Raw genomic sequence first — 115,343 nt, forward strand, 5'->3', positions numbered from 1 at the left:
ACGCCCCCCGCCTCACGCCTCACGCCCCCGCCTCACGCCTCACGCCTCACGCCTCACGCCTCACACCTCACACCTCACACCTCACACCTCACACCTCACACCCCCCGCCTCACGCCTCACGCCCCCCGCCTCACGCCCTGGCGCCCTCGCGTCGTCTATGATGCACACAGGACCATGATCCATAGAGTTTCTGTGCTCGCACTCCTTCTCCTCACCGCCAGCGTTCGAGCCGAACTTCAGGTCGGCGCCACCCTTCCCGATTGCTCGAAGATCCCGCTGATCTCCATCGACGACGAATTCGAACCGCAGCAGACCACGGTCGACTCGCTCGAGTCCCAACTGCTGAGCGACGGAGTGGCGATCGTCTATTTCTGCTCGCCGCGGCCTGTGCGTGGGTCCGCGTTCCAGGTGACCCTGATCGACGACCTTTCGGATTTGAAGAAGACCGTTCAGAGCGTGCCGTATCCCTGTCGCGCGGTCGCGGTCGTGCCGTTTGGCGAGAAGGGGCGCGAAGATGCCGAGACGCTGCTCCAGGCGAGCCCCCAAAAACCTTGGGGAAACCTCTCGCTCTTCTACGAACCCACCTACCCGCGCCCCGGTCTCTACCGGACCTTTCACCCGGGTGCATCGGGACTTGGGAACGGAGACGCCGAGATCACAACCCCGTGGACGTATCTGATCGGTCCCGACCGCAAGATCCTCGCGGTGCGCGCGCCCGGCAGTTCCGTGCCCCTGTACGATTGGCTGCAGCAAAACCTGCCGGCCACCGTGGTGGCCGTGCCGAAAGCCCCCTCGGGCAACCTCTCCCTGCCGGAGGTCAACATCTGGAACTGGCCGACGTTCCGGCGCACGGCCCAGCGCGCACCCGCCGCGTCCACCCTCCCCGACGTGCTTCCTTACACGTACCTCGCCTGGTCGGCGCCGATCGGACGCACCTTCGCGTCACCCGCGGTGGTGGACAACGTGGTCTACGTGAACTCGGACTCGAAGGGGCTGCAGAGCCTGAACCTCGCGAACGGCCAGCCGCTGCTCTCTTTTCAAACCGGTGCGTCGTGGTGGACCTCGCCGGTCGTCGCAGGTCGGTTCGTCTACTCGATCAGCGCCGATGGCGAACTGTTCGCCATCGATCGCGGCACCTTCGGCGTGCGCTGGAACCGCGATCTCGGCGGGCTGGTCACCTCGTCCCCCATCGTCAGCGACGGCGCTCTCTACGTTGGATCGCGCAACGGCTCGGTCTACGCGGTGGATGCGACCACGAGCGACGTACTGTGGCGGTTCCAGACGGGTGGCGAAATCAGCTCGTCCCCAGCCCTGTTGAACGGGGTCCTGGTGATCGGGAGCGGCGACCGCAACGTCTACGCGATCGACTGCAAGACGGGCGCCTTGAAGTGGAGCGCCTCGACGGAAGGGCCGGTGGACTCCTCTCCGACGATCGCCGGAGGAGACGTGCTCGTGGGCTCTTTCGACGGTGGTCTCTACTCCTTCAAGTTCGCCGACGGCTCCCAAAATTGGCGCTGCCAGCTTGGCGGACTCGTGCACTCCTCGCCCGCGGTCTCCGAGGACACCGTGTTCGTGGGCACTGTGAACTACCCGCGAAGCGAGATCGCCACGTTCAACTGGATCGATTTGAAGACCGGCAAGCGAAAGGGAAGCTTCGACATGCCTGATGCGATCTACTCCTCTCCCACGGTCTGGGGAGATCTCGTGCTCGTGGGCTCTCGCGACCGCCAACTCTACGCGTTCGACCGCAAGATGCGCCAAACGCAACCCGCTTGGACGTACCGAACGCGCAGCTACGTGCACGCCTCGCCGGTGGTCGTGGGCGACACCGTGCTGGTCGCCTCGTTCGACGGGGATCTCTACGCGCTCCGGCAGGCCAAGCCGATCCGCACTTGGACCGACAGCGACATCATCCCGCGCTGGTTCGTCGCGGCGATCTCGGAGGAGCTTCAAGGCCAGGTGGCGAGCCTCATCGACAAGGCCGCTTCCGGCAAGGTCGGGGCGGAGCTCAAGCTCAAGCCGTTCGACGAGGTCTACGCGGCCATCAAGTCGGGCGCCGCGAAACCCGGCACGGCGCCGAAGGTGCTCCCGCGCGACGTGCCGAGCGAGCACCCGGGGGCCCCTTACGTCGCCTATGTGCTGACCTCGGGTCTCTTGGCCGGCTACCCGGATGGAACGTTCAAGCCGAACGATCCCACCACGCGCTACCAGTTCTCGTACGGACTCGCGACGGTTGTCGAGTCGGTGACCCGCCCAGACTTCGCCTGGAAGGAGCTTGGCGATCGGGCGGCCAAGGGCGTGTCCGTCGAAGTACGCATCGACCCGGCACCCGGACGGCCGCGCACGATGCCGCGCGACGTGCCCGCCAACCACTGGGCCACAAAGGCGCTCTCCGACCTCGCCCAGCAGGGGTTGGTCGCCATCGACGAAGACGCGATGTTCCGCGGAAACAAGAACCTCACGCTCAAGGACGCGGCGGAGCAGTGGAACCTGTTCGTGCAGTCGCTTCGCGTCGTGCGGACCAAGTAAGCCCATAATCGGGTTGCCGATGGCACAAGAGTTCGAGCAGTTCGAGCCCAACGAGCGTCTGACCGAGGAAGAGGTCCAGGCGATCGTCAAGCGGTACGGCGAACGACAGTCCGGCGAGGGGACCGGTCCCACGGTCGCGGATGTCGCCGAAACGCTCGGCGTGGACTCCGAGACCGTGGGGCGCATGCTCCGCGAGATCCGTGGGGCTCGGACCGAGCAGCAACTTCAGGAGCGCTTGAACCGGTTGGAGGCGGAAAACGAGGCGTTGCGCCGACGTGCGGAGGACGGGCTGGAAGGATCGTTCTTCTCATCGCGCCATTGGATGATGCGACGCGCCAGGCGCCGAGGCCGTGCGGGGATCCTCGCGGCCGCCATCGCGGCCGCGTTCGTCGCAGCGGGCGGACCCAAAGGCGCGTTTGAATTCGGTCTCGCGGGACCGGTCGTGCTGCTTGCCGTCGGCGCCCTCTTCCTCTGGCGCGTCTTCCGCGATTAGAAGCCTGCCCGAATCCCTTTGCGCACGATGCTCTCGATCGTGATCGGCGGGGTTAGCGTTTGGCCTTTGGCGGGCTGCTTCTGGATCTTGCGCACGACGTCCATCCCGTTGACCACCCGGCCGAAGGCCGCGAACCCCTGACCGTCCGGGTTTCGCTTGCCGCCGTAGTCGAGTTCAGGCTGCGCGCCGATGCAGATGAAGAAGTCCGAGGTCGCCGTGTCGGGCCCGTTCCGCGCCATCGAGAGCGTGCCGTCGAGGTGCTTCAATCCCGTCTTGTTGGTTCGCTCGAGCTGGATCGGAGGGAAGTCCTGTTTGGACATCTCTTCGCTGACGCCGCCCTGGATCACCTCGATCTTCACCTTGTTGTCGGGCTGGTTATCCATCGTCACCGTGCGATGGAACCTCGCGTTCGTGTAGTGGCCCGCATCGACGTAGCGAAGGAAGTTCTTGGTCGTCTCCGGCGCCTTCGCCGGCTCCAGTTCCGCGGTGATGTCGCCGAGCGTCGTGTGGAGGATCACGATGGGTTTGGCGGGCCGCTGTGGGAGTGAGAGGGCCAGGGCGCAGAGGAGCAAGGCTTGCATGGGGGGAGCTTAGCACTGTAGAGAGGCGCCCGGTTGTTTCACGCAACGAGCGCAAGGGACGCAAAGTGTCAACGGCGCGCGGGTTATGATGGAGCCATGAAACGCGATGGGCTCCTTCGAGTTGTTTCGGCCCTTGTCATGCTGTTGCCGTCGGTTCTGGGCGCGGCACAGGGAGTGGGCGGCCTTCTGCAGGGCGAGCAGTTCAAACCCACGCTCAAATTCGCCGACGTGGACGCCAGCTACAAAGCGCTCAAGATCCGCACGGTGGGTTCCTCCGGAGCGGAGAGCATGCTTGGCGGCGGGATGGGCATGATGATGATGATGTTTGGCGCCATGGGCGCCCAAGGCGCCGAGGCCAACGAAGGAATGGGGATGTTGCTGCTTGGTTCGCTCAGCGATCTCTATTGGAGCAAGGGCGAAACGACCAGCCTGATGGGGCACGACTACCTGGTGGCCTACAAGCTGGAGATCGGCCTCCGAACGGACATGAAGGAGCAGGGCATGAGCGACGCTCCGCCCGTTGGAGCGCGTCTGCGGCTCACCCTGATTCGAAACGACGTGATCGCCAGCATCGCCCCCGAACCGGACACGGACATCAAAGCGGTGATGAAGATCCTCGACGATTCGAAGATCCCCTACGACGCGGTGGTGATCCCCATGGATCAGGACGAGTCGATGACCACGGCGATCCTCGCCCCGGTGTTCACCCAAGCCAACAAGGCCTCGAAACAGACGCAGACCCTCTCCAACGCCAAGCAACTGGCGTTGGGCATGATGATGTACCAGGCGGACTACGACGATCTCACGCCCTACGCACAAAGCACGGCGGCCGTCAAGTTCGTGACCGAGCCGTATCTAAAGAACAGCGACCTCTGGAAGAGCCTCAACCCCAACGGAGGCGAGTTCCTGTTCAACATGTCTCTGGGAGGGGTGGATATCAATGATATTCCCAGCCCCGCAGAAACCCCCCTCTACTTCGAGAAGAATGCATGGCCCGATGGGAAGCGCGTGGTGGCCTTCGCCGACGGACACGCCAAGGTGCTGAGCGCCGAGGAGTGGGAGAAGCTTCAGCCCATGCTCAAGTTGAAGCTGAAGCGCACTGCGAAGAAGCCCCTACCCGCGGATTACGGTGTTGGCGTCGGGCGCTGAGGAGTTTCACGCAAAGTACGCAAAGGAACGCCAAGGGAGCGCACTCGCAGAACTGCGGGGTTAGTGTCCTGGGCCGTAGCTTTGCCTTTGCAGGCCGGCGACCTTCGGCCACTCGGCCAACGCCTTCTGAAGTGCGGGGTCCAGTGCGAACCCTCCCGAGGTCAGCCTCCAACCCGCGAGCGTGAGCGAGGGGTTGTCCTTCACCGTGCCCAGCCGGTCGAAAGTGGGGTCGAGGCGGTCCGTGATTCTGCCCGAGCGGACCAGCACGTTGCCTTCCAGCACGTTGCGCATCGGCGCCATCGGCTGGTTGTTGAGGATGTCCACCAGATCGGGGTAGCGCTTACGCCACGGTTCTTGCGTTGCGGGCACCGCGGCCAAACGCTCCTTCAGCGTCGCCAAGGTCGAAGCGGCCCAACCGAGCCCTCGGGCGTCGGTCGAGAAGCCGAGCGTGCAGCCCAACAGGAGGTTGTCCCGCACGACGTTCTCCCGCCCGCCGCCGATGAGCATCGCCCAGTGGCATTCGACGAACACATTGCGCTCGACGAGGGTGCCCGAGAACTGATCGTCCAGATAGACGGCGTTCTCCCACTTGCGCATCCCCCGAATCCGGGCGAAGAGGTTCTCGCGGATCACGGTGCCCCGAGCCGTCCAATCTCGGCCTCCGTAGACCGCTCCTCCATCGCCCGTGTCGCTCAAGAGGTCCACGAAGCGGTTGTGCTCGATCAGATGGTCGTTGCCTCCAAACAGGATCGCGGAGTGGGGCGCGTCTCGGAAGTCGCAGTTGCCGACGGTGATTCCCACTCCGTTGAGGCGCACGGCTGGTCGGTACGTGCGGACCCGCCTCATGAATCGCCGAAACGAGCAGTCGAGGACGACCACGTGCGATGGAGACAGGGTGGCCCGGTCGCCGCAGTCGAGGAAGAAGCCGCCCTCCCCCGTCTCCTCGACCTTGCACGCCAGAAACCGCACGTTGCGGCAGCCCGTCGCTGTCGCCGCGTTGCCGCCAAGACCTTGAAACGTGCACCGGTCGATGGCGACGACCTCGGACTCGCGCAGCTCGAGGGCGCGGCCCCTGCTGTTTTCGAAGGTGAGGCCCTCGATCTGGACGTTGGATCCGTTGTCGAGGGTCAGCAGTGGCTCCCCGACGCGGCTGATTTCGATCCGGCCGTGCTCGCTGCTGGGCCAGAAGACGAGTCGGTTCCCGACGATGGCGCACTCGCCGGGCCGGTCCAGCTCTTCGATCACGTTTTCAAAGCGGATCGGCTGCCCCTTCGCGATGCCGTAGTGGTGTGCGGCCTTGAGCGTCAACGTGGCTTCACGGATGCTCTCGACGGGAATGCCTTCGTCGGCCCAGTCCCACTTCCAGTAGCCGTAGGCCCACACGTCTCCAGGGCCCCAGGTCGCCGGTCGGCTCGAGTCCACTCGGATGACGGGGGCCGTGCCCGTGCCCTGCCCTTGGCCCGCATCGATGACTTCGTAGATGGGGACCATGCCTTCGTTGGGCCACCGCGCGAGTTCTTGGGCGCGGCCGCCCACGAAAAGCTCGCTCGGCGCGTCGCTCGTCACTGTGAATCCTCGCGGCCGTTGGAAGTCGGCTCCCGACAGGCCCAGGCGATTCACCGCGATTTGGCGAACGTGTGCGCCGGCTTGTGGAGGGAGGCGCCTAGCAAGATCCGCATCGACCTCCGTGGTCGCCGAGGACGGGACCGCCACACTGCCTGTGAGGACCGCGCCGGGTTCACCGTGGATCGAGACCCCCCGATGCCGGGCGTCGAGCACGAGCCCGTGCGCCAGCGCGTAGCGCCCTGGAAGCACGACGATGCGCTTGTCCGCCCCGTCAGCCGCGGCCGCCAACGCGCGGCCAAGTGTCGCGAAGGGCTTTGCGGCCGATCCGGGATTCTGATCGGCTCCGGTGGCGGCGACAAAGAGGTCCGCCGCCGCAGGGACGCTCAGGGCAAGAAGGCCGAGGCAGAAGAAGAAAGAGAAGGGCGCACGCATCGCATCCCCATGATGTCCCGATTCCCGACTCCCGACTCCCGACTCCCGATTCCCGACTCCCGATTCCCGATTCCCGATTCCCGTCCCCCGATTCCCGATTCCCGTCACAAGCCATACTGCAGGTATTCCAGTTGAAGGAGGCTGATTTCCGATGAAATCGAAGTTGCTTCTTTGTGTGGGTGCGGGCGCTCTCCTCGTGCTCGGGGCGTTCGCGATTCAGGCCGCCCAAAAACTCCTCGTCAACGGCAAGGTTGCATCCAGCGACCTCCGGATCATTGGAGGCAAGGCGTACGTGCCCCTTGCCGACGTGGCCAAGGCCCTCGACTACACGATCCAGAAGACCAACGGGGGCTACGAACTGATCAAAGCCGGCGGAGCGGGGCAGATCGCCAACAAGAACGTGGGCGCGGTAGGGGAGGAGGTCTTCTCCGGCCAATGGAAGTTCACCGTCGTCAGCGTCGATCGGGTGGCCGAGGCCGTACCCGAATACCTCCCGAACGAGGTGTGGAACCGGCGCACCGCGGGGAACGGAATGGAGATCGTGGTCCTCAAGTGCCGCGTCAAGAACGGGACCGACAAGAAGGACACGATCGTCCTGGACAAGTGGGAAGGCAACAATACGACGCTGACCGACATGGACGAAAACGCCTACGAGCCGACCCAGCATGGCTACGACGGCAAGTTCAACGAGCACTTTCCCGATGGGGCGACCTTCTTGCCTGGAGGCGCTGTCAATTTCAACCTAAGGTTTGAAGTGCCCAAGAACGCGAAGCTCAAGGACCTCGTGTTCACGGTGATCCGCTACGACGATCGGAGCAACACCAAGACGAAGGCGCCGACGGACTTCCGCGTCCATCTCAACACCGATTCCCGAATCCCGATTCCCGATTCCCGTCCCCCGGGGTAGAAAGAGGGTGGTAAAGGAGGCATAGCGATGAACGCTAAGCAATCGTCTCTTGTCATTGCCGTCGGCCTCGTGGCCACCGCGGTTGTGGTAGGGCAGCAAGGGCGCCTGCCCCTTGGGCAGCGTCTGCCGACGCAGAGCATGGTTCGCTTGGGCCAGGTGCGCCAACTGCCTGCGATCAACCTGAGGCAGCAAGGAGCTCTGACCGCCTTCACCTTGCTCGAACAGCAGATGTTCGGCGCGGGCGACCGACGCATCGTGCTACTCGAAGAGGGGGGTACCCCCGGACGCAGCTTCCCGACCACGATCCAACGCCCCTCGATCTCGCCCCACAACGCGAACCAGCTCCTGGTCGGAGACCTTGGTGCGAGGACGATCTCGACGTTCGACGTCAAGACCGGAAAGCTGAGTCCGTTGCTGAACCTCCGGGAGGTTCGAGATCAAGGGCCCCCGTCTCCGCCCACGATCGACCAACTGCAAGCGGGCGAGTTCTCAAGCGTGGCTTCGGACGGCAAGAACGTCTACGTCGCCGTCGAAGCGGGATTCTCCAGCGCGATCTTCAAGATCGACCCGGCAAGCAAACGCATTGTCGCGAAAACATGGGCATCCGCCGAAGATCCGGAGGCGATGACGTTTCACGACGGATCGCTCTACGTGCTCGTGGGCCAAGGTCGGGAAGTTCGGCGGTTCTCCGAGTCCCTGGTGAAGAGCCACGATCTGATCTCCCTGCCGACTTCCGGCAAGGGGCTGGGCGTCACGGGCTCGGAAGTGCGGACTCTGGCGAACAACCAGACGCGCGTGGCGAGATACACGATCGGCGGCCAGTTGCTGTCCCGAACCACCCTCCGCGCGAATCTCGACCTTCGGCGCCCCGTGAGGCTGAGCCCCAAACTTCGAATCAAACTTCCAGCGGGGTTGCTCAGGAAGCGGTACGCCGTGTTGATCTGCGGCGATCTCGCCGAGAACTTCTCGGGCGAGTGCTTCTGGAACGATACGGTCTGGATGTTCAAAACCCTGCTGGCCAACGGCTATCAACCCGCGGACATCTTCGTCCTCTATGGGGATGGAGTGGATTACGCGTCGGCCAACCCCGCGTACCAGCACCCGTCGACCGTGACGGACTTCGCCGCGACGACCTCGCAGGTGAATCTCGTGCTGGACGGCCTGAAGAACGGCGACGCCGCGAACGCCATCCCGAAGATGGACTCGAACGACACGCTGTTCGTGTGGACGTTCGACCACGGCGCGTCGTCGGGAGGCGTCGCATATCTGTGCCTTCGCGACGCGTGGATGAGCGCGTCTTCGTTCTCGACGAAGCTCAATGCGATTCCCTATGAACAGCGGGCGATCTTCATGCAGCAGTGCTACAGCGGGGGGTTCATCAACTCCCTCAAGAACAACAAGACCTTCATCTCCACGGCGTGTCGCAGCGACGAGGTCGCACGACCGGCCGATACGGAGAACGAGATGGTGGGTGGGAAGACGTACTCGCACGGCGAGTTCAATTACCACGTGACCACGGCGCTGAACCGCCTGAAGACGAGCCCTCCGGGAGGAGCGGTGAACGCCGACGGCAACAGCGACACCTTCGTCTCCTCGGGTGAGATGCACGCGTGGAACGTGTCTCACGAGAGCCGACCCGAGACCCCACAGGTCAACGATATGGGCGGCATTGGGAACGTGTTCAGGTTCAAGAAGTAGGCTGCACGGCAAGAAACCCCGTCCCGGCCGAAATCGGCGGGACGGGGTCTTTGCGCAGCGCCCATTCCGTGGGCTTACTTGATGCCGTCCGCAGGTACGCGGAAAGCCAGGTCGTTGGTGAGGCGAACCCCAAAGCGCGTGCCGGTGTCGAGCGCCACGTCCCGCACCTTCGCCTTGTCGATCGTACCAAAGAGGTAGCCGAGCGCCCCTCCGATCAGGGAGTCGGTAAGGAGGTTGCCCTTGGTGAGCACCGAAACCAGGGCGCCGGCGCCCGCACCGTAGCCGACGTACTTGAGGTCGTCCTTCTTGCTGGAGGCCTTTGCCACCAGTTTTCCGTTCTCCGTGGTCACGCTGTTGCCGTCCAAGCCGTGCAGCACGCCGTCGATGCGGTGGCGCGATCCGTCCGGCAAAGTGATCCGGTCGAACTCAAGACCCAACGCTCCAGGTGTGTCGCCGATCTTGGCGCTGACCGCGGAGACGCGACCTTCGAGGGTTGTGCCCTTGGGCAGCCTGTTGTACTGGTCGGCGCCCGAAGTGTCCAGCGGTGCGGTGAACCGGTCTCCGACTCGAGATGCGTTCGAGCTCAACTTGGTGTTGAGCGTGAACGGAATCACGATTCCCGGGCTCATGTGCGCCACGACGGTGTCGTTAAGGGCTGGGGGGATCGTCGCGATCGTCCCTGTCGTGACGATCTCGACCGTACGGGTCGAGGCGATCCACTCCACACTGGCACCGAGCGCTTCACTCAAGAAACGAAGGGGAACCATCGTGCGGCCGTTGGTGATGGACGCGGGCGCGTCCAACCGCATCTGGTTGCCGTTGACGCTGGCGTAGTTGGAGTTGATGGGCAGTCGAATGACGTCGGTTCCGCGTTGGGCGGTCACCGTTCGGGAGTTGGCATCCCACACCACGCTTGCGTTCATGTACTCGAACACGCCGCGGACGGGGACCATGACCCTTCCCTGGGACATCATGGGTTGCACATCGGCAAACGTGACGAGGTTGTCGTCCACGGTGGTCCGAATGGTCTGGGCGCTCGCCACTCCGGCGAGCGAGACGGCTGCAAGGGTCAGAGTGAGGGCTAGGTTTCTCGGACCTTGCTTACTCGACCTGGATTGGAAACCTAGGGTTTTCATAACAAGGGGATCCTACTTGGGAATCCTAGGGCAACACCAGTCTGCCTACCGAGTGTCAGTAGAACCATAGACAGAACTCGGCGGACTTGCAGACTATGGCCAGTACCGGTCATGATTCAAGCATCATGTTGTGGACACTCGTATTGATCCTTCTCATCTTGTGGATTCTTGGCATGGTGACCGCGACTACCTTGGGTGGTCTGCTTCACGTGTTGCTTGTGGTCGCTGTCATCGTCGTGATCGTGAACCTCCTCAGTGGGCGAAAGGCCCTCTAGGCTCGATAGTCCTGCTCAAGGAGGCACCATGGGTATAGTGGAAGAAGTAGCCTCTGAATTGCAGCTTGGGCCGGAGCCATTTATCAGTACGCAAAGCCTCTCTCCGCGCGAATCCGAAATCGTCGAGTTAGCCATCGACGGCCTCACCAACGAGGGTATTGCCAATCATCTCGGGTTGAGCGTCGGCACCGTGAACACGTACTGGCTCCGCATTCGACTCAAAGTGGGCGGTGTTGGAAGGACCGACAGCGTGGCCAAGGTGATCACCGAACGCGCCGAACGCGCTCTGGCGGCCGCAAACGTCGACAGCCAGGACCTCCGCGACCATATCGCGGACCGAGAACTTGCTTTGTTGCAAGCCAAGGCGTCCCTTGCGCTCCTGCAACTGGCGATCGATCAGATCAAATCGACCGTGTGGGCAACGGACAGGGATCTCTCGATCCAGATCCTGGCCAATGGGCTCATGCCATCCTCGCACTGCGGTGTCGTGTGGGAGACGGGCAAGACGGTCTACGAGATATTCAAATCGACAGATCCGGAAGATCTTCCCATCGCCGCGCATTTGGACGCTCTGAGAGGGAAGGAGTCGTCCCATCGGCTACGAGGCGAATTCAGCAAGATGTTGCTTCGCGTCGTCCCCTTGCGAGATGAGACGGAAGAGATCATGGGTTGCATAGGGATCATGAACTACATCGAGTAGTGTGTGACTTGAGAGGCACTTGGAACGCCCTAGTTGCTTAGCCACAAGACCGAGTGGCGGATTCCAAAGTCGTGGAGGAACCCGATGTCGTCGTGGTCTGCCATCGGTGCACTCTGGATGCCGAGTCCGCCGTAACCGACGTGCAGCATGTCGTCGTTGGACCCTCCGACCCAGCGATACCCCCAGATCACGTCGCCGCCAAACCAGGCGGCGGCGGGCGCCGACCGGGATTGCGTCCACTCGTCGTAGAACCGCTTCACCATCCAACCGCCCCCGATCGAGGAGTCCGCTATCTGGTGAGCGACGTACGTGCATGAGGGGTCGTTCGGCCCGGCGGTGAACCCCTTGCCGTAAACGTAGAGCCGCCCCTTGGGTCCTGCATCGCGCGATGCGTTGAAGAGGACCGTGAGCCTTCCCGTTCCGCGGCATTGGCCTTTCTCGCCCTCGACCCACTCCATCGAACGCTCGCGCAAGCGTCCTGATTGGTCCTCGAATCGGCGGATCTGCCACCTCTTGGGCCGTTGCGGGTCCTGGTCCTGAGCGAGCGCGAGCACGAGTTCGCCGGTCAGGGTGTCGGTGCACATCCCGACTGGATTCGTGCTCTGCAGGAACAGCCCGAGGGTTCGCACGAAGGTGCCGTCCCGTTCCATGACCTTGTAGTCCACGGCACCGTTCACCGGGTTCCAGAGGAAGAGGAACAGGCGCCCACCGCTCACGCCCACGGTCGGTACGAGGGCGGGGTTGGGGTCGATGACTTGCGGTTCCTCGGGCGCCAGTTGGGAGGCTTTGACGATCACGTTCTGCATGACGACCCCTTGAGCCGTTTGATAGAAGACGCGGATCTTGCCGGCGAAGCTTGCCGCAACGGGGTCTCCCACCAGCCCCTCCGGGGCGAGTACGACGGGTTCGCCCCAAGCGTAGGGTTTCTGCAGGCGCTGCAGCACCAGGCGTCCCGGCTGGTCGGGCCCGCTGGTCGGGTCCTTCGAACCCTTGGCGAGAACGGGGCTGTCTCCAAAGAGCGCGAACGCCCCGCCGTCGTGAACGAAGAGCCAGGGGGCCGTCTCGATCTTCGCCACATCGTCCCTTCGGCCGGCGTTGGTCGAGTAAGAGTAGTTGATGTCGGCCCGGATGTGTTTCTCGCCGAACACGCCGTTCCAGTTCCAGTCGATAAGCGTCGTGTCGCCGTTGGGCTTAAGGCGGAAGTGGTAGGGGCCTTTCTCGAGGAACTTCACTCGGTCGTAGGGAAGGGGGATCGTTTCGTCCAAGTCGGTTTCGTTCAGCACGTAGTCGGCGAGTGAGCCGTCGCTGTAGTGAATCTTGTTCCCGCTGTCTTCGAACGAGTAGGAGTACGCGTAGTTCATCAGGCTCGGGTAGGTGGGGCAGAGGTTGTTCGGCCAGAACCCCTCGTGGTCGAGGCCCATTTGGTGGCCGAACTCGTGCACGAACACGGCCCACAGCGCGTTTTGCCCCACGGTGCCGCCGTTGCCCAACTGGTCGGCCTGGCCCCCGCCGCCGGGGGTGACCTGCATCCAGTGCACCACGCCCTGCCACTTGGGCGGTAAGAACTTGGCCCGGTTTTCCCGCCACCCGTTGTTGAGATCGTCTCCCGTGACCGGATCGAGGAAGATGGGGTGGAAGCGGATGCCGTCTTTGCCGTCGGGATTCTGGATCTTGAGCGTCGTGTAGAACTTGTCGACCAGCTCGAATTGACTCTTGACCAGATCCTCCTTCACCGTCTCAAACCGTGAGATCAGGCAGATGGCGTCGAGGTGGTTGGGGTCGCAGCCGAGGCCCTTGAGGTCGAGGTCGCGAAACGTGCCGGTCTCCCATCCGTCGAGGAGCCCATCGCCGTCGGTGTCGGGGTTGAGGGGGTCGGTTCCCAACGCCTGTTCTTGGGTGTTGTCGAGGCCATCGTGGTCGAAGTCGGTCTCGCCGGGAGTGAGTGCCCGGCGCAGAAACACTTCGTTGCGCGTGTGCTTTTCAGACCCGTAGCGAAACGAGACGAGGTCGAGGTCGCCATCTCCGTCGACATCGCCGATCGCGGCGGCGGTTGGCGCGGGGGGAAGGCCGTCGGCGGCGAGTTGGGTGGTGCCTTCTGGGGTCCATAGGGTGTCGTCCCAAGTCGCGAACCCGGGACCGGCTGCCGGGCGCGAACCCTTGCGCGCCGTTCCGATTCTCGCGCCGATCTTGAGAGACTCGGGATCGAGAAGGTGGATCTCTCCCCGGGCGCTCTCGCAGATGAGGGCGGAGCCGGCATCGCCGATCCAGAGCGTGCTCTTGGGCACGCGCACCGTGGTTGCCTTTCGAGCGGCGGAGTCGATGCGGAACGCGCGCCCGTCCTGCGTGGAGAACGCGAGGAGCGCCTTGCCGCCGTCGAGGACCGCCACCGCGGGCGCGGCGAGCGGAGCGGGAAGCTCGACCCAATCCGGAGTGTCCTGGAACTTCCGCTTCTGAAGGGATCCGGCGAGGCGCAAGGTCTTGCCGTCGAAGATCCCCACGACATCGGCGCCTGGAGTTGCGTCGATCGTTCCCACGGCAGCGGCCTGGCACTCCTTGCCCCAGTTGGTGAGAGCTTGGAAGCCTGGCGCACTCTTTTGGCCCGCTACGGATGGGCCGACGTCGAGGATGCACGCCCCCGGCGGGTACACAGCCACAAGGTCTGCGAAGCCGTCGGCATCCACATCGCCCACGAAAGGCAGGCGTGGCGGGGCTCCGGTCCCGAGCGCCCAGGGCTGGGGCGGGGCGAACGCCGGAGGCATGCCCAAGGCGAGAAGCAGTGCAACCATGCTGAGTCCAGTTTGCCACCAACTTGGGAGTGGTTTTGGTGGGACTCGCGATAGACTGCGAACAATGGCGGAGATCACACGCAGGACGATGTTGAAGGCGGCGGGTAGCGCTGCCGTGGGGCTGGGCTGGGCCGGACGGGTCCTGGCCGTGATGGAGGATGGATCGATCGTGGTTCAGCAATCGCGAATTCCGGAGCAGAAGAACCTTTCCGCCGCGTGGCGGAACAGCCTGGTCGAGCGGGGGACCAAGGAGGTCTGGAGCGGCCCCGACCTCGAGTCGATCGGGATGCCCGTCGGCGGCATCGCCGCCGGCCAGCTCTACCTGTGCGGCGACGGCACGCTGGGTTGGTGGGAGATCTTCAACCACCACACGTTCTTCGGCTACGGCTTGACCTCGTACGCCAAGCGCGCCATCCCGAAGCCCGTGAAGTTCGGGTTCCGAATCGAGTGCGCGGGTCGCTCGTGGAGCCTCGACAAGGACGGTTTTTCCAATGTTGCGTTCCGGGGCGAACACCCCATCGGGACCGTGACCTACCAAGGCGACTGCCCGCTCGAGGCGACGGTGACGGCTTACTCGCCCTTCATCCCGCTCAACGCAAAAGACTCCGCGCTGCCTGCGACGGTGTTCGAAATCGAACTCGCCAATCGCGGCGCCTCGCCCGTGCAGGCGACGTTGGGCGGCTTCCTCGAAAATGCGGTGGCCGCCTCCGCGAAGGAAGACCCCGGCCAGCGGAAGCGCTCGACGACGCGTGTCGAGGAGCCTGGCCTCGCGATGATGGTGCACCGCGCCGACCCGGCCAAGCAGACCCTCGGCGAGCCGCCTGCGGCCGTTCGCAAGCCCGTGTTGATCGCGGATTTCGAGGGGCCCGATTACGGCGATTGGACCGTCGAGGGCGATGCCTTCGGCAAAGGCCCTGCCCGGGGCACGTTGGCCGATCAGAACCCGGTGACCGGGTTCGTGGGCAGCGGCCTCGTCAACAGCTTCTACAAAGGCGACGGGACCACGGGCCGCCTCTTGTCGCCGGAGTTCGTTTTGGACCGGCGCTTCCTGAACTTCAAAATCGGCGGCGGCAATTTCCCCGGCGAGACGTGTGTGAACTTGCTCGTGGACGGCAAGTTGGTGCGCACCGCGGCGGGTCGGAACTCCGAGAAGCTTCTGTGGGAGACGTGGGACCTTGGCGATCTGGAAGGCAAACGAGCGCGGATCGAGATCGTCGACAAAGCCACGGGGGGCTGGGGGCACATCAACGCCGACCACTTCGAACTTGCCGACTCCATCCAGTCGCTCGAGGACCTGAAGGTCCGGAACGGCGACGCCAACCGCGACCACGGGACCTTGGCGTTGGCCCTTTTGGCGACCGGCACCGCACCGAGCGCCTCCAGCTACGGATTCGAAGAGCCGTATATCGGCGAGGTGGCAACCGAGTCCTTCACGGTTGCGCCGGGCGCATCGAAGACCTTCCGGTTCGTGCTGGCTTGGCACTTCCCGAACCACCCGAACGGCCGGCAGTACGCGAACTGGTTCGAAGACGCGGCGGCCGTCGCTCGGTATGTGGACCATCAGTTCGACCGGCTGAGCGCGGACACGAAGCGGTGGCGCGACACCTACTACGACTCCACCCTCCCGTACTGGCTCTTGGACCGCCTCCACTCCACCCTGGGGAACTTGGCGACGGGCACCACCGAGTGGTGGGGCAACGGCCGGTTTTGGGCGTGGGAAGGGGTCGTGTGCTGCTCGGGCACCTGCACGCACGTGTGGAACTACGAGCACGGCCTCGCGCGGCTCTTCCCCGAGATCGAGCGCAACATCCGCACGCGCCAGGACTTTGGCGCAGGGTTCGACGAGGCGACGGGCCTCGTTGGCTTCCGAAGCGACAAGGCGTACGCCGCGGACGGGCAGTGCGGCACGATCCTGAAGGCGTACCGCGAGCATCTGACCGGCGCGGACTCGGGTTTTCTGCGCGAGAACTACCCGCGGATCAAGAAGGCGCTCGAGTTCCTCATCAAGCACGACGGAAACGATGACGGCGTGCTCGAAGACAGCCAGCCGAACACCTATGACATCGACTTCTACGGGCCGAACACGTTCGTGGGCTCGCTCTACCTGGGCGCCCTACGCGCGGGGGAGGAGATGGCGCGGGAAGTCGGAGATCCGACCTTCGCGGCGAAGTGCCGGACGTTGTTCGAGAAGGGAAGCGCGGAGACGGTGAAACGGCTGTGGAACGGCGAGTACTTCGCGCAAGTGGTGGACGAGAAGCAGCACGCAAAGTATCAGTACGGACCCGGCTGCCTGTCCGACCACCTGTTCGGCCAGGGCTGGGCGCATCAGGTGGGGTTGGGGGCGCTCTATCCGCCGGAGATGGTCAAGAAGGCGCTGCAGTCGGTGTGGAAGTACAACTGGGCGCCGGACGTCGGCCCGTACAACAGTCTGTGGAAGCCCGAACGCCCCTACGCGGTGCCGGGCGAGGCCGGTCTGTTCATCTGCACGTGGCCGAAGGGCGGCCGGCAAGGTGAACCCGTGCGCTACCGGGACGAGGTGTGGACAGGCATCGAGTACCAGGTGGCTGGCCACATGATCTGGGAGGGGATGGTCGAGGAGGGATTGGCGATCTGCAAGGCGGTTCACGAGCGCTACCACCCCGCCAAGCGCAACCCGTACAACGAGGTTGAGTGCAGCGACCACTACGCCCGCGCCCTTGCGTCGTGGGGCGTGTTCACGGCGCTGGCGGGGTTCGAGTACCACGGCCCGCGCGGCGTGCTCGGCTTCGCCCCGCGCGTGTCGCCGGAGAAGTTCCGCTGCGCGTTCACGGGTGCCGAGGGTTGGGGCTCGCTGGAGCAGCGGATCGAGGGCGGGCGTCACACCGCACGGGTGGAACTGACCTGGGGTCGCCTCGGTTTGTCGGAACTGCAACTTCAGTCGAAGGCGCAGGGCGAAGCCAAGGCCAGTGTGGGAGGGAAGGCAGTCCCCTGCACCACCACTCGCGATGGAGAGCGTCTCGTCGTCCACTTCGCGCCAGCGCTCGCGCTGGTCGAGGGGCAGACTCTAGAAGTGACGCTCTGACTGTGGGAGTGCGCGAGCTTGCTCGCCGCCCTGTCCCCGAGCGGCTCGCCGCGAGTCGGATCGCCGACCAAGGTCGGCGGTAATCAAGGCGCGACCAAGGTCGCGCACTCCCAAAGGGAGCTAGACTTCTCAAATGGCGATGTTGGCGTTGCTGGGGATGGTGGGTGCGATGGCGGTGGGAAGTCTGCAGCCGGTGGAGCTGCGTTGCGAAGCGATGGTGGATCCGGTGGGCGTCGGGCTGAAAACGCCCCACCTGAGTTGGAAGCTGCGGGCGACCCAGGCCGGGGCGCGAAACCAGCGTCAAACCGCGTATCAGATACGGGTTGAGACCGACGGCAAACCCGCGAAGGTCTTGTGGGACACGGACCGCACGGAGTCCGACGCCACCTACGGAATCCTCTATGGCGGCTCGCCGCTGGCTTCCGGACAAGCGTGCCGGTGGCAGGTGCGCGTTTGGGATCAGGACGGCCAAGCCTCGCCCTGGAGCGAGCCTGCGACCTTCTCGATCGGTCTCCTCGACAACGAGGCGATGCAGGCGCAGTGGATCGGGCTCGATGCCCCGCGACTCGCCTTGGAGGCTTCGCAGCCCTTCTACGGGGCCAAGTGGATTTGGCATCCCGCGGACCCCGCGGGTAAGGTGCCCGCAGGCGTGAACCGCACGTTCCGCAAGTCGTTCGTCGCGCTCCCGAATCTGGAGGCCGCGACCTTAAGGCTTTCGGCTGACGACCAGTTCGAGGTGTTCCTCAATGGCCAACAAGTCGGGGCGAGCGACGGCAACGCCGATGCGTGGAGGCGCCCGGTCACGTTGGACCTGCGACCCCATCTGCAGGTTGGCGAGAACACGTTGGAGATTCGCGGCCACAACACCGTCGAAGGGGCCGCCGCCGTGCTTGCCAAGCTTCGGATGCGCTCGCGCGGCGGGCAGGCCGAATCGGTGGTCACGGACGAATCGTGGCAGACCGACGGGGCCGCGGCCAAGGTGATCGCCGCGTTCGGGGACGGGCCCTGGGGCTCCGGCGTCGGCACGAATGTCTTGCTGCCTCCCGCACTGTTCCTCCGGCACCCCTTTCATGTCAACAACGGTGTCCGCCGGGCGATCGTGTACTACTCCGCCCTCGGGCTGGTGGAGCTTCGCCTGAACGGGAAGAAGGTTGGGGACGACCTGTTCGTTCCGGGCTGGAGCGATTACGACGATCGCGTCTATGTCCGCGCGGTCGACGTCACCGATCGGCTGATGCACAACGACAACGTGGTGGGCCTGATACTGGGCGACGGCTGGTACTCCGGCTATATCGGCTACGGGCACCGCCGCGACCACTACGGTTCGAGGACGCGCGCGTGGGCGCAACTTGTGATCGAGTACGACGATGGCTCGAAGCAAGTCGTGGCGACGACACCGGAGTGGCGCGCCAAGACGGGGCCGATCGTGGAGTCGGACTTCCTGATGGGCGAGCGGTACGACGCGCGCAAGGAACTCGACCAGTGGGACGTGCCGGGTCAGGTGGAGCCCTCCGAGTGGTCGAAGGTGGATGTGGGCACCGAGAAGCCGGTTCGCCTCGAGCCGTTCCCGTCGCAAACCGTCCAAGTGATTCGGGAACTGCGTCCCCGACACGTGACGGAGACGGCGCCGGGGGTCTACGTCCTCGATCTGGGACAGAACATCGCCGGGTTCGCCCGGCTGAAAGTCGAAGGGAAGCCGGGTCAGGAGATCACGCTGCGCTTCGCCGAGCGGCTCTCGCCCGACGGCACGATCTACACGGAAAACCTGCGCGGCGCGCGCGCCATCGACACCTACATCTGCCGTGGAGGCGGGGTGGAGACGTGGGAGCCGCGGTTCACCTTCCACGGGTTCCAGTACATCGAGGTCACCGGCCTCGCCACGACGCCACGAGGGGACCAAGTCGTGGGGCTCGCCATCAGCACCGACACCCCCGAGGTGGGCACGCTCGAGACGTCGGACCCGATGCTCAACCAGCTCGTGAGCAACGCGTGGTGGACGCAGAAGATGAACTTCATCGACATCCCCACGGACTGCCCGCAGCGCGACGAGCGGCTCGGGTGGACAGGCGACGCCCAGGCGTACATACGCACCGCGTGCATGCTGAGCGACGTGCAGCCCTTCTTCACGAAGTGGCTCGTGGCGTTGGACGACGCGCAACGGGCGGACGGCCAGTACCCGATGGTCGCCCCGCTCAAGGTGGCCGGTGGCGACGGCGGCCCCGCGTGGGCCGACGCGGGCGTGATCTGCCCCTGGACGATCTACGACGCCTACGGCGACAAAGACCTTCTCGCCAGACACTATCCGAACATGAAGCGCTTCGTCGAGTTCACTCGCGGACGGTGCATCGAGGGGTTGCTTCCACCGAAAGAGTTCCACTGCTTCGGCGACTGGGTGAACATCGGCTCGCCCACCCCCAACGAGGTGATCTTCGAGGCGTACTTCGCCTACAGCACCGAGCTGCTGGCCCGTTCGGCGCGCGTTCTTGGAAAGAGCGAGGAAGCGGCGCACTACGAGGCCCTGCACGCCCAGATCCGCGAGGCGTTCAACAAGGCGTATGTGGGTGCGGACGGCGTGGTGAAGGGCGACTCCCAATGCGCGTACGTGCTGGCGATCGCGTTCGACCTGCTTTCGCCGGAGATGGAGCGCAAGGCCACCGAGCGCCTGGTGGCGGACATCGAGAAGCGCGGCTGGCATCTCTCGACGGGTTTCGTGGGCACGCGCGACATCATGCGCGCGCTCACGAAGGTGGGCCGCAACGATGTGGCGTTCCGGCTGCTGCACAACACGACGTTTCCGTCGTGGGGCTTCACCATCAAGAACGGCGCGACGAGCATTTGGGAGCGCTGGGACGGGTGGACGCCGGAGAAGGGGTTCCAGGATCCCGGGATGAACTCGTTCGCGCACTACGCGTTCGGGGCCGTGGTGGGTTGGATGTTCGACCAGATCGGAGGGATCTCGAACCTGGAGGCGGGATTTGCCAAAGTGCGCCTTGCGCCGCAGCTGGACCCGAACCTCAAGTGGTCGCGCTGCACCTACGATTCGGTGCGGGGCAAGATCGTGTGCGATTGGTCGGTGAAGGACCGGCGCGTCACGATGCGGGTCGTGGTACCCCCGAACGTGACAGCGGAGGTGGTGGTGCCGGGCAAAAACGCGCGCAGCGAAGGGTTGAAACCAAGGGCCGACGGTGTGTTCGAAGTGGGTTCCGGCATGTGGGAGTTCTTGGCGGACCGGTAGTTGGGTTTGGATGGGGGTGGTGGGTGGCACTTCCATGGGGTGGAAGAGGTCGTCCCGATAGAATCGGGATCGCCCCGACCAGATTCACGGACTCGAATTGAACCTGCGGCTGCGGGTCATTGGTTGCTCTTGCCCTTTGCCTTCGGCGCACCGCAGGTCAAACTCCGCACGCGCCAGGAGACGCCGGCATACAACCACGTGGTCCAGTTCGACGACTTCTGACCCGCACAATTGCCAGGAATCGCGCCGATTTGCGGGATTCGTTCCACAAGATCATTGTACGTGGGACGCGCAGTCGCTACAATCGAGTGACGCACGGGTGTCGGTCCGTCGAGATCTGTGTTCCGGGAGGGACGATGCGCGGTTTCACGACGGTAGTTGCATGGTGCGGGTTATTGATCGCGGCGGATGCCGCCTTTTTTGGGTTTGAAGGCGAAGCCGAGGTCGGCGGCCTGACGAGCCTTGTTCAGACCGACTCAGGTTTGACACTGACGATCAGCCGCTCGACGGGACTGACGTTTGGGATCCAGGACGTCCAGGGGTTTGTACCTTCCTGGGGGAATCGGGCCCTGAGTCCGTTTGCCAACTCCTCTGCGAACGACTACTTTGTCGGGAACTTCAGCAGCGCGGTGAGCTACGTCACGCTGCGCGGCGGCGATGGAGGCGGCGACCCCGACATACTCGAGCTTGAGGCGTACTCCGGACTCGACGGTACCGGCACCCTCATCGACCTGGATTCCGCAGATTACGGGACCAACGGGTTCCCGGCCGATATCGGCGTCTCCGTCGCCGGAGCGGGGATCCAATCGATCCGCTTCCGCGGCGGGTCGGGCCACGACCCCAACTGGCAGTATCCCAACAGCATGTACATCGACAACATCACGACGACGCCCGTGCCGGAGCCGGTGACCCTGGGTCTCGGGATCGGAGCGCTCGCGGCCGCCGCGAGGCGTCGCCGCGGCTCCGCCGCCGGCATCTGAGGGGACATTATGGACCGTGCCACCATCCGTGGGCACGGCCCATGGACTGCCTTGCAAGTCGTTCCGAATCGCTCGACGCTCCCCGGCGAGACGCATCGTGATCGTGATCGACCGGTGGCCTCGTCCCATGCGCCGCGAGGGCCCGGCGATCTGGACCAGTTGAGGGCGCTCGATCCGACGAAATCCGCGCGTTGAACTTGCCCAAACCTTCATTGGGTGGAAAAGGTCGCCGTAATCCCATCAGGCACCGGCTTATTGAAACCCCGGGGAAGGAGCATGGGCCGCCTGAGACGAAACCCATGGGGATGGCGCTCGTGGAGATTCAAGAGGTGTCCCACGCTTACGGCGCCACCCAGGCCCTCGACGGGCTGAACCTCACGCTCCACGAAGGTGAGGTGCACGCCGTCTGCGGGGAAAACGGGGCGGGGAAGTCGACGTTGAACCGCATCCTGTCGGGCACTCTCGTTCCCTCGAGCGGGACTGTGCACCTCGACGGCGAACCGCTTCCTCTGGGCAGCGTGCCTGGGTGCGAGGCGGCGGGCGTCGCCATGGTGCATCAGGAGCCCTCGTGGTTTCCCGATCTCGATGCTGCCGACAACCTGTTCCTCATGCACGAACCGGTCGCCGCGGGCATCTGGTACGACCGCACCGAAGCCCGAAGGCGGACCCTGGAGCTTCTGGAGTCGCTGGGAGAGCGATTCCCGGTCGATCGGCCCCTCGCCGAGCTGACCTTCGCGCAGCGCCAGATGGTGGCGATCGCCCGGGCCCTTGCCCGGAAGTGCCGTGTGTTGATCCTCGACGAACCCACGGCCTCGCTTTCGGCGAGGGAGGTGGACGCGCTGTTCCGCGTCGTGGGATCGCTGCGCGATCGCGGGGTCACCGTACTCTACGTCACGCATCGGCTCGACGAGGTGTTCGCCCTCGCCGACCGGGTGAGCGTGCTCCGCGACGGGCACCTGGTCTCCACCCACGGGATCGACGCCGCATCGCCCAAACAGGTGGTCCACGACATGATCGGGCGGGCGATTCCCGAAGCGGAGCGCGGGCCGTCGTCGAGGGGCGAGCCGCGGCTGTCGGTCCGGGGCCTGGGCCGGCGAGGCGCGTTCGAGGGCATCGACCTGGAGGTGGATTCCGGGGAGGTCGTGGTCCTCGCCGGCCTCGTGGGCGCCGGGCGCTCCGAAGTGGCGCGGGCGATCTTCGGACTCGACCCGCCCGATGCGGGCGGGGTGGAGGTGGCGGGGAAACCTCTTGCTCTGGGAGACCCCGCTCAGGCCTTGCGCGCGGGCATCGCGTACCTTCCTGAGGATCGGCAATCGGAGGGGCTGCACGTGCCCCTCTCGATCCGCGAGAACGTCTCGATGGCCTCCCTGGGGAGCGTGAGCCGCGCCGGTTGGATGAACGTGCGCGCCGAAGCCGCCCGAGCGGAACACGCGGTCCAGCAACTTGCGATTCGCGCCTCTGGAGTGGAGGCTCCGGTGGCTTCGCTTTCCGGGGGAAACCAGCAGAAGGTGCTCCTCGGCAAGTGGCTCGCCACGGCGCCGAGCGTGCTGATCCTCGACGAGCCCACCCGAGGCGTCGACGTGGGGGCCAAATCGGAGGTCCACAGGACCATCCGAGCGCTCGCGGCCGAAGGAATGGCCGTGCTTGTGATCTCGTCCGACCTTCCCGAGGTTCTCGCGCTGGCGGACCGCGTGGTGGTGATGCGCGAGGGCACCATCGCGGGCGAGTTGCCCGCGGAGTCCGCCACCGAAGAGGGCGTTTTGGAGTTGGCGCTCCCGCGAGGCGCCGAGACCGTTGCGTCCGTCGCGAGGCGAGGGATTGGCCGCGAGGCCGGGGTCGCACTGCTGCTGGGGGCCACCGTCGTGTTTGCGGCGTTGATGAACCCCGCGTTTCTTTCGCTCGAAAACGTGCGCGACATGCTGGTCCGCATCGCTCCTGTGGCGATCGTCGGGTGCGGACTGACGCTCGTGGTGCTCGCGCGCGAGATCGACATCTCCGTGGGTTCTTTGATGGGGGTGTGCGCGGCCGTGCTAGGGCTCGCGGGTTCGACGGACCGCTGGGGATTGCCCGTGGCTGCCGCTGCGGCGCTGTGCCTGGGCGCCGGATTGCTGGGCGGGCTGGTCAACGGCCTGCTCGTCACGTTCGGGCGCGTGCCCTCGATCATCGCGACGCTCGCGACCCTCTCCATCTTTCGGGGCGTGACGGAGCTGCTCCTCGGCGGCCGTTGGGTGGAGCACATGCCCGACGGGCTGCGTGCTTTCGGGACCGGTTCGCTGGCGGGGCTGCCCTACGTCGTGCTGGCTGCTCTGGCGATTTCTGTTGCTACAATCTGGGTGCACCGCCGCACGCCCTTCGGGCGGCGCGTCGTGGCGCTCGGGAGCGCGCCGGAGTCGGCGCAGCGCGCGGGCGTGCCTTCGCGCCGGATCCGCCTCGCGTGTTTTGCCCTTGCGGGGTTGTTGGCGGGCGTGGCGGCGCTCTTCAGCGCGACGCAGCTCCAGGTCGTCGAGTCGGGCTTCGGTGTGGGATTCGAGCTGTCGGTCGTGGCTGCGGTGGTCGTCGGCGGCACCTCGATCCGTGGGGGAAGGGGAGGAATGGTCGGAACCCTCCTGGGCGCCACTCTGCTCGGCATCGTCGGCTCGGTGCTGATCTACCTGCGCCTTGGGGACGCGGCGACGTATTGGGAGCGCGCGATCCAGGGCGGCTTCATCGTGGCGGCGGTCCTGGGCGACGCGTTGGGGAGGCGGCGATGAGGCGCATCCTTCAAACGCACGAGGCCGCCTTGGCCGTGCTGTTGATCGTGGGATTGGCAGTGGCGGGAACGATGGACCCGACCTTCGTTTCGCTGCGCGCGCAGACGCTGCTCTCCACCCACGTGTGGGAGCTGGCGATCGTCGCCGTGCCGACCATGCTGATCATCGTGTCCGGGGGCATCGACCTTTCGGTGGGTTCGATCGTGGCGCTGGCCGCCGTGGCGTTCGGGCTCCTCGTCGAAGCGGGTTGGGCCGTGCCGTGGGCCGCAGCGGTGGCGCTTGTTGTGGGCGCGGCGTGCGGTTCGGTGAACGGCTGGTTGGTGGCGCGCCTTCGGGTCCACCCTCTGATCGTCACGCTCGCCACCATGGCGGTGTTTCGCGGGGTCGCGGAGGGTGTCAGCTTGGCGAGGCCGTTGTCGGGCTATTCGGAGGGCTTTCGCCAACTTTCGGAGGGCCGTTTGGGGGGCATGCCGCTGCCGGGAGTGGTGTTTCTCATCGTCGTGCTTGCCGCGGGGATTGCCATGCGCAAGACCACGGTGGGGCGCCAAATCGTGGCGATCGGGTTGAACGAGGTTGCCGCCCGCTACTCGGGGCTGCGGGTCGCGCGGGTGAAGATGTTGCTCTATGCGGGCAGCGGGCTGGCTTGTGCGGTGGCGGCGCTGCTGCTGGTCGCGCGGAACAACACGGCGAAGGCGGACCTGGGCACGGGTCTCGAGCTGGAGGCCATCACGTGCGCGGTGCTCGGCGGCACGCGCATCGAGGGGGGCACGGGCAACGTTTTCGGGCTTCTGCTCGGTATCGTATTGATTCACGAGACGCGCGAGTTTGTGAGTTGGCACTGGAAGCAGAGCGAGTTGAACCTGATAGTGATCGGGGTGTTGCTGCTGGCTTCGGTGCTCGCCCAAAGGGCGCTTGCAGGCCGCACGGCGAGCGAGGGAACATCATGACCAACCGTATCGCGATCTTCTTGGCCTTGGCGCTGGTTCTGACCGGCTGCGGCGGCCCCAAATCAGCAGACCAGGAGCCGACGGCGGGTGGCACCAAGTCCATCACCGTCGCGATGCTCCCGAAGAAGAAAGGCGTGCCGTACTTCACGAGCTGTTCCGAGGGCGCGATGGAGGCCGCGAAGGAGTTGGGGAACGTCGAGCTCATCTACGACGGGCCCACGAGCGGCGACGCGGGGGACGCGGTGAAGCTGATCGACCAGTGGATCGCCCAAGGTGTGGACGTGATCGCGGTTTCGCCCAACGACCCCGACGTGCTCAGTCCCGCGATGAAGCGCGCCCGAGACGCGGGCATCCACGTGCTGACGTGGGACGCCGACGGAACGCCGGATTCGCGCGAGTTCCTCGTGAACCAGGCGACACCGCAAGAGATCGGGTACTCGCTGGTGGACGCCATGGCCAAGGATTTGGGCGGCGACGCCGCCACGGGGGACGTGGCGATCGTGACCGCCGCGCTCACCGCCGCGAACCAGAACGAGTGGATCAAATACATCAAGGAGCGACTCCCGAAGTACCCGGGCCTCCACTTGGTGGCAACGAAGCCCTCGAACGAGGATCAGAAGCTCGCATTCTCCGTGACCCAGGACCTCATGAAGGTCTATCCCAACCTCAAGGGCGTGTTCGCGATCTCATCGGTCGCCTTTCCGGGGGCGGCGGAGGCGGTGAAGCAGGCGGGGAAGAGCGGGCAGGTGCTCGTCACGGGCCTTGCGACCCCCAACGACATGCGCGCCTACGTGAAGGACGGGACGGTCCAATCCGTGATTCTATGGAATACGAAGGACCTGGGCTACCTCACGGTCTACGCCGCCAAGGCGCTGGTTGACGGGGATCTGAAACCCGGCGCCACGGTGCTGAAGGCCGGGCGGCTAGGCGAACGCAAGGTCGAGGGCGACCAAGTGATGCTGGGCGGCACCCTCACGTTCACGAAGGACAACATCGACAACTTCGACTTCTAACCCTCGGTCGGTAGAATGAAGCCATCCCCATGGCGACCCCTCCCGTTTCTGTCGAACGCCTGACCGAGGCCTTTGGCCCCAGCCTCAACTATGTGCCGCCCGGTGGCTGGCAGGGTCGCGGCGAGCCTGAGAAGCTGGTGAAGACACACTGCTGCTTCTGCGGGCAGCAGTGCGGGATCCAGCTCAAGGTGCTCGACAACAAGGTGATCGGCTTCGAGCCTTGGGAGGAGTTCCCGTTCAACCGCGGCAAGCTGTGCCCCAAGGGAGTGAAGCGCTACCTCCAGGGCAGCCATCCCGACCGTTTGCTTGGCCCTCTCAAGCGCGTCGAGGGGCGGGGGTTCGAGCCCATCGGATGGGAGGAGGCTTTCTCCACCACGGTCCGTGAAATCCAGCGCGTGCAGGAGAAGTTCGGCAAGGACGCGGTGGCCGTCCTTTCCGGCGTCTCGTTGACCAACGAGAAGAGCTACCTGATGGGCAAGTTCGCCCGGGTCGGCCTCCAGACGCGCGAGTTGGACTACAACGGCCGGCTGTGCATGGTGAGCGCGGGCACCGGGAACAAGAAGGCGTTCGGCATCGACCGCGCGGCGAACTCGTGGGCCGACATCCCTTTGGCCGAAGTGATCCTCTGCGTCGGAACGAACGTGGCCGAGTGTTCGCCCATCACGACCGACTACATTTGGCGCGCGCGCGACCGGGGGGCCAAGCTCATCATGGTCGACCCGCGCGTCACGCCCCTTGCGCGAACGTGCGACCTCCACCTTCCGGTGCGACCCGGAACGGACAGCGCGCTGCTCACGGGCCTGCTGCGGGTCCTCATCGAGGGCGGCTACGTGGACGAGGGGTTCGTGGCGGAGCACACGAGTGGATGGGAGGAGGCCCGCGCGTCCGCGCTGGCGCAGACGCTCGAAGAGGCGTCCCGGATCAGCGGCGTGCGCGTCGAGGACATCGAGGCGGCCGGCCGGATGTGGGGGGAAGCAAAAACAAGTTTCTTGCTGCACGCGCGCGGAATCGAGCACCACACCAAGGGTGTCGACAACGTGCTGGGCTGCATCAACCTCGTTTTGGCGACGGGGCGCTTGGGAAAGCCCGGCTGCGGCTACGGGACGATCACGGGCCAAGGCAATGGCCAGGGAGGGCGCGAGCACGGTCACAAGTGCGACCAGTTGCCTGGAAACCGGGACATCGAGAACCCGGAGCACCGCGCGTGGATTTGCAAGGTCTGGGGGATCGAGGACAGCGAGCTTCCGCGCAAGGGACAAACGGCGCAAGAGATCATGAACGCGATCCACGCGGGTGAGATCAAGGCACTTGTTTCCATCTGCTTCAACCCGCTCGTTTCGCTCCCGGACTCCGACTTCACGCGCGAGGCGCTTTCCAAGCTCGAGCACTACACGGCGATCGACTTCTTTCTCAGCGAGACCGCCCACCACGCCGACATCGTGCTGGCGGGATCGCTCCACGAAGAGGAGGAGGGGACGAGCACCAGCGCCGAGGGGCGGGTGATCCGGATCCGGAAAGCCGTGGATCCGCCGGGAGACGCCAAGGCCGACACGGAGATCATCCTCGAGTTGGCGCGGCGCTTGGGACGGGGGCGGTACTTCGACCATTTCAAGAGCAGCGAGGACATCTTCGACGAGCTGCGCATGGCGAGCAAAGGTGGGACTGCGGACTATTACGGCATCACCTACCAGCGCATCGAGGAGGAGTTCGGCGTGTTTTGGCCGTGCCCGGAGATCGGGCATCCGGGGACTCCGCGACTCTTCGAAGACCTGAAGTTCTCCACCCCGGACGGCAAGGCGCACTTTCACGCGACCCCCTACCGGCCCAGCGCCGAAGAGCCGGACGAGGAGTATCCCGTGATTCTCACGACCGGACGGGTGGTTTCGCAGTACCTGAGCGGGACGCAAACACGGCGCATCGGTGGGCTGGTGGACCTCTGCCCCGATCCTTACGTCGAGATTCACCCCCAACTCGCCGAGACCCATGGCATCGAAGACGGAAAGTGGATGAAAGTGGAGAGCCGGCGAGGGTCGGTGGTCCTACGCGCCAAGGTCGTGACGACCATCCGCCCCGACACGGTGTTCATTCCCTACCACTGGGCAGGACGGCGTTCGGCGAACCTATTGACCAACCGCGCCCTGGATCCCCTGAGCAAGATTCCGGAGTTCAAGAAGTCGGTCGTAAGGGTGTCACCGGCCGAGGAGCCCGCGGAAGGATGAGCGAGCGGCAGTTCTACATCGATCCGAGCCGGTGCATCGGATGCAACGCGTGCGTGGCGGCGTGCGCGGAATGCGACACGCACGCAGGCGTTTCGATGATCCACCTCGAGACCATCGAGAGGGAGGACAGCGTCCAGACCACACCGGTGATCTGCATGCACTGCGAAGAGCCCGCGTGTGCGATGGTGTGCCCGTCCGATGCGATCAAGCGCACGCCGGACGGAGTGGTGCAGACGTCCCTGAAGCCTCGGTGCATCGGATGCACCAACTGCGTCTACGCGTGCCCGTTCGGCGTGCCGAAGTACGAGGCGGCGATCGACCAGATGATGAAGTGCGACATGTGTTACGACCGGACCTCGGTGGGGAAGAAGCCGATGTGCGCTACGGTGTGCCCCTCGCAGGCGCTGATGTACGGCACGCCCGAAGAGATCGCCGAGCAACGCAGCGGAACGCCGATCAACGAGTTCGTGTTCGGCTCGCGCACGATCCGCACGAAGGTGAACCTGATGGTGCCGCAGGGCCAGAAGCGTCTCGAAGTGAAGGCGGGCGCGACGATCCGGCGGAGCGATTTGCTGACCAGTTCGAGGTTGGGATGATGGACGAGCGATTGCGCGAGGATTTTCCGATCGATTGGGAAGAGGACGGCTATGTGTCGCGCCGCGAGTTCTTTAAGTTCATGACCGTCGCGAGCGGAGGGTTGGCCCTGGGCTCCCTGGGACTGGCGGCGTGGTCTCGGGGCCGTCGCGAAGGCATCTCGTTCGAACCGAAACGGATCGCGAGGCTGGACGCCCTCGCGCCCGGCTCTTCATTGGCGTTCAACTTTCCCCGCGAAACGGATATTTGCCTGCTGGTGAGGCGCCCCGACGGGGCGCTTTCGGCGTTTTCGCGCAGGTGCACCCACCTCTCGTGCCCGGTGGACTATCAGGCGGATAAGGATCGCCTGTACTGCCCGTGCCACAACGGGGCGTTCTCCGCTGAGGACGGGTCGGTGCTTCAGGGTCCGCCGCCGCACCCCTTGCCGGCGATCACGTTGGAGGTGCGCGACGGCGAGGTGTGGGCGACCGGCGTCCGGCACGCAAAGGTGCGCTCGTGAAGCCGGGAGAGGGCCGGACCCGCCAGCGATCGACGGTGTTCGTCGCGCTGCTGCTGTTCAACCTCGTGCTCGTGCTGCTCCAACTGTGGCTGTTCGTGAGCGTCCTCGAGGGGGTGGTCGGCGGAGGAAGCGCGATGGCGGTGCCCGCGGCCGTGGCAAGTCTCGGACTGTTCGCGGTCAACGTATGGATGCTGCGCGGGCTCTACCGGCTGTAGCACTCCCACACTCAACCGACAAACGGTTGGCCCTGGATGAGGGCGGCTTGGTTCAGGGCGATCAGCTTGCGCTTCGATTGGGGCGAGAGGTCCTGGTGGTCTCCGAAGTCGATTCCGACCTCGCGCATGACCGCCGCGAGGTCGTCGTGGTGCATTTGGCTCATGTACGGCTCCCCGGTGCGGGCGCAGCGTGCCTGCGGGCCGCGCGCTCCCTCCTCCTTGTAGTAGGCCACGCCGAGCTGCGCGGGCCGTTGGATGACGTGGAACAGCTTTCCGAACGGCAGCCAGAGCAGGAGGATCACCACCGTGAAGGCATGCAGAAGCGAAAGGAAGGGGAAGTTCTCTCCGCCCATCAGCTTGTAGCTCGCGGTAATCATGAGCCCGGTGACCGAGACCGCGAAGAGAAGGAACAGTGGGACGAGGTCGTTCGCCAGCGTTTGCACGGCCAAGGCGCCGCGATCGAAAAGGCGTCGGTGCATGGCCAGCGCCACGCCGATCAGGACCATCACGGCGCTGATGTTGAGGCCGTTGAACATGAAGAACGCGACCACGGAGTCAGGGGGAAAAGCGAATTGGCGCGCGCCCATGAACTCGACGACGTAGTCGCGCCCGTACTCAGCGATGCCGAACTGCACCCAGCCCCAACTGAGGGGAAAGGTGATCGCAAACGCGAGTAGACACCCCCAGGCAAGGGCCATGTGCGCCATCCAGCGCTGACGGTTCCGTCGTTCGATGAACCGCTGCGCCACGATCTGGTTCCATACGAGAACGGCGAGGCGGGCAAGATTCGGAAGCAGCCGACTCGGACGGAAGAACAGCCGCCAACTCGCCAAGAAATAGCGCCATGTGGGCGGCCGCTGAATCCACATCGTGTAGCGGTACGCGATGGCGAACGCCGCGAACACCGTCGCGGCCGCATAGGCCGCCAAGGGACGGTCGAACCGCTGAAGCGCACCGGATCCAAGCCCGATGCCAAGGAGCACAAGCAACGCCGCGCCGAACCCCGCGGCAAGGGCGATGGTCTGCGCTCGAGTGTTCGTACCAGGCACGAGTTCGAGCCTACCCCCCGGGGTGACGATTCGGCCCGACCCGTCCCGGTTGGACGGGAATGGCACGCCCGTCCAGCGGGCGTGGCACCCTCACCGGCACCCTCACCAGCACCCTCACCAGCACCCTCACCAGCACCCTCACCAGCACCCTCACCAGCACCCTCACCAGCACCTCACCAGTTCTCCGGTCCTTAGCCCATAGCGACCCTTGCGCCCTTTGCGTGAGAAGCCCCCCCCCAGCACCTCTGCGCCTCTGCGTGACACTTCCTCCCCTCCGCGCCCTCAGCAAGGCGCCTCGCACCCTTTGCGCGCATAGAACCACCAGTTGATCACGAGGTTCACCGCATAGAACGCGGCCGCACCGTAGAAGAACGACGTCGGCGAGCCGGTGCGCGCGATGATCGCGCCAAAGGCCACGGAGAAGATGAACGGACCGTACGCGGCGATGGCCGAGGTCCACCCGATCACGCCGCCCGCTTGGCGCGGCGGGAAGATCATGGGCATCTGCTTGAACGTGGACGCGTTGCCGACGCCGGAGAAGAAGAAGAGCCCCAGCATCGCCCACACGAACATGCCGAACGACGCGGTGGAGGTGGGATCCGTGTAGAGGGTCACCCACAGCGCGCAACCGAGCAACCCGATCGAGCTCCACATGGTGACGCGCGCGCCGCCCAATTTGTCGCTGATCGGGCCGAACGCGGCCCGGACCCCCGCACCGACGAGCGGCCCGAGAAACGCGTATTTCAGGGGATCGGGAGCGTTGGGAAAGTCGCCGTAGACCTTCTTGATCAGCAGGGGGAAAGCGGCGGCATAGCCGGAAAACGACCCGAAGGTCATCATGTAGAGGCTGGTCATCAGCCACGTGTGCTTGTTCTTGAAGATGTCCGTCTGTTCGCGGAACGTGGCTTTGACCGGCACGCTGCGCAACATGATCCACGCGAGCACCGCGCCCACCAGGCAGAACGGCGCCCAGACATAGGCCGCGTTCTGCAGCCAGATCTGCTTCGACACGCCATCCTTCACCAGCGTTTGCGAGCCGCCCAGCAGGCTGCCGAACATGGCGAAGCCGATGATCCAGGGCACGGTGAACTGCGCCACGCTCACGCCGAAATTGCCGATGCCAGCCTGGTACCCCAGGGCCGTGCCCTGCAGCCGCTTCGGAAAGAAGAGGCTGGTGCTGGGCATGAACGAGGAGAAGTTGCCTCCACCCAATCCCGCCAAGAATCCGAGAAACAGGAACGTGCCGTACGAGGTGTCCGGGTTCTGGACGGCGATGCCCCACCCGATGCACGGAATCACGAGCAGCAGGGTCGAGACCGCGACCGTTAGGCGTGTGCCGAGGATGGGAATGAGAAACGTGTGGATGATCCGCAGCGTGCCGGCGGCGAGGCCGGGCATCGCGGCGATCCAGAACAGTTGCTGCGTATCGAACTTGAATCCGATCCCTGGGAGCCGCACCGCGATCGCGCTCACCATGAACCACGTCGCGAACGCCAGGATCAGGCAGAAGGTGGTGACCCACAAGGTGCGCCACCCCAACCGGGATCCGCTCGCCCTCCAGAGCTCCAGGTCCTCGGGATTCCATGTCGAAGGGACGTCAGCGGGAGGGGGGGTATCGATGGTTTTCATCTACTCGTTGTCACCTCATTTGGAATTCTGGACCTCAGCTCAGCCCCCTAGTATGTCCCGCGTCATACGCGGGCACGCCCGTCTAGCGGGCGTGGCACCCAGGCGCTCTCACGCCCACAAACCACAAACCACAAACCACGAATCACCGCTCCGGCACCATGTTCCTCGTCATCTTCAAGATCACCAGGTGCATCCACACCAGGCATACGATGGAGACGGCGGCGAGGAACAGCCAGCAGGTCGTCCAGAGCCCGGTCCCTTTGAGCATGTAGCCGAACAGAATGGGGCACACAAATCCCCCGAGTCCGCCTAAAACCCCAACGATCCCGCCCACGACGCCCACGTCGTTCGGGAAGTACTCCGGGATGTGCTTGTACACGGCTGCCTTGCCCACGCCCATCATGATGCCGGCGAGGAACACCAGCCCCGTGAAGATCCAGACGTTCGCTTGGAAGTACGCGTTGGTGACTCCCCGGGCGAGCACCTCCTTCTTGACGACCTTGTCGCCAACCTGCACTTGGGGTTCGTGCCACGACTGGAACGTGGGGAGGACGAGCGCCTCCTTGTCCTTCCGGGCAAGCCCGATCACATCGGGCATCCGCTTGAGGGGATAGACCTTGTCATCCACGACGATGCGTTCCGCACTCACGGCTGTGACCGTTCCCGCGCGGTCGGCCATGACCCCTTCGCCGGGCGAGCGCACGCTCATTCGCGGCGCGACCAGCATCAGGAAGAACACCGCGCACGAGCTGAGGACCCAGTACATCGTTGCCCGTGCGCCGAATTTGTCGCTCGCCCATCCGCCGAGCGCGCGGACGACGCCTGAGGGAAGGCTGAAGATCGCGGCCATGGTTCCCGCCATCGCCAAGGTCATCGAATAGACGTTCAGGTAGTAGGGAATGAGCCACTGCGAGAGGGCCACGAAGCCGCCAAAGACGAGGAAGTAGTAGAGGCCGAAGCGCCAAACCCGTAGGTCCTTCAACGGGCGCATCATGTCGCCCATCGAGCGGCCGGCGGTCTGGGGTTTCTTCGGGACCGTGAAGACCCAGAACAGGATCGCCATCACGGCGAGGCCCGCAGCGTAGAGCTTGGGCATCATGCGCCAGCCCTCGATGCCGGCGCTTCCTTGCGTGAGCGCCTTGAGGAGGTGAGGGGCTCCCAAGCTGGTAAGCGCCGCCCCTGCGTTTCCCATGCCGAAGACCCCCAGAGCCGTGCCCTGGCGCTCTTTCGGGAACCAGACGGAGGAGTAAGCGATGCCTACGGCAAAGGAGGCCCCCGCCGTACCGAACGCAAGCCCCGCAACGAGCAGCGACGCGAAGGAGTTGGCTTCACCGACGAAGTACGCCGCCGCTGCGGCGATCAGCATCACCGCGAAGTAGACGGGCCGGCCTCCGTATCGGTCCGAGAGGTAACCCACCGGCAGCCGGAGTACGGATCCTGTGAGAATCGGGATCCCAATCAACCAGCCGATCTGGGCCTTGTCCAGATCGACGACGCGTTGATCCACGAGGAAGGTGACCAGCACGCCGTACATGGTCCAGACGGCGAAGCACACGGTGAACGCCACCGTGTTCATGATCAAGATCCGGTTGGCCAGGCTGCGTTCGCTCACACCCCGAGAGTGTAGATCACCTGGGGGCGCGCACTATGATTCGGATCATAAGGGGTGGGTAATTGGACAGGTGGGATCCGACGTAGAAAAGGTATGGCACACAAAGACCGCAAGAAGAAGGGTGGCGAGCGGAAAGAGAAGAAGACCGCCCGGATGCGTTCCGAAGTCGAGAGTCGCAAGGAGCACGCCGGCGGTCCCAAACCCACGCACGATCAACCCGACATCCAGACCTTCAAGCCCGGCCATGCCTCGGACGACACTACGCGGCCGCAGAACCGACCACGCTAGTGGTTAGTTGCCGAACTTCTCGATCCTAGCTCGGAACGAACCGCGGAAGACCGTTTTGTGCTCTTTGCTAAGCTGGAGGTCGATCACTCCGGCGATCCAACCGTTGCTGGCCTTGCCGAACCGGAGCGTCGCGGCGATGTTGTCGCCGACCATCGCCGTGTCGCTCGAACCCCCACGCTTCACCGTGGCAAACACGCCGGTGATCCCGCGGGCGACGGACCCCCGTCCAGGTCGGTAGTGCTGCTTGCGGTACGCCTCGGTCCCGAACTCCACGGGCCTGCAGTCGAGGCGAAGGTTGTCGAGCGGCTGCCCGACGTCGACCGCAAACCACACTTGGATCGTGTTGTCGGCCATGAACACATCGCGGTCCTTGAATTCGAGCAAGTACGCTTGCGCCCTGTCTTCGACTTTGCCGGCCACCTTGACCGAGTTGAGGCCCAGGACACGCAGTTCCGCCGCCGCGGCCTTGAACGGCTGGCCTCGCAGCGTGCCGGCAGCCGGGGGCGAGTCGGACGGGGCCGCGCCGGAGGCGAGAACGGCGAGAGCCAGGACCCAAGTGAATGAGCTCATACTCCAATAATGGAGACCCGGGGTCAGGGCCTCACCAGTCGTTCATACAGGTCTGGTCTCCGTGGGCCTGCGTGCTCGCCGCAAGCGGCTCACGCCCGTCCAGCGGGCGTGGCATCCACTCCCACGTCGTCGACTCACCCCTGGGAGTGCGCGCGCTTGCGCGTCGCCATTCACCGCCGGACTTTGTCCGGCCTCGGTGCCCTGCGCGCTCGCCGCAAGCGGCTCGGGTTCAGGGCGGCGAGCAAGCTCGCGCACTCCCACGTCGCCGTTCACCCCTGGGAGTGCGCGCGCTTGCGCGCCGCCTTTCACCGCCGGACTTGTCCGGCCCCGGCGCCCGGCGTGCTCGCCGCAAGCGGCTCGGGTTCAGGGCGACGAGCAAGCTCGCGCACTCCCACAGTCGGTTCGTGGGGCGGTGGGGTCTCCAGGATCCCCTTCAGCGTGAACAAGCCGATCAGGAGGATGACGGCCATCCCGGCGTGGATGATCCACTGTCGCATCGCGGGGTGGCGCGAGTCCGAACGGTCGATCCACGGCAGGAACAGCATCCCGATCGTCACCAACCCCGGCACGATCAGCGTCGCCACGACCTCCCATCCCGCAGGCATGACCTTCAGCAGCTCGTACAGGCCGAGGAAGTACCACTCCGGTCGGGGCGCGAAGTCCGTGCCGGTGGGATCGGCGATCCCCTCGATCGCAGGCGGAAATGCGAGCGCCAGATACACCAGCAACCCCATGCCCGCAAGCACCACGGCCGCATCGCGGAAGAGCTGGACGGGGAAGAACGCCACTCGCGGTCCCTTCTGCGGAAGCACGGGACCCGCGATGTGCAGGCGCCTCACCAGATAGAGGTGAATCGCCACCAGCGCCACCAACGAGACCGGTAGCACCATCACGTGCAGCGCGTAGAAGCGCGTCAGGGTGAGCGATCCCACCTCCTGGCCGCCGCGGATCAGCACCAGCAGCTGGTTGCCGATGATCGGGATCGTGCCCGCGATGCGCGTGCCCACCACGGTCGCCCAGTATGCCTTCTGGTCCCACGGCAGCAAGTAGCCGGTGAACGAGAATCCGAGGATGACCTGGAAGATCAGCACGCCCACCAGCCACGTCAGCTCGCGCGGCTTCTTGTACGAACCCCAGAAGAATACGCGCAGGATGTGCAGCACCGTGGCGATGACGATCAGCGTCGATCCCCACACGTGGAGGCCGCGCACCACAGCCCCCAGAGGCGCTTCCTGCGTGATGTGCTTCACGCTGTCGTACGCCGCCTGCGGCGCCGCCGCGTAGTACATCGCCAGCGCAACGCCCGTGATGAACTGGAACATCAGCAGCGTGAGCAACAGGTTGCCCAGGGTTTGCCACCAGCCCACGCCGGGAGGCATCGGCTCGTCGAGGTTCTTGCGGACAAAGCCCCACCAACCGAGCCGAAGGTCGGTCCAGTCTTTGAAACTCGGCCGCGTGACGATCTGCTCCTCCTCGGGGGTGAGGGGCGCTTGATCGACCGGCCGTTCGGGGGTCAGGGTTCGTTTGGACATCTCACACGCTCCGGAACACTTCGATCTTGCCGCCCTTGATGCGGACGGGATGTCGCTCGAGGGCCTTGGGCGGGGGGCCCGACACGACGCGGCCCTCCGCGTCGAACACGCCGCCGTGGCACGGGCAGAAGTAGCGCATCTTCGCGTCTTGGAACTTCACGCGGCAACCGAGGTGCGTGCAGGCCGGGTCGATCGCCACGACCTGATCGGGGTGGCGGTACAGATACAGCACGTACTGCCGGTCGACCGTCTGGTAGCCGTCCTTGATCGGGATCGCGAAGCGCACTTCGCGCGTTTGCCCCACGGCGAGCGCTCCGTCGTCCAGTACGGGGACCCAAACGCCCTTCGCCTTTCGGCGCAACGGACCGCCGACGAGGCCCATCACGGGGCCCACCACGGTGAAGAAGACCACCGCGTTGATCACCCCGATGAGCCACGCGAGGACCTTGCGCCGCGTGGGCGGGACGGGTTCGACTGGAAGCGATTCGAGAGCAGGAGTATCAGCCATGGTTGTGCGTTCCCATTAGGGGTAGTAGCGAAGCGTGGTGGGTCCTTCGTAGTCGGGGTCGATCGCCTTCAGCACGCCAAGGGCGATGCGCTCGGATTTGTGGTGCCGGCCCGGCGCAGGTTCCCGCTCGAAGCCGAGGTTCACGCCCGAAGCCGTGACGGCCTCGGTGACGCGGGTCATCGCGACCAGCGCCGGAACGACCCACGCGTGGGCGAACCGGGTGAAGGGCGCGGTGGCGATCAGAAGCGTGATCGAGCCGAGGTGGTAGAGGTAGACGGGCATGACCCAACCCGACTGGCCGCTTCGGTTGATGATCACCGTGAGGAACCCGCTGACCACCGTGTGGACGAGAAGGTTGACGAAAAGGAAATCGCGCCCCAGGGTCAGTCCGTTGTCGATGTAGGGGTCCGTCCGGTAGCGGAACAGCACGTAGAACACGCCGGTCATGACGGCGATGCCGGAGACGATGGGCAGGATCTTCAGCGGGTCCAGCAGCGACAGGTCGCCGCGCGTCGGGTTGAAGATCTGCATCAGGATGTCCGCGAGCATCAAACCCAGGAACCCGTAGAGGATCAGGCCGTGCATGAACCATCGGAAGCGGTTCTTCCTGAAGAGCGAGGCGACGCACAGCCCGTCCACGACCAGCGAGCGCAGCGCGATCCCCGTGGCCCGGAGGCGCCCGAACTTCTTCACGTACGGCGAGAGGTTCTTCCATCCCGCGCAGCCGAGCCAGTAGACCAACACGCGGACGCCGAAGATGAACGCGAACAGGAAGACGGCGAGGAACAGGTGCGTCACCGAGTGTGTGCTCAGCATCCGGCCGACGGTGTAGGAGAGCGGAATCTGCGACTCGATCCACGGCATCTTCTGCACTTCGTCGTGCAGCGCCTTCACGTCGGCGTCGGGCAGCTCGGTGGCGGGGGTCGCGGGCATCATGCCCTTGCCCTTGCGGACCGTGTCGAGGAACTCCTCGTAGGTGAGTTTCGTGGTGGCCAGGGGCGGTCCCAAGCCGCCCATGGCGGTTACCCCGTGGCATCCGACGCACGTCGCCGTGGAGTACACCTCGGACTCGTGGGCCTGCTGGGCGGGCCCTTGGGCGATGGCAACCGACGACGCGAGAACCGCGAACCAGACAACGAACTGCTTCACGCCTGCTCCTCCTTGCCGCCGGGAACGGGCGCCGGCGCGCCGAGTGTCGAAGTCTGCTGGTGGGCCATGGGACCGAGGTAGCACCCCGCGGGCTTCGTCTTCGCCTCGGGAAGCAGGTGGAACGGCTCGCGTTTGGTCGCCACCTTCTGCTCCTCGATGTAGGTGGAGATCTCGCTTTCGCGGTCTTCGAGGTCTCCGAAGATGCGCGCCTTGGTGGGGCACGCCACGACGCACGCGGGGTCGAGGCCGACGTCCACGCGCTGCGCGCAGTAGGTGCACTTCCGGGCCACGTTCTCGTTGAGCCGGGGCTTCACGTGGTCGCGCTCGTACGACTCGTCCTCGTTCAAGTACCACTTGTCGCGGGGGATCAGCATGACGTTGCCGTAGGGGCACGCGGAGACGCACGCGCCGGTTCCCCGGCACCGCTCCTGGTCGATGAGGACGATCCCGTCTTCGCGCCGGATGATCGCCTTGTTGGGGCACGACTTGAGGCAAGGCGCATCGTCGCAGTGGTTGCACAGCACGGGGATGTACAGCCGCTTGACGTTGGGATACGTCCCCGATTCGACGTTCAGCACGCGTGCGAAGAACACGTCCACCGGTGTGCCGTTCTCCTGCTTGCAGGCCAGCGTGCACGCATCGCAGCCGATACAGCGCGTGAGGTCGATGAGCATCGAGAGTCTTGCCATGGTTGGTGATCCCTGGCTGGATTCTCGCGCGCCGTGAGGGGCCCGCATATGATTCGGATCATAAGGGCCGAAACGGGCGAAACTGGGAGACAATGGGGGCATGGCCGAGTTCGTCTCGCGGGTTTCGGAGAAGCTGTTCCTTCGGTTCTTCCAGTGGTTGCTTTTCGCGACGTTCGTCGGCGTCGGTTTCGGGTGGCTTGCCGGAGGGAAGGAGCTTTCCTTGGCCAATCGGCTCGCGACCGAGGGCGTGCGCGTCCAGGGAGCGGTGACCGAGACCAGCGCCGGCGACTACCTCAACGCCCCGACGGTGCGTTACCGGTATGTGGTGAACGGCGAGACGCTCTACGGTTACTCGCACACCGACCCCGAGAAGGTGGTGACCTACGCCCCCGGCGACCCCGTGGAGGTGACGTACCTCCCGTCCGATCCCGGCGAATCGGGAACCGATCTGGTAGCGATGCAGAACTCGGGCAACGCGGGCCTTTTCCGAACGGTGTTGATCGAAGCCGTCGTGGCCTTGTTCTTTTGGGGGCCGGTCGTGTTCAGCAAGCTGGCGATCGGGAAGCTGAACTTCCCGGTGGGCAACTTCCTTGTGGGCATGGTGATCACCGGCCTGATGTTTCTGGTTGGCGTGGGGGTGCTGTTTGGAAGCGCCGTGCCCCAACTGAAGCGCGCCGAGGCCCTTGCCGACCACGCCGAGGTGGTGGACGCCCAGATCACGGGTGTGTACGATGGGGAGCACGGAAGGTACGCAGACTACGCCTACACCGTCGGAGGGAAGCACTACTCCGGCGAGGCGCCCTACGGCGGGGGATACGGCGATCGGGGCACCCTCCGCATCCGCTACCTGCCCTCGGAACCGGGCTACTCGTCCATGTCGCCCTTCGACGAGCTGTCGAACGCCAAGCAGGGTGTGGCGTTCATGAGCGTGTGGACCCTGCTCGCGCTGGGGTTCACCGTGGCCATCTACATCGCGGGCAGACGCACGCTCTAAGGTCTCACGCCTGAGGCGCAGAGGCGCACGTCCACCCGTGTGTCTTTCCAGTGCTGCCCGGGGGCGTAGACGGCCGGCAGATAGTAGTTCTCGTGCGTCGCCTTCACCTTCTGGTGCGTGTGGACGCTGTGGTACTTGCCGCCGCCGAGGTAGCGGTCCCACCAACCGTGATCCACGCACAGAACGCCGGGCTTGATCGCCTCGGTGACGAGCGCCCACACCTTGTACGCGCCGTTCTCGTTGAAGATCTCGACCGGATCGCCGTCCGCGATGCCCCGGGCCGCGGCGTCTCGCGGGTTGATCTCCACCACGGGCTTGCGGTTCACGTTCAGGAGGAGGGGGTTGTTGCTGTGCGTCGAGTGCACGCGCCACTTCGAGTGCGGCGTCACGATCGCGAGGGGCATGCGCTGGTCGTGCTCGGGCAGGTGTTCGAACGCGGGTTTGAAGATCGGGAGCGTCTCGCCCAGCTTTTGGAAGACATCCTCCTCTTTGTAAAACTCCATGCGGCCCGTCTTGAGGAACTCGCGCTGGGCCCCCTCGGGGAACGGGTAGGCGCGCGGAGGGAAGAGGTGGTGGTCGGCGAACTGCTCGTCGCACCCCACTTCGGGGTCGGGCACGTCGAGGCGCACAGGCCCCGCCTTGAGCTGCTCGACCGTGATGCCGGCGACCTCCTTGCCGCCGCCGTCCAGCATCATCTGGATCGCGTCGAACTCGTCGCACTCGAAGTACTTGAGGAGCGTCGGATCGACGCGGCGCAGAAGCTCCCGAACCATCCACATTTCGGTGCGGCTGTCGTACCGCGGGCTCAGCACCTCCTGCTGGATCTGGAGGTACGGGTGGCAACTGGTCCCCACAAGCTCGACCTTCTCCCAGAACGTCGGGGCGGGGAACACCACGTCGCTGTACTCGCACGTGGGGGTCATTGAGAAGTCGATGGTCACGAACAGGTCGAGCGCGTCGATCGAGCGTTTGATCGGGTCGCTGAACTCGGTCACCAACGGATTCCCGTGGGAGACGAAGAGGCCCTTGAATCCCGACTTCGGGTACTTGATCTTGGGGTTCGCCGTTTCCGAGGGCTGGCCCATGACGAAGTAGTGCATCGGCACCGCGTTGGGGCGTTTGCCATCGGGGAACCACCAGGGACTCACATCGAGCCGGAAGTGGTGCTGGCCGGAGTAGATCGAAACCGATTCGCCGGGCTTTCCGTGCGCGCCGACCAGCGCGGACAGAAGCAGGATCGAGCGGATGGCGAGGTCGCCGTGCAGTCGGTGGTTGACCCCCATCCCGATGATGATCGAGGAGGGGCGCTGTGTCGCGTAGTCGCGGGCCAACTTGCGGATCGTCTCGGCGGGCACGTCCGTGATCGTCGCGACGTGCTCCGGCTCGTACTCGGGGCGCATCACCGTGTCCTCGATGAGCTGGAAGACCGGCGTCACCGCCACCTCCTCGCCCGCGATCTTCACGTGCCGCGTGCCTCGCACGGCCAGGCGGACCGTGGCGGGCAGTTTAAGCGTGTCCATGGGAAGGACGAACGGCGCGTCCGCAAGCTCGTCCCACGCCACGAACTCGGCGTCCGTGCCAAGGCCGAGATCGCACGCCCGCAGCCGTCTGCCGTTGTCCTGGCGGATCAGCGTTGGGAAGTCGGTGAACGTGCGCAGGAACTCCCAGTCCGCGAGGTCGTCCGCGAGAACGACGTGGCACATCGCGAGCGCGAGGGCACCGTCCGTCCCGGGGTGGATGGGGATCCAGAGGTCGGCCCCCTTCGCGGTTTGGCTGCATCGCGGGTCGATGCACACGATCTGCGCGTTGTTCCGCTGCTTGGCGTATTGGGTGAGAAATTTGGCGTCGGGGATGCGGGTCTGGAAGACGTTGCTGGACCAGAGAATCGCGGTCTTTGCGTGGCCCCAGCTCTTGGTTTCGCACTCAACACAGTCGATCCCCATGGTGTGGGTGAATCCCATCGAGATGTCGCCGTTGAAGTCGTAGGCCGTCGCGAAGGTCATGCCGAGGAGGGACGCCATCCGGACCTGCGCGCCCTTTTGGACGTAGCCGGTCGCCACGACTTGGTTGAACAGCAGCAGGCTCTCCGGACCGTGTTCGTCGATGATGGTGCGCATCTTCTCCGCCACGTAGTCGAGCGCCTCGTCCCAGGACGCTTTGCGCCACTTGCCCTCGCCGCGCTCGCCGGTGCGGATCAGTGGCGTCTTGACTCGGTCGGGGCCGTAGATGAGGTGGGTCATCGACATCCCGCGCAGGCAGCCTCGCGGGTTGTACTCGGCGCACGGGTAGTCCGCGGCGGGTTTGAGGTCCACGATCGTGTCGTCGACCACGGTGGCCAGCCATCCGCACGCCCCGGTGCAGTTCGGACTGTCCGTCGTGCGAACCACGCGCGCTTCACCCTTGGGGGCTGTGCCCTGGTTCCGGCCGGGTACCGCATGCCTTGTCGCCATCTTGAATCCTCCTCGACGCGCCCAATGGGGCTCAGGGGGATTGTCCGGCGGCATTTGGCTGCGAACTATGATCGGGATCATAGGCATAAGCACCCTCTGAAACGCATCCTCAGAGCGTGGACGGTTCCGTGCGCACTCGACTCGTGCCTCTTCCCATGCGGGGCACCACCGTCGAAAGGGAAGGGAACACCGGGATCGCGATCTACCGGCCCTTCTTCGCCGCGGGCATCCTGTGTGTGCTGACGGCCGGGTGCACGCTGGGCGCGGTCGCGCTGCTGGGAATCGCCCAGGCCGGATCGTACACGAAGAGTGGTTGGACCCCCTGGGTTCTGGCCCACGCCAACTCCCAGCTTTACGGTTGGATCGGGCTGTTTGTGATGGGTTTTGCCCTCCAGCAGCATGCGCCGAGCCCCGAGAAGCGGAGGCTGTTCAGCGTCTTGGCCATGGTTGCGTTGACGGGAGCCCTCGTTGGCATCGCACTTCGTTTCGCGGCAGAACCCATGGCGGCCATGCGCCATCCGTTGGGCGTGCCGCTCGGACTCGCCTCGGCTTGGATCCAGGCGCTGGCCGTGCTCGCCTTCGTGGTCAACCTCACGTGGACGCGGGAGCGCAAGGGCGAGGCTCTCCACTGGTCGTCGACCTTCATCTTCACGTCGCTCTTCTGGCTGCTGGTCGTGGCCCTTGTCGAACCGTTCGTGTTTGCGGCGTCCCACGGTTCGGGGGCCGTTGCCTTCGTCGCGAAGTGGTTCCAGCCGTACCGTGAGGCCCAGTTCTTGGGGTTTGTGGCGCAGATGGTGTTCGGGGTGGCGATGACGAAGTTCCACTCGTGTTTCGCCATGCGGCCCGCGGCTCGGACTCAAGGGCTCGTCGCTTGGGGGCTCTGGAACGCGGGGCTGCTGGTGCGCTCGTTCGGGTGGATGGCCTACGAGCGCGGGGGATTCGTGGCCGGTTCGGGGACGGCGTACTTCCTCGGGGGCGTGCTGCTTGCGTTCGGCGCCGTGACCGCCGCGCTCTCGCTCGGGGTGTTCGAGGTTCCCCGTGTCCGGTTGGGCGGGCACCGCTTCCTTCGAGGCGCCTTTGGGTGGCTGCTTGTCTCGGGGGCCCTCCTCTGTCTCGAACCGCTTCATCTGGCCGTTCTGGGGATTCCGTTCTCCCATGCGTACACGGGGGCGGTCCGACACGCCGTGACCGTGGGATTCCTCTCCCAGATGGTGCTGGGGGTGGGAACGCACGTTGCAGCCCGCATGCGAGGGATCGACGATGTTCGTTTGCCATCCCTGGTGGCAGTCTTCTGGCTCCTGAATCTGGGCAACGCGGCGCGCGTGGCGCTGGAGATCGGGACGGACTTCAACGCGGGGGCGTTCGCTCCCATGGGAATGACCGGATTCGTCGAGCTGTCCGCCTTGGCGATCTGGGCGTATCAGATGGCGAGACTCCTCTCGCCGACCAAGGTGGCTTATGTCGCATAGCTTGATTGCCGATGTCCCCGAACGTCCGACCAACATTGCGGTGTTGGAGGCGTGCAGCCTGCTCAACGCGGTCGACGAGGAGTCTCGTCAGGTCCTTGCGGGCGAGTCGTTTATGGCGTACGCCGAGCGCGGAGAGGCCATCTGGATCGCCGGGGCGCCCTCGGTGTTCACGGGCATCGTCGGGGTCGGGTTCGTGAAGATGGCGAAGTCGAGCGCCGCCGGCATGGACGTCGCCGTGGAGTTGCTGGGACCGGGTCAGTGCTTCGGCCTGATGGCCGCGTTGGAGGGACGGCCGTTCCCGCTCAGCGCGATCGCGGTGAGCAACACGTGGTACCTGAAGGTGCCGACCCGCGCCCTCATCCCGGTGTACCAGGCGTGCGGACCGTTCAAGGACCAACTGCTCCGAACCCTCACGCCTCGCCTGCGGCGCGCCCACGACATGATGGGGCGGCTCTCCTCGGGGCGGGTGGAGGAGCGGCTGGCCGCCGTGTTGCTGCTGCTCGCGGACAGCTATGGGCGGCGCGGGGATGGCGGCGTGGAGCTCGCCGTACCGTTGACGCGGCAGGATTTGGCGGAGATGGCGGGAACGACGGTGGAGACGACCATCCGCATCATGAGCCGGTGGCAGAAGGAGGGCATCGTCACCACGGAGAGCCGCCGCATCACGGTACGCGACGAGGAGCAACTCGCCGCCACCCTGCACGCATGACAGCCGAGGAATCCGGTGTACTGCCAGAGGGGTTAGGGGAGGTCGGCGGGGGTGTTGGCGCCTCGGATCCACTCCGGTTCGAAGCCTGTTTCCACCTGGGCGATGGACAGCGTGTCCACCCACCGCATGACGGCCTGGACATCGGCGAACCGAGGCTCGCGGAGCCGGGCCAACGCGCCTTCGGTGTAGAGCGCGCAGAGCGGTTGCAAGCGCCCTTCCAGAGCCGGGATGGCAGCGTCATGGCCCCCGAGCTGCGCCTGGAGGAACTCCACGATCCTGGGATCAAAACGCGGCATGTCGCACGCGGCGACGAAGACGGCGGGCTCGGTGGAGCGGAACGCGCGCAGCGCCGCGAGCGGCCCCCCGAACGCCTGCGCATCGGCGAGGAACGGAAACCCCTCGAGGGGCTCGCGGCCAAGCACCGTGACCGGTATTCCGGCATCACGAAGGGATTGCGCGATGCGCAAACCCATCGGCGTCCCCGCCACCGGAAGGCTCGCCTTGTCCCGGCCCATCCGTCGGCTCGCACCCCCGGTCAAAACCACCGCCTCGATCGCCACTCCAAACAACCTACCCCGGGCAATCCCCCCTCCGCGCCTCCCCGTCTCTGTGTGAAAATCCCCCTTTGCGCACTTTGCGTCCCTTGCGTGAAACACCCCCCCCTTCGCGCCCTTAGCGTCCTTTGCGTGAAACACCCCCCCCCCCCTTGCGTGAAACTCCCCCCCAGGTTCCGCCTATCATAAGCCCATGAACAAGATTCCCTCACGGTTCTTGAGATTCGTCGAGCGGCACCCCAAGGTCGGGGAGGCCTACAACGCCCTTGGCGAGGCCGTCGCCGAGGCGGGGCCGCTGGAGCGCAAGACGCAGGCGTTGGTGAAACTCGGGATCGCGCTTGGCGCGCGCATGGAGGGCGCGGTCCACAGCCACGTGCGCAAGGCGCTCGAAGCCGGGGCGACGCCCGACGAGGTACGGCATGCCGCGATCCTGGCCACGACGACCGTGGGTTTCCCGAACATGATGGCAGGCCTCTCGTGGGTGGACGACGTCCTCGAGCCCAAGGAGTGAACGCCGGATGACCGGCCGCGTCCCGGCGTGGACAGGGTGGTACCTCGTGGCCCAAGCCGCGGCGACCGCGCTGTGGTGGGTGTGGATGTTCGGCGCGCCTGAAGCGCGCGCCATCTTCTTCGCGGACGACTCCTACGAACTGCTGCGCCGGTTCGCGATCCCGGATCTGCTCGTGTTCGGAGGAGGGTCTCTGCTTGCCGGGGGCCTCGTTCTTCGCTCGCATCCCGCCGCGAAGGTGGCCGCCTGGTTTACACTGGGCGCGGCCACCTATGCGACCCTGGGCGCCCTCGCCGCGAACTGGCCGATCGGCACGAAGCCGGTGGCCGACGTCGCGATGGCCTTGACCGTCGGCGGAACCGCGTGGGTGGTGCGCGTGTTGGGGAGGGTTTCGTGAGCTTCGACCCGATGCGGTTCTTCCGGCCGGCGCGCGATGACTCGATTCGGCGCAACGCCGTCTGCACGTTCTTGCAGACGGCGTTCATGTGGGGGATCTTCCTCGCCGTGCTGCCCGCAGGCGTGCTCGAACTCCAAGAGGCGCTTGGCATCCCGCGCTTCGAACCCGGCCCATGGGCTTGGGCGGCCTTCGCGCTCTTCTGGCTTGCCGGGCTCACGGGAATCTACTGCGGCAGCCTCTTCGTCCGTTTCGGCGCCGGCACGCCCTTTCCGCTCGACGAGACGACGCGGCTCGTCATCGCGGGTCCCTACCGTTGGGTGAGGAATCCGATGGCGATCCTCGGCATCTTCCAGGGCGTGATGGTCGGCGTGTGGCTCGGCTCCTGGCCCGTCGTCATGTACGCAGTGTGCGGGGTGTTCGCCTGGCACATGCTTGCGCGCCCCTTCGAGGAGCGCGATCTCGAACGGCGGTTTGGCGCCGAGTTCACCGAGTATCGGGACGCCGTGCGCAACTGGATCCCATCCGCGAGACCGTATCGGAAGGTCATGGGCGCACGCGAGCCGGGGCTGTCCCAAGCTGAAGGACCCGTCGCCGATGCACGTTGAGGTAGGCGAAGCGCGAAGACGTGGCGGCAATGCGCCGGCGCGCGCCCTTGGGGATCACGAGCAGTTGGCCCGCTGCAAGCGAGTGTTCTGCGCCATCGATCTCCACCAATCCCTCGCCCTCGATCCCGATCATGGCCACGTCGAGAAGGTCGTTGACGTGTTCGGGCGCGCCCCCTCCCTGCGGCCAACTGACGAGGGTGAGGTTGAGATCCTCGCCGTCGCACCCCCACTGGGCGCCGCCTCCGGACGCCGCGGCCAGGATCTTGAGTAGGTCGACGGGCGGGTTCACCGGAGGGAGCCTCCTTCGCGCAAACCGATCGCCCAGACGTCGCCGTTCCGGACTTCGACGACCACGCGTGGGAGCGGATCGGGCGGGGGTCCTTCGACGACCTCGCCCGTATCGGCGTCGTAGGCGCCGCCGTGGCAGGGACACTCGATGCGGTGGGATTTTGCGTTCCATCCGACCGTGCACCCGAGGTGGGTGCACGTTCGGGAGTACGCCCGCAACTCGCCCTGCTCGGTGCGGAGGAGCAGACACGCGTCTTGCGCGCGCGGATAGGCGAAGGCGACCGAGTTGTTGGGCGGCAACTCCTCCAGCGCGCAGATGCGCTTGGGCTGCAGAAGGCGCGCGACGCGGCGGAACAGTTCCCAGGGCCCGACGCCGGACCATCCGCCCGCCGCCACCGCGCCGCACGAGAGTCTGCGCAGGATCTCGCGTCGGGTGGTTTCGGCATCGCTCGGATCGCACATTGCGGTGCCATTGTCCCACACCCGATATGACCTGGATCATGGAGCGGCCCGACACGCGGGGCGACCATGGGTTCGAAGTCCCGCAAGGGAAGGAGGAGTTCGCATGTTCTGGCTCGTGGCAATGCCCCCCATTTCGGTTTCGCCCCAGGTCGTTTGGAAACGCACGTTCGAGCTTCGGGAACGGTTCGAGCGACGAATCGATCGCGACTTCAACCGCGATGTTCCGGACGGCAAATCCGATCTGTTCACGCGCGCCCGGGTGGGGGTGGAGTTCGAGGCGGGCGACGGCTGGAGCGGCGCATTCCAGTATCAGCTCGCGACGGATGCGATCTGGACCGATGCGCGGAACTTCTCGACCCAGAACAGCGATGCGAATCTGGCGTTTGTCCGCCGGCGAGAGGGGGGGACGACGGTGACTGCCGGTCGACAGAAGATCGCCTTTGGCAACGAGAGGCTGATCGGCAACCTTGAGTGGGCGAACGTCGCGCGGGCCTACGATGGCGTTCGCGTGACGACGAAGATGTACGACCTGTTCGCGGCGCGGATCGGGGTGAGCCTCCCCGAACTGCCCGACGCGTGGGTGGCGGGCGCCGTCGCACGGTGGCGCGGAGGCGAGTCGATGCTGGTGGTCAAACACGACGAGCCCGCCGGCGGCGACGTGGACATCACGACGCTGGCGCACCGCGGGTCCATGAAGGGCGCGGTGGATGTGGAGTACGAGGTCGCGCTGCAGGCGGGCGAGGTGGGTAGCAAGGACCAGCGCGGCTGGGCAGTCCATGTCGGGGGTTCGAGGAAGCTCGACGCGCGAAACCGCCTCCTCGCCGAGGTGAACGCCGCGAGCGGCGGCGGCGATTCGAACACGGTGCGGACGTTCGACAACCTGTATCCCACGAACCACAACAAGTACGGAACCTCGGACCTGCAGGGGTGGAAGAACATGAACGAGTGGTCGGTCGGGTTCGAACACCAGTTGAAGCCGGGCGCAACCGTTTCGGTGACCTATCACCAGTTCTTTCTCGCCGACGCGGCCGACGCGTGGTACGGCGCGGGAGGGGCACCGAACAAGCGGTCGGGCGGCGTTTACCTCGATCCGAGCGGGACGAGTGGCAAGGACGTCGGTTCGGAGTGGAATCTCGAAGCGTCGACGAAGCTCTCGCCGAGCTGGTCGGTCGCGGCTGGGATCTCCCGGTTCGAGCCCGGCGGGTTCATCCGAGCGTTGAACGGGGGCCACGGGGATGCCCAGACGTGGGGGTACCTGTCGGTGCAGGGGCGCTTCTGAGGAGGGGCGGGGAATCTCCTGCTACAATCGGAGACGTCATGCTAGACCCGATCCAGCAGCCCACGATCGAGAGCGTCCTGCACTCGAGCACGCTGCTCAACTCCCTGACGGCCGAGGAGATGCAGACCCTCGCGCGAAACTCGCGCATGGCGCGGGCAGCGCGCGGGGAGGCGGTTTGGCTGCACGGGTCGGAGGTCGAGTTTTTCGGGCTGGTCTCCCTAGGGTTCGTGAAGATGGTGAAGGGCTCTGCCAGCGGACACGACGCCGCGCTCGAGATCATGGGCCCGGGCCAGATTTTCGGCATGATGGGCACCATCGAGGGCGTCGGCTGTCCGCTCACCGCGATCGCGGTCACGGAGCTGAGCTATCTCAAGATTCCCAAGACGACCTTCGGGCCGATCTACGAGGCGAACCACGCGTTCAAGGACCGCTTGATCCGGCGAAGTTCGATCCGCCTGCACGACAAGATGAACCTCCTCGCCCGGCTCTCCAGCGGTCGTGTCGAGCAGCGCATGGCCACGATCCTGTTCATGCTCACCGACTCGTACGGCGAGGAAACGCCCGCCGGCGTGCGGCTGCAGGTCCCGCTCACCCGCCAGGACCTGGCCGAACTCGCCGGGACTTCGACCGAAACGGCCATCCGCGTGATGAGCCGTTGGCAGAAGGAGGGCGTGGTGGCCACCGAAAGCCACATCATCACGCTCCTCGACACCGACGCCCTCCAAGAAGTCCTCGACCACTCAGGGTGATCTGGGAGTGCGCGAGCTTGCTCGTCGCCATTCCCTAAAGATTTGGGAGTGCGCGAGCTTGCTCGTCGCCATCCCGAAAGATTTGGGAGTGCGCGAGCTTGCTCGTCGCCCTGCACCGTCAAACTTGTTTGACTCCCACGGACCCCTCGCGGCAAGCCGCTCGAAGGAAGGCGACGCGCAAGCGCGCGCACTCCCAAATGACCTTGCAGGGCGACGCGCAAGCGCGCGCACTCCCACACGAGCTTCGGTCGGCCATGATAATCAGATGATCCACATCGGACTCTCGGGCTATTCGTACAAGCCTTGGGTGGGGCGTTTCTACCCGGAAGACACCAAGCCGGACGGCTACCTCGCGTACTACGGCACGCGCTACGAGACGGTGGAGATGGACGGCACGTGGTACCGCATGCCGTCCGAGAAGGCCGTGGAGACGTGGCTGGCCAACACGCCGGAGCAGTTCTGGTTCGTGCCCAAGGCCCACCGCGACATCACGCACCGCGCGCGGATGAAGCCGGAATCGTACGGGTCCATGAAGTTCATGCTCGAGCGTCTGTCGCCGATGGCCAAGGCGGGGCGGCTTGGGCCGATGCTGGTGCAGCTTCCTCCCAACCTCAAGCGCGACGACGACCGGCTCAAGTCGTTCCTGGAGGGAATTCCCCAGGGCCAGCGGTACGCGTTCGAGTTTCGGAACGCAACGTGGAACTGCGCAGAAGTGGTGGAGATCCTCCGCGGGGCGAACGCGGCCTGGGTCGCCTCCGAGACCGACGAGGACGACCTCGTCCACCACGACCCCGCCGATTTCTGGTACGTGCGTCTGCGGAAGTCCAGCTACGACGACGCCGCGCTCAAGGCGTGGGCGGAGAAGTTCCTGGCGAGCCAGAAGGAGTGTTTCGTCTTCTGCAAACACGAAGACGAAGGCGCCCCCTGGGAGTGGGCGGACCGGCTGCTCGAGCTCGTTGGTCGTTGATCGTTTGTCGTTTGTCGTTCCACAAACCACAAACCACAAACCACAAACCACGCTAGTCTTTCTTCCAAACCACGTGGCCGTCGGCGTACAAAATGGCGCGTCCGCCGTCGCCCTGCACGAACCCGAGTTCTGTTTGGGCGGGCTGCTCGATGTCCTTCATAGGTCCACCTTTGTAGGTGTAGGAGAAGCCCTGCAACAGGTCCGCGTTCTTGAGGTACGGCATGATCTGGCTTGAGATGTCGCCTGCGGGGGGAAAAACGTCGTCGTAGTCGGAGGCGTACATGATCAGCGCCAAGGCGCACTGTTTGCCCCGCGAGAGGACCTCCGCGCGTTCGGCCGCGGCGCGCAGTTCTCGAAGTTGATCCGCTCCGAGTTGCAGCAGCGGGCGCACGAAGAGGGCATCGTTCGACTTGTAGAGCACGGCGTCGTTCGTGGGAGAGAGTTTGGCAAGCCCTTGGAAATCGCCCGTGATCAGGGCTTGGCCGCCTTCGGGCCCTTCGCCCGAGAGGAGGAGCGCACGCGGAGAGGGCGTGACCTTGGGCCCGGAAAGGGTGACGGCGCCGAGCTGCAGAAGCGGCTTCGGCTCTTCGTAGATGTCGTTGGGCTTGTCGATGCGGGTGATCGCGCCGGTGCGCAGATCGAGGGCGTTGTAGTGAACTCGAACCGGGGTGGGCGGGGCACCGGCTGCCCGGGCGGCTTCGAATGCGCGCCAATAAACTCTCTTCCCGTCGGAGGACCAGGACGTGGCGCCGAATCCTGGCGTCGAGAAGGTGGCCACGATGTGGCCGTCCGAGTCGATCACCCGGCCCTGGATCGTGTTCGCGGCGAGTTCGCGACCGGGTCGAGCCATATGCAATGCAAGTCCCAGTGACGCCCGCGGACTTGGGATCCAGAGTTCGCTTTGCTCGCCGGTGGCGATGGGCTTCATTTGGCCCGAGGAGGCCGCGATGCGATACAGGGCCCATGGGGTCGGGCCCTCGTGGTAGCGCACGATCGCAAACCCCACGTCGCTACCGCCGAACCATCCCACTCCCTCGACCGTTCCCTGATGCGATGGGAGCTTGAAAATCTCCTGGGACGTCCGGCGGATCGCGCTCCAAAGGACGATCGTCTCTTCCATCTCCGGTTGCGCGCTGGGAGTCCTCGCCTCGAGGAGTTTCTGAAGTTGCACGGGGGTGGCCAGAATCCGGGTCCGGATCGCCAACACGCTCCGCCCCTCGGGCGACCACTGCGCGTCCTTCACCGTCGGTTCGCAAACCAGCTCCGGCGGAAGGGGAATGTACCCCTTGTCCCCAACAAGGATCGCATCCGTCGGGCTCTGCGCCCAGCACGACGCGGCGACAAGAAGACCCAACACCGCGGCAAGGACTTTCATCAGTCTCATTGTAACTCCGGGGGACGTCTATCGTTGATCGTTTGTCGTTTGTCGCGCTCCCGGACGACAAACGACCAACGACAAACGACCAACGCCCCGGGCGGTACGCTCCGACCGTGCGTGTGGCGACTTTCAACTGCAACTCGGTGCGGGTGCGGCTCCCGATCATTCTCGACTGGCTCGCGGAATACGAGCCCGACGTGCTGGCCCTTCAGGAGACCAAGTGCGAGGACGCGAAATTCCCGGTGGCGGAGTTCGAGGAGTGGGGGTGGCACGCGACGATCCACGGCCAGAAGGCCCGAAACGGCGTGGCCCTGATCACCCGCACGCCGCCGACGCACGTGACCACCGGCTTTGGGGATCCTGTGTTCCCGGAGGACTGCCGGATCATCAGCGCGCTGGTGGGTGGCGTGGCGGTCGTCAACACGTACGTGCCGAACGGCACCGAGGTGGGCACCGACAAGTTCGAGTACAAGCTCCGGTGGCTCGAGCGGTTTGCCAAGTACCTTGGCGAACGGTTCAAATCCTCCGACCCCGTCGTGTGGCTCGGCGACATCAACATCGCGCCAACGCCCGACGACGTCTACAACTCCCCCCGCTTCCTCGGCGGCGTCGGCCACCACCCCGAGGAGTTCGCCCGCCTGGAGGCGATTCGCGATTTTGGTTTCGTGGACGCGTACCGGAAGTTTCACGAAGGCCCCGGCCACTACACGTTCTGGGACTTCGTCGTCCCGGCCGCCGTGGAGAAGAACCGCGGTTGGCGCATCGACCACATCTACCTCACCGAACGTCTGGCCGATCGTTGCACTGCGTGCGAAGTCGACCGGGACCCCCGCTCGCTCGAGCGCCCCTCGGACCACACGTTCGTGTACGCGGATCTGGGGGAGTAGGTTTGTGGTTTGTGGTTTGTGGTTTATGGTTTGTGGGGGAGAGGGAAGGGTGATCGCGTCGAACAAACCACAAACCACAAACCATAAACCACAATAGGCCATGGTAACAGCGCTGCTCTGTGCCGGAGCAATGGGAACGACACCCTTGATCGAAGATGCCGCCCTTACCCGTCACGTGGTCGAGGCGGTGAAGGCGACTCTGGCTGAGAACGTGGAGGCCACGGGCGTCAAGCCCGACGAGGTCTCGGCGACCTACGTGGAGCTGGGGGAAGGGAAGGGGCCGTTCAAGATGGGACAGTACCGTGGCGACGAGCCTTACTATCCCGCGAGCGTCGTGAAGCTCTTCTATCTCGCATTTGCCCACGAGCGGATGGAGCGCGGGGAGATCCGACGAACGGACGAGGTGGACCGTTGCCTGCGCGACATGATCGTGGACTCCTCGAACGAGGCCACCCAGGCCGTGGTGGACCTTGTCACCGACACCACGGGCGGGCCCGAACTTGCGCCCAAAGCCCTCGAACAATGGTCGGAACGCCGCAACGTGGTGAACCGCTGGTACGCCGAGCGGGGCTACGAAGGCATCAACGTGAACCAGAAGACGTACGGCGAGGGCCCCTACGGACGCGAGCGCCAGTTCCTCGGACCGAACTACGAGAACCGCAACAGCCTCACGTCCAACACGACGGCCAGGCTGATGGTCGAGATCGCCACGCACCAGATCGTGACCCCGCAGCGCTGCGACCAGATGCTCGAGCTGCTGCATCGCCAGATCCCGGCGGACAGCAAGGACGCGGATTCGCAGTCCAAGGATTTCACGGGAGCAGTCCTCCCCTCCGGCTCGGAGCTTCACTCGAAAGCCGGCTGGACCTCCACGGTCAGGCACGACGTCGCCTTCGTGACTTTGCCCGATGCGCGGAAGTGCGTGATCGCGATCTACACGAAGTCCCACAGCGGCACCCCGGTGATCATCAAAGGCCTCGCCAAACGGTTGTTGGGCCTCTGACCCCACCCCCTAGCGTCCATAGCGTTCTTTGCGTGAAATGTCCCCTACCGTACGGGCCCCGTCAGCGCACCTGTTCGTACAGCTTCAGCGTGCCCATGAAGGCGGCCGTAACGAAGATCGAGCCGAGGAGGAGGGTCATCATCCCGATCAGGATCGGCAATCCATAGCGGCGAGCCAGCCGGTCTTGGCGTTTGACCGACTCCCAGGCGCGCTGCTGGAAGCTCTTAGGCAACAGCAAGGGAAATCCGCGGCGTGCGCGTTTGATCACCGGGCGGCGCATGAGCCACAGCATCGCGAACCAAAGTCTGCGAGCCATCCACCGGGCGAGCACGCTCATGCCCCGCCTCCGCGTAAACTGGCCTGGTGCGGGCGCTCGACCTTCAGGTCTTCCACGCGATCAACGGCTGGCCCGAGTGGCTGAGCCCGATTATGGTCTTCCTCAGCGAGGCGACGAAGCAGACTCCGGTGCGCCTGCTCCTCGTGGCGCTCGTGATCTTCCTGCTGGCAAGGAAAAACACCCGTGCGATGGGGTTCGCCGCGATCCTGGCGTTTCCGATGGCTAACGAGATCTGCGACGTGCTCAAAGCCGTGTTCCAGATGGCCCGACCCTCGGTCGAGGTTACGGACGCGATCATCCGCACCGCGAAGCTCACCAGCTTCGGAACCGCCTCGGCGCACAGTGCGAACATGGCGGCGGTTGCCTTCGTGTTCACGGTGTACGCGCCGCGATGGGGCGCGATCTGGATCGTGCTTGCCTTCCTGACGGGCCTTTCGCGCATCTACGTCGGAGTGCACTATCCGTCACAAGTCCTGTTTGGGTGGGCGGTCGGCATTTTCTCGGGTTTCCTAGTGGTGAAGACGTTCGAAGCGTATGCGCGCATTCGAAGGAAGGCAACCGATGAGCCAAGCGCCAACCCGGCCGAGCAAGAGTGAGCAGTTTCGCAACGCGTTGCTGATCGCGACAGGCATCGTCGTGATCGCCTGGTTCGTGCCTGGTCTTGCGGTGCTCACAACACCGATCAACTATCTGGGCACCCAGACCCACGAACTCAGCCATGCGCTTGCCGCCCTAGCGACGGGTGCGCAGGGCATCGTGGTGCACGTGTACGCCGACGGCAGCGGCTTAACCAACACCATGGGCGGCAACCCGATCCTTATCTCGTCGGCCGGGTACCTGGGCGCGACGATTGCAGGTGCGGCCCTGATCGCCGCGAGTTCGAGCGAGAAGCGAGCCAAGCGTGCCCTCGGGATCTTGGCCGGAATTCTGGCCGTCGGATCGCTGCTCTGGCTGCGCGGCGACGGCATCGGCGTCGTGACAGCCCTCGGCTGGCTCGCCGCCCTCGGCGCTTTGGCGAAGTGGGGAAAGGGCCTCTGGGTGATCCTCGCCGCCCAATTCCTCGGCCTCCAGCTCTGCGTCGCGTCCGCGCAGTCCCTCATGACCCTGCTCAACGTCACCGCCCTCGCCACGCGCGAGAGCGACGCACAGAACATGGCGAACCTCACCGGCGTGCCGGGCTTGTTTTGGGCGCTGTGCTGGTGCGTGCTGGCCGTCATGGCCGTCATGGCCGCGCTACGCCACGCCTGGCGGTGAGTGTCGTTTATCGTTGGTCGTTTATCGTTTGTCGGGGGGATCGCTGGCGGCAACGAGTCCGGACGACAAACGACAAACGACAAACGATCAACGTGCTTCGCCCTAGCGAAGCACAGGCACCGGCTCGCTCAAATCAATATTCCCCGTGGTGGACATCGGCGTGTCCTCCACGTAGAAGCGAAGCGCTTGGATGTCGGGGAACTGGCCGAATGTGCGTTGCAGGCCTTGGATGAGGGCGGATTCGTCGGTGCTGCCGTAGGTCGTGTCGAACGCGCGGTTGAAGTGGAGCTGCGCTTCGCCTTCGATCACTTGTGCGCTGACGAGGCGTGCGCCTTCGGGTGCGATCTTCGACTTGGAGAGGAACTCGTTGACTGCGTAAACCTTGGCGTCCACGCCGGTGGGAACGGGCATCTTCGTGCGGTCGAACCCGATCTCCACGCCTTCGGCATGCGGCGAGAACACCCACACCTGAGTGGCGGCCGGGGCCGGTTTCGACGAGGTGGCTGCCGGGCGGCGCATGGGTTCGGGCACGCGGTCGGCGGGCGTGAACTTCACGTAGGCCGCGAGGGCACCGACCACGCCGAGGCCCAGCGCGAGGAGGGCCCAAACGCTCTTGTCTTGGGTCTTACTCTTCTTTCGCCTTGCCATCGCCCAGATACACCTTGAGGCCTTGCACGACCGCATCGGCGACCGCGTCTTGGAATTCGTCGGTCAGCATACGCTTGCGGTCGGTCGGATGATTGAGGAAGCCCAACTCCATGAGGATTGCGGGCATTTTAGCACCCCGCAAAACCGCCAGCCCACTTTGGTAGAGGATGCGGTCACTCTTGGCGCCGAAGTCGGGAAGTTTGCTGACCTTTGCGATCTCGCGCTGCACGCACTCGGCGAGCAGCGCGCTGATGGGGTCCTGCATGTGATAGAACGTCATGCCGCCCGAGGTCTTGCCCGTCGTGTTCGAGTTGATGTGGACGCTCAGGAACAGGTCGGCCTTGTTGCGGTTGGCGACGTCGGGGCGGGAGTGAAGCTCGACGGCCACGTCGGTTTTGCGCGTCATGATGACCGTCGCACCCTGCGCGGCGAGGCGCTGGGCGAGTTTCTTGGCGATGGGGAGCGTCAGGTCCTTCTCGGCGATCTTCTTGTCGGGGCTGCGCGCGCCGGTGTCGCTCCCCCCGTGGCCCGCGTCGACGACGATGACCTTGCCGGCGAGTTTGCCGTTGCCGACCTCGGGTTTGAGGAGCCGAATCTGCATCTCGCTTGTGACGGTCGCGATTTCGACACCCATGGGCCGCACGAGCCGGATGGCGAGCACCGCGCCCTTCTCGGTATCGCGCACCTCGATGCTCTCGATGGAAGATCCGGCGGGGCTCTCACTTTCGAACTTCGCGCCGGGAAAGAGCACTTCGATCACGGCGGGTTCGGGTCGGGTGACGGTCGGCGCTTCTTTGAGGCCGGGGGGCAGTTGGATGCCGAGCAACGCGCTGGCTTTGGTTTCGTTGGAGAGGGTGAGCGGTCCGGCGACGGGCAGTTGTGCCTGCCGGGGAGTGACCGGAGGGGCTGTCGTGGCGATTTCGGAGGCCGAGCCGGACGCGTCGCCGGTGGATTCGACGGGCGAAAGGTCGCCGCTGTAGCCCTTCTTGAGGTCGTAGCGAAACACGCGTGCGGGCTGTTGGGCCATGCCGACCATGACGGGCGTCTCGTCGGTTTCCAGAATCATGCGGACGCCGCCCGGTTGCTGTTCGACCTTGGCGCGCGGGCCGAGGGCGATGGAGGTCTTGTTGTCGAGCTTGAGGCCGGGCAGGTCGACAACCACGCGCGGCGGGTTCTCCGCGCGGGTGATTTTGGGTTTTGTGGCGAGGCTGGCTTCGAGGGTGAAGGTCCCGTCGTCGATCGTGGCGCTTTTGACGACTCCCCAGACGTCGAGGGTATCGGTTCCCGCACGCCACGCCGAGCCCCCGTCGAGTTTCTCGAGGATTTGGCGAAGGGGGAGGGCGGGCGTCTTGCCGATGCGCGCGAGGGGGACATCGACGCGCCGGCCATCGACGGTCACGCTTGCGGTTTCGCCGGCGAGGGAAGTGGTCCATCCCCAGCGCAGGGCGACGGGGGGTGCGACGAAACACTCTTCATCGACGCGCCACACGAGATCGCGGGCCATGCCGAAGTGGGTGAAGGACACGGTAGCCGGGCGCGGTTCGCCGCCGGCCGCCGCAGTGCCGATCACCATCCATGGTATCAAGCAGAGCAGAAGGCGCTTCATCCTGAGCGTTGCGGGGATTCTACATCTTTTCGCATAATGTGGCAACCCATGGGTGCGTGAAGCGGCGAGAGTTGGCCGCAGATACCCAGAATATCGGGTTGAAAGTTCCTTGGGAAGAGTCCGCGGGCGATTAGCTCAGTTGGTAGAGCGCCTCGTTTACACCGAGGATGTCGGGGGTTCGAGTCCCTCATCGCCCACGAGCTTGCTCGTGGCCTGAGGGCGAGAAGTGGACCCCGCCGAGCGTTAGCGAGGGGAATGAGCGGAGCGAATCGGGGAGTCCCTCATCGCCCACCACCAGGCGAGTGCCGGCCCGGCGGTGTGCGGGTTGAGAAAGGCACCGGGCTTCGGTCAGCTGGAACCCAGCGGACAAGGGGCCCGCCTCGGGTTGGTACGACAAAAACTGGAGCGTGAACAAGGAGACCACGCGTTACTTCTGCGACGGCCAGATGTGTTTTGAGGAAGACAACGTCGAGGAACAAGCCGAAGTTGTGAACTGCACGCGCTACGGCCTGGGCGCCCGGGGCATCGACTGGATCGAGACCTCTGTGAGCGGAAATCCGCAAACCTCCCTCTATCCGCTCTATGATGGACATGGGAACATGATCGCCACGATCTCGCTCTCGGGAACGCTGTCCAACCTGCGCGAATACATCCGTCGACCGCCCGCCTCACCGGGGTGTAGCGCTGGGGCAGGCGCGATCAGTGGGAGTGATGATAACCCAGAATGGTTCCGGTACTGCAGCGTGAACCTTTAGCAAGGGTGTCGACGAGTCCATTCCGCAGACCGGCGCAGGCACCAGCGACGTTGGTAGCCCGGCAGGTTCATCTCCTGAAGAACCGGCGATGATAGCGCACCAACTGACCAGTACCGTAACAACGATCCGGTGGACCAGGATGGCCATCTCAATAGGAGCGCGAGCTACTCGGCTCATTCATACCGCTATTAGCTCGGGGCAATCTCGAGATTTGCGCTTTCCAGATCCACGTACGGCCTGGGCCGAGATGGGCCTCGGGCGGACTGCCGCCAGTCTGTTTGCACGCTCCTTGATGAGGAACCTCGTGAATGACCTGAACAATGTCCTCTCCGGATTAACGTTGCTACCTCTTGGGCACCATCCACTGACCTGGATGAAGACCTTGAGGAGAAATCACGTCAAGCTCTTCCCCCAGGAGCAATTACCGGAGGGCCAACGAAGAAGAAGAAGACGTAGGTGAAGGCAAATGCGAGTTGAGTTTGCGTGATGGCGTCCCAGCAAGTCGGAGAATAGAAGAATGCACGTAAGCGGTCGGCGGATCAAGACTTTCGCGAATGATCACCGCATATCCGAAGATGCTCTTACCACCGACTGGCAGTGGAAGGAACACATCAAGTCCACGACACATCGATGACTGCAAGGTACATGCTCGGGCGGTGGCCTGTCTCGTGGACGAGGTGCGAGCTAGCAGGGTGCTGAAAAAGGCACCATTCTTTTGCTATCCATTAAATTCGTCTGAGAGAAGCTGGTTCGTCTTTACAAGTATGAAGGGCGAAGACCAGCTTCAACCGTCGCTTGTCGCGATGATCAACCCGGAGATGTTCGTGCTGTGACCCATGCTTTCGCGAGGTCAAGATGTGTCACGGACGCGGTTCTGGCCGACTGCGAATCCGAGTTCTGGGCGATGTTCCCGATCGACGTGCCCTTCGATCGCACCGGAGAAGCAGCTCCGCGCCCTGGTGCTGATGGTGTTGTACCCATTCCTGAAGAGCAGGCAGCCTGATGGAGCACATCCGCTACAACATGCTCTTCCGCTGGTTCGTGGTCAGTCTGGACGCTGACGAAGCGGTCTGGGACGCCTCGACGTTCTCCAAGAACCGGGAACGGTTGCTCGAAGGCGAAGTTGCGCGGCTGTTCTTCGAGGGGGTGCGAAGTCCACGCGGAGATGCGCCGGCCGAGAGCGAGTGACCACTCACGGTGGACGGCACCCTGCTGCGCGTGGGCCTCCCACAAGAGCTTCAAGCCCAAGAAGGATCCCCCGATCCGCCCGAAGGCGGCACGGGCTCGAATCCCGAAGTGGACTTCAAGGGGGAGAGCCGCACGAACCAGACGCACCAGAGCACGACCGACCCCGATGGGGCGGATGGCCCGCAAGGCTGGGGCAGCGGAAGCCAGGCGCCCAGCCACGCGGGCCACGTTCTGATGGAGAACCGCAACGACTGGTGGTGGACACTGCGGTTACGACGGTTGAGGGCAATCATGAAGTCGATGCGGCGCGCTCAGGATGCTCGAGGACAACGGGCTGGCACGACGGTAGGCGCGGACAAGCTCTACGACCAGACGAAGTTGTCGAGTGGGCTGCCGCCTGCGGGACATCAAGCCCCACGTGGCGCGCGGGCACAAGCACAGCCGCATCGACGGCCGAACGACGAGGCACGAGGGCTATAAGACGAGCCAGAAGATCCGCCGTGGAGGAGATCTTCGGCTGGAGAAAACTGTCGGAGGTTTCAAGCAAGCCCAGGCAGTCGGGGCAATGCGCAAGGTGGTATGGAATCTTTTTGCTCGGAGCGCAGCGTACAATCGTCCGGATGGCGAACATCACGCTCCAAACGACCTTGAGGAGTTATTTGAGGCCCCCAGGCGCGCCAAAGACACCGTAAAAACGACGAAAAAACCCGCCGCCTGCGCCCCTTGGCGGGCGATACCGGCTACATTCCCGCCCAGGGTGCAGACCGCCGAAAACCGGCGGTTCTTCAGCACCCTGCTAGTGCCAGATTTGGAATGCCGGGAATGGACGCCCTTGTCTCATTCGAAGAAATTGACTATGAGCCGATTGATAAGTCGAGATGCCTTATCCGAGCGAAGGGAAAGGGTCTGCTTGGATGGCCCTACGTCAGGACGCGGATGATGGTCTGGACCATAGAGTGGGAGAAAACCTTGGCGAGAGAAGCGGAGTCCTTTCGCAAAGCGCAGGCAAACGCACCTGGAGGTTGAGGGTTTGACGCCTGTCCGGCTGGTGGCGCGCTGTGGCGCCCACTGTGTGAGGCTCTTCGGCTCCGTTGCGCGCGGGGAGGAGTCCGAGAGCAGCGACGTGGACTTCCTTGTCGTGCTTGAGCCCGGGCGAAGCCTCTTGGGACATGTTGCGCTGAAACTGGGCTTGGAAGAGCTGCTCGGGCGGGGCCAGTGGACGATGCCACGGAGCGCGGATTGAAGCCCAAGTTCCGCGAGAGGGTCCTCGGCGAGGCCGAGGCGCTGTGAGGTCCGTCCGCGACCGCCTGAATCTGCGCCGCGGCGCTGCCGGGGTCATCCGCCCTGGCAACCATCTGCGGCCTCTCCTCGTTGTAGAACCGCTGCGTCGCGTCTGCGACGACGACGCTGGACCTCACCACCAGCCTACGCATCCCGTGTTGCTCGAGATCTCCGCACGAAGCCTCCCTGAGCGAGCCGTGCCATCCGGAGCGCGGAATTTGATGGGATTCCAGGCGCGATCCTACCCGCCATAATGCAATTGCGTGAACCCCATGGTGCATATTCTGGCAAAAACGATCACGCATTCCGGAGCATGGCGATCACTTTCCGAGCATTGGCGCTGGATGGTCATAGATTAGCTTGAAGCGATCGGCATAGTCAAGGACGAGCGGACCGCTGGGATTCTCCCCTCAGATCGAGTCTGTGGGCGCTGTGGACGAGTCGGTCGAGGATTGCGTCGGGCATCCGAGCGTGCTGGTCACCCGGTTAGAGCCCCTTGGAGGACTGGGAGGGCGGCAGAAACGGCCCAATCTTAGCCCGGCCAGTTCCCTGATATGTAACTAAGCTCGGCCAGCAAGCCGGCACCGGGGTCTCGGCACCCATCGCGGAACCGGTACCAGGCGTCGCATCTGACAGCAGTTACATGAGCCGCTGAGACCAGCGCGCGTCTGGTCATGGTCACTCAAATGTCTCTCAATTCACTGACACGATCTGAGACGTTCTGAGACGGTCTGAGAATCTGGGTCGTCATTTTGAACCTGGCCAGGTTTCGTTTACACCGAGATGGCCGCAGGTTCGAGTCCTGCATCGCCCACCACCAGGTTCAATCGAACTCAGGTTCAAGGTACCCCAGGTGCCCCTGAGGAGCCACACATCCTCACGGCCCTCAATCCCAACAGCCTGGCAGCTGAGCTTGTGAAATTCCATTGTCGTCCACAAAAGAAACGACATGTTTTCGGATTGATGGCTATCTTATTATCCGAGCAGAACCTCGTTATGATAATGGGGACTAATGGAGGAATGATGATCTTCCTTGCCGCGATCCTAGCCGCCACCATCGGTGGCCCCGGTGTCTCAGACCCCCCGAATCCAGGGGTCTTTCTGACAAGCGTTGAAGAAGCCCGATCGGTCAGCCCATCGTACTTCTGGGATTCCGCCAAGCTCGGACGGATCGGGATCCCCACCCCCACGCCCTTCGGCTGGGGTTCAACGTCTCCTACCCAGTTCCTCCTGAGGGCCACGACCTTGATCGGTCGTACGGTGTTCTACCCCGGCCGAGCTCGGTCGCAAGAGAGCCGACGGAGTCATCTACATCGAGAACCCCGCGCCCAGCGGGTCCGGATACGTCATTTGGGTGCCGTGGAACGACACCACCCTCGATGTGCACATGACTCCGGATCCCGGCGAGGACGGCCAGAGCCCGCTCAGCCCGCAGACGGTCACCGTCGTCGTCTGGGATCACGACGAGTGGTACGTCAGCGGCGTAAAGAAGCACCACGACACCTGCTACTTCCTAGAATACGAGGTGTTGAAGATCGCTTGCTCCGATGCCAGCATCGACTCGCGCGTCGGATACCCGCTGTCGTCCAACGACACCTTCCTCTTTGGCACCGATCCGAACGGATCACCCCGAAACCACAGCTTTGGAGCCTCCGAGTTTCGTGGAGGCCTATTCGCCGGAAACATGTACTGGAACGGGTACCCGCAGGATCAAAGCGGCACGGCCCGCATTCAGCTCTGGCCCGACGAGACGCCGGACGTCGAGGACATCGGCTTTGCGGCGCTTTCGCTCCTCGACTGCGGCCGAGTTCCGCTCCACAACGGCCAATACCTCGGGGGGCCGGATCTCGGTCTGTTCTCACCGGACCCGTCCAACGATCCCAACTTGAGCGACGGAGGGAAGTGTGGTCTGGTCGACACGCTGGACTTCGATCGCACCGCGAGGCACCGCGCAGAGCCCGTATCCGGTATGGCTTGATCCCATGGACCATAAGGCGATCTCGAGCACTCCGCCTGAGCCCAAGGATTACGTGAGCTGGAGTTTGACCCGGATCGGACAGCCTTACGCGAATCCCCTTGAGCCCTACACTCCAGCAGGGGCTCTTCAACATCTGTGTCTGGCCATCTGCGACGAAGCGACATTTGTCGGCAACGGCAATTCCGCTTGGCCTATTTCGCAAGCAACGAGTTCGCCTCCCACGCGCCCGAGACGTTTCCAGAAAGCGATTCGGCACCGCGGCTTTGGGTTGTCAAGAATCCCGTTATCAGCATTGTCTACGACGAGGGCGACTAGAACCGTGAAACTCCTAGAATATGGGTTGCGTTTGCGGCTGACGGTCTGTCGACTGGCGCTTGTGGGCAGCCTTGGAGCAGCTCTGACACTCGGCCTGGTTTCATGGCAGCACTTCTCCGTGGCTCGCAGGCCGGCTGATGCGAAGCTCAGGGCACCGGTTCCCGTTGCGACCAAGTTGCGGCGCGGCGCGGATGCGAAGATGGCGCGAGGCGACCTTGCGGGAGCGCGCGCCGATCTCATGGGCTTGATCGGCAGGTTCGGCGACAACCCGTCCAAGCTCGAACAGGACGAGGTCACGGCCTCTCGCATTCGTCTTGGTTTCGTCAGCGCCAAGGAAGGGACTTCGATGAGGCGGCGCACTGGTTCGACCAGGCCGAGGTCAAGCACAAGGGCGGCGACACAGCGGATCCCGACTACGGGACCCTTCCCGATCAAGCGGCGTACCAGGCGGCGGTATGCCAAGCCAAGGACCAGTCGCCCGCCCAAGCGTGCAAAACGTATCTCGAGTTTGCCAGGACCCACCCACATAGCCCGCTCGTCTACGCAGCCTTCAAGCGCATTCAACGGCTCGGGGATCCACCGGCGGCGATGGTGAGGCAGTTCGACGCGATCGCCAAGGAGCATGAGGAGTGGATCGGACGGGAGATCGCTCTTTGTGGTCCGAAGGCGCTTGCCCGCGTCCTTGAGATCTTCGACTTGAAGAGGCAACCCATCGAGACGCTGGCGGCCTGTGCAACACAACGAATCAGGGCACGAGCCTGAGTGATGCGAGGGGCCTTGCAGCAGCTTGGTCTGAATGCGGTTGGCATGCGCGTCAACTCCCTTGACTTCGCGAAGCTGCCCCGCGGCGCCCTTTGGCTCAAGGACGGCCACTTCCTCGTATTCGAGGCCGCGAAGGAAGACCGCTTTCTTGTCTTCGACCCAATTCCCGGCACGGTCCAAGAACGGCCGCTCCCGGACGATGTTCAGTTCACCGCCGACGTGCTGGTAGTGCGCCGCTCCCAAAGGAATGGCGCCATCAGGCCACTGGTGCATCCCGATCGGGTCGATCCAAATTCCCGTTCGCCGGCACGGATCCCCGCCCAAACCGGCGATGCAGGATTCGCGCGCGCTGACAAAGAAAGAGATGGACGCGCTTGCCGGCAAGAACAACCCGAACGCCTACGTCGCAGGGACCAATGCCTTCTCGGTGATGCACTCGGAGGTTGACGTCACCACCGGCAACTACATGCACACAGAGACGGACTGGGCGGTGCAATCAAGCCTCGGGATTCCCGCCAACGTGACGCGCACGTACAGCGCCAACAACCCGGACGAAGGGCCCTTCGGCTGGGGTTGGACCCTGAGTGTGGATATGCGCTCGACGGTGGGCGGGCTTCTCAAGGGTCCCGGCGTCCCATCGCGCTCCGTCCCGATCCAGTTTCGCGAGCAGCCTCCCGGCGGGCAGGGCGATCCACACTACAGTCATCGTCAACTGCCGCTCCGCCTGTCTCGATCACCGCAACGGATGCCAGCGGCTACCTTGAGTGCGTTCAGGTCGATGCCGACGGAATCCTATCGACGCCCGCATGGGACAGAAACGTCGTCGATCGCCAGTACGAGACGCTCGTCGTCGAGGACCAGAGCTACTGGATCACCACTGGGTGCACCGTGCTGACTCCCGAGGGGACGACCTATGTGTACGAAAAGAAGGGCGAGTATCCAGAGGGCGCGTACGCTCTCGATGAAAACGGCGACCAGACGGGCGATCCAGTGCCCAGCAATGTGCTGAAAGTCACATCGATCACGGACCGTCATGGGAACGCGACCACTTTTACCTATTCCGGAACGAACGACTATGTAACGTTCGAGAAGGCAAACGGCGACACAAGTGAAGCCAAACTGGAAACCATCTCCACGCCGGATGGGCGCGAGCTCAATTTCACGTGGGGCACGGGCGACGAGGCCAACCGTATCGTGCAAGTCGATGATGGATCTGGCAGGCACGTCGACGCGCAGCAGCGATGGCCCAAACGGGATCGATTTCGACATTTTCACGCGCGGGTGTTATCACCAGTACGACTACTCCGGCCTGCTCGATCCAGATGTGTCCATCGACACGGACCTGCTCTACAAGATCACGGATCCCAGAGGACTGGAGACGATCATCCACTACTGTGAGGGCAACTCTCCCGTTACACCGTACAACACCGCGATTCCCGCAGTGTTTTGCTACAAGATTGCTCACCCGAGCGGAATGTTCTCCTATTTCAAGAACTCCACGACTGCCTGCCCGGAGGGTCCCTACTCGTCGACCTACTACTCGGTCGGACCTCCCGAATTCCAGGACGGCTTTGGCGAAGGTGAGAACTACGTCATGGTGAGCATATGCGAAGTCATGACCAGCGCTGCGTCTGAGCAAGCGCCGCTCGTCTACCAAAGGATCTCGGATCCGCTGCCCCCGAGTGGAGCGGCACCGTGCAAATACTCGGAGCGTTACGTCAACCCCTTCACGCACGACCTGCTCGAATCGGTGACGTATCGGCCGACGGCGACGGAGGGCCCGACTCTGAACACTTCAAGGCTTCAGGCATGCTGTCGCGAGCGCCAACTGTCAGCTGCGGACTCGGCATACAACTTCCTCGGCATGCCGCTGCTCCAGGAGACAAGCGAATGGTCCTATGGCGAGCAGAACCCTGAGCGCACCACCCGTACCGAGATCGCCTACTGGGGCGCCGACAAGTATTTTCAGCGGAAGGCTTCGGTGACCACATGGCCCAACACATCCGAACCGGCGGTGATCTCCTTCACCGACTATTACGACGATCAGGCATCGACCGGTAAGGGACTGCCGCACCTCGTCTACGACTCTGTCAACGCGACCTTCAGCAATTCGAGCGGCACCGGTTGGCGGGACGCGATCGCGGTCTCGGGAGGGGACGAGACGGCGAGTTTCCAGTACGACTCGCTGGGTCGCCCGACGCACATCCACAAGATTAGCAAGGACGGCGGCTCCAACGATTTCATCGAGACTGCCACCTCCTACGGTTCACTCGGCTCTCCGTACTGGGGCGCTGCGATCGAGGTCGACGAGGATGTCCAAGGGGCCAACCGGGTGACCAGCACGCTCGAGTACGATTCCATGGGCCGGGCTGTAGAGGTCGAGGACGCTGCCGGTCACGTGTTCGTGACGACCTACCTGGACGATGGCGAGGTCTCGGAAGTCACCGTCGACGACGATCCTGTCGTGAGCTACACCTACGGAAGCGGAACGGCCACGGGGCAGCCCACCCTGATCGAGGACGGGTTACCGAGAGGTGGCAGAGCTTCACGTACGGCTCGGACAGCCAGCGGCCGTGGGAGTTGGGGGTGCTGGTCGGGACCGCAGAAGGCAAGGATGGTCAGTCCGCGATCTACACGACCGCCTATCAGTACTATGTGAGCGGTCTGCGCGCCCAGACGACCTACACGACCCCCAACGGCACCACGCAATGGGTTTATGGAGACTACGTTCGCTGCGGGAATCCGCTGCAGGGCGCCCTTGCGTTCCAGACGATGGTTCAACTGGACTCTTACGGAGACCCCACCACCAACGAGTTTCACTATGCCTACGATCAGTCGGGGCGGCTCGTCGAAGCCGCATTTGCCCAGACGCCGACCGCGGGGTCGGCGAGCAACGGCTCTTGGTACTCGGCGAACGATCCAGCGGAGAGCCGCGCCCATGTGGTCTACGACTACGACGCGGGGGGTCGGTGCGCCGGTGTGTACGACTACTGGGACACTTACTGCAGGCTTCCTATGGATTACGACCACGCCACTTCCTGAGTCAGGTGTACCACTACGACGCGAAGGGGCAGCGCTCGATCAGGTGTTCTACCATGGCGATCTCGGGAAGTTGGCCTTGACCGACTGAGACCACGAGGCGATGCGCGGGGGTTCCTGACAGGCGTCGACTACAACGACGGTCTGGCCGGCGAGGAGCCGAGTTGACATTGATCTGCGGGCAACGCCGACGACCGGGCAGAGTGCGCGAGCCATATCGACCTGAACCGCCTGGTCTCGAGGGGCTGGCCACGTACCAAAGCGACATCATCATGGGCAACCGCACCTGGCGCAACTACGGCCAGAGCGGCGTGCAGCGCTACGTGTACGACGTGCTCAACCGCTGCACCAGCGTGTGCGGAGCGAGCGACGGTGCGCGCTACGAGTACAGGCCCGACGGCCTGCGGGTCGAGAAGGTCTCGGGTCTGTCGGTGACTTGGAACCCGGCCGACAGAGTGCACGGCTCTGGCTGGTACGACGAAAACTGGACAGTCAACAAGGCCACGAGCCGCTACTTCTACGACGGGCAGATGTGCATGGAGGAGGATTTTGTCCCCTCCTATGGTCCGGGCGAGTACACGAAGGTCACGCGGTACGGACTCGGCGCGCGCGGCGTCGATTACATGGAGCAATCGATCACCGGCGGATCTCCCACGCGGACGTATCCTTTGTATGATGGACATGGGAATATGATCGCCACGATCTCGCTCGAGGGGGACCTGTCCAACCTGCGCGAATACGACGCGTGGGGCGACGTGCGCGATCAGGCGGGAGTGACGACGGACCCCAACACCCGCTACTGCGCCAACCTTGGGCACAAGCAGGACGACGAGTCCGGCCTGATCTATATGCGGGCCAGGTTCTACGACTCGGGGACGGGGAGGTTCATCTCCGAGGACCCGGCGATGCAAGGGACCAATTGGTTCGTGTACTGCAACAACGATCCGGTGAGCTATGCGGACTCTAGCGGAACGTTCTATATCCCTGCTTCTAATCTCTGGGCAGCAGCTGGATGGGCTTTTGCCGCCCTGGCTGTGTGGCAGTTTGGTAAGTACAACCCCAGTTACATAGGGGAAGTGCAGACCTTCCATCATCTGAATCGTGCCAACGCCTGTGCGCTGATTGCAACCGCCTGCTTCTCTGCAGCATCCCTATTTGCGAGCGGCACGGATATTGATGGCAGGGTCCTGGGTATGATCGGTGTTTCGCTAACAGCATTCATCGGCATCGTTTCCCTGATGACGGCAGGTGCCTCCCACGGGTCGAAGACCGCGGTCGGCGCAGCCATTTTCTTTGTATATGCCTATGGATTGGCGCTCCTCGCGGAACTCATTGCAACCGACGTGATGATGGAGTTGCTTGGATGAACTCGACGACCTTTATTATCATGATATTGGCATTACCCGCATGCATCTTTCTTGCTCTTCTCGGGGCACAATGCCTAGGATGGGCGCGCGAGACGCCTCTTACACATAGGGTAGTGTTGCAGGCTGGGACCGTCAACGTTCTCATGATGGTCGCCTACGCAGTTGCGCGGGTCGTGCTAGGTGCAGAGGGCTTTGAAGCAACGAATCTCGGCCCAATACTGCTGATGGTCTCGGTTGTAAGCTATTTTCGTATGGGTTTGCGGGGATGGACATTTGTCCGCCGTTCGTCTAAGGAACATTGAGTCTCATGTATGAGGGCTAGATGCTGTACAGTCCAGATAAGCGTCCTTTGTATGGTGGATGCTGACGGAAGCGCCGAATCAGAGGCTTGGGCATTGCGCAGGAGACGTACTGAAACTGATTGGCTTCGACGGCCAGATGTGCATGGAGGAGGACAGGGTCGCCCTACAGGCCGAAGAGGTGCACCGCACCCGCTACGGTCTGGGTCCCCGGGGCATCGACTGGATCGAAACCTCGATCAGCGGGAGCCAGCGGAACCAACAGTATCCGCTCTATGATGGACATGGGAACATGATCGACACGATCTCGCTCGAAGGGGACCTTGCCAACCTGCGGGCCTACGACGCCTGGGGCGGTGTTCGCGCTCAGGCGGGAGTGACGACCGATCCCAACACCCGCTACTGCGCCAACCTTGGGCACAAGCAGGACGACGAGTCCGGCCTGATCTACATGCGGGCGCGGTTCTACGATTCGGGGACCGGGAGTTTCATCTCCCAGGATCCTGCCATGGACGGGGCCAACTGGTTCGTGTATTGCAACAACGATCCGGTGAACATGGTGGATGCAGATGGCAGGTCCGCCTTGGCATTGGGGCTCGCCCTGGGGTTCGCAGTCTATTTCTGCTGGCAGTTCTATTCGGGAGATTCAGCTGATGGGCAGCGAGCGATGCGCTATTTTGGTGCAACGGTCGCGGCTATGACGCTCAACATCGCGATTGAGTCCAGCAAGGATTGGATGTTGCGGGCTGCATATCGAATGGCCGCATTGCTGCGGATGGATTATATGATGTCACCAGACCAAATCGGGTACAGATGGTCGCGAAACGCTGTGCGGATTGCCTTCTATGCAGGATATACATTGTTCTTGGTATTCACGATGTACTACCTTGAAGCATGGGCGGAAGGAGAAGCCCAATGAGGAACCAGGATCATTCCGGGGCATTCGTAGTCGTAATAGTTATCGTCGCAATTCTGTCGGCGAGCCTCTTGGTGTCTTCGTTAGCACTATCTTCCCTCCTGCGAGTACCTCAGCCAGACGTAGCCCGTGCCGCCGCGCTGTCGTTAGGCTCGTTTATGGTGGGGGCTTTGTCAGTGCATCTTAACATGTCGTCCAGACTCATCATTGGTTTGAGACGTGCGACGGACCTGGTCATCCTCTTTGCAGTGACTTCGCTGCCTGCGTCGCAAGTCGTCGCATGGTTTACTGCCTTTGTATTCACATTGTTCGTCGTGCAAATGATCCGTCTGCTCGTTATGGTGGGACACGCTAAGGGGCAAGGTCGCAGCCTGCTAATCTAGTGAGCACCAAACAGGCACCGCAGGCGACCCTGTCCGTTGCGCCGAGGGGATAATGGGAAACGTGGCTCGCAAGTGGCTCGACCTCGACCGGAAGAAGATCGTAGGGTTCTGCCGGAAGCACCGCATCCGGAAGCTCTCGCTCTTCGGCTCAGCACTGCGCGAAGACTTCGGCCCTGAGAGCGACGTTGACCTACTGGTCGAGTTCGAACCTTATGCAAAGGTTGGGTGGAGCTTCTTTTCGATGGAGCGAGAACTCTCGCAGATTATCGGCCGAAGGGTCGACCTGAACACGATTGGCTTTCTGAGCCCCTATTTCGTTGACAAAGTGGTGGCTGAGGCGGAGGTCCTGTTTGTCGCGGCATGACGACACGGGGCGCCTGCGCGCCCGACCGTGCGCGATCTCGACGGCTTCCGAAGCATGGTCCAGCATGCGCTCGTGGAGGTCATCGGCGAGGCCGCCAACCGCGTGAGCGAGGACACCCGCCGGGCGCATCCAGAAATCCCGTGGGCCGACATCGCCGGATCTCGACATCGCCTCATCCACGGCTACGACTCGGTGGACTTCGATATTCTCTGGCACATCGTGTCCGACGACCTGCGCACACTCATCCCTCAGCTTGAGGGGGTTCTTGACGAGCGGGGCTGACGTGGCCAATGGGCTGGTGAGCGGCGCGTTCCGTCCGCTCCCGGATGAAACAGCCAGGGGGTCTGTCTCTCAAATGTCTCTCAATTCACTGACACGATCTGAGACAATCTGAGACGGTCTGAGAATCCGGGCCGTCATTTTGAACCTGGCCAGGTTTCGTTTACACCGAGGATGTCGGGGGTTCGAGTCCCTCATCGCCCACCAGACTTCGCCGAGGGCTTCGTCTGGCTGCGCCAGAGGGAGCCTCGACAAAGTCGGTCCGCCATAGCTTTGGCGAAGGCGGGCCTTAGCCAACTCACGCACGGGTGACGAGATGCATCGCTCGTCAGCAAAAACAACGACGCAACGTCTTGACCGGGTGCGCATAGGATAAACGAGCAGAACCTCATTTTGATAATGGGGACTCATGGAGGATGATGATCTTCCTTTCAGCAAATCTAGCCACCCCCATCGGCGGGAAGATGCGCAGGGAGCCAACCGGGTGACAAGCACGCTCCAGTACGATTCGATGGGCTCGGCGTTAGAGGTCGAGGACGCTGCCGGTCTGCGCGCCCAGACGACCTATACGACCCCCAACGGCACCACGCAATGGGTTTATGGAGACTACGTTCGCTGCGGGAATCCGCTGCAGGGCGCCCTTGCGTTCCAAACGATGGTTCAACTGGACTCTTACGGAGACCCCACCACCAACGAGTTCCACTATGCCTACGATCAGTCGGGGCGGCTCGTGGAAGCCGCATTCGCCCAGACGCCGACCGCGGGGTCGGCGAGCAACGGCTCTTGGTACTCGGCGAACGATCCAGCGGAGAGCCGCGCCCATGTGGTCTACGACTACGACTCGGGCGGTCGGTGCGCCGGTGTGTACAACTACTGGGACACCTTGGATTACGGTCCCCCCAACGGCTACGACCACGCCACTCTCCTGAGTCAGGTGTACCATTACGACGCGAAGGGGCAGCGCTCGGATCAGGAGTTCTACCACGGCGATTCGGGAAGTTGGGTTTCCGACCGGACCGAGACCTACGAGTACGATGCGCAGCGGGGGTTCCTCACAGCCGTCGACTACAACGACGGTCTGGCCGGCGAGGAGCCGAGTTGGACGTACGACCTTGCCGGGAACCGCTCGACGAGCGGGCAGAGCGCGTGGAGCTACGACGATCTGAACCGCCTGGTCTCGGGAGGGGGCTACACGTACCAAAGCGACATCATGGGCAACCGCACCTGGCGCAACTACGGCACGAGCGGCGTGCAGCGCTACGTGTACGACGTGCTCAACCGCTGCACCAGCGTGTGCGGAGCGAGCGACGGTGCGCGCTACGAGTACAGGCCCGACGGCCTGCGGGTCGAGAAGGTCTCGGGTCTGTCGGTGACTTGGAACCCGGCCGACAGAGTGCACGGCTCTGGCTGGTACGACGAGAACTGGATCATCAACAAGGCCACGAGCCGCTACTTCTACGACGGACAGATGTGCATGGAGGAGGACAGGGTCGCCGTGCAGTACGAAGAGGTGTACCGCACCCGCTACGGCTTGGGCCCGCGGGGCATCGATTGGATGGAAACCTCGATCAGCGGGAGCCAGCGGAACCAACAGTATCCGCTCTATGATGGACATGGGAACATGATCGCCACGATCTCGCTCGATGGGGACCTTTCCAACCTGCGCGAATACGACGCGTGGGGCGGCGTGCGCGATGAGGCGGGAGTGACGACGGATCCCAACACCCGGTACTGCGCGAACCTTGGGCACAAGCAGGACGTCGAGTCCGGCCTGATTTACATGCGGGCGCGGTTCTACGATGCCGGCACCGGGAGGTTCATTTCCCAGGACCCGGCGATGGACGGGAGCAACTGGTTCGTTTACTGCAACAACGATCCGGTGAACTGGACGGATTCAGACGGAAGAGATCCCCTTGCCGAGAACGACTACTTCTCAAACTGGTTTGGCATTGGAATGTTGGCTTTCGGCTCAGCGGCAATAATCGCTGCCCCTTTGTTTGGCATCCCCCCTTCGGCAGCTGAGATTTCGGCCGTGACCACCCTCTTGGTTTTTGCGGCGTATGCGTTCGGAGAAGCACTGTCGGAAATCCAGTATTCGCACGCTCGCTTTGTCAGGTTCATGAAGGGTGCCAGGGCCTTTGGAGCCCTTTTCGCGGGCTTGGCAGTAGCTCTGAGCTATACCAAGTTTGCTTCGGGCCTCAAGCGCTGGCTCGTGTACGGCGCGATGGCTTACGATGTAATTCTGCTGGGGTTAATCATCTCGATCGATGTCAATGAGTGAACGAATCGGCCTTGTTGCAGCTTGGACCCTCCTCACGATCGTAAGTATCGTGACCGTGCGGCACCACGGAGCATGGCCTTCAGGCTTGCTCCTTCTAAGTGTCGGGCTGTGTGTTCCGACCGTGTTTGGTTCGTCGGCGTTCAGAAGGAGGGCTCGTCGAATCTCGATCGGCGGCGAAGCGCTCATCCTTTTGGTGATGCTCGTTGCTGAGTGGGTGGCTGGAAGCTCATATGCGCCGGTGCTGTTGCAAGTCACGTTCTTGCTGTTTGTCGAGGTCGCCGCTGGACCACGGAAGCCTAACATCGTGGATCGCGAGCAACATGGTTCTTGAGGCTTGACAAATTGCAGGACTATTCAGGGTCGATCCAGCAGGTGGGCGCATGATTGAAGCCTATGTCCAATACGCTGAGGGCCTCATCGTCCTTTTGGTTATTGTCCTCACAGGGTGGTTTTTGCGCAGCCACCCGCCCAAAAGACCCAGAGCTAAGGCGCTCGTGCTGATTGGTGCCGTCATTGTGATCATTTCCGTTGGGGTGGACCATGTAATCGCAAACCTCGGGTACGACTACACGGATCCGTTCCGCATCATTCTATGGGGCGTGATTCTGTTGGTTAGTGGCTCTGTAACTAGGGCCACCCTGTAGATGACGCGCGAGGTTGTTTCCTCGATTTGCACAAGTCCCGGCATGCCCTTGGTGGTCTACCCACCGAATCTAAGGCCAATGCAAGAGTGGCCCATGTACGATGGAGGCAGTGTGTGCGTGGCATTGCCGTCGTGAGGACGAATGGTCCGCGACTCCTTGAAGTCTGTTGAGGCAGACGGTTGCTTTTGTCTTAGCCTCCTCGGGGAGTACGTCAGCCGCAATCATGGAGCAGTCCATTCTAAGTCTCTCAAATGTCTCTCAATTCACTGACACGATCTGAGACAATCTGAGACGGTCTGAGAATCTGGGTCGTCATTTTGAACCTGGCCAGGCCTCGTTTACACCGAGGATGTCGGGGGTTCGAGTCCCTCATCGCCCACCACCACCAACGAGTTTCACTATCCTTACAATCAGTCGGGGCGGCTCGTGGAAGCCGCCTTTGCCCAGACGCCTACCGCGGGGCCGGCGAGCGGTGTGCGCCTAGGACGCGAATGGGCAGCGATCCGATCAGGACCTCTACCACGGGGACCCGGGAAGCTGGAACGGCTGTCGGCCCGAGCGGAGGGCTTGGCAGGCTACAATCAGCAGAGATGACCCCTGAAAGCGTCGCCCGAATACTCAAGCCGCACGCCCACGATCTCCGTGACAGATTCGGAGTCGATACGATCGTGCTCTTTGGATCCGTGGCCAGAGGGGAGGCGACGGAGGACAGCGACGTGGATCTGATGGTGCGGTTCGCGCGCCCCCCGACCTACGAGGTCTTCCTGGACCTGGCGGACGGTCTGGAAGCCGCGCTCGGCAGGCCTGTCGATCTGGTGACCGCCTCAGCCGTGCGGGCGCGCCTGCGCTCGCGCATCGCTAAGGAGGGAGTACGTGTCGCGTGAGCGGGACGACCTGCTCGCCGACATCAAGGAGGCGGCAGAACGCGCCGTTCGGCATGTGCACGGCCTGTCGAGGGAGCGGTTCCTGGAGGATGAAAAGAGCATCGATGCGGTTATTCGGTGCCTGGAGATCGTCGGCGAAGCCGCAAAGCGGGTAAGTGCCGAAGACCGAGCCGCGCTGCCGCACCTACCCTGGCGAGCCATGACCGGCCTCAGAGACCGCTTGATTCACGACTATCTGGGTACGGACTTGGAGATCGTCTGGGAGGTGGTCAGCGTCCAACTGCCCGCACTTCTCGCATCTCCGCCGTTCCCGGAGATCGCATCGGACTCCGAAGCATGATCTGAGCATCGGAACCGCCTCTAGGGGACGATGCGTGGGTGTTTCTCAAAAAAGACTGTATTCCTCCAATGAGGAAGTCAATCTAAAAGTCGTCCTTCCTTGACAACCGCGGAACCTCACCGCCGCGGCCACATGCCCATGTGTCCGGAACGTGGCCTTTGACGGGATCGCCAAGAGTATGCAACTCGCCATAATGCACCTATGAACCCCATGGCGCTACTGGAGTCCTTGCGCCCGCAGATTGAAGCACTCTGTCGTCGATACGGAGTCGAGCGGCTTCGCCTCTTCGGCAGCGTGCTCCGGCCTGACTGGAGCCCTCAATCGAGCGACTTCGATTTCGTCGTCGAATTCGGCTCGCCACCTCCCGGGATCAATCTCTTCGACCAGCAATTCGGTCTTCAGGTCGATCTCGAGCGCGTGCTCGGGCGGCCCGTGGATTTGGTGGATTGGAAGGCGGCCAAGAAGCCGATCTTCCGCGAAATCGCGGAAGGGCAGGCCAAGGAGTTCTATGCGGCCTGAGACGCGCCAGAGCCTTGCCGATGCGTGGTCTGCTGCCGAAGAAGCTTCTCGGCTCGCGGCCAGCGGCTGGCAAGAGGATAGGACGCTCGCGCTCGCCGTGGAGCGGCTGCTTATGATTATCGGCGGGCCATTTAGACGACCTCGGCGTGGAGTTTCTGGCCCCGGGGGGCCGAGAGCGTTGGGGAAGGTGGCGCGCACAGCCCAACTGCTCTTGGCAGTCACCGTGTGCGCATGCGGTTGCCACCGATCGACAGTTCCGCCGGCGATGAGCGTGGAGGAGTACGATTCTTCGTACAACGTCCTGATGCACGACTATGAAAAGGAAGTCGTCTATCAAACGGCCAAGCCGATCCCGGCCAAACCCAAAGAAGGACCGCTGGGTCCTTGGTATCAGGGGTTGGCAGAGGGACTTCTCGGCCTGAGCACGGCGACCCGCGGCACTGTGCAGCGGCTCGACCTCATTCGGCCACCGCCCGAACGATTGGATGTGCATCGAGCAACCCGCGTGTTTTTCGATCTTCTGGCAACGGACCTTGACGAATGGGCCGCGACGACTCGGACGGGCAACAAGAAAAAGATTGACGAGCAGATCGACTCTCAGTGGGATCGTGAACGTCCGGTCTTGGAGCACTACTTAGCCGAGGCAAAGCGTGTGGGCTACGTGGTTCCAGAAGCGCTCCAGCACTGGCCTCCGGGACCGCAGTAGGTGAGTTGAGCGGCAGTCATTGGACGAAATGAAGGCAGACATCGCGAGGCGCAACAGAGGATCTTCGGCGATCATGTGGGCAGCGGCGGGCACGGGTCCGCTACTGCTGGCAGTCCTCTTGTGCACTTGGGGTTGCCACCGATCGACTGTTCAACCTGCGGTGAGCGCGCAGGCGTACGATTCCGCGTACAACGCCCTGATGCTTGAGTATGAGAAGGAACTGATCTATCAAACCCACAAGCCCTTTCCGTCCCGACCGAAGAAGGGTCCGCTTGAGCCTTGGTTCCAGGAGGTCGCCGATGGAGTTATGGCCGTTGGAACGGCGACCCATGGCTTTGTCGGGCGCCTCGACAAATTGCGACCACCGCCCGAACGATTGGAGGTTCATCGCGCCACCCGGGCCTATCTCGACATCCTGGCAACAGGGAATGACGAATGGGCGGCAACGATTCGAACAGGCGATGACAAGAAGATTGACAAGGAGCAGAAGGTTCATTACGATCGCTACCGTGAGGCTCTCGGGCGTTACAAGACCGAGGCCAGGCGCGTTGGATACGTTGTGCCGGACGGGCTCGAGCATTGGCCTCCGGAACGCGGTTAGACCGAGTACAGGGGCAATCTCGGTCGAACGAGAGCAGATCCCTATTGAGCGACGAGAAGTCCGACGGACCAAGCGAGCAGAATCAGAGAGCAAACTGCGAACAGAGCGTAGGAGTCCTGTCGCGCTCCACTCCGGTAGCATCGAATCATTGTAGCGACTCCTGCGGTCAGGGTTAGCGCTTCGATAACGAGCCAGGCACCTCCCAACGCGAGTTCAACAAGAACAAGCGGGCTGTCACTGGCAAGGACCATTTGAGAGATCCAGTACGGCAAGAAGGACAACTGACTGAGGAGCATCCACGCAATGAGTCTTCGTGTCTCTGGCATTTGCCTCAAGGAGTACCTCTTTGACCAACGGAGCATCGTCGTTTGCCGCCCACGTTTCGGATCAATAGTAACCCAATCAGGGATACCTAATCATGCGTTTGCCGGAATCGAGCATCGAGGCGTACCGTGGCTGACCATACCGACGGCCCCACGAATCTGCAGGTCTTCAGAACGGCCCTTGCAACGTTGGGATTCAAGGACCTCGAAAGGGTCTCCAACGCAAGGCGAGACGCGCTCCTGACCGCGCTGCAAGCATTTGCTCCTGGCTCTGTGCCCCAAGGCGGCTCGGGTGTCCAACGCGCACTGTGGGACGGGCTCGGGATGGACGACGAATGTTGCGCCTCGAAGACGATCCAAAAGCTCGCGTCAGCCGCCGGAACGGTGGGGATCTTCATCGATTTGGAGTGGCCACTCCTCCAAGCAACGCCCCCCGATCATCCGTGGGCTCATCTTCTGGGCGAGTCCGATTGGGATGCGGTCTTGGACGTCCATGTCTTTCCGATGCACGACCCGAGCTGGCTCTTCATCAAGACCCAAGAGGCTGCGTTTGGGCCTTACCTCCTTCCGTGGGCTGTCTTGCAGGCCGAGAAGGAGAGTTATGTGCCGACCGCCGGTCTCATCGAGGCACTGCTTCAGGCCTTAGATGGCGCCTTGCTGCCATCTGATACGGTCAAGGTGAGCGCGGATCACGAGAGGTATCGCGTTCGGGCAGTGGGTCCCGACAGCGATTTGACTATCGGCGTCGATCGGTGCGACCACCGGCTGTACGCCTTCGCGACACGACGTGCCGAGAACGAGTCGGACACTACATGGGAATCCGGGCACCGGATTGCATTCTCGGCCATCACGGCGGGTGAGGTGGCAGAGGGGACCGACTTGGAGGACGCGTTTCTCCCGTTGGTGGATCCAGACGACGTCGTCGAAGTCTCAACTCGGCTCCGTCTTGCCGTGGAGGTGATTTACACCCTTCGCCGGCGCCTTGGTTAGGACGGGCAAGCTCGAAAGCCCCAACGACGAGGTACTCAACCTCGTTCCGGTTCAACAGCGCGCAGAACTCTTTCCAGTCTTTGTGGAGGTCCATAGTAGGCCCGCATGAGCTTGAGCAGCAATGTAACCCGCTCCGAAGGGGTAAGGCTCCGATAGTATTCCCGATCCGCCTGGTCGGCTTCAGCATGGTTCTTGAAGCTCCGCATCGTCCGGTCCATCATGACTATTTTACCACTTTGACCTCGGCAAGCCGCCGGTGCCTTGAAAGGAAGCGCTCAATCGCCCTTGGGAATCTGCACCTGAAGCAGCGTCGCCCCTTGATAGTGGACCCCGTGCTCCCGGTCGGCGAAGTTCACGGAAATCTTGTATCCGGTGTAGGACGGCGTCGGGCCACCGCTGGCACCCAGGTCGAAGCCGTAGATGCCCGGCTCATCTGTGTTCACAAGGGCCGGCCTCATGGTGGTCGCCCAGTCGAAGCCCGTGTAACCGCCACCTCCCACCTGCGTTCCCGAGCCTACGGCCCACACGATGTGGAAGTTCGATTTTTGGAGGCCGGTCAAGGGGCTTCCGTCAGCCTTCACCACCAACACGGCGAGCTTGCGGTGGGCCGCAGGGGCGCCCACCAAGACGTCGCTGCCGAAGGCTGCGCTGATTTCCACGCGCTCTGGTCGAATCGTCGGACGCTGGATCTGTGTTGGGCGCCGTTGCTCTTGGGCGCCGCCCCACCCCGAGGCGACGATCACTCCGATAGCTAGGCCAAGGGGCACGGCCACTCCAACGAGGGCCCGTCGAAGGCGAAGGGAAGGGTCGGTGTTCATACGGACATTATCAACTGTTAGCGGAATCGTAGGCCAGGGCTCATGTCATGTTCAGAAGACCGGGCCGATTCACGTTCCTTGACGGCGGGTCGCGCTTGCCTTGCTGGGCATCTCCGTTCGCCATCTGGGCGCCGTCCCGCAACGCGCCTGACACAGATTGGGCTAAGGTGGAGGTGCCGTCACGGAGGGCGATGTGTCGACGAGATACTGTGAGAGTTGTGGGAGCCCGTTGGTTCCCGGGGATGCGTTCTGTGCCTCTTGCGGCCATGCCGTCGCCTCGAGCGCACCGGCCGCTCCGGCTCCGGCAGCCCCGCCCCCACCCACTCGGCCGCTACCTGAACGACCCGCCACCCGCGTCAACCCCTTGGCCATCGGCTTGGTGGCGGCCGTTCTCGTCGCTGGCCTCGGTGCTGCGTGGTGGTATTGGGGACAACCGCCCGCAACAAAGCCGCCCCCGGAGACCGCGAAAGCGCCCCAGGCGCCCTCCGCGAAACTCGAAGGAGGCGAGGACTTCTTGGGTTCCTGGGTTCCAGAAGACGCCTCGGGAGCCGACGAGGGCGGGAGCCTTCTGACGTTCGCGCGCCAGGGCGACCAGATCGTGGGTGTGGGCCCCGACCCTGCCGCCGGGCGGATCGTGCTCGCCGTGGGGCCGGGGCCCAAACTCAGCGGCGAGGCGGTCGACAACGCTGGGGTGCGCACTCCGCTGACCGCCGAGCTCCTTTCGGACAAGCAGAAGATGATCCTCACGTTCGCCCCGCCCGCAAGCGAGTATTTCAGCGTCGTGATGTGGAGGGTGAAGGTGGGCGAGGGGCCGCAACCCTCGGCGGCCGAGCCCACGGTGAAGCCCGTCTCGGAGGAGCGGGCGCAAGAACTCGTGGCCGCGCTGCCCGAGGTGGATCAGTTCGTGAAGCTGCTGCGAGGGGCGGGGAAGAGCGCGGTCTTCGACGTGAGCCTGGAGGACGATCACACGTACCGCGTGCACGTCTACGAGAACGTGGACGATGGGAACGGCATGAGCCACACAGCCACGTTTGGATGGTATCTGGTCGACCGAACCACCGGCCAGATCTCCCCCGGGATGTAGGCCCGGCGGCGAAAGCCGAACCGATGGCCCCCAATTTGCGTCATGGTGAGGAGTAGGTCTTGCCATGAAACGACGCGCCTTTACGCTCATCGAACTTCTCGTCGTCATCGCGATCATCGCGATCCTCGCCGCGATCCTCTTCCCGGTGTTCTCCCAAGCCAAGGAGTCCGCGAAGAAGATCCGCTCCGTCGCGCAGATGCGGCAGCTCTCCGCCGCGGTGATGATGTACGCGGGCGATTACGACGACTTCTTCCCGCCCGCGAGCGCGCGCACGGTGAGCGGACTCGAGCCTCCCGTGATCTGGCCGGCGATCGTCGACCCGTACATCAAGAACAAGGAACTCCTCGTGGCCGTGGGCAGCGATGGCGTCGCCTCCTATACGTGGGACACGCGCCGCACGCAGAGCATCGGCTACAACGACGCCACCGGCTACGACCCCAACAGCACCGCCGTGCCCGGCAACGCCCCTCCCGGCACCGAAGGGTTCCCCAGCACGGTCAGTTTCTCGGGGGTCGAGTTCGCCTCCAACACCGCCTTGTTCGCCGTGACGCCCAACGGCCCTCCCGGAGATACCACCAGCAAGCACCGCGGCTACGTGTTCAACCCGTACAACGGCCCGAACTCCCCCGACGGCGTCTACTCGAAGGGCCTGCCCTTGATTTCCGATCGCGACCTCGTCACGGAGTACGGCGACAAGAACTACCCGAACTCGCCCGACCTGTCGCCGGGACAGCTCAAACCCATCTTCTGCCGCTACCACACGGACCGGAACGGCAACGGCACGTCCCCCATCGTGTTCGCCGACGGACACGTGAAGGCCTACTCCGCCAACGCCCTCAACGCCTTCGGCACCGTGATCTGGAGATTTAGGTAGGGGTGTGAGCCTTCCGCCTTGCGCTCTGAGCCGCAAGCGGCTCGGTGCAGGGCGGCGCGCAAGCGCGCGCACTCCCAAACGGGCTCCCGGCTCCCGCGATTCTTACAGGTTCTCCCACACCCCCGTGAGGACTCCGATTCGGTTTTCCGAAGATAGAGTCAAGACAACGGCTGGGAACGCAAGGGGCATGGACGCCGCTTGCCGGGCCGGGGTCGGGGGAGCATGTAGCTGAACATGGATGTCGGGGGTTACGGGCAGAGCGGTGCCGCGCCGAAGAGGCTTCTGATCGTCGAGGACGATCCGGTGTCCGCTCTGCTGCTTCGCAAGGTGCTCGAAGGGCGGGGCTACCTCGTCGATCGGGCGCAGAACGGCGTCGAGGCGCTTGAGAAATACCGCGAGCACGAGTACCGCATCGTCATTTCCGACTGGATGATGCCCGAGATGGACGGCGTGACCCTGTGCCGCGAGTTCCGCGCCCTCGGCGCCGCCTACGTTTACGTGATTCTGCTCAGCGCCAAGAGCCAGCGCGCCGACCGTCTCACCGCCTTCGAGGCGGGGATCGACGACTTCCTCACCAAGCCGCTCGACCGCGAGGAGCTGTTCGCGCGCCTCAAGGTCGCCGAGCGCATCCTCGAGGCCGAGGATCGCATGAAGTTTCAGAAGGCCGAGCTGGAGAAGGCCACCGAGAAGTTGCGGGTCACGAACAACAACCTCGTACTCGCTTCCCGTCGGTTCGAAGAGCTCTTCTCCGGCCTCCCCGTGCCGTGCTTCACCTTTGACGGCGAAGGCTACATCCACGAGTGGAATCGGGCCGCGGAAACGCTCTTCGGCATCCCCGCCTACATGGCGCTGCTGCACCACGTGTGGGACAAGCTCACGACCACCGAGGACGAGTACTGGACCCCGGCACTGATGGAGAAGGTGTTTGCGGGCGAGTCCATCGAGAGCATGGAGTGGGTCTTCCGTTACCCGTCGGGCGAAGAGCGCCAACTCGTGTGCAACATCTTCCCGCTGCGGGGGCCGAGCGGCGAACTGCTCGGCGCGATCGCCGCCAATCTGGACATCACCGAGCGCAAGCTCGCCCAGGGCCGAATCGAAGAGCAGATGGTCCAGATCAACGAGTTCGCCTACAGCATGGAGATGCAGAAGATCGCGCTCGAGGAGGCGAATGCCCGCCTCGAACTCCTTGCGGTGACCGACGGCCTCACGGGCCTGTGGAACCACCGAAGGTTCCAGGAAGAGCTGGAGGCGTGCTACCGACGCCACCGAGAATCCGGGGAACCGCTCTCCGTGATCTTCCTCGACGTGGACCACTTCAAGAAGTACAACGACACGTACGGGCATCCCGCGGGCGACGAGGTGCTGAAGATCGTGGCGCAGCAACTCCGCGAGGCGTCCGCCGAAGGAGCTTTCGCGGCGCGTTACGGCGGGGAAGAGTTCGCGATTCTCCTGCCCGGGGTGGACGCCGAAGGGTCGAATGCCGCGGCCGAACGGTACCGAGAAGCGATCGAACAGTTCGGATGGCCGGAACGAACGGTCACCGTGAGTCTCGGAGTGGCGACGCTCGATGACATGGCTACCGATGCGCGCAGCCTTTTGAACCTGGCGGACACGGCCCTTTACGCCTCGAAACAGGGCGGACGCAACCGGTCCACGCACGCCAACAGTCTCGAAACGGCCTCGCTGCCGCGGCGACGCGCGACCGATCAAAACGCCCCCGCGGCCTAGTCTCGTGCACCTTCGGGGAAACCCGTGCACCACCCCGCCTGATTGCTAGGTTATACTTCTCGTGTGGAAGGGGGAGTGACAGCGTCGATCCCGGCCAATGCAGGGACGCAACTCAACATCGAAACGGGGCAAGCGGTCGTTCGATCGCCGGCTTCGAAAACGATCGCGGTCTACGGATTGGGGTACATCGGTCTCCCCACTTCGCTCGCATTCGCGCATGCCGGCCACCGGGTCGCGGGCGTCGAGGTCAACGAGGCCACGGTCGAGGCCCTGAACGAGGGACGGGTCCACATCTACGAGGAAGGGCTCGACGAGTACTACCGCGAAGCGCGCGAAACCGGTCGCTTCTCCGCCTCCCTTCAGCCCACCCCCGCCGAGGTGCATCTCATCGCGGTTCCCACACCGGTCGGCGCCGACAGGAGGGCGGATCTCTCCTATGTGGAGGCCGCATCCCGAACGATCGGGTCCGTGCTCAAGAAGGGCGACCTCGTCGTGTTGGAGAGCACGGTGCCTCCCCGGACTTGCCTCGACGTCGTGGCGCCGGCCATCCAAGCGGTGTGCGGGCTCGTGCACGGCGAGGATTACGACCTCGCACACTGTCCCGAGCGCGTCATTCCCGGCCTCATCCTCATCGAGCTGTTCAAGAACGACCGGATCGTGGGCGGAACGACCCCGGCGGCGGCGGCGCGGGCCGCCGAACTGTATCGGGACTTCGTCACCGGCGAGATTTTCCAGACCGACACGACCACCGCCGAGGCCGTCAAGCTGATGGAGAACACGTTCCGGGACGTGAACATCGCCCTGGCCAACGAGCTGAAGTCCATCTGCCTGTCCATCGGCGCGGACCCCGCCGACGCTATCCGTCTGGCCAACCGGCACCCGCGTGTGAACATCCACTCTCCCGGCATCGGAGTGGGCGGCCACTGCATCCCCGTCGATCCGTGGTTCCTCGCGCAGGCGGCGCCGGATCTTGCGCGCCTCATCGTCACGGCCCGAGGCGTCAACGACGCCCGTCCGCTGGAGGTCGCGGCACAGCTTCTGCGCCACACGGCCGAGCGCCAAGCCGGCACCCTGTGCCTGTTGGGACTCGCGTACAAGCCGGACGTGGACGATTTTCGAGAATCGCCGGCCGTCCAGATCGTGGCGACCATCGCGCAGGCGCACCCTGGGAAAGTGCTCGTGGTCGAGCCGTACACGCAGGAGCTTCCCGAGGAGCTGAGCGGCTATTCCAACGTCCAACTCGTCCCACTGGAAGAGGGGTTGGCTCAGGCCGATCTCGTAGCGGGCCTGGTGGCCCACCGCGACTTCAGGGAAGCCGGGGTGGCAAACCGGTGCGCGGAGAAGGGAGCGCTCGACTACGCCGGCCTTTGGCGTTGAGCGTCACCCGCTCCCGACCCCGCGTGGAGGTTGGATAGGCTCCCATGTGCGGCATTGTCGGCGCGTTGGCTTTCAAGGGCTCCTCGTTCGAGGTGACCGAGCCTTATCTCGTCGCCATGCGCGACGCCATGGTGCACCGCGGACCTGACGGGTGCGGCGTCTGGGTGGCCCCCGACCGGCGGCTGGGATTGGGTCACCGCCGCCTCGCGATCATCGACCTCTCGGAAGCGGCCCTCCAGCCGATGAGCAACGAGGACGACACGGTCTGGATCACGTTCAACGGCGAGATCTACAACCACTTGGAACTGCGGGCGGAGCTCTTGGCGTTGGGACATCGCTTCAAAACCGACCACGCCGACACCGAGGTGATCCTCCACGGGTTCGAGGAGTGGGGCATCGACGTGCTGGGCAAGCTGCGCGGCATGTACGCGTTCGCCCTCTGGGACACCAGGGAACGCACGCTCTGGCTTGCCCGCGACAGGCTCGGCGTGAAGCCTCTCTACTACTCGGCGCACAACGGCCGCCTCACTTTCGCCTCGGAGATCAAAGCCCTGCTGCGCGACCCGCAGCAGAAGCGGGCGGTGAATGAGGAGGCGTTCTTCCACTACCTCTCCTACCTCACCACCCCCGCGCCGGAGACCCTCTTCGAGGGGATTCGCAAGATCCCATGCGGATGCGTGCTCAAGGTCGACGAGCGGGGCGAGATCTTCGAGCGGCGCTACTGGGACGTGTGGGACCACACGGAACCGTTGACCGGTGCGACCGAGGAGGAGGTCTGCGAACGCCTCCTCTGCGAACTGCGCGAGGCGGTGACCCTTCGGAAGATCGCCGACGTGCCGGTGGGTTGTTTCCTCTCGGGCGGCATCGATTCGAGCACCAACGCGCAGTTGTTTGGCGAGGGCGAGGGTGGGCGCGTGAAGACGTTCACGATCGGTTACGACGGCCAGTACGGCTCGTACCAGAACGAGCTGGAGTACGCCCGCATCGCCTCCCAGCACGCCGGCACCGAACATCACGAACTGCTTCTCACCATCGACGACTTGATGCGGTTCCTCCCGAAGATGATCCACCTCCAGGACGAGCCCATTGCGGATCCCGTGTGCTTCCCGCTTTACGCGGTGTCCAAACTGGCCCGGGACAACGGGGTGGTCGTCTGTCAGGTGGGAGAGGGTGCGGACGAGCTGTTTTGCGGCTACAAGCGATGGGGCGTGTTGGTGAAACTCGCGCAGATGAGCGGGTGGCCCGTGCCGCGCGTGTTTCGGCAGGCGATGGTGGGGCTCCTCGACCTCGTCGGGAAGCGGGAGACGGCGCCTCGCGAGTGGGTGCGGCGCTCGGCCGACGGGCTCCCGATCGTCTGGAGCGGCACCGAGGCGTTCACCTCGACGGGAAAGGATGCGCTGCTCAGCCCCCGATTGCGCAAGGAGTGGAAGGGGCGCTCCTCGTGGGAGGCCGTGAAGCCCACTTGGGACCGCTATCAAGAGAAGGCTTGGGAAAAATCGCCCCAGAACTGGATGGCGTACGCGGACCTGAACCTTCGCCTTCCCGAACTGCTTCTCATGCGGGTGGACAAGATGTCGATGGGGGTGAGCCTCGAGGCGCGCGTGCCGTTCCTCGACCACAAGTTCGTGGAGTTCGCCATGAGCATTCCTTCGGCGCTGAAGACCAAGGGCGGCCAGTTGAAGTACCCCTTGCGCCAAGCCGTACGGGGGGTGATCCCCGACGCCCTCATCGACCGAGCGAAGCAGGGGTTTGGCGTCCCGGTATACGAGTGGCTGTTCGACCGGTTGGGCGAGCGCGCCCGGCGCGAGACGGACGCTCTGTGCGCGAACTCAGACCTGTTCGACGCGGATGCCGTGCGCAAGGTGTTGAATTCGCCGAGCAAGGGTAACGATCACTGGGTCCTGCTCAACGTCGCGATGTGGTGGAGACACAATCTCTGTGGGGAATCCTTCGACGTCTGATCACGTACGGTTTCCGATCGGCCAGGTGTTCATGGCCGACCTTGTGTCCAAGGGCATGCTGGGCGTCACGGCCCTGCTGAGCATCCGGTACATCGCGGACCCCGCCCAGTACGCGCTCTTTACCCTGGCCATTTCGGCCGTCACGCTCACCTCCCAGGTGCTGGCGTCGTCGTTCAACACGATCTTCGTCGTCGCGGCGGACAAGCTGGGCCTGGCGGACGGCCCGTCGCGGTTTCTTGCGTTTCAGCTTTTGGCGGTCCTCGTGTTGGGCGCCTTGGCCCTGCCGCTGGCACCGCGGGTGGGATGGGTGTACCCGCTCGGGATCGCCCTGGCGATCGGCTACTGCATGTCGGAGTTCACGAAGTCGCAGAGCCAGCACGCCCTCGACTTCCGCAGGTTCTCGATCATCGAGCTGAGCCGGTCGGGGCTGTTTCTGACCGGGCAGTTGATCCTCTTGGTGCTGGCCAGCTTCCACCTCGTGGCGTGGGAGATCCTCGCGGTGCAGGCGGCCAGCCTGTGGGTCGTGTTCGTACTGTTCATGCGCGGCCGCGTGAAGGCGATCCACGTGATGGACGTGCGGGCGGGGCTCGAGGTGGCGAAGACGGTGTTGGGCAGCCCGTTTCGGCTGCTGTTCGTGCAGTCGGCGGTCGTGGCCGTGCTGATGCAGGTGGACGTGTGGATGCTGCATGCGCTTGGCAACGCGCACGCGGTGGCGACCTACGGCTCGGCGTACCGCTACTACACGCTGGCGATGATGGTGTCCACCTCGATGCGGGCGATCCTGCTGCCGACCGTTCAGCGCGCGCCCACGGCTGCGGCGCTCGACGCCCTGTTCCGCAAGCAGCTTCGCGTGCTGGCGATGATCGCCCCGGTCGTGCTGGTGCTCGCCGTTGGGGCTTCGTGGTGGATTCCGCTGATCGACGCCGGCCGTTATCCGGGCGCGGTGGAGGTCTTCCGCATCCTCTCGGTTTCGGCGCTGGTGTCTGTCGCGTTCAATCCGCACATGAGCGTGCTGCTGCGGTTCGAGGATTTCCGGTTTACGGTGGGGGCGTCGCTGGGGGCGCTGCTGATCGCCGTGTCCCTGCACTCAGTGCTGATTCCGCGTTTCGGCGAAGCGGGGGCCGCGGTGGCGACCCTGGTCGCCTTCTCTTGTTTGAACGGCGCGGCGTTCTGGCGATCGCGCATGCACCGGGAGCAGATGCGTTCGGAGGAGAACGCCGCGTGAAGGTGCTGGGCCACGCCCGCGAGCTGCCGTTGGGTTTGTTGGTTCGAAAAGGGGCTGCCCGTTTGAAGGCGCGCCTTGCCGGCATGGGCCGGGCGCGGCGCGACGCCCGGGACGGCACGTACCTGGAGTCGAGCCCGGAGTTCGTGCCGCTCGGCTTGCCCGAGGTGGAGATCTCCTCGGCGGAGGCGGAGCTCATGCGGGCGTTGGCCGAGCGGTATGCGGCGCATCGGTTCGACTTGTTGGGTTCGGGTTGGGTGGAGGTGGCCGCGCTTGGCCGGGCAAGCCCGGCGGGGGCAGGGCGACGCGCAAGCGCGCGCACTCCCATGGGGGCCGAGCGACGCGTGAGCGCGCGCACTCCCATGGGGGCCGAGCGACGCGCGAGTGCGCGCACTCCCATGGGGGCCGGGCAACGCGCGAGCGCGCGCACTCCCATGGGGGAGTTGCCTGTGGGGTGCCGGGAGGAGGCTTCGCGGATTCGCTCCTTGATCGAGGGTGCCTACACTCCCATCGATTGGCAGCTGGACTTCAAATCGGGGTACCGGTGGTCCGAGTCCATGTGGTCGGAGTTCGTCCCCTACGGCCATGCGCCGGGGGTGGACGTGAAAGTGCCGTGGGAGCTGGCGCGCTTGCAGCACGTTCCGGTGTTGGTGCTTGCAGCGCGTTCGGCCGAGCCCGCACACGCCGCGCGGTGGCGTACGGAGGCCGTGAACCAGATGCTGGACTTCGTGGCGGCCAATCCGCCTCGGTTCGGGGTGAATTGGCGGACCGCGATGGACGTGGGGATCCGGGCGGCGAACATGGCGCTGGCCATGGATCTGCTTTGCCAGGACGGCGTGCGCGGGGCATGGGAGGGAGTGTTGGCGCGCTCGCTCGAGGAGCACGCGCGCCACATCCTGGACCACCTCGAGTGGAGCCCGGACGCGCGAGGCAACCACTACTTGGCCAACATCGCCGGCGTGGTGTGGTGCGCGGCGCACCTGCGAGGGGTGGGCCAGACCGAGGAGTGGCTCGCGTGGGGCACCCGCGAACTGGACACGGAGATGCGGAGGCAGTTCCATGGCGACGGCTCGAACTTCGAGGCGTCGGTCTGCTACCACCGCCTGAGCGCGGAGATGGCGGCCTGGACGCTGGCGTGCTTGATCGCAAGCGGCCGAAAGTGCCCGGTCGAAGGGGTGTGGCCGGTGCCCGCCCTTCGCTCGCGCTTTGCCGCAATGGCTCTGTTCACCGGATGGGCGACGAAGCGGGACGGACGCGTCGCCCAGATCGGAGACAACGACAGCGGGCGGTTCTTCCGACTTCCCGGCGAGTTTGAGGGCTTGGAGGAGCAGCCCCTGTGCCACCGAGAGACCCTCGACGTCTTGAGGGCTTTGTGCGGCCATTCGGGGGAGACCGTGGCGGGTCGGCTGGCGGAAGGCCTCGGCCGGCTGGCGGGCGGGGTGTCGGACGCCGTGCCGATGCCCTCGTTCGGCGTCGCCCCAGAACTGCCCGGAGGGGGCGCACGGGCCGAGTGGCACCTCGGTCCGGGGTGTTGGGAGCGCTTGGAGACCGCGGCGTTCCCGGACTTCGGACTCTTCGTGTGGCGCTCGCCGCGCGTTTGGATGGCGGTGCGGTGCGGCCCGGTGGGGCAGGGAGGCATCGGCGGGCACGCGCACAACGATGCGCTGCACCTGGAGTTGACCGTGGACGGGGTGGATTGGATCGCCGATCCGGGGACCGGGGTCTACACGCCCGATCCCCGCTTGAGGAACGCCTACCGTTCCGCCGCCGCGCACTTCGTGCCCCGGCCCGCTGGGAAGCAAAGCGAGCCGGCTCCGCTTTCGGCGGGTTTGTTTCGGCTCGCGGACTGCGGTGCGCGGTGCCATCGCTTCGGACCCGAGGGTTTCGCGGGTTCTCACGACGGGTACGGTGCGCGCATGTGGCGGGTCTTGGAACTGGCGCCAGATGGTTTGGTGGTTCGGGATGTTTGGGAGGGTGGGGAAGTCGCGCCGATCCCGCATGTGGACGCCGAGCACCCGTGGCACCCGATCGCGTTCTCGCCGGGCTACGGGAGGTTCGACGCGTGAGCCGACCCCGGATCGTGATGGCGGTCTTCAACGGCTTGGAGTTCGACGGCCGCGTGCAGCGGGCCGCTTCGGCGCTCGCGCCGATGGCCGACGTGCACGTTTTGGGCCTGAGCGGCGAGGGCGAGGTGTGGCGCCCGGCCGATGGCGCTTACACGACCGAAGGAGTGCCCGGACCGATGCTGGGCATCGGGGCTCAGCGTCGGTTTTGGCGGGCGTTGCGGAAGGTCGTGCAGGAGCGCCGGCCGGCGCTCGTGTACGCCCACGACTACTACACTGCATGGCCCGGACGCACCGAGGCGCGCCGGGCAGGCGCGCGGCTGGTGTACGACGCACACGAGCTGCTCAAACCGCTGCCGGTCCAGGAGCGGTCGATCCGCGAGCGGCTCTTCGCCCTCTTCGAGGGGATGGGAGCGAAGTCGGCGGACCTCGTGGTGTGCGCCAACGAGGCGCGGGCGGCGATCTTCCAGGAGTATCTTGGGCTCCCAAGAAAACCGCTTGTGGTCCGCAACATCCCCGACGAGTCGCAGGAGCCGCCCCTGCCACAGGTCGAGCGCGATCTCGGATCGGTGCTCTACCAGGGGGACATGGGCTTGGGCCGGGGCTTGGGCGCCCTGATCGAGGCGCTCGGCCATCTGGAGCCAACGGCGAGCCTGACGATGGCGGGGGGCGGGCCCGCGCTGGATAAACTGCGCGCCATGGCCGCTGCCGCTGGGTTGGAGGGACGGGTGCGTTTCCTCGGACGAGTGCCGCGCTCCGACTTGCCCGGGCTGATGGCGTCGAGCGGGGTAGGCATCCTCTCGTATCCCGCGCAGGACCTGAACAACGTCTATTGCGCACCGAACAAGGTGTTCGAGTACGCCCGCGCGGAGCTGCCGATGGTCGCGGTCGGCAGCGACCATCTGCGGGCGATGGTGGAGGGGCCTGGGCTCGGGCGGGCCCTGCCCGCGGGGGCCTTGCCTGCGGCGATCGCCGACGCGGTGAGGGAAGTGGGGTCGGGGTGGAACCGGTACGTGGAGGCATGCCGCGCCTTTGCCCGCGAGAACACGTGGGCGAAGGAAGCCGAGGCTTTGCGCGCGGCGGTCGCCCCTTTGTTGGGAGAGGCGCCCCTTGGGTGACGTCCTTCTGGCCGTCGCGTTCGGCGAGATCGCGCTCTACGCGCTGATCCCGTTCGTCTACGGCAAGCGCCTCCCGTTCAAGCAGTTTCCGTTCTACTGGGTGTTCTACTGGGCGACCGTCGTGTTCGACGTGGTGGGCGCGCCCCAACTCGTGGGGGAGAAGTGGTACACGCCTGAACTGGCCATCGCGATGTTTCTCGTGTGGCTCGGGTTCGCGGGGACGGGGCTGCTGCTTTTCGAGTCGAGGAAGCGTCTGGCGATCGACACGGACCGGCGGTCGGAGAAGAGCGACCGGCGCAGCCGTTTGGAGATCTTCATCCTCGTCGGGTTCAGCGTGCTGCTGATGGCCGCTTGGACGGCCATTTCGGGCCCTCCGCTCCTCTTCAAGATCGCCTCGCTGCAAGGCTTGAGCACCCAGGAGCTGATCGCGATGCGGCTCGAGGCGCAGTTCGGCGGCGCGAAGTTCCACTGGTTCCAGCCCGGATTCCGGCTGATGCCGGTTGTGGGGATGCTCGCGGCGTACAGCCTGCTTCTGCGGAAGCCGTCGCTCAAGCACCGGCTGCTGTTCTACGGGATGTTGGTTTTCGCCCTCGTGGGCACGACGGCGTTCCTCAACAAGGACGGGGCGGTGGTGGTTGCGGTCGGGCTCCTGCTCGTGTACCTGTTCGAGAGGCGTTCACTCGGCTTCGGAAGGGCGTTGCTGGTCGGCGGCGCGTCGATCGTCGCGGTCGTCGGGCTGTACCTCGTGTACGACCCCGAGTTTGTGGCGCGCGGGGACGCGCTGTTCGGGTTGTGGGACCGGGTGTTCGTCTCCTATTCGCGCTCGGCGGGCGTCGTGTTCGAGCGTTGGCCAGACCAGGAGCCGCTGCTGTACGGGACGACGATCGTCAATCCGGGCGGCCTGTTGCCCTACGAGAGCGTCAGCCTGTCGCAACTGGTGTTCCCGTACGCGTATCCGAACACCCAGATCATCGGCAACTCGCCGGTGCCGGCGTTTGGCGAGGGGTATGTGAACTTCGGATGGCCCGGGGTGTTGGCGGCCATCGTCGGGTGCTTTGCGCTGATCGTCGCGCTGCAAGCGTTGTTCGCCCGGTTCCGCTTCGCCGCGCTCGAGCTTGGCGTGATGGTCATGTTGCTCTACGAGACGAGCGAGATGGCGGCGAACAGCATCTTCTACACGGTGCTGCATCCGACGAACTTCATCTTCTACATGGCCCTCTTTACGGGCTTTGTGCTGATGAGGCCGCAGCCCAAGCCGGTGCCTGCGTGAGGATCCTGGCGTTCTGCGACCGGTACCTGCCGGGGAGCAAGGGCGGGGGGGCCATTCGCAGCGTTTCGAATCTGGTGGCGGCGTTGCCGGAGTTCGAGTTCTCCGTGGTCACCCGAGACCGGGATTTCACGGAGACTTCGCCGTACGAAGGGGTTCGGTTCGGGGAGTGGAACGAGGTGGGCGGCGCGCAGGTGCGCTACCTTCGGCCAGGGGAGGGGAGCGCGACCTTGCTGGAGGGGCTGGTGGGCGAGGTCCGACCGGACGTGCTGTACTTCAACAGCTTTTTCTCGCCCGAATTCACCCTGCGCCCCCTGTGGCTTTGCCGCCGGGGGCGTTTGGGCACGGTGCGAACCGTGGTCGCGCCGCGAGGGGAGTTCTCGCCCGGGGCGCTGCAGATCAAGGCGGCCAAGAAGCGCCTGTTCTTGGCCGCCGCCCGGGGCGCGCGGCTGTACGACGGGGTGGTGTGGCAGGCCTCCACGGAGCACGAGGCCGAAGAGTTGCGGGCGTGGACGGGACCCGAGGCGGAGATCGTGGTCGCGCCGAACGTGCCAAGCGCTTTCGAGGGGCCCGAGCCCGTGACGCGCAACAAGCGATCCGGGGAGTTGAAGCTGGTGTTCGTCTCGCGGGTGTCCCGCAAGAAGAACTTGGACGGGGCGATCCGGATGCTGCGGAGTGTTCGAGGGCGGGTGATCTTCGACATCTACGGCCCGTTGGAAGACCCGGCCTACTGGGAGGAGTGCCTGCGCGAGACGCGGGACCTGCCCGAGTCGATCGAGGTTCGCCACCGAGGCTCCTTGCCTCACGAGCAGGTGTTCGGGGCGCTGCAGGCGTACGACGCGTTCTTCATGCCGACGCACGGCGAGAACTTCGGCCACGCGATCCTGGAGGCGATGGCCGCAGGGCTGCCCGTGGTGATCAGCGACAAGACGGCTTGGCGGGGGTTGGAGGCGGCAGGCGCGGGGTGGGACCTTCCGCTTTCCGACGAGGCCGCGTTCACCCGGGTGGTGCAGGGGCTTGTGGAGATGGGGTCCGAGGCGCACGCGGTGCTTGGTGCGGGCGCCCGCGCCTTGGCGGAGGGGTTCGGTGCGGACGGGTCGATCGTCGATGCGAACCGAAGGTTGTTTTTGGGGAGGTAGTGTGGCACGCCCGTCAAGCGGGCGTGCCACGTTCTTGTTGCTTCCGGGGCACAATAGGTTGTGGAATGGGCGCAGATGCTCCCGGTGAAGGTCGAATTGCAGGCGGGGGACCCGCGTTTGGTGCTCACGTTGCTGGCTGGGCCCGTTGAAGGCTGCGCGGAGCCCTTGTCGTACCCGGCGGATCGATGCCCCAACTGCGGCTCGCGGTGTTCTTCCACCCGCAGCCCCTACTGCAGTGCCCATTGCCGCGCCGAGGCGGCGTTCGTGCGCCAGTTCCGGGCTGCGCGCGACCAAGGCACCTTGGCCGACCCGGAGCGGCAGGCGCATCTCGGCCAGGCGCTGTGGCACCTCCTCGGAGGCGGCTACCCCCATCGCGTGACCCTTATTCCTCCGAGCGCCCAGCGGCAAGTGCTCAAGCGCGAGGAGGGGAAGTGCCAGGAGTGCGGGGCGCCCGCCACCACGTTCGACCACGTCGGATCGGGGTGAAACCGCCCGATCAAACTGCGCGCCGTGTGCGCCTTCTGCAGCACGACCCGTCCGTTCCTCGATCGCCGCTTGCTGGAGCGGCCAGAGGTGCGGGGCCGGCTCGAAGCGGTTCGGGCGCGCATCGCGTCGGAATCTCCCCTCCACCCGTGTGACGACTCGGTGAACTGGGACTGGCGGGCATTCCTTCGAACCCGTTAACCAACGTGGAACATTGGCGCTTGGCCGTCGTCGTTGGCATATGGCCCTGAAGCGCTGGTTGTTTCTGTTCGTCCTGGCGGCGTCGACCGCCCTTCCGCTCTCCGCCCAAGAGAAAGACACGGCGGGTGGCTGCGGCCTGGGGTCCCCCTACAACCGGCGGTATGACACGAACACCGAAATCGCCTTTTCCGGTCGGGTCGTCGGCATTCAGCGTCTCATTCCGCTTCCTGGGATGTCCCCGGGAGTCATGCTGCTCGTTCGTACGCCCAATGGAGGGACCGCCTTGGTCGAACTCGGGCCTGCGTGGTTCGTGGACAACCAGAAGGCGAAGGTTTCAATGCGCGATCGCGTCGAGGTGACAGGCTCGAAGGTGTTCGAGGATGGCAAGTCGAGCATCTTGGCACGAAAGATCGTTCGGAACAACCGCGTCGCATACCTGCGCGGGGTGGACGGGTTCCCGATGTGGATCGCCTCGCGTGGCCACGTGGACGTCAAACTCTCCGGGACGCCGCCGAACGAGGTTCTCAAGGGGACGATCTTGAGGTTGGAGGAGGTCCGGGAGGGCGAGAGCGGGTTCAAGAGCCAGCTCGTGATCCTCGAGACCGACGCTGGAACGTTCGCAGTCGACGTGGGCCCCGAGTGGTTTATCGAACGCCAAGGCTTCTGGTTCCCGGCGGGCGGTGAGTTGACCGTCGTCGCCCTGCGGGTGGTTCGCCGGGCTCCGCCGCTGCTTCCGCTCGTGATCGCAGGGAGGGTTCAGCGGGGGGATTCCGCGCTCTTTCTTCGGCCGGAGACGGGACGCCCGGCTTGGGTTGGCTGGGGCGGCTAGCCGTTCGCGGCCGCCGACCCGGTATCTTAATGCTTCGCCCATGAAGCAAGTGCTGGAATCGCTCGAATCCGGGAGCCTCGAACTCGCCGATGTGCCCTGTCCCCGCGTTCGAGCCGGCCACCTGCTGATCCGTACGCGGGCGAGCGTGATCTCGGTCGGCACCGAGCGCATGATGCTCGAGTTCGGGAAGGCGAACCTGCTCCAGAAGGCGAGGCAGCAGCCGGACAAGGTCCGCCAGACGCTCGACAAGATCAAGACCGACGGGCTGGCGCCCACCCTCGCCGCCGTCCGTACAAAGCTGTCGCAGCCCATTCCGTTGGGCTACTGCAATGCGGGCGTCGTGCTCGAGGTCGGCGAAGACGTCCGTGGGTTCCGTGTCGGCCAACGCGTGGCTTCCAACGGCAACCATGCGGAAGTGGTGTGCGTTCCCAAAAATCTCTGCGCCCCGATCCCAGACGGCGTGGAGGACGAAGCCGCGGCGTTCGCGGTGCTCGGGGCGATCGCACTGCAAGGAGTGCGGCTGGTGGCCCCGACGCTGGGCGAGGCGGTGGTCGTCACAGGACTGGGCCTCCTGGGGCAGCTCACGGTGCAGCTCCTCCGGGCGAACGGGTGTCGCGTGCTGGGGATCGATCCTTCGGCCGAACGGTGTGCGCTCGCACGGACGTTGGGAGCGGAGACCGTTTGCCTCGGGGCGGGCGAGGACCCCATCCTCGCCGCGCAGACGTTCAGCCGCGGGCGCGGCGTGGACGCCGTGCTGGTCACCGCGTCGACGCGCAGCAGCGAGCCTATCTCGCAGGCGGCGACGATGTGCCGCAAGCGCGGCCGCATCGTGCTGGTGGGCGTCACCGGTTTGGAGTTGAGTCGGGCCGACTTCTTCGAGAAGGAGTTGACGTTCCAGGTGTCGTGCTCGTACGGGCCGGGCCGGTACGACCCCGCCTACGAGGAGGGCGGCCAGGATTACCCCCTCGGGTTCGTGCGCTGGACCGAGCAGCGGAACCTGGAGGCGTTCCTCGACATGGTCGCCGCCGGCGCCGTGCGCACGGATCTGCTCGTCACGCACTCCGTGCCGTTCGACGAGGCCGCCCGCGCTTACGCGGCGATCGACGAAGGCGGCGCCCTCGGGATCGTGCTTCGCTACCCGGACCCTGAAGAGAAGCCCGATGCGGAGCTGCTTCGACGGGCGATCCCCGCGTCTGCGGCCAAGGCCCCCGGGAAGGCAAACGTTGCAGTGATCGGGTCTGGCAACTACGCGACGGCCGTGCTGTTGCCCGCGCTGAAGGAGACGGGCGCGTCGCTGGTGGCGGTGGCCTCGGCGAAGGGGGTCAGCGCCACGCAGGCCGCGCGCAAATTCGGGTTTGCGGAAGCGACGACCGATTCCGGCGCGCTGTTCGATCGAGGCGATGTGAACACATTGATCCTCTCGACCCGCCACGATTCTCACGCGGCGATGGTCTGCCGCGCGTTGAGAGCGGGAAAGCACGTGTTCGTGGAGAAGCCCCTGGCGATCCGGGACGAGGAGGTCGACGCCATCGAGGCGGTGCTTGCCGAGCTTGGCGCGGACGCGCCGTTGCTGATGGTGGGCTTCAACCGGCGGTTCGCGCCCCACGTTTTGAAGATGAAGGAACTGCTGGCAGGCGTCCGGGAGCCCAAGGCGATGGTGATGACCGTGAACGCAGGAGCGATTCCCGAGGACCATTGGACGCAGGATCCCGCCGTCGGCGGCGGGCGCGTTGTCGGCGAAGGGTGCCACTTCGTGGATTTGATGCAGTTCGTCGCAGGCGCGCGGGTGACGGGCGTCCAAGGGGCGGCCGTCGGGGGGGCATCGGGGGCGTTGGCGGACCGCGCGACGTGGACGCTGACGTTCGACGACGGGTCGATGGGCACGATCCACTACCTTGCCAACGGACACCGCTCGTTCCCGAAGGAGCGGTTCGAGGTGTTTGCGGGTGGGCGCGTGCTCCAACTCGACAACTTTCGAAACCTTGCCGGATTTGGGTGGCCTGGGTTCAACGGGATGCGCCTTCGCCGGCAAGACAAGGGGAATGCGGCGTGTCTCGCCGCGTTCATCCGGGCGATCGAGTCGGGCAGCGTCTCCCCGATTCCCCCGCAGGAGTTGTTGGAGTCCGCGAGAGCGACCCTTCAGGCCGCCCGAGCCGTTGTGAACGGACCTGAGAACATTACGGGGATTCCTTCGTCCAAATGTTAAAGGGAGTTTTTTGAGGGTGCCGTATGGGCACCCGCTGTTGATTTTTGCGAACCCTGCCGAAAGACAGGGCAAAGGGTTGTTCGTATATGCGCATTCTGTTTCTGACCGACAACTTTCCACCGGAAACGAACGCCGCTGCGACTCGGGTGTTTGAGCGGGCGTGCTACTGGGCGCGATGGGGCCACGAGGTCACGGTCCTGACGAGCGCTCCCAACTTCCCGGAAGGGAGGTTGCACGAGGGGTACCGCAACCGTTGGTACCAGCGTGAGAAGTTCGAGGGACTGGATGTCGTGCGGGTGAAAACGCTCATCGCACCCAATCGGGGCGTTCGGATGCGCATTCTGGATTTCATGTCCTACATGGCGTCTGCATCGGTTGTGGGGGCGTTCATGCGTCGCCCCGACCTGATCGTGGCGACGTCGCCTCAGTTCTTCTGCGCCGTCGCCGGATCGAATCTTGCGCATCTGAAACGGGTTCCTTTCGTGTTCGAGCTGGCCGATCTTTGGCCCGCTTCCATCCGCGCGGTGGGCGCGATCAAGAACGGACCGCTTCTGCGGGCCGTCGAACGGCTCGAGCTCCGGCTCTACCGGCGGTCTTCGGCCGTGGTGGCGCTGACCGACTCGTTCCGCAAGGACCTGATTCAGCGGGGCGTCCCTGCGGAGAAGATCGCTGTGGTTCGAAACGGCGTGGATCTCAGCCGGCACACGGTGAAGCCCCGATCGTGCGATCTCGCCGAGCAACTGGGTGTGAAGGGCAAGTTCGTGGTGGGCTACATTGGAACGCACGGCCTCGCGCACGACCTCGGCAATGTCCTGGACGCTGCGGAACTCACAGCCTCGCGCAAGGATATCGCCTTTCTCTTGGTGGGGAACGGCGCCGACCGAGCCCGACTGGTCGAGGAGGCGCAGCGGCGCGGCCTATCCAACGTGGTTCTCATGCCCGCCGTGCCGAAATCGGAGGTCGGCGAGTACAGCGCCCTCTGCGACCTCGCGCTTGTCCACCTGAAGAACGATCCGGTTTTCAAGACAGTGATCCCTTCGAAGATGTTCGAGGCCATGGCCTACGCCAAACCCATCTTGATGGTCTCGCCGCACGGCGAGGCGGCCGAGTTACTCGAGAACAGCGGTGCCGGCGTCTGGGTCCCGGCCGCGGAACCCGCGGCACTGGCCGAGCAGGTGATCCAATTGGCCGACGATCCTCTGCGGCGGCAGGTGCTCAGCGAGACGAGTCGGCAGTGTGCCCCTCGTTTCAGCCGAGAGCGTCAGGCACGCGAAATGGCGGATGTCCTCGAGCGGGTGCGGCAAGGCAAGCCGGCGCACGCGCCAGAGACGGTCCGCGTCGCGCGGTAACCGCTAGTCGCCCTCTTCGCGAAGCCGCCGCATGACCCACGGAACCGTGAAGAGCGCAAAGGCCAAGAGGAACACGGCGCCCGAGATAAGGGCGCGGCGCGGAGAGACCGGCTCACGGTTCGGCATGGGTGCGTCGACGAGTTCGTAGCGGGAGGGATCGCGCAACTCGGCTACGCGCGCCAGCTCCAGCTCGCTGCGCAGTCGGCCAAGACCGCTCAGCGCGTTGGAGAACTCGGCTTGGGCGCGCTCGACCGAGGCGTACCGCGCCGGAGAATCGGCCAGATCCTTCTCGAACCGGCTGAGACTGGCATCGTAGTCGCGCGTGGTGACTTCCAAAGCGGCGAGGGCGGCCTTGGCGCGGGCAAGCTCCGGGGTGAGCCCTTGGGTCACCGCGTCGCGCTCGGCGTCGATGACTTGAGAGGCGACGCTTTCGACATTGCGGACGGACTTGAGGGCCGCCCGATACTCTGGACTCTCTTTGCGGAAACTCGCCCCGATCTCCTCGAGCGATAGGCGGCGTGCCTGGATCTCCTCGGTCAATTTGCTCAGAGACGCGTTGGCCGCCTGCACCGAGCCCAGATTCGACGGGAACCCGTCCTTGGCGTAGATGCGTTTGAGGCTGCCCTCGAGCGCCGTCAGTTCGGCTCTTGCGGAAGCTTCCCGCACCCTTGCCTCGGTCAGGCGTTGTCGCGTGTCCAGGTAGACCCGCTGGACCTCCGGGAGGTTCGTGACCACGGCGTCGCGCATGGCGACCACCATGCTGTCCTGCAATCCGGCGAGCTGCTTCTCCGAACGTGCGATCTGCGCTTCGAGGATCTCACGGTTCTTTCGGCTGACGTTGAGGGTCAACTCGTCGGCGCGACGATCGAGGTGACGCAAAAGGGTGTTCACCATTTCGACCGACTCTTCCGGCGTGTCCGCCTCGACCTCGAGGATGAGAAACGAGTTCTTGTCCACCGAGGTCGTGACGTTGCTGCGAAGCTTGCGGATCGCCTTCTCGATCGGCAGGTCCCAACGCTTGGTCAATCCAAATTTGAGAATGACCTCGCGAAGAGCGGTCTGGCTCGTAAGGATGCCCATGGCGGTTTGGGCGCCCGAACCGACGAGCGGGGACGTGAGGGCTCCTCCGAGATTCGAGACGACGCCGGAATCGCCGTCGGAGCCTGGTTTGACCAGGCTCAAGGCGCTTGCGGCGGATTGCTGCGATTGCGGGAAGTAGAGGGACGTGTAGCTGCTGTAGGTCATCGGTAGCAGGAATGTCCCTGCGTACACCAGTGCAGCGATGGCAAGGGAGAAGAGGAAGGCGCGTACGGGAACTGGTAGACGACCCATGGACAAGCACCCCCGCAATGTTGCGGGGGTCCTGATTATCGCTGGGTTGGAGCGCCAGCGTCAAGGGGTCGCATGGAGGCACCCAGCTTCAGTCGATGATCCACCATGCGCGATCGACCCTCACGCGCCAGGGGAAAGCCACCTCGGAGGCGGCCGGCTTCCAGCCGATGCGCGCGGCCACTCGGCCCGTGCCCGCTTGGACGAATCGCGCGAGCGCGCCGGTGGCCTGCACGGCGACGGTGGTTTCCGAGGTGGGAATGATCCTTGCGTCGAGGGTGATGTAGGCACCCTGCGTCCAGTCGAACAACTGGATGGACTGCTGGACGCCCGCCAGCTCCGAGTAGCCCTCAAGAACGAATCGAAGCGAGCTTGGCGCCTGCGTCGGCGACGTGGCCCGCAGGGTGAGCGTCACGGGGAAGCCCACCTCCTCCGCCGCGAGGTTGAACCTCGCGACCAGTCGTTGGTCGTCTGGGTTCGCGAGCTCGGACAGTCCACCGGACACCAAGACGCCGGGACTCACGAGGAACCAATCGGGAACAAGCACCCCCGGGGCCGGTTGCAACGTCAAGATCGCCGTCTTCTGAACGCCCAAGCGCGACCCGCGGATCTCCACCGGCGTCACGACGCCGACCGGCAGGGTCGTCACAGCGAAGTCGGCGGAGGACTCGCCGAACGGAACGACGACCGAGGCTGGAGTACTCGCAAGCGGACTCGCCGACGACAGCGCCACGGAACTGCCCGAGAGCGCCGCACCGCCATCGAGGGTCACCGTGCCGGTCGTTGCTTGGCCGCCCAGGACCGAGTCGGGAGAAACGCCGAGGGCAAGCAGCGGGGCATCGTCGTTCGGGAGGGTGAGCCGCCACATGCCGCGACCGTAAGTGGCCGCGTTGAGGCGCCTCGTCCCGGGAACGGTGTGCAGGTCGTTGACCTGCACGTTGGGCAGTCCCAGCGGGCCGGTCATGTTCGCCCAGTTTTGGCCGCCGTCCACGGTGACGAACACGCCGACGTCGGAACCCACGAACCAGGTGGTTGATGGCTGGTCGAGGTCGCGCGCGACCGTGTTGGCTTGGACGTTTGGCAGCGCGGTGGATCCCGTGCCGCTGACATCGACCCACGTGCGGGCTGCCCCGGCTCTCGGGTTGGTGCAGCGCCACAGATGGCCGGCACCCGACCCGGACACCGTCACGAGGATGTCATCCGGGTTGGCTGGATGGACATCGATGTAGGTGATCTGGCGATTTGGCAGAGAGGTGACACCGGTGTCGATTTGAGTCCACGTGTTGCCGCCGTTCTCCGTCATGTAGACGTCTCCGTTGGTCGCACCGGTGTAGATGCGCGATGCGCTGGCGGGCGAGGTGGCGATCGAGCGGACGGACCCTGAGGACGCGAGCAACTGCCCTCCGAGGCGTGCGGTCCACGAGAGGCTGGTTTCGCTCCATCGCCAAAGGTAGTTCGTGCCCGCATAGAGGTAGTTCGGGTTCGCCTGGTTCAGATGGATCGGGGCGATGAACAGCTTCGAGTCCGAGCCGGTGCCCGGGCTGATGGTCGACGACGTGTTCCACCCGTTGGTCGTGCGGTACAGCCCGAGATATTGGGACGTCACGTACTGGATGTTGGGGTTCGATTGGTTGATCGCCGCGAACCCTCCGTCGCCGCCTCCCTCGTTGCGCCAGTTCAGCAGATCGCCGGTCGAGACGGGCGACGCGTTGTCCTGAGTCCCCCCGATCGCGACGTTGGCGTTCGTCGGGTGGTGGCTCGACTTGTAAAACTGGGAAACGCCCAGGTTCTTGCTCAGCATCGCCCACGAGAAATCGTTGGTGGCTGGGTTGTAAGTCATCCGGTACACGCCGCCGTCGCTGCCGAAGAGCACCTGATTGGGGTCCATGGGGCTGACAGCGACCGACTGGTGGTCGTTGTGCACGATGGCGGCGGAAACGTAAGTAGGACCCCCGATCGAGCGCCATGTCGCGCCTCCATCGGTGGATTGGACCACGTCGATCAGGCCCACGTAGACCACATCGTCCACGCCGTTCTTGCTGCTGCACGCGATGAACGCGTCGTAGGTCGATTGGGACCAGTTGTAGGTCGGGTTCGATCCAGTTCCATTGACGAAACCGGCGGAGATGTTGCTCCAAGTGACCCCCGCGTCGATGCTCTTCCAGATCGTCCGATCCGCAGGGACGAGGAGGTAGACCGTGTTGGGCGAGATGGGCGAAGCGGCGATTTCGAGCCGGCTGTGGTTGCCTGCGCTTATGGGAGGCAGGAGTTGGGTCCATGTCGATCCGCGGTCACCCGAGCGCCACACGTTGCCTCCCGTTCCACCGCCCACTGCGTAGAGCCACCGCGTGCCGGTGCCCGTATCCTTGGCGCCGAAGCAGACTTCCCACCACACCGCGCTCGTGCCCATCGCGGTGGACCACGTCTCGCCGCCATCGTTGGAGCGCCACACGTTGCCGTTTCCACCCGAGGCGCCTCGGCCCGTCGTGACGAGGATGCGGCTGGGGGTTTCGGGGTCGATGGCGATGGACGAAATGGCCTTGTTCCCAAACTCGGCAGCGCCCTTGAGGGACCACGTGGACCCGCCATCGGGCGACTTCATGAGGCCGAGGCTGTACCCGACGCCGCCGTGGAAGTCGCCGGTGCCCGCATAGACGGTATTGCGGTTGCTGGGATCGACGGCGACGGCGTTGGCGTGGATCGTCGGCCAGTCGTCGCTGAGCGGGACCCAGGTGCCGCCCGCGTCGGTGGTCTTCCACACGCCCCCACCCGCGGCGGCGAGGTAGTAGGTGGAGGGATCGACGGGATCCCAGGCAAGTCCGTTGACGCGGCCGTTGATGGGCCGGGTGCCGTAGTAGGTGCGATAGGGAATGTCGAGATTCGTGGGCCCCATGAACTCCCATCCGATCGAGGAGTCGGTGGGTCCGGGCTGGAGTTGCGGCATGCGTTCGCGTTGGGCGATCGCCGCGCCGTAGAGGGACCAGTCGATCGTTCGCGCGGGGTACGCGCGCTGCCACACGTAGTCCTGGTAGGCCTCGAAGTAGTCGACGCCGGCCTCCTCGGGGTCGAGATGCTTGTCCCGCGCCTGCGCCTTGAGGTCTTCGATCATGGCCTGCAGGTCGTCGAGGTTGTTGGTCAGCGCGGCGACGCCGGGTCGCCACGACCGTCGCACGGCCTCGACGCCGGTGCGCCCGGCGACCCGCGCCAGAGCCATCTTGGCGTCCAGGCCGTTCCGGATCTGAATCCGGTAGCTGGCGTCGCCCTCCTTCCAGAGCACCTTGCCCCAACCGTGGACGAGATAGGCGGCGTGCTCGGGTGTGGCCCACCCCGGGGCAAGTCGCACCACCAACTCATCGGTGGCGTGCGCTGCGATCGCGGTCGCGCAGACGCAAGCGGCCATCGACAGGCGCCAGGCAATTCGGTTCATCGTTCTCCTCTCCCTCCCCGGCCAGCACCGGGTCCTTCTCTAGGGTGGACGATTTTTGGGGGTCATTTCATTCGGGCCGTACCAGGTTTGCGGCATTTTGGGGATCGGCGCCTCCCGATCCGAGGTTGATGCCGCCTCGGGTGCTTGGGTAAAATGCCCTTCGGTTGCTCCGGTCGTCTAGCGGTTTAGGACATCGCCCTCTCACGGCGAAGATCGTGGGTTCGAATCCCATCCGGAGTACCAACTAACCTCAGTGCCGCGAGCGGCGTCGTTGTCCCAGCCACGGGTACCTTTCCGTGTCATGAGGTTTCGAAGAGTCTTGTTCCTCCTCGCCGCATCCCTGTGCGCCGTCGACACGGCCCTTCCGGCGCCTGGTGCCACGGCACAAGACCTCCATGCGCTTGATGGCGAGTGGGTCTACGTCGAAGACCGCACCGAGGGACGCACCCTCGAGCAACTAGGCCCGCCCATGAGCTCGATGTTCTCTTTGCGCTTCGAGGAGGGCGCGGTCGTCCTGGTGAGCGGCCACGGCTCCGGGCACCGCAACGTCCGGGTCACACTCGACGGTACGCCCACCGATGTGCCGGGCGCCTCGGAGGGCACGTTCGCGAGGTACACCGCCGCTTGGAAGGACGGCACGTTCACGTACCGGACCGAGTTCGTGCGCGCGCCGGGCAGAGCGCCCGAAGGGCTGATCCGAAAGGAGCTCCGCCTCACGCCCGACGGACTCCTCGTCAGCGTGTCCACCAGCTCGTCGACGTCTCCTTCCGTCGGCCTCTACCGCCACCCGGAGGACATCGCCATTCCCACGCCGGCAAAGGCCACGATCGGCGACCTGGCGTGGCTTTCCGGCGCGTGGGTCGGGACGAGGGGGACGAGCGGCACGACGTCGATCGAAGAGCGATGGAGCCCGCCCTTGGGGGGCGCGATGCTCGCCGTTTCGCGGACGGTCTCGCGCGACAAAATGACCGCGTTCGAGTTCCTGCGCATCGTCGAGCGCGACGGCGGGCTGGTCTACATCGCGCAACCGGGCGGCGCGACGCCGACCGAGTTCGTGCTCACCGAGCTGGGCGCCAGGCGCGCCGTCTTCGACAATCCGCGCCACGACTACCCGAAGCGCATCGTTTACGAACTCTCGGCCGATGGAGCCCTGACCGCCACGATCGGGTTCCTCAAGGGCGGAAGCCCTCGGCGCTTCGAGTTCAAGCGCGAAGGTGGTTAGGAGCATCTGTCAGGATGGATCCTGCCCCTATACTTGGTGAACACATGTCGATTCTCGTTGCTTCCTCCCTCATGGCCGCGATGGCCCTCGCCCAGGGTTCGTCAAACTCCACATCCGGCGGTGCGCTGAAGTTGGAGCAGGCGGCCTACGACGTCCTGTCGTACGACATCTCCCTGAAGGTCGATCCGGTGGCGAAGACGCTTGGCGGTACGACGATTCTCGAGGCCAAGACCGTCATCCCGACGGCGACCCTCCTGCTCGATCTCGATGCACCCTACACCGTGTCCAAAGTGACCGACGGCACGAATCCCCTGCGCTTCGAGCGCCTCAAGGGCGCGATCCGGGTCCACTTTCCGCTCTCCAAACAGCCTGGCGATCCCATCCGGTGCGCGGTGACCTACTCGGGCACCCCGCACGTGGCACGCAACTCGCCCTGGGACGGAGGCTTCACCTGGGCCAAGACCCCGAGCGGCGCGGACTGGATCGCCGTGGCCCTCCAAGGCGAGGGCGCCGACCTCCTGTTCCCCTGCAAAGACCACCCCTCCGACCGGCCCAACCACGCCACCATGCGTCTGACCGTCCCCGATCCGCTGATCGCCGTGGGCCCCGGGCTGCTCGAGAAGACGGTCAAGAACTCGGACAAGACCTCGACCTACGTGTGGCACATGGCCTTGCCCATCAACAACTACTCGCTGGTGTTCAACGCCGCGCCCTACGAACTGGTGAAGGACTCCGTGAAGTCCGTGGCGGGCCAAACCATCCCGATTCACTTCTACGTGCTCCCAGAGGACAAGGACAAAGCTCCCAAGCTCATCCAGGAGCAGAAGAAGTATCTCGCGTTCATGGAGAAGTACTGCGGCCCCTACCCCTTCCGAACCGTGAAGTGCGGCATCGTGGAAACCCCGCATCTCGGGATGGAGCACTCGACCGCAACCGCCTACGGGAACAAGTTCCGACTCGCGCCCGACGGGCTGGATTGGCTGCTGCTCCACGAGTTCGGCCACGAGTGGTGGGCCAATCTGGTGTCCAACGCCGACTGGCGCGATATGTGGATCCACGAAGGATTCCAGAGCTTCATGGACACCTTCTACATCGAGCAGATTCGTGGGAAGGAGGCGTACTTCGCGGCAATGAGGGCCCGTCGCCGAACTGTGAGCAATACCGCGCCGGTCGCGCCGCGCGAAGAAACCTCCAGCGAGGCCTACGGCGGCGACATCTACGACAAAGGTGCGCTCACTCTTCACGCGTTGCGGTATTTGATCGGAGATGAGGCGTTCTTGCGCTCAATCCGCCGAATGGCGTATCTCACGCCCGAGTCCGAAACGTGGGCCGACGGGCGTGCCCAACGGCTGGTTACCACGGACGATTTCGTGACTATCGCCTCCAAGGAGTCGGGCAGGGACCTGCGCTGGTTCTTCGAAGTGTACGTGCGGCAAGCCAAGCTGCCGGCCCTGAAGGCTGAGGCAGCCAACGGGATGCTGCACCTCGAATGGGTGACACCGGGCGGCCTCCCCTTCCCGATGCCCCTCGACGTGGTGGTCGAAGGCAAGACCGTGAGGGTGCCGATGACGGGCGGCCGCGGCTCCGTTTCCTACACGGGGACCGAACCCGTCATCGATCCGAACGGCTGGGTGCTCAGGCAATAGCCGAGGCGGTGTTGGGCGCAAAACTTAGGCTGTTTGCTCGTTCTTGCGCGCCTTCCGTCGACGTGCGGCTGCCGCCAACCCCATGCCGACCATCCCGATCGTGGTTGGCTCGGGGACGGGTTGCAGCGAGAAGGAACCTTCGAAAGCGGTCTCGCCAAAGGCGCCGCTTCCCGCCTGCTGCGAGGCATAGTTCACAGTCCTTCCATTGCAGGCGCCGACATAAGTCAACTCGTACTCCACACCAGTCGTGAGTGTCAACGTTTGTGTGAACGGCACGTTCGCCAAGGTGGAGCTGTTCTGGACCTCGGAGTTGAAGAGGTACCCGGAAACTGGTGAGTATAGCCTGAAGATGTAGAAGAACGAGCCAGCGGGGCCGTCGGGCTCGTAGCTATGATGGAACGTCGTGATGATTCCCTCCAGGTTTGCCTTGTACAGCCCCGAGGAACCCACCATGAATCGTACTGTTTGCCCGAAGCCAGAGTCTGTAGCCTGGCCGATAAAGGAATTCCCGCCGCTTACGTAAGTGGTTCTCGAATGGGCGGAACCGCTGCCGCTGATCCCTCCGCCACTGGCCGCCGCAGTCAAAGCAGACTCCCCGAAGTGTTCGGTCGTCACGCCATAGTCGGAACGAGTACCGGTAATACTCGTTGCGACACTCCCTCCAGACAAGAGGGATCCGCTGTCCGAGTTGCTGGCCAGCACACCTCCGTTCGTGTCGATGATGTTGGCGACGGCGTAGTACGTGTGACTCGACACCAGGATTTGACCATGAGCCAACGACCCCAAACCGGTCAGAAGCATGGCGCTTAGGATTTGTTCTCTCTTCATTTCATGACCTCAACCCCGAAGCCCAGTCGTCTCCGGTAGGGCCACATTCTAAGTTCTGGTCGAGCTTGTGTCCGGCGTGTTTCACGATGATTCACGGAAGGATTGCGAACTTTCCTCTCGACGGAATGCCTTTGATCGACTTGTCGTAGACTGACGGACAGGATGGACATCTGGAGACTTTGTCTCTTGGGCGAGTTTCGGCTTTACCTCCCCGATGGGAACGTCGCGCCGCTGACGATGCGGAAGGCTCAGGGGCTAATCGCCATCCTGGCATCTTCGCCGAACCACACTCTCGATCGTGTGACGTTGCAGGAGGCGCTTTGGCCAGATTCCACGCCTGCTCTGCAGCAAGCGAGCCTCAGGCAAGCGCTTGCCCATATCCGGAAGCACCTTACGTGCGAGTTCGTCGTCTCGACGCGCAGCGTCTGCCGCATCGGCGCGCAGGTCCATTTGTCTTGCGATGCGTTTGAAGCAGATGACGGTGGTGAGGGGAAGACCTTCCTTCCGGAGTTTCCGGAACCCTGGTTCGAGCGCGAACGACGAAGAAGGAAGATCGCGCGGGAAGGACCCACGGCGGGTTCGCCCGAAGGCGGGCCGACGCTCATCGAGGGCTTCCTCGCTCTACTCCGTTGGTATTCGAGCCACGATCCGATTAAGTCCTTGGCGTTGATGCGCGACCATGTCGAGGTCGTCGATGGAATTCCTCCCAGGCAACTCTATCCACTCCTCGAGAGCAGTTTGGCCGCAACCAAACGGACCCACCCGCTCTACGGATGGGGGCTTCTTTGGAAGGGTATCTGCCTAAGCGTCACCAGGAACGTCGTCGATGGAGAGCCGTATCTTCAACGGGCCATTCAGCTTGGGATCGAACATCGGGACTCTGAACTCTTGGTTCGGGCATCGTGTTTCCTCGCTTCCAACTACGCGATGACGGGGAAGTTCGGGGTGGCTTCTCGCACCCTGCAACGGGTCGAGCCGCTGGTTGGGACGAGATCGACGATGCACGCCCTCTACACCAGTTCGTGCGGGGCGGTCCTTCACCACGCGGGGCGTGCGACCGAAGGGCTCCGTTTCGTTCGTCTTGCCGCAGAGTCTTCCGCGCCCTCCGTGGCCGAACGGAACCGGCTGCAGGCCCTTCTGGGTGTCTTTTTGTCCACCAACGCGGGAAGCGAGCATGCGATGGATCTGCTTGCAGAACCCGAGGCTTTCGGCGAAGAAACAGGCAACACTCTGATCCTGCTCTTGGTCCAGTTGGGCAAGGGCCAGGTTCTCTTGAATGAGAACTGTCCGGGCGCTGCCGCCCGACTCCTTGGCGACCTGGCCCGGCAGGCTGCCAGGTTCCGCAGTAACCACCTTGAGCTGTATGCCAGAGAATCGTGGGCGCTGGCATCTTTGCGAATGGGCGACACGGACACGGCGCGTCGCGAGATTCGAGCGGCCCGACGCCTTCGCACTGCTCTCGGTTTCGGCTTTACTCCCTGGGACGTCGGCCGTTTGGGTGAACTGAGCCGGGGGAAGGATCGGCACTGTCCCACTTAGTGCGCTCTGGAGCGCTTGACGGTAACCCTGGCGACCTTCTGTGGCGTCTGTTTTCGTGATGAGCTGGTTCACTCCCTTGGCCCTCCTCTGCCTCGCCTGGATGGGTGCCGGCTGCGGCGCTCCGAGCGAACTTGCCGTTCAGATGACCGCCGCCCAGGAGGACGATCTCGCTGCCGGAACGAAGGGGCTCCCCCTCTCCGCCAACGTACCGTCGTTCATGCCCAAGCACTTGACTGGACAGCACGAAGGCAAAGACGTATGCCCCCTATGCGCCTACGGCCTCGTCCCCCAACTGCAGATCTGGGTTCAAGAGGAGAACCTTCAGGAAGGGCTGGTGATGGCGCGACTTGCCGACCGATATTGCGTCGACGCTCGAGCCTCCGCAGACAAGCGCCCCGTGGCCTACCTCGTCGTCGTTCCGAGGAGGAACGGCAGGATATCGGAACAGAGCGTCTCGGCGATCCGTGCTATCGGAGCCAAGTGTCTGTTTGCGACGGAGGTCCCGTCGTGGGAAGACCCCCCGACCTCGGGTCTTTACGGGCATGCGAACTCGGACAAGCCCCGGCTCAGGGTCTATTCGGTCGTCAACCGAAGGCTCTTCAAGAGGTGGGACGACCCCTCAAGCTCCCAATGGCCCGCCATCGAGGCATCCCTTGTCGAGTCGGCCCGGTACGTCACGAATTCCACGTTGGCCGACTCCGCCATCGCTCCGGCATGGGAGCCCGGGCAGCGCTTGGAGGTCCGATTCAGGGTAGTGGACAAGGACAAGCGCCCGTTGAGCGGCGTCAAAGTCACGGCGATGCAGGCGGACGCCACCGGCCACTACAACCCCGACGGTTGGAACCGGCGAGACCCGCGGCTCAAAACGCTGGCGTGGACCGACGGCGATGGGTGGATCACGTTCACCACGATCATGCCCGGGCAGTATCCCAACCACTCGGAGCCTGCGCATATCCACTTCGACGTGATCGTGAATGGCACGTCGCACTATCGGACCCTGTGGTTCGAGGGCGACTCCCTGCTCTCACGCGAGCGACGAACCTGGGCTGATCGGGATGAGGAGACCGTCATCGTCCCGCTCGCAAGGTCCGGCGCCGTATGGCAAGCCGAGCACAGCTTCCAGATCAAGTGAACCCTCAGAGGTGCCGCTTACCCGCAGCCAGTTGTGCGCAGGCTTCCCGGATCCGGCTTTTGCGGGTCTCTCGATCCGGAGACGCCTCGACCCACTCGGACACTTCCCGATTCTCGCCGGCCGAGTGATTGCTCCACTGCGCCTTCGCCTCCGGGGCGGCCCCGAGGGCCTTGTAGAGGTCCATGGGTACCACAGCGTAGCAGCAGGGGCGCCGCTTGCCCGCCACGAGATTCTCACACGCCCGCAGGATCCGGCGCGCGCGTTTCCGGCTGCTTCTCCTCGTTGATCCATCCGATGAAGTCGCGGCGCCCGGTCGGCGTCAGTCCGTCCCACGCGACTTGCGCGTCCGGCGTCGCCTGAAGGGCCTCGGCTGAGGCACTGAAGCTTCCGTGTCTTCTCCCATCGGGTCTATTTTGGCCTTACCCGTTCCGCCTGATTCACTGGGCCGGCGAACTCCCCAAAACCCAGTATTTCCCTTTGCCATATGACCCTAAGCCTTCGTGTGGCGCAGGATGAACTCGACCAGCGGAGTCGGATCGTCGAGGCCGTGCGGATGGTGCTTGAACCCGTGTTTGACGATCACTTCGATGGTGCCGCCCAGCCTCTCGTACCGATCTTTGAGGATCGAGGTGTTCTCAAGATAGGGAACGACCTCGTCGGCATCGGCTGCACAGTGGATGATCGGCACGTGGGCCTTGGCGAGCGGGGCGAGGTTGTCGATCGGGTTGAGCTTGTAGACCAGCGCCTCGGCCTCTGAGGCGAACCCGTAGTCCCGCTGCAGCTTCTCCCAATCGTCGGGGCTCCCGGGGCCGGTCCCCTTCCCACCCGGCCAGCTCTTGAAGTCGCACACGGGGTTGTCGCCGTAGATCACCGACACGCTGTTCGGGTGGCGGGCGGCCCAGTTGTACACGTAGAGCCCGCCGCGCGACAGACCCTCGAGCGTGGGCTTCTTGGAAAGCCCGTAGCGCTTTGTCAGCAGGTCGTAGAAGGCGTCCCAGTGCGCCAAGGCCGAGGGGGCGCCGAAGGTGTTGCCGACTTCGATGTAAGCCAAGCAGAAGCCACGCGACAGGAGCGCAAGGTCCAGCTCAGGGCGAAGGTCGAAGAACTCGGCGCGCCAGATCCAGGGTCTTGAGGACCCCGGGGTGAGCGCCTTCGGGGTCACCACGATGGCCCGCGTGCCGTCCACGTCGAAATCGTACCGATCGAAGCCATGGTAGTCGGTGCGCGGCCCGGGGAACATTGGCGGGAGTTCGGCCCGCATCGCCCCGATCTCGCCCTCCATCTGTGCGGCCTTCGGCTGCGCTTGGGCGAGGGGGAGACCCTGCGCCATGCCGGGCCGCATGTGCCCGATTGCGGTCAGCCACGCGTCGGTCAGCACCCTCTGGCGCCCATGGACCAGGCCCAGAAACTGGTCGAGGGCATCGTCCTCCCGCCCTGGAAGCACCGGCTGATCTGCGGCGGGCAGACGGTCCGCCGGTGCGCCCCAAGCGCGCAAAATCTCGCGAGTGATCAGCATGTGCCCGATCCTGTCGAGATGCACGCCGTCTCCCGCGAACACGAACCCTGGTTCGGTCTTGCGCCGCTCGGCAAGGTAGGCGTTGAGCGGGCTGTGGATGTCGATCACGTTCCACCCCGCCTCCCGCTGACCCAACAGCCACTCCGAGCAACGGGCGAGCACGTCGTCATACCCCTCGAAACCATGTCCCGCCGGGTAAACGTCCCGCCCGGCCGGCCAAAGGTCGCCACGCACCGGTTGGGGATCAAACGGGGGCGGAGTCAACAGCCACAGGCGGGCCTTGGCCTTGGCCACGCGCTCCCGCAGCCACCGAATGCCCTCCTGATACTTCGCGAAGCGCCCATCGTCGAACGGGTGGTAAATGCCGTCGTTCATCCCGTAGCAGGCGACCACGAGGTCCGTCTTCACCAGCGCAAGCGCCCGGTCCAGCCGCTCGTGCAGGTCCGGCCGCGGGAACGCACCGCCCGCATGATTGCGTTCGGTCAACCCGGACAAGGTCTCGCTCGGCAGGCCCACGTTGATCAGCTCGACGCGGCTGCCCGGACTGTTCACCCGGATGTACGCGTCCAAGGCATCGACGTAGCCACCTGCATAGGTGATGCTGTCGCCGAGGAACAGGATCCGCTTAGCCCCCCGAATCGCCGTGAGTTCGGTGCGCTGAGGGGTGGCGCACCCGAGAGAGGCTGTTGCCAAGGCGATCGTAAGGGCGAGCCAGCGCATGGATTGCCAGCATACTGCGGTTCCTCGGGCAAGGACCGGGGCGCAGCGTCGCGGTGGTCGTGAGGGCTCCCCGCCTCTCTGCACGGGATGCGCCGAGCCACTCCCATCGAACGGTTTGGGGCGCTCAAGCTACTCTAGGCCCGCGGTCGCGAGCTTCACCTGTTCAAGCCCAGGCAGCCGGACCTGGAGATGCTCGCCAAGTGGCAGCTCCTTCGCGAGTTTCACATGCGAGCCCATGGAACAGTTCCTAGCGAGTCTCTGGCGCGAGTCGTTCGGGTTTTGGGGACCGTCCAGGAGTTCGCCGACGCACTCGAGGCTCCGGAGCTGGTCGAGCAGATGAATCGGTTGCTCTCGGAGGGATCAAAGAGAACTTCGGTCACCGCCGGGCAACTTCCCCTATAATTTGTTATGCGTTTGGCAGCGGCGTTTCTCATTTTCTTAGTGAGCCTCGCTCACGCATGGGCGCAAAGCCCCTCGGCCAACCCGGCTCAAGCGTTCGACGTGTACATCACCGTCGGGAAAGGTCCGGACGGGGAGGACGGACCGGTTGCCAAAGCCCAGGTCACCCTGAGCGGTCCCGGCACCAGGCTCAACCCTCAAAGCAAGAGCACCGACGAGGAAGGGGTCGCCAAGTTCACCGTGCCCGATAAGGGACGGTACTTCGTCGAGGTCAAAGCCGGCGGATTCGCACCATTCGAGGGGCGCATGTTTGTCGAAGAGACGGTCACACACTACTTCGCGGCCCTGGCCGCCCCTTCCCAGCATCCCGACAAGGCGCGCATCGTCGTCTATGTGAAGGACTCCGAATCAGGCTGGCCCATCGATGGGGCGGCGGTCAAAACACAACGGGCCGATGCGTCCACGGCCGACCACATGAACACGGACGACGGTGGCCGCGCGTACGTCGTGATGCGCCTGGCTCCGGAGGCCAAGGGCGGACTCACGTTCGAAGTCACCGTTTCCCACCCGGACTACGAGCCCCAAACCCAACGCGTGGTGGCAGACAAGGACGTCGTCAAAGACTATCCCCTCACCTTCACCCTCAGGCGCGCCAAAGGTCTGCGGTTGTTCACCGCCACCGTGCTCGAAGCGGGCACGCGGGCGCCCGTGCCCAACGCCAAGGTCGTTCTGGACGGCGGTCGGGACAACTTCTTCTCGGTCAGCACAGGACCCGACGGCAAGGCCCTGTTCCGCCTCCCTCCAAGCGTCTCGTACGAGATCAAGATCTCAACGTCCCTCTACGACGAGGAGACCGATAAGCTCGACCTCGCCTCGGAGTCGGGCGTCGTGCAACGAACCTACGAGTTGAGCCGCAAAGGCGGCGGCGCCGAGATTCGCCGCGCGCTCATCGTCACGGTCCGTTACAAAGACGACAAGGGCGCCAACCAACCGCTCAAGGACGCCGTCGTGGTCGGCCCGGGCCTCCACGGCTCGGCTACCGACGCCAACGGCCAGATCGTGTTTCTCCACACCGTGCCGCCTGGGGAAACGATCACCGTCACAGCGTCGAGCCCGCTGTTCAAGACCGGCTCTGCGGACGTGCTTGTGCGCGACAAGGGCGTGATGGTCGATCTCAAACAGTTCACGCGCGACACCGCGCGCGGCATGGGCGATCTCGAGGCGATCCGCAAACAAGGCGTCCAAGGCTACGACACGGCGCTGATCCTGCTCGAGATGAACAAGATCGAGGCGGTGAAGAGGGTCGTCGGCAAGATCGAGACGGGCGACGAATCCACGCCCGGCGAACCCGTCGCGTATGCGACCGAACTGACCTACGCCGATGGCGACAGCGACGTCGTTACCGTCGAGGAGGTCATCCAGGTCCTCGATGCGAGTGGAGCCATCGTCGATCGCAAGGGCAGCGTGCGCACGCTCAACCGGGGCGAGCCCTCCACGCAATCGTTCCGATTCGACCCGCCCAAGCCCGGCACGTACCGCATCAAATCCGCGGTCTCGTGGGATCGGGGCGTGCTGTGGACCGGCGAGAAGACCGTCAAGGTTTCCGAAGACCGGCGCAAGATCGCACTGAGCGGCGACGTGGTCGCCAAAAAGGGCAAGGTCAACCTCGACGAGCGGATCGACGTGAACGTCAACGTCCTTTACAACGCCGGGCCGACCGAGCGCGTCACCCTGCGCGAGCGGGTCGAACTGTTCGATCCCAAGGGCGAAGTCGTGCAGAACAACCTGGGCGAGCGTGCGCTCACGCGGGGTTCCTACTCGCTCCGCAACTTCGCCATCACTTGCCAGGCGCCGGGCATGTACCGGCTGAAGTCTACGATCCTGGGCCTCGACAACGAGGTCCTCTGGAGCGGCGAAGGCACGTTCGAAGTCGCCAACGTCGGCAAGCCCGTCACCAAGAAGCCGGGTCAGGGCTACTACCGGCTCGTCAAGCGGACCGTCGGCAACGTCCCCGGTCCAGCGGTCGGACCGGAGGGCACCTTCTCCGGCTCGATCTCAGAGTCCTCGTTCGCGCTCAAGTACGAGAGCAAGCCGCCCTACGACGCCCACATCGACATCCAGGTGCAGTACTCGACCCCGCCGACGATCATCAAGGCCAACGACACGGTCGAGCTCACCGTGCAGGGCACCGCGTCCGTGACCGGCAGGGATGTGGGCTCGACGGGGATCGGCGCGGGGTGGTATGTGACGGGAAGCGGATCGCTGGTCGAAGGCCGGAACATCTTCCTGGGCAAGGCCAGTTCGGGCATGGTCTACAACTCGGGATCGACGTCCTTCAAGATCAAGGTGGGCTCGGGCGGCGCCCTCAGGATCGGCAACAGCCAGGGCGGCCAAACGTGGGGCTCCAGCGACAACTGGAACCCAGGCACCTACGATTACGAATGGGTGCCGAACGAAGCCCCTCCCGACCCCGTGAAGCCTGCCGGCCAACCCACCCTGCAGGCAGGCGCCGCCTCGGACAAGCCCGGCGACGCGGAGGGCTCCTACTCGGCCCTGATCCCCATCTCGCGCGGCGAGACGATCGACCACTGGGTGCGTGTGCAGATCAAGAAGGCCGCGAACGCCAACACCTACTCGGTCACGGGCTCGATCATGGCGACGGCCAAGAGCAAGGGGTTCCAAATCCAACTGTCAGGGACGTACTTCGGGGCCACGAACAAGATCTCGGGCAGAGGCACCTCCACCTATCCGAACACCTCCTACGTGGTGGACCTGGGCGGCTCGTTCGAAGGTGGCCAACCCCGTTTGCTCGTGACGATCCGCCAGCCCAAGGGCACGTACGTGAAGACGTTCAGCGTGACCTTGAAACGGATCAGCTAACCCAAGGAGAGCAAGGCCCGACTTCCAATTCAAGGCGCACACGCACCGCGTCCCCCACTCCGATGCCCTCCGCCCTCTGGACTGCGACCTTGACGGGCACCAGGTACACGCCGTGGCGTGGAAACAGCGATGTGGTGAAAGGCGTTTCGCCGATCTGGGCGCCCACGGGAATCACGCCCCAACCGTAAGTAACGAGCCCCGAGACCTCCTTGATCTCCGATGAAACATCGGGCGGGACCGGCACAAACACGAACGGCGCCGGCCCCCTCCAACTGATGGTCTCACCCGTAAACTCGACGATCATCGCAGCCATGGATGCCGTTGGACCATGGCCCTTGAACCGGCCCCCCTGCCTCTGTGCTCCACCCTACCTCGCCCATGGATCATCTATGCTCGCGATGTGAGCTACAGCACCTTTGCAACCATGATCGACGCGTTGCGCTTCCCCATCTGGCAAGCTCCCACGGCGAGCTTGGCGGGCCCGGAGCTCGCGGCGGCGGTCTCCCATGCCGGTGGGATGGGTTCGATGGCTCTCACATGGACCGACCCCGCCACGGCGGCGCAGCACATTCGCCAGGTGCTCGAAGCCACGTCGAACCCCTTCTTCGTCAACTTCGCGCTCGCTTTCCCTCCCGTGTCGCTCGACGCGGCCCTTGACGCGGGCGTGCCCATCGTCACGTTTTCCTGGGGGGACCCCGAACCCCATCTTGCGCGTGTGCGGGCCGCGGGGGCGAAGGTGGGCATCCAGGTCACCAGCGCCGCCGGAGCGAAGCGCGCCATCGACCATGGAGCGGACTTCCTGGTCTGCCAGGGCAACGAGGCAGGCGGGCACGTGCAGTCCAGCACTCCGCTGCCAGAGCTGCTGCCCCGCATCTTGCAGACCGTTGGAGACGTGCCGGTGATCGCCGCAGGCGGGATGGCGCACGGGCGGGACATCGCACGAGTGCTGAAGCTGGGCGCGCGAGGCGCCATCCTGGGCACGCGCTTCGTGGCGTGCCGGGAGAGCCGCGCGCACCCCGAGTACAAGCGCCAACTCGTGGAGGCCGAGGGTGCGACGGCCCTCACGGTGTGCTTCGACGGCGCCTGGCCTTACTCCGCGCACCGCGTGCTCCGCAACAGCACGCTGGAGACATGGGAGGCTGCGGGAAGCCCCGCCGTGGGCCAGCGCCCCGGCGAGGGGGACGTGGTGGCCGCGACGGCCGAAGGCGAAGCGATCTACCGGTACGAGGACACCGCTCCCAAACAGGGCTACGAGGGAGACATCGAGGCCATGTGCCTCTACGCTGGCAAGGGCTGCGGAGCGATCGACGACATTCCCGCGGCCGCCGAACTGGTGGAACGGCTGTGGCGGGAGGCAACGAGGAGGGGCCGAGGGTAGGGGCGGGATCCGAGCCGCTCCCCTCTACCCGCTCGTTGCCGCCTCGACTTGCGCGTCCC

The 115,343-nt window shown here is 64.4% G+C and carries 100 protein-coding genes and 2 tRNA genes (1 of these 102 running past the window's edge); 74 read left to right on the plus strand and 28 right to left on the minus strand.

Features of this window, described 5'->3' with window-relative positions:
- The first annotated feature begins 174 nt into the window (after nt 1-174).
- Both M9921_11315 and M9921_11320 read left to right on the plus strand, forming a co-directional pair.
- Nucleotides 175-2,529, plus strand: coding sequence for a PQQ-binding-like beta-propeller repeat protein (locus M9921_11315; protein MCO5297435.1), 2,355 nt, complete (start codon nt 175-177; stop codon nt 2,527-2,529).
- Nucleotides 2,530-2,548: 19 nt separating this feature from the next.
- On the plus strand, nt 2,549-3,022 hold the full coding sequence (locus tag M9921_11320) for a transposase (GenBank protein MCO5297436.1): 474 nt from the start codon (nt 2,549-2,551) through the stop codon (nt 3,020-3,022).
- Here the strand turns inward: M9921_11320 and M9921_11325 are convergent.
- Nucleotides 3,019-3,603: a peptidylprolyl isomerase gene (locus M9921_11325; protein MCO5297437.1), complete on the minus strand. Its 585-nt coding sequence runs from the start codon at nt 3,601-3,603 to the stop codon at nt 3,019-3,021. The genes M9921_11320 and M9921_11325 overlap by 4 nt on opposite strands.
- Nucleotides 3,604-3,699: 96 nt before the next feature.
- Here M9921_11325 and M9921_11330 point away from each other — a divergent pair, with 96 nt between their 5' ends.
- Nucleotides 3,700-4,752 (plus strand): hypothetical protein, encoded by a 1,053-nt coding sequence (locus M9921_11330; protein ID MCO5297438.1) that lies wholly within the window; start codon nt 3,700-3,702, stop codon nt 4,750-4,752.
- Nucleotides 4,753-4,812: 60 nt separating this feature from the next.
- On the opposite strand, the gene M9921_11335 is transcribed toward M9921_11330, so the two are convergent.
- On the minus strand, nt 4,813-6,750 hold the full coding sequence (locus M9921_11335) for a right-handed parallel beta-helix repeat-containing protein (GenBank protein MCO5297439.1): 1,938 nt from the start codon (nt 6,748-6,750) through the stop codon (nt 4,813-4,815).
- 151 nt (nt 6,751-6,901) lie between these two features.
- On the opposite strand from M9921_11335, the gene M9921_11340 reads away from it, so the two are divergent.
- Together M9921_11340 and M9921_11345 are read left to right on the plus strand one after the other, a co-directional pair.
- On the plus strand, nt 6,902-7,657 hold the full coding sequence (locus M9921_11340; protein ID MCO5297440.1) for a DUF4352 domain-containing protein: 756 nt from the start codon (nt 6,902-6,904) through the stop codon (nt 7,655-7,657).
- A 27-nt stretch (nt 7,658-7,684) separates the two neighbouring features.
- Nucleotides 7,685-9,355 carry a hypothetical protein gene (locus M9921_11345; protein ID MCO5297441.1) on the plus strand — a complete coding sequence of 557 codons (1,671 nt, stop codon included), beginning with the start codon at nt 7,685-7,687 and terminating at the stop codon, nt 9,353-9,355.
- Between the two features lie 74 nt (nt 9,356-9,429).
- On the opposite strand, the gene M9921_11350 is transcribed toward M9921_11345, so the two are convergent.
- On the minus strand, nt 9,430-10,491 hold the full coding sequence (locus M9921_11350; protein ID MCO5297442.1) for a copper amine oxidase N-terminal domain-containing protein: 1,062 nt from the start codon (nt 10,489-10,491) through the stop codon (nt 9,430-9,432).
- Between the two features lie 125 nt (nt 10,492-10,616).
- On the opposite strand from M9921_11350, the gene M9921_11355 reads away from it, so the two are divergent.
- Together M9921_11355 and M9921_11360 are read left to right on the plus strand one after the other, a co-directional pair.
- Nucleotides 10,617-10,766 carry a lmo0937 family membrane protein gene (locus M9921_11355; protein ID MCO5297443.1) on the plus strand — a complete coding sequence of 50 codons (150 nt, stop codon included), beginning with the start codon at nt 10,617-10,619 and terminating at the stop codon, nt 10,764-10,766.
- A 28-nt stretch (nt 10,767-10,794) separates the two neighbouring features.
- A complete protein-coding gene (locus tag M9921_11360; GenBank protein MCO5297444.1) occupies nt 10,795-11,466 on the plus strand; it encodes a helix-turn-helix transcriptional regulator in 672 nt (223 codons plus the stop codon).
- A 29-nt stretch (nt 11,467-11,495) separates the two neighbouring features.
- Here the strand turns inward: M9921_11360 and M9921_11365 are convergent, their stop codons facing one another.
- Nucleotides 11,496-14,252: a zinc-dependent metalloprotease gene (locus tag M9921_11365; protein ID MCO5297445.1), complete on the minus strand. Its 2,757-nt coding sequence runs from the start codon at nt 14,250-14,252 to the stop codon at nt 11,496-11,498.
- Between the two features lie 64 nt (nt 14,253-14,316).
- Between M9921_11365 and M9921_11370 the strand changes: the two genes are divergently transcribed.
- From M9921_11370 to M9921_11415, 10 genes are all read left to right on the plus strand, one after another.
- Nucleotides 14,317-17,313, plus strand: a complete 2,997-nt coding sequence (locus M9921_11370; GenBank protein MCO5297446.1) for a non-lysosomal glucosylceramidase — start codon at nt 14,317-14,319, stop codon at nt 17,311-17,313.
- 133 nt (nt 17,314-17,446) lie between these two features.
- Entirely contained in the window at nt 17,447-20,548 is a 3,102-nt protein-coding gene (locus M9921_11375; GenBank protein MCO5297447.1) for a family 78 glycoside hydrolase catalytic domain, read from the plus strand.
- 395 nt (nt 20,549-20,943) lie between these two features.
- Nucleotides 20,944-21,528 carry a hypothetical protein gene (locus M9921_11380; protein MCO5297448.1) on the plus strand — a complete coding sequence of 195 codons (585 nt, stop codon included), beginning with the start codon at nt 20,944-20,946 and terminating at the stop codon, nt 21,526-21,528.
- 299 nt (nt 21,529-21,827) lie between these two features.
- Nucleotides 21,828-24,278 (plus strand): ATP-binding cassette domain-containing protein, encoded by a 2,451-nt coding sequence (locus tag M9921_11385; GenBank protein MCO5297449.1) that lies wholly within the window; start codon nt 21,828-21,830, stop codon nt 24,276-24,278.
- On the plus strand, nt 24,275-25,225 hold the full coding sequence (locus M9921_11390; GenBank protein MCO5297450.1) for an ABC transporter permease: 951 nt from the start codon (nt 24,275-24,277) through the stop codon (nt 25,223-25,225). The genes M9921_11385 and M9921_11390 overlap by 4 nt, the downstream gene beginning before the upstream one ends.
- Nucleotides 25,222-26,238, plus strand: coding sequence for a substrate-binding domain-containing protein (locus M9921_11395; protein ID MCO5297451.1), 1,017 nt, complete (start codon nt 25,222-25,224; stop codon nt 26,236-26,238). The genes M9921_11390 and M9921_11395 overlap by 4 nt, the downstream gene beginning before the upstream one ends.
- 29 nt (nt 26,239-26,267) lie before the next feature.
- Nucleotides 26,268-28,457, plus strand: a complete 2,190-nt coding sequence (locus tag M9921_11400) for a molybdopterin oxidoreductase family protein (protein MCO5297452.1) — start codon at nt 26,268-26,270, stop codon at nt 28,455-28,457.
- Nucleotides 28,454-29,053, plus strand: coding sequence for a 4Fe-4S binding protein (locus M9921_11405; protein ID MCO5297453.1), 600 nt, complete (start codon nt 28,454-28,456; stop codon nt 29,051-29,053). Before M9921_11400 ends, M9921_11405 begins: the two co-directional genes overlap by 4 nt.
- Nucleotides 29,053-29,550 (plus strand): Rieske (2Fe-2S) protein, encoded by a 498-nt coding sequence (locus M9921_11410; protein ID MCO5297454.1) that lies wholly within the window; start codon nt 29,053-29,055, stop codon nt 29,548-29,550. Before M9921_11405 ends, M9921_11410 begins: the two co-directional genes overlap by 1 nt.
- On the plus strand, nt 29,547-29,765 hold the full coding sequence (locus tag M9921_11415) for a hypothetical protein (GenBank protein ID MCO5297455.1): 219 nt from the start codon (nt 29,547-29,549) through the stop codon (nt 29,763-29,765). The genes M9921_11410 and M9921_11415 overlap by 4 nt, the downstream gene beginning before the upstream one ends.
- A gap of 11 nt (nt 29,766-29,776) precedes the next feature.
- Here the strand turns inward: M9921_11415 and M9921_11420 are convergent, their stop codons facing one another.
- The 3 genes from M9921_11420 to M9921_11430 all read right to left on the minus strand — a co-directional run bounded on the left by M9921_11420 (nt 29,777) and on the right by M9921_11430 (nt 34,055).
- Nucleotides 29,777-30,814: a hypothetical protein gene (locus M9921_11420; protein ID MCO5297456.1), complete on the minus strand. Its 1,038-nt coding sequence runs from the start codon at nt 30,812-30,814 to the stop codon at nt 29,777-29,779.
- Between the two features lie 282 nt (nt 30,815-31,096).
- Entirely contained in the window at nt 31,097-32,443 is a 1,347-nt protein-coding gene (locus M9921_11425; GenBank protein MCO5297457.1) for a NarK/NasA family nitrate transporter, read from the minus strand.
- Between the two features lie 142 nt (nt 32,444-32,585).
- Nucleotides 32,586-34,055, minus strand: coding sequence for an MFS transporter (locus M9921_11430; GenBank protein ID MCO5297458.1), 1,470 nt, complete (start codon nt 34,053-34,055; stop codon nt 32,586-32,588).
- Between the two features lie 93 nt (nt 34,056-34,148).
- Here M9921_11430 and M9921_11435 point away from each other — a divergent pair, with 93 nt between their 5' ends.
- Nucleotides 34,149-34,343 carry a hypothetical protein gene (locus M9921_11435; protein MCO5297459.1) on the plus strand — a complete coding sequence of 65 codons (195 nt, stop codon included), beginning with the start codon at nt 34,149-34,151 and terminating at the stop codon, nt 34,341-34,343.
- A 3-nt stretch (nt 34,344-34,346) separates the two neighbouring features.
- Here M9921_11435 and M9921_11440 read toward each other — a convergent pair whose 3' ends face one another.
- From M9921_11440 to M9921_11460, 5 genes are all read right to left on the minus strand, one after another.
- Entirely contained in the window at nt 34,347-34,913 is a 567-nt protein-coding gene (locus tag M9921_11440) for a hypothetical protein (GenBank protein MCO5297460.1), read from the minus strand.
- Nucleotides 34,914-35,218: 305 nt separating this feature from the next.
- A complete protein-coding gene (locus M9921_11445; GenBank protein MCO5297461.1) occupies nt 35,219-36,445 on the minus strand; it encodes a cytochrome bc complex cytochrome b subunit in 1,227 nt (408 codons plus the stop codon).
- A gap of 1 nt (nt 36,446) precedes the next feature.
- Complete coding sequence (locus M9921_11450; GenBank protein ID MCO5297462.1) at nt 36,447-36,953, minus strand: ubiquinol-cytochrome c reductase iron-sulfur subunit; 507 nt, start codon at nt 36,951-36,953, stop codon at nt 36,447-36,449.
- Between the two features lie 15 nt (nt 36,954-36,968).
- Nucleotides 36,969-38,102, minus strand: a complete 1,134-nt coding sequence (locus M9921_11455; protein ID MCO5297463.1) for a c-type cytochrome — start codon at nt 38,100-38,102, stop codon at nt 36,969-36,971.
- On the minus strand, nt 38,099-38,791 hold the full coding sequence (locus M9921_11460; protein MCO5297464.1) for a 4Fe-4S dicluster domain-containing protein: 693 nt from the start codon (nt 38,789-38,791) through the stop codon (nt 38,099-38,101). The genes M9921_11455 and M9921_11460 overlap by 4 nt, the downstream gene beginning before the upstream one ends.
- Before the next feature lie 100 nt (nt 38,792-38,891).
- Between M9921_11460 and M9921_11465 the strand changes: the two genes are divergently transcribed.
- Entirely contained in the window at nt 38,892-39,785 is an 894-nt protein-coding gene (locus M9921_11465) for a DUF3592 domain-containing protein (protein ID MCO5297465.1), read from the plus strand.
- On the opposite strand, the gene M9921_11470 is transcribed toward M9921_11465, so the two are convergent.
- The gene (locus M9921_11470; GenBank protein MCO5297466.1) at nt 39,782-42,235 is read right to left on the minus strand and encodes a molybdopterin-dependent oxidoreductase; all 2,454 of its coding nucleotides are present in this window, start codon (nt 42,233-42,235) and stop codon (nt 39,782-39,784) included. The genes M9921_11465 and M9921_11470 overlap by 4 nt on opposite strands.
- Before the next feature lie 116 nt (nt 42,236-42,351).
- Here M9921_11470 and M9921_11475 point away from each other — a divergent pair, with 116 nt between their 5' ends.
- The gene (locus M9921_11475; GenBank protein ID MCO5297467.1) at nt 42,352-43,704 is read left to right on the plus strand and encodes a hypothetical protein; all 1,353 of its coding nucleotides are present in this window, start codon (nt 42,352-42,354) and stop codon (nt 43,702-43,704) included.
- The gene (locus tag M9921_11480; GenBank protein ID MCO5297468.1) at nt 43,694-44,413 is read left to right on the plus strand and encodes a Crp/Fnr family transcriptional regulator; all 720 of its coding nucleotides are present in this window, start codon (nt 43,694-43,696) and stop codon (nt 44,411-44,413) included. Before M9921_11475 ends, M9921_11480 begins: the two co-directional genes overlap by 11 nt.
- A gap of 32 nt (nt 44,414-44,445) precedes the next feature.
- Here the strand turns inward: M9921_11480 and M9921_11485 are convergent, their stop codons facing one another.
- Nucleotides 44,446-44,973: a molybdenum cofactor guanylyltransferase gene (locus M9921_11485; GenBank protein MCO5297469.1), complete on the minus strand. Its 528-nt coding sequence runs from the start codon at nt 44,971-44,973 to the stop codon at nt 44,446-44,448.
- A gap of 187 nt (nt 44,974-45,160) precedes the next feature.
- Between M9921_11485 and M9921_11490 the strand changes: the two genes are divergently transcribed.
- Genes M9921_11490 through M9921_11500 form a run of 3 tightly spaced genes read left to right on the plus strand, consistent with a single transcriptional unit; the run spans nt 45,161 to nt 46,477 of the window.
- Nucleotides 45,161-45,478 carry a carboxymuconolactone decarboxylase family protein gene (locus M9921_11490; protein MCO5297470.1) on the plus strand — a complete coding sequence of 106 codons (318 nt, stop codon included), beginning with the start codon at nt 45,161-45,163 and terminating at the stop codon, nt 45,476-45,478.
- 7 nt (nt 45,479-45,485) lie between these two features.
- The gene (locus tag M9921_11495; protein ID MCO5297471.1) at nt 45,486-45,872 is read left to right on the plus strand and encodes a hypothetical protein; all 387 of its coding nucleotides are present in this window, start codon (nt 45,486-45,488) and stop codon (nt 45,870-45,872) included.
- Nucleotides 45,869-46,477 carry an isoprenylcysteine carboxylmethyltransferase family protein gene (locus M9921_11500; GenBank protein MCO5297472.1) on the plus strand — a complete coding sequence of 203 codons (609 nt, stop codon included), beginning with the start codon at nt 45,869-45,871 and terminating at the stop codon, nt 46,475-46,477. Before M9921_11495 ends, M9921_11500 begins: the two co-directional genes overlap by 4 nt.
- On the opposite strand, the gene M9921_11505 is transcribed toward M9921_11500, so the two are convergent.
- The gene (locus M9921_11505; protein ID MCO5297473.1) at nt 46,416-46,766 is read right to left on the minus strand and encodes a cupin domain-containing protein; all 351 of its coding nucleotides are present in this window, start codon (nt 46,764-46,766) and stop codon (nt 46,416-46,418) included. The genes M9921_11500 and M9921_11505 overlap by 62 nt on opposite strands.
- Nucleotides 46,763-47,227: a Rieske (2Fe-2S) protein gene (locus M9921_11510; GenBank protein MCO5297474.1), complete on the minus strand. Its 465-nt coding sequence runs from the start codon at nt 47,225-47,227 to the stop codon at nt 46,763-46,765. The genes M9921_11505 and M9921_11510 overlap by 4 nt, the downstream gene beginning before the upstream one ends.
- A 103-nt stretch (nt 47,228-47,330) precedes the next feature.
- Between M9921_11510 and M9921_11515 the strand changes: the two genes are divergently transcribed.
- The 3 genes from M9921_11515 (at nt 47,331) to M9921_11525 (ending at nt 50,222) form a co-directional block, all read left to right on the plus strand.
- The gene (locus M9921_11515) at nt 47,331-48,506 is read left to right on the plus strand and encodes an alginate export family protein (protein ID MCO5297475.1); all 1,176 of its coding nucleotides are present in this window, start codon (nt 47,331-47,333) and stop codon (nt 48,504-48,506) included.
- 38 nt (nt 48,507-48,544) lie between these two features.
- Entirely contained in the window at nt 48,545-49,255 is a 711-nt protein-coding gene (locus M9921_11520) for a Crp/Fnr family transcriptional regulator (GenBank protein MCO5297476.1), read from the plus strand.
- Nucleotides 49,256-49,520: 265 nt separating this feature from the next.
- Nucleotides 49,521-50,222 carry a DUF72 domain-containing protein gene (locus M9921_11525; GenBank protein MCO5297477.1) on the plus strand — a complete coding sequence of 234 codons (702 nt, stop codon included), beginning with the start codon at nt 49,521-49,523 and terminating at the stop codon, nt 50,220-50,222.
- Between the two features lie 52 nt (nt 50,223-50,274).
- Here M9921_11525 and M9921_11530 read toward each other — a convergent pair whose 3' ends face one another.
- On the minus strand, nt 50,275-51,597 hold the full coding sequence (locus M9921_11530; protein ID MCO5297478.1) for a hypothetical protein: 1,323 nt from the start codon (nt 51,595-51,597) through the stop codon (nt 50,275-50,277).
- Between the two features lie 116 nt (nt 51,598-51,713).
- On the opposite strand from M9921_11530, the gene xth reads away from it, so the two are divergent.
- The gene (xth, locus tag M9921_11535) at nt 51,714-52,487 is read left to right on the plus strand and encodes an exodeoxyribonuclease III (GenBank protein MCO5297479.1); all 774 of its coding nucleotides are present in this window, start codon (nt 51,714-51,716) and stop codon (nt 52,485-52,487) included.
- Nucleotides 52,488-52,587: 100 nt separating this feature from the next.
- Entirely contained in the window at nt 52,588-53,490 is a 903-nt protein-coding gene (locus tag M9921_11540; GenBank protein ID MCO5297480.1) for a class A beta-lactamase-related serine hydrolase, read from the plus strand.
- Nucleotides 53,491-53,551: 61 nt separating this feature from the next.
- Here the strand turns inward: M9921_11540 and M9921_11545 are convergent, their stop codons facing one another.
- Nucleotides 53,552-53,806: a hypothetical protein gene (locus M9921_11545; GenBank protein MCO5297481.1), complete on the minus strand. Its 255-nt coding sequence runs from the start codon at nt 53,804-53,806 to the stop codon at nt 53,552-53,554.
- Between the two features lie 47 nt (nt 53,807-53,853).
- Between M9921_11545 and M9921_11550 the strand changes: the two genes are divergently transcribed.
- Both M9921_11550 and M9921_11555 read left to right on the plus strand, forming a co-directional pair.
- Nucleotides 53,854-54,423: a phosphatase PAP2 family protein gene (locus tag M9921_11550; GenBank protein ID MCO5297482.1), complete on the plus strand. Its 570-nt coding sequence runs from the start codon at nt 53,854-53,856 to the stop codon at nt 54,421-54,423.
- Nucleotides 54,389-55,081 carry a M50 family metallopeptidase gene (locus M9921_11555; protein ID MCO5297483.1) on the plus strand — a complete coding sequence of 231 codons (693 nt, stop codon included), beginning with the start codon at nt 54,389-54,391 and terminating at the stop codon, nt 55,079-55,081. Before M9921_11550 ends, M9921_11555 begins: the two co-directional genes overlap by 35 nt.
- A gap of 102 nt (nt 55,082-55,183) precedes the next feature.
- On the opposite strand, the gene M9921_11560 is transcribed toward M9921_11555, so the two are convergent.
- Both M9921_11560 and M9921_11565 read right to left on the minus strand, forming a co-directional pair.
- Nucleotides 55,184-55,729 (minus strand): GerMN domain-containing protein, encoded by a 546-nt coding sequence (locus M9921_11560; GenBank protein ID MCO5297484.1) that lies wholly within the window; start codon nt 55,727-55,729, stop codon nt 55,184-55,186.
- On the minus strand, nt 55,707-57,302 hold the full coding sequence (locus M9921_11565) for an N-acetylmuramoyl-L-alanine amidase (protein MCO5297485.1): 1,596 nt from the start codon (nt 57,300-57,302) through the stop codon (nt 55,707-55,709). The genes M9921_11560 and M9921_11565 overlap by 23 nt, the downstream gene beginning before the upstream one ends.
- A 157-nt stretch (nt 57,303-57,459) precedes the next feature.
- On the opposite strand from M9921_11565, the gene M9921_11570 reads away from it, so the two are divergent.
- The 21 genes from M9921_11570 to M9921_11670 all read left to right on the plus strand — a co-directional run bounded on the left by M9921_11570 (nt 57,460) and on the right by M9921_11670 (nt 77,549).
- A tRNA-Val gene (locus M9921_11570) sits at nt 57,460-57,532 on the plus strand.
- Between the two features lie 210 nt (nt 57,533-57,742).
- Complete coding sequence (locus M9921_11575) at nt 57,743-58,090, plus strand: hypothetical protein (protein MCO5297486.1); 348 nt, start codon at nt 57,743-57,745, stop codon at nt 58,088-58,090.
- Nucleotides 58,091-59,092: 1,002 nt separating this feature from the next.
- A complete protein-coding gene (locus M9921_11580; GenBank protein MCO5297487.1) occupies nt 59,093-59,278 on the plus strand; it encodes a transposase in 186 nt (61 codons plus the stop codon).
- Between the two features lie 9 nt (nt 59,279-59,287).
- Nucleotides 59,288-59,758 (plus strand): hypothetical protein, encoded by a 471-nt coding sequence (locus M9921_11585; protein ID MCO5297488.1) that lies wholly within the window; start codon nt 59,288-59,290, stop codon nt 59,756-59,758.
- Between the two features lie 592 nt (nt 59,759-60,350).
- Nucleotides 60,351-60,521 (plus strand): nucleotidyltransferase domain-containing protein, encoded by a 171-nt coding sequence (locus M9921_11590; protein MCO5297489.1) that lies wholly within the window; start codon nt 60,351-60,353, stop codon nt 60,519-60,521.
- A gap of 1,392 nt (nt 60,522-61,913) precedes the next feature.
- The gene (locus M9921_11595) at nt 61,914-62,537 is read left to right on the plus strand and encodes a hypothetical protein (protein MCO5297490.1); all 624 of its coding nucleotides are present in this window, start codon (nt 61,914-61,916) and stop codon (nt 62,535-62,537) included.
- Between the two features lie 1,092 nt (nt 62,538-63,629).
- A complete protein-coding gene (locus tag M9921_11600; protein ID MCO5297491.1) occupies nt 63,630-64,061 on the plus strand; it encodes a hypothetical protein in 432 nt (143 codons plus the stop codon).
- Nucleotides 64,062-64,818: 757 nt separating this feature from the next.
- Entirely contained in the window at nt 64,819-66,273 is a 1,455-nt protein-coding gene (locus tag M9921_11605; GenBank protein ID MCO5297492.1) for a hypothetical protein, read from the plus strand.
- Nucleotides 66,201-66,656 carry a hypothetical protein gene (locus M9921_11610; GenBank protein MCO5297493.1) on the plus strand — a complete coding sequence of 152 codons (456 nt, stop codon included), beginning with the start codon at nt 66,201-66,203 and terminating at the stop codon, nt 66,654-66,656. Before M9921_11605 ends, M9921_11610 begins: the two co-directional genes overlap by 73 nt.
- Before the next feature lie 161 nt (nt 66,657-66,817).
- Nucleotides 66,818-68,020 carry an RHS repeat-associated core domain-containing protein gene (locus tag M9921_11615; GenBank protein MCO5297494.1) on the plus strand — a complete coding sequence of 401 codons (1,203 nt, stop codon included), beginning with the start codon at nt 66,818-66,820 and terminating at the stop codon, nt 68,018-68,020.
- A gap of 360 nt (nt 68,021-68,380) precedes the next feature.
- Complete coding sequence (locus tag M9921_11620; protein ID MCO5297495.1) at nt 68,381-69,238, plus strand: RHS repeat-associated core domain-containing protein; 858 nt, start codon at nt 68,381-68,383, stop codon at nt 69,236-69,238.
- A 441-nt stretch (nt 69,239-69,679) separates the two neighbouring features.
- The gene (locus tag M9921_11625) at nt 69,680-69,982 is read left to right on the plus strand and encodes a nucleotidyltransferase domain-containing protein (GenBank protein MCO5297496.1); all 303 of its coding nucleotides are present in this window, start codon (nt 69,680-69,682) and stop codon (nt 69,980-69,982) included.
- 27 nt (nt 69,983-70,009) lie between these two features.
- Complete coding sequence (locus M9921_11630; GenBank protein MCO5297497.1) at nt 70,010-70,264, plus strand: DUF86 domain-containing protein; 255 nt, start codon at nt 70,010-70,012, stop codon at nt 70,262-70,264.
- A gap of 481 nt (nt 70,265-70,745) precedes the next feature.
- The gene (locus M9921_11635) at nt 70,746-72,542 is read left to right on the plus strand and encodes an RHS repeat-associated core domain-containing protein (protein ID MCO5297498.1); all 1,797 of its coding nucleotides are present in this window, start codon (nt 70,746-70,748) and stop codon (nt 72,540-72,542) included.
- 380 nt (nt 72,543-72,922) lie between these two features.
- On the plus strand, nt 72,923-73,186 hold the full coding sequence (locus M9921_11640) for a hypothetical protein (GenBank protein ID MCO5297499.1): 264 nt from the start codon (nt 72,923-72,925) through the stop codon (nt 73,184-73,186).
- A 590-nt stretch (nt 73,187-73,776) separates the two neighbouring features.
- Nucleotides 73,777-74,070, plus strand: coding sequence for a nucleotidyltransferase family protein (locus tag M9921_11645; GenBank protein ID MCO5297500.1), 294 nt, complete (start codon nt 73,777-73,779; stop codon nt 74,068-74,070).
- Nucleotides 74,060-74,410 (plus strand): DUF86 domain-containing protein, encoded by a 351-nt coding sequence (locus M9921_11650; GenBank protein MCO5297501.1) that lies wholly within the window; start codon nt 74,060-74,062, stop codon nt 74,408-74,410. Before M9921_11645 ends, M9921_11650 begins: the two co-directional genes overlap by 11 nt.
- 201 nt (nt 74,411-74,611) lie before the next feature.
- Entirely contained in the window at nt 74,612-74,929 is a 318-nt protein-coding gene (locus M9921_11655) for a nucleotidyltransferase domain-containing protein (protein MCO5297502.1), read from the plus strand.
- A gap of 265 nt (nt 74,930-75,194) precedes the next feature.
- Nucleotides 75,195-75,635 (plus strand): hypothetical protein, encoded by a 441-nt coding sequence (locus tag M9921_11660; protein ID MCO5297503.1) that lies wholly within the window; start codon nt 75,195-75,197, stop codon nt 75,633-75,635.
- Between the two features lie 160 nt (nt 75,636-75,795).
- A complete protein-coding gene (locus tag M9921_11665; protein ID MCO5297504.1) occupies nt 75,796-76,236 on the plus strand; it encodes a hypothetical protein in 441 nt (146 codons plus the stop codon).
- 452 nt (nt 76,237-76,688) lie between these two features.
- A complete protein-coding gene (locus M9921_11670; GenBank protein ID MCO5297505.1) occupies nt 76,689-77,549 on the plus strand; it encodes a hypothetical protein in 861 nt (286 codons plus the stop codon).
- A gap of 275 nt (nt 77,550-77,824) precedes the next feature.
- Here the strand turns inward: M9921_11670 and M9921_11675 are convergent, their stop codons facing one another.
- A complete protein-coding gene (locus M9921_11675) occupies nt 77,825-78,367 on the minus strand; it encodes a hypothetical protein (GenBank protein ID MCO5297506.1) in 543 nt (180 codons plus the stop codon).
- A gap of 514 nt (nt 78,368-78,881) precedes the next feature.
- Between M9921_11675 and M9921_11680 the strand changes: the two genes are divergently transcribed.
- From M9921_11680 to M9921_11750, 15 genes are all read left to right on the plus strand, one after another.
- Nucleotides 78,882-79,451 carry a hypothetical protein gene (locus M9921_11680; protein ID MCO5297507.1) on the plus strand — a complete coding sequence of 190 codons (570 nt, stop codon included), beginning with the start codon at nt 78,882-78,884 and terminating at the stop codon, nt 79,449-79,451.
- Nucleotides 79,452-79,515: 64 nt separating this feature from the next.
- Nucleotides 79,516-80,325 (plus strand): prepilin-type N-terminal cleavage/methylation domain-containing protein, encoded by an 810-nt coding sequence (locus M9921_11685; GenBank protein ID MCO5297508.1) that lies wholly within the window; start codon nt 79,516-79,518, stop codon nt 80,323-80,325.
- A gap of 234 nt (nt 80,326-80,559) precedes the next feature.
- The gene (locus M9921_11690) at nt 80,560-82,053 is read left to right on the plus strand and encodes a diguanylate cyclase (protein ID MCO5297509.1); all 1,494 of its coding nucleotides are present in this window, start codon (nt 80,560-80,562) and stop codon (nt 82,051-82,053) included.
- Nucleotides 82,054-82,116: 63 nt separating this feature from the next.
- Nucleotides 82,117-83,430 (plus strand): nucleotide sugar dehydrogenase, encoded by a 1,314-nt coding sequence (locus tag M9921_11695; GenBank protein ID MCO5297510.1) that lies wholly within the window; start codon nt 82,117-82,119, stop codon nt 83,428-83,430.
- Nucleotides 83,431-83,474: 44 nt separating this feature from the next.
- The gene (asnB, locus tag M9921_11700; GenBank protein MCO5297511.1) at nt 83,475-85,391 is read left to right on the plus strand and encodes an asparagine synthase (glutamine-hydrolyzing); all 1,917 of its coding nucleotides are present in this window, start codon (nt 83,475-83,477) and stop codon (nt 85,389-85,391) included.
- 31 nt (nt 85,392-85,422) lie between these two features.
- Nucleotides 85,423-86,616 carry a polysaccharide biosynthesis C-terminal domain-containing protein gene (locus M9921_11705; GenBank protein MCO5297512.1) on the plus strand — a complete coding sequence of 398 codons (1,194 nt, stop codon included), beginning with the start codon at nt 85,423-85,425 and terminating at the stop codon, nt 86,614-86,616.
- Complete coding sequence (locus M9921_11710) at nt 86,613-88,679, plus strand: heparinase II/III family protein (protein ID MCO5297513.1); 2,067 nt, start codon at nt 86,613-86,615, stop codon at nt 88,677-88,679. The genes M9921_11705 and M9921_11710 overlap by 4 nt, the downstream gene beginning before the upstream one ends.
- Nucleotides 88,676-89,794 (plus strand): glycosyltransferase, encoded by a 1,119-nt coding sequence (locus tag M9921_11715; GenBank protein ID MCO5297514.1) that lies wholly within the window; start codon nt 88,676-88,678, stop codon nt 89,792-89,794. Before M9921_11710 ends, M9921_11715 begins: the two co-directional genes overlap by 4 nt.
- Complete coding sequence (locus M9921_11720) at nt 89,787-91,064, plus strand: hypothetical protein (protein ID MCO5297515.1); 1,278 nt, start codon at nt 89,787-89,789, stop codon at nt 91,062-91,064. Before M9921_11715 ends, M9921_11720 begins: the two co-directional genes overlap by 8 nt.
- Complete coding sequence (locus tag M9921_11725; GenBank protein MCO5297516.1) at nt 91,061-92,200, plus strand: glycosyltransferase family 4 protein; 1,140 nt, start codon at nt 91,061-91,063, stop codon at nt 92,198-92,200. The genes M9921_11720 and M9921_11725 overlap by 4 nt, the downstream gene beginning before the upstream one ends.
- 75 nt (nt 92,201-92,275) lie before the next feature.
- Nucleotides 92,276-92,686, plus strand: a complete 411-nt coding sequence (locus M9921_11730) for a hypothetical protein (GenBank protein ID MCO5297517.1) — start codon at nt 92,276-92,278, stop codon at nt 92,684-92,686.
- A 24-nt stretch (nt 92,687-92,710) separates the two neighbouring features.
- On the plus strand, nt 92,711-92,884 hold the full coding sequence (locus M9921_11735) for a hypothetical protein (protein ID MCO5297518.1): 174 nt from the start codon (nt 92,711-92,713) through the stop codon (nt 92,882-92,884).
- A gap of 58 nt (nt 92,885-92,942) precedes the next feature.
- Nucleotides 92,943-93,713, plus strand: a complete 771-nt coding sequence (locus tag M9921_11740; GenBank protein ID MCO5297519.1) for a hypothetical protein — start codon at nt 92,943-92,945, stop codon at nt 93,711-93,713.
- 40 nt (nt 93,714-93,753) lie between these two features.
- Complete coding sequence (locus M9921_11745; protein MCO5297520.1) at nt 93,754-95,919, plus strand: bi-domain-containing oxidoreductase; 2,166 nt, start codon at nt 93,754-93,756, stop codon at nt 95,917-95,919.
- An 86-nt stretch (nt 95,920-96,005) separates the two neighbouring features.
- A complete protein-coding gene (locus tag M9921_11750; GenBank protein MCO5297521.1) occupies nt 96,006-97,268 on the plus strand; it encodes a glycosyltransferase family 4 protein in 1,263 nt (420 codons plus the stop codon).
- Nucleotides 97,269-97,271: 3 nt separating this feature from the next.
- Here the strand turns inward: M9921_11750 and M9921_11755 are convergent, their stop codons facing one another.
- Nucleotides 97,272-98,600 (minus strand): hypothetical protein, encoded by a 1,329-nt coding sequence (locus M9921_11755; protein MCO5297522.1) that lies wholly within the window; start codon nt 98,598-98,600, stop codon nt 97,272-97,274.
- Nucleotides 98,601-98,688: 88 nt separating this feature from the next.
- Nucleotides 98,689-102,024, minus strand: coding sequence for a hypothetical protein (locus M9921_11760; GenBank protein MCO5297523.1), 3,336 nt, complete (start codon nt 102,022-102,024; stop codon nt 98,689-98,691).
- Between the two features lie 166 nt (nt 102,025-102,190).
- On the opposite strand from M9921_11760, the gene M9921_11765 reads away from it, so the two are divergent.
- From M9921_11765 to M9921_11775, 3 genes are all read left to right on the plus strand, one after another.
- Nucleotides 102,191-102,267: transfer RNA gene (locus tag M9921_11765), tRNA-Glu, on the plus strand.
- Nucleotides 102,268-102,325: 58 nt separating this feature from the next.
- Nucleotides 102,326-103,246: a DUF6265 family protein gene (locus M9921_11770; protein MCO5297524.1), complete on the plus strand. Its 921-nt coding sequence runs from the start codon at nt 102,326-102,328 to the stop codon at nt 103,244-103,246.
- Nucleotides 103,247-103,290: 44 nt separating this feature from the next.
- Entirely contained in the window at nt 103,291-104,892 is a 1,602-nt protein-coding gene (locus tag M9921_11775; protein MCO5297525.1) for a M1 family metallopeptidase, read from the plus strand.
- 24 nt (nt 104,893-104,916) lie between these two features.
- On the opposite strand, the gene M9921_11780 is transcribed toward M9921_11775, so the two are convergent.
- Nucleotides 104,917-105,720, minus strand: coding sequence for a PEP-CTERM sorting domain-containing protein (locus M9921_11780; GenBank protein ID MCO5297526.1), 804 nt, complete (start codon nt 105,718-105,720; stop codon nt 104,917-104,919).
- Nucleotides 105,721-105,882: 162 nt separating this feature from the next.
- Between M9921_11780 and M9921_11785 the strand changes: the two genes are divergently transcribed.
- Nucleotides 105,883-107,259, plus strand: a complete 1,377-nt coding sequence (locus tag M9921_11785; protein ID MCO5297527.1) for a hypothetical protein — start codon at nt 105,883-105,885, stop codon at nt 107,257-107,259.
- Between the two features lie 58 nt (nt 107,260-107,317).
- Entirely contained in the window at nt 107,318-108,391 is a 1,074-nt protein-coding gene (locus M9921_11790; GenBank protein MCO5297528.1) for a hypothetical protein, read from the plus strand.
- Nucleotides 108,392-108,395: 4 nt separating this feature from the next.
- On the opposite strand, the gene M9921_11795 is transcribed toward M9921_11790, so the two are convergent.
- Together M9921_11795 and M9921_11800 are read right to left on the minus strand one after the other, a co-directional pair.
- A complete protein-coding gene (locus M9921_11795; protein ID MCO5297529.1) occupies nt 108,396-108,575 on the minus strand; it encodes a YdeI/OmpD-associated family protein in 180 nt (59 codons plus the stop codon).
- Nucleotides 108,576-108,881: 306 nt separating this feature from the next.
- Complete coding sequence (locus tag M9921_11800) at nt 108,882-110,627, minus strand: SGNH/GDSL hydrolase family protein (protein MCO5297530.1); 1,746 nt, start codon at nt 110,625-110,627, stop codon at nt 108,882-108,884.
- 441 nt (nt 110,628-111,068) lie between these two features.
- Here M9921_11800 and M9921_11805 point away from each other — a divergent pair, with 441 nt between their 5' ends.
- Nucleotides 111,069-113,906 (plus strand): carboxypeptidase-like regulatory domain-containing protein, encoded by a 2,838-nt coding sequence (locus tag M9921_11805; GenBank protein MCO5297531.1) that lies wholly within the window; start codon nt 111,069-111,071, stop codon nt 113,904-113,906.
- Here M9921_11805 and M9921_11810 read toward each other — a convergent pair.
- Complete coding sequence (locus M9921_11810; GenBank protein MCO5297532.1) at nt 113,899-114,219, minus strand: DUF1905 domain-containing protein; 321 nt, start codon at nt 114,217-114,219, stop codon at nt 113,899-113,901. The two genes, M9921_11805 and M9921_11810, sit on opposite strands and share 8 nt — an antisense overlap.
- Nucleotides 114,220-114,306: 87 nt before the next feature.
- Here M9921_11810 and M9921_11815 point away from each other — a divergent pair, with 87 nt between their 5' ends.
- Nucleotides 114,307-115,284, plus strand: coding sequence for a nitronate monooxygenase (locus tag M9921_11815; protein ID MCO5297533.1), 978 nt, complete (start codon nt 114,307-114,309; stop codon nt 115,282-115,284).
- Between the two features lie 24 nt (nt 115,285-115,308).
- Here the strand turns inward: M9921_11815 and M9921_11820 are convergent, their stop codons facing one another.
- Nucleotides 115,309-115,343, minus strand: the end of a protein-coding gene (locus tag M9921_11820; protein MCO5297534.1) for an MFS transporter. The gene runs 1,180 nt beyond the window's last position; 35 of the gene's 1,215 nt are visible here — the last part of the coding sequence; its start codon lies off the right edge, out of view; the stop codon is at nt 115,309-115,311.

Source organism: Fimbriimonadaceae bacterium, from assembly GCA_023957775.1.
GTDB lineage: Bacteria > Armatimonadota > Fimbriimonadia > Fimbriimonadales > Fimbriimonadaceae > JAMLGR01.

Bases quoted from the DNA above. Each gene is read 5' to 3' on its own strand.
- M9921_11315 (MCO5297435.1), top strand. From the start codon at position 175: ATGATCCATAGAGTTTCTGTGCTCGCACTCCTTCTCCTCACCGCCAGC.
- M9921_11320 (MCO5297436.1), top strand. From the start codon at position 2,549: ATGGCACAAGAGTTCGAGCAGTTCGAGCCCAACGAGCGTCTGACCGAG.
- M9921_11325 (MCO5297437.1), bottom strand. From the start codon at position 3,603: ATGCAAGCCTTGCTCCTCTGCGCCCTGGCCCTCTCACTCCCACAGCGG.
- M9921_11330 (MCO5297438.1), top strand. From the start codon at position 3,700: ATGAAACGCGATGGGCTCCTTCGAGTTGTTTCGGCCCTTGTCATGCTG.
- M9921_11335 (MCO5297439.1), bottom strand. From the start codon at position 6,750: ATGCGTGCGCCCTTCTCTTTCTTCTTCTGCCTCGGCCTTCTTGCCCTG.
- M9921_11340 (MCO5297440.1), top strand. From the start codon at position 6,902: ATGAAATCGAAGTTGCTTCTTTGTGTGGGTGCGGGCGCTCTCCTCGTG.
- M9921_11345 (MCO5297441.1), top strand. From the start codon at position 7,685: ATGAACGCTAAGCAATCGTCTCTTGTCATTGCCGTCGGCCTCGTGGCC.
- M9921_11350 (MCO5297442.1), bottom strand. From the start codon at position 10,491: ATGAAAACCCTAGGTTTCCAATCCAGGTCGAGTAAGCAAGGTCCGAGA.
- M9921_11355 (MCO5297443.1), top strand. From the start codon at position 10,617: ATGTTGTGGACACTCGTATTGATCCTTCTCATCTTGTGGATTCTTGGC.
- M9921_11360 (MCO5297444.1), top strand. From the start codon at position 10,795: ATGGGTATAGTGGAAGAAGTAGCCTCTGAATTGCAGCTTGGGCCGGAG.
- M9921_11365 (MCO5297445.1), bottom strand. From the start codon at position 14,252: ATGGTTGCACTGCTTCTCGCCTTGGGCATGCCTCCGGCGTTCGCCCCG.
- M9921_11370 (MCO5297446.1), top strand. From the start codon at position 14,317: ATGGCGGAGATCACACGCAGGACGATGTTGAAGGCGGCGGGTAGCGCT.
- M9921_11375 (MCO5297447.1), top strand. From the start codon at position 17,447: ATGGCGATGTTGGCGTTGCTGGGGATGGTGGGTGCGATGGCGGTGGGA.
- M9921_11385 (MCO5297449.1), top strand. From the start codon at position 21,828: ATGGGGATGGCGCTCGTGGAGATTCAAGAGGTGTCCCACGCTTACGGC.
- M9921_11390 (MCO5297450.1), top strand. From the start codon at position 24,275: ATGAGGCGCATCCTTCAAACGCACGAGGCCGCCTTGGCCGTGCTGTTG.
- M9921_11395 (MCO5297451.1), top strand. From the start codon at position 25,222: ATGACCAACCGTATCGCGATCTTCTTGGCCTTGGCGCTGGTTCTGACC.
- M9921_11400 (MCO5297452.1), top strand. From the start codon at position 26,268: ATGGCGACCCCTCCCGTTTCTGTCGAACGCCTGACCGAGGCCTTTGGC.
- M9921_11405 (MCO5297453.1), top strand. From the start codon at position 28,454: ATGAGCGAGCGGCAGTTCTACATCGATCCGAGCCGGTGCATCGGATGC.
- M9921_11410 (MCO5297454.1), top strand. From the start codon at position 29,053: ATGGACGAGCGATTGCGCGAGGATTTTCCGATCGATTGGGAAGAGGAC.
- M9921_11425 (MCO5297457.1), bottom strand. From the start codon at position 32,443: ATGAAAACCATCGATACCCCCCCTCCCGCTGACGTCCCTTCGACATGG.
- M9921_11435 (MCO5297459.1), top strand. From the start codon at position 34,149: ATGGCACACAAAGACCGCAAGAAGAAGGGTGGCGAGCGGAAAGAGAAG.
- M9921_11440 (MCO5297460.1), bottom strand. From the start codon at position 34,913: ATGAGCTCATTCACTTGGGTCCTGGCTCTCGCCGTTCTCGCCTCCGGC.
- M9921_11445 (MCO5297461.1), bottom strand. From the start codon at position 36,445: ATGTCCAAACGAACCCTGACCCCCGAACGGCCGGTCGATCAAGCGCCC.
- M9921_11450 (MCO5297462.1), bottom strand. From the start codon at position 36,953: ATGGCTGATACTCCTGCTCTCGAATCGCTTCCAGTCGAACCCGTCCCG.
- M9921_11460 (MCO5297464.1), bottom strand. From the start codon at position 38,791: ATGGCAAGACTCTCGATGCTCATCGACCTCACGCGCTGTATCGGCTGC.
- M9921_11465 (MCO5297465.1), top strand. From the start codon at position 38,892: ATGGCCGAGTTCGTCTCGCGGGTTTCGGAGAAGCTGTTCCTTCGGTTC.
- M9921_11470 (MCO5297466.1), bottom strand. From the start codon at position 42,235: ATGGCGACAAGGCATGCGGTACCCGGCCGGAACCAGGGCACAGCCCCC.
- M9921_11480 (MCO5297468.1), top strand. From the start codon at position 43,694: ATGTCGCATAGCTTGATTGCCGATGTCCCCGAACGTCCGACCAACATT.
- M9921_11490 (MCO5297470.1), top strand. From the start codon at position 45,161: ATGAACAAGATTCCCTCACGGTTCTTGAGATTCGTCGAGCGGCACCCC.
- M9921_11495 (MCO5297471.1), top strand. From the start codon at position 45,486: ATGACCGGCCGCGTCCCGGCGTGGACAGGGTGGTACCTCGTGGCCCAA.
- M9921_11510 (MCO5297474.1), bottom strand. From the start codon at position 47,227: ATGTGCGATCCGAGCGATGCCGAAACCACCCGACGCGAGATCCTGCGC.
- M9921_11515 (MCO5297475.1), top strand. From the start codon at position 47,331: ATGTTCTGGCTCGTGGCAATGCCCCCCATTTCGGTTTCGCCCCAGGTC.
- M9921_11520 (MCO5297476.1), top strand. From the start codon at position 48,545: ATGCTAGACCCGATCCAGCAGCCCACGATCGAGAGCGTCCTGCACTCG.
- M9921_11525 (MCO5297477.1), top strand. From the start codon at position 49,521: ATGATCCACATCGGACTCTCGGGCTATTCGTACAAGCCTTGGGTGGGG.
- M9921_11530 (MCO5297478.1), bottom strand. From the start codon at position 51,597: ATGAAAGTCCTTGCCGCGGTGTTGGGTCTTCTTGTCGCCGCGTCGTGC.
- M9921_11540 (MCO5297480.1), top strand. From the start codon at position 52,588: ATGGTAACAGCGCTGCTCTGTGCCGGAGCAATGGGAACGACACCCTTG.
- M9921_11545 (MCO5297481.1), bottom strand. From the start codon at position 53,806: ATGGCTCGCAGACTTTGGTTCGCGATGCTGTGGCTCATGCGCCGCCCG.
- M9921_11555 (MCO5297483.1), top strand. From the start codon at position 54,389: ATGAGCCAAGCGCCAACCCGGCCGAGCAAGAGTGAGCAGTTTCGCAAC.
- M9921_11560 (MCO5297484.1), bottom strand. From the start codon at position 55,729: ATGGCAAGGCGAAAGAAGAGTAAGACCCAAGACAAGAGCGTTTGGGCC.
- M9921_11565 (MCO5297485.1), bottom strand. From the start codon at position 57,302: ATGGTGATCGGCACTGCGGCGGCCGGCGGCGAACCGCGCCCGGCTACC.
- M9921_11580 (MCO5297487.1), top strand. From the start codon at position 59,093: ATGGAGCACATCCGCTACAACATGCTCTTCCGCTGGTTCGTGGTCAGT.
- M9921_11605 (MCO5297492.1), top strand. From the start codon at position 64,819: ATGATGGATCTGGCAGGCACGTCGACGCGCAGCAGCGATGGCCCAAAC.
- M9921_11620 (MCO5297495.1), top strand. From the start codon at position 68,381: ATGCTGACGGAAGCGCCGAATCAGAGGCTTGGGCATTGCGCAGGAGAC.
- M9921_11640 (MCO5297499.1), top strand. From the start codon at position 72,923: ATGATTGAAGCCTATGTCCAATACGCTGAGGGCCTCATCGTCCTTTTG.
- M9921_11645 (MCO5297500.1), top strand. From the start codon at position 73,777: ATGACCCCTGAAAGCGTCGCCCGAATACTCAAGCCGCACGCCCACGAT.
- M9921_11655 (MCO5297502.1), top strand. From the start codon at position 74,612: ATGAACCCCATGGCGCTACTGGAGTCCTTGCGCCCGCAGATTGAAGCA.
- M9921_11660 (MCO5297503.1), top strand. From the start codon at position 75,195: ATGAGCGTGGAGGAGTACGATTCTTCGTACAACGTCCTGATGCACGAC.
- M9921_11675 (MCO5297506.1), bottom strand. From the start codon at position 78,367: ATGAACACCGACCCTTCCCTTCGCCTTCGACGGGCCCTCGTTGGAGTG.
- M9921_11685 (MCO5297508.1), top strand. From the start codon at position 79,516: ATGAAACGACGCGCCTTTACGCTCATCGAACTTCTCGTCGTCATCGCG.
- M9921_11690 (MCO5297509.1), top strand. From the start codon at position 80,560: ATGGATGTCGGGGGTTACGGGCAGAGCGGTGCCGCGCCGAAGAGGCTT.
- asnB (MCO5297511.1), top strand. From the start codon at position 83,475: ATGTGCGGCATTGTCGGCGCGTTGGCTTTCAAGGGCTCCTCGTTCGAG.
- M9921_11705 (MCO5297512.1), top strand. From the start codon at position 85,423: ATGGCCGACCTTGTGTCCAAGGGCATGCTGGGCGTCACGGCCCTGCTG.
- M9921_11730 (MCO5297517.1), top strand. From the start codon at position 92,276: ATGCTCCCGGTGAAGGTCGAATTGCAGGCGGGGGACCCGCGTTTGGTG.
- M9921_11745 (MCO5297520.1), top strand. From the start codon at position 93,754: ATGAAGCAAGTGCTGGAATCGCTCGAATCCGGGAGCCTCGAACTCGCC.
- M9921_11750 (MCO5297521.1), top strand. From the start codon at position 96,006: ATGCGCATTCTGTTTCTGACCGACAACTTTCCACCGGAAACGAACGCC.
- M9921_11755 (MCO5297522.1), bottom strand. From the start codon at position 98,600: ATGGGTCGTCTACCAGTTCCCGTACGCGCCTTCCTCTTCTCCCTTGCC.
- M9921_11760 (MCO5297523.1), bottom strand. From the start codon at position 102,024: ATGAACCGAATTGCCTGGCGCCTGTCGATGGCCGCTTGCGTCTGCGCG.
- M9921_11770 (MCO5297524.1), top strand. From the start codon at position 102,326: ATGAGGTTTCGAAGAGTCTTGTTCCTCCTCGCCGCATCCCTGTGCGCC.
- M9921_11775 (MCO5297525.1), top strand. From the start codon at position 103,291: ATGTCGATTCTCGTTGCTTCCTCCCTCATGGCCGCGATGGCCCTCGCC.
- M9921_11780 (MCO5297526.1), bottom strand. From the start codon at position 105,720: ATGAAGAGAGAACAAATCCTAAGCGCCATGCTTCTGACCGGTTTGGGG.
- M9921_11785 (MCO5297527.1), top strand. From the start codon at position 105,883: ATGGACATCTGGAGACTTTGTCTCTTGGGCGAGTTTCGGCTTTACCTC.
- M9921_11790 (MCO5297528.1), top strand. From the start codon at position 107,318: ATGAGCTGGTTCACTCCCTTGGCCCTCCTCTGCCTCGCCTGGATGGGT.
- M9921_11795 (MCO5297529.1), bottom strand. From the start codon at position 108,575: ATGGACCTCTACAAGGCCCTCGGGGCCGCCCCGGAGGCGAAGGCGCAG.
- M9921_11800 (MCO5297530.1), bottom strand. From the start codon at position 110,627: ATGCGCTGGCTCGCCCTTACGATCGCCTTGGCAACAGCCTCTCTCGGG.
- M9921_11810 (MCO5297532.1), bottom strand. From the start codon at position 114,219: ATGGCTGCGATGATCGTCGAGTTTACGGGTGAGACCATCAGTTGGAGG.